This is a genomic window from Paenarthrobacter sp. GQ52, from assembly GCF_059759005.1.
In genome coordinates, this window is the sequence record NZ_JCAXEJ010000001.1 from 57,672 (window position 1) to 170,138 (window position 112,467).

At 62.0% G+C, this 112,467-nt stretch carries 109 protein-coding genes, 1 tRNA gene and 3 riboswitches (2 of these 113 running past the window's edge); of the genes, 61 read left to right on the top strand and 49 right to left on the bottom strand.

Annotation, left to right across the window (positions count from 1 at the left end):
• The 8 genes from AC6CH8_RS00240 to AC6CH8_RS00275 all read right to left on the bottom strand — a co-directional run.
• Nucleotides 1-146: the 5' end (the start) of a homoserine dehydrogenase gene (locus AC6CH8_RS00240; RefSeq protein ID WP_498188154.1), read on the bottom strand. The gene continues 901 nt to the left of window position 1, outside the view; the window shows 146 of its 1,047 coding nt (coding positions 1-146); the start codon lies at nt 144-146; its stop codon lies off the left edge, out of view.
• A 140-nt stretch (nt 147-286) separates the two neighbouring features.
• A complete protein-coding gene (locus AC6CH8_RS00245) occupies nt 287-781 on the bottom strand; it encodes a DUF2306 domain-containing protein (RefSeq protein WP_420180255.1) in 495 nt (164 codons plus the stop codon).
• A gap of 53 nt (nt 782-834) precedes the next feature.
• The gene (locus tag AC6CH8_RS00250; RefSeq protein ID WP_498188155.1) at nt 835-1,437 is read right to left on the bottom strand and encodes a DedA family protein; all 603 of its coding nucleotides are present in this window, start codon (nt 1,435-1,437) and stop codon (nt 835-837) included.
• Between the two features lie 204 nt (nt 1,438-1,641).
• On the bottom strand, nt 1,642-2,721 hold the full coding sequence (locus AC6CH8_RS00255) for a LacI family DNA-binding transcriptional regulator (RefSeq protein WP_498188157.1): 1,080 nt from the start codon (nt 2,719-2,721) through the stop codon (nt 1,642-1,644).
• A 38-nt stretch (nt 2,722-2,759) separates the two neighbouring features.
• Entirely contained in the window at nt 2,760-3,662 is a 903-nt protein-coding gene (locus AC6CH8_RS00260) for a carbohydrate ABC transporter permease (RefSeq protein ID WP_179019932.1), read from the bottom strand.
• Complete coding sequence (locus AC6CH8_RS00265) at nt 3,662-4,540, bottom strand: carbohydrate ABC transporter permease (protein WP_091465608.1); 879 nt, start codon at nt 4,538-4,540, stop codon at nt 3,662-3,664. Before AC6CH8_RS00265 ends, AC6CH8_RS00260 begins: the two co-directional genes overlap by 1 nt.
• A 46-nt stretch (nt 4,541-4,586) precedes the next feature.
• The gene (locus tag AC6CH8_RS00270; RefSeq protein ID WP_498188164.1) at nt 4,587-5,924 is read right to left on the bottom strand and encodes an ABC transporter substrate-binding protein; all 1,338 of its coding nucleotides are present in this window, start codon (nt 5,922-5,924) and stop codon (nt 4,587-4,589) included.
• A 47-nt stretch (nt 5,925-5,971) separates the two neighbouring features.
• On the bottom strand, nt 5,972-7,408 hold the full coding sequence (locus AC6CH8_RS00275) for a family 43 glycosylhydrolase (protein ID WP_498188166.1): 1,437 nt from the start codon (nt 7,406-7,408) through the stop codon (nt 5,972-5,974).
• 227 nt (nt 7,409-7,635) lie between these two features.
• On the opposite strand from AC6CH8_RS00275, the gene AC6CH8_RS00280 reads away from it, so the two are divergent.
• Nucleotides 7,636-9,195 (top strand): glycoside hydrolase family 32 protein, encoded by a 1,560-nt coding sequence (locus AC6CH8_RS00280; protein WP_498188168.1) that lies wholly within the window; start codon nt 7,636-7,638, stop codon nt 9,193-9,195.
• 26 nt (nt 9,196-9,221) lie between these two features.
• On the opposite strand, the gene AC6CH8_RS00285 is transcribed toward AC6CH8_RS00280, so the two are convergent.
• Nucleotides 9,222-9,455 carry a hypothetical protein gene (locus AC6CH8_RS00285; protein ID WP_139025136.1) on the bottom strand — a complete coding sequence of 78 codons (234 nt, stop codon included), beginning with the start codon at nt 9,453-9,455 and terminating at the stop codon, nt 9,222-9,224.
• A gap of 104 nt (nt 9,456-9,559) precedes the next feature.
• Between AC6CH8_RS00285 and AC6CH8_RS00290 the strand changes: the two genes are divergently transcribed.
• Entirely contained in the window at nt 9,560-10,180 is a 621-nt protein-coding gene (locus AC6CH8_RS00290; RefSeq protein WP_498188170.1) for a dihydrofolate reductase family protein, read from the top strand.
• A gap of 127 nt (nt 10,181-10,307) precedes the next feature.
• On the top strand, nt 10,308-11,972 hold the full coding sequence (locus tag AC6CH8_RS00295) for a RecQ family ATP-dependent DNA helicase (protein WP_498188171.1): 1,665 nt from the start codon (nt 10,308-10,310) through the stop codon (nt 11,970-11,972).
• Here AC6CH8_RS00295 and AC6CH8_RS00300 read toward each other — a convergent pair.
• The 3 genes from AC6CH8_RS00300 to AC6CH8_RS00310 are packed head-to-tail and all read right to left on the bottom strand — an operon-like array spanning nt 11,969 to nt 14,180.
• A complete protein-coding gene (locus AC6CH8_RS00300) occupies nt 11,969-12,475 on the bottom strand; it encodes a hypothetical protein (RefSeq protein ID WP_498188173.1) in 507 nt (168 codons plus the stop codon). The genes AC6CH8_RS00295 and AC6CH8_RS00300 overlap by 4 nt on opposite strands.
• 18 nt (nt 12,476-12,493) lie before the next feature.
• Nucleotides 12,494-13,417: an NAD(P)H-hydrate dehydratase gene (locus AC6CH8_RS00305; RefSeq protein WP_498188174.1), complete on the bottom strand. Its 924-nt coding sequence runs from the start codon at nt 13,415-13,417 to the stop codon at nt 12,494-12,496.
• Nucleotides 13,395-14,180 carry a histidine phosphatase family protein gene (locus AC6CH8_RS00310; protein WP_498188175.1) on the bottom strand — a complete coding sequence of 262 codons (786 nt, stop codon included), beginning with the start codon at nt 14,178-14,180 and terminating at the stop codon, nt 13,395-13,397. Before AC6CH8_RS00310 ends, AC6CH8_RS00305 begins: the two co-directional genes overlap by 23 nt.
• A 124-nt stretch (nt 14,181-14,304) precedes the next feature.
• Here AC6CH8_RS00310 and AC6CH8_RS00315 point away from each other — a divergent pair, with 124 nt between their 5' ends.
• On the top strand, nt 14,305-15,600 hold the full coding sequence (locus tag AC6CH8_RS00315) for an NAD(P)/FAD-dependent oxidoreductase (protein ID WP_498188177.1): 1,296 nt from the start codon (nt 14,305-14,307) through the stop codon (nt 15,598-15,600).
• Here the strand turns inward: AC6CH8_RS00315 and AC6CH8_RS00320 are convergent.
• Nucleotides 15,586-15,870: a DUF3040 domain-containing protein gene (locus AC6CH8_RS00320; RefSeq protein WP_498188178.1), complete on the bottom strand. Its 285-nt coding sequence runs from the start codon at nt 15,868-15,870 to the stop codon at nt 15,586-15,588. The two genes, AC6CH8_RS00315 and AC6CH8_RS00320, sit on opposite strands and share 15 nt — an antisense overlap.
• A gap of 208 nt (nt 15,871-16,078) precedes the next feature.
• Between AC6CH8_RS00320 and AC6CH8_RS00325 the strand changes: the two genes are divergently transcribed.
• Complete coding sequence (locus AC6CH8_RS00325) at nt 16,079-16,540, top strand: GatB/YqeY domain-containing protein (RefSeq protein ID WP_054809390.1); 462 nt, start codon at nt 16,079-16,081, stop codon at nt 16,538-16,540.
• A gap of 5 nt (nt 16,541-16,545) precedes the next feature.
• Here AC6CH8_RS00325 and AC6CH8_RS00330 read toward each other — a convergent pair whose 3' ends face one another.
• The 3 genes from AC6CH8_RS00330 to AC6CH8_RS00340 form a co-directional block, all read right to left on the bottom strand.
• Nucleotides 16,546-17,277: a DUF72 domain-containing protein gene (locus AC6CH8_RS00330; protein WP_498188181.1), complete on the bottom strand. Its 732-nt coding sequence runs from the start codon at nt 17,275-17,277 to the stop codon at nt 16,546-16,548.
• 60 nt (nt 17,278-17,337) lie between these two features.
• Complete coding sequence (locus tag AC6CH8_RS00335; protein ID WP_420180269.1) at nt 17,338-17,556, bottom strand: hypothetical protein; 219 nt, start codon at nt 17,554-17,556, stop codon at nt 17,338-17,340.
• Nucleotides 17,557-17,673: 117 nt separating this feature from the next.
• Nucleotides 17,674-18,132: a MarR family winged helix-turn-helix transcriptional regulator gene (locus AC6CH8_RS00340; RefSeq protein WP_178996166.1), complete on the bottom strand. Its 459-nt coding sequence runs from the start codon at nt 18,130-18,132 to the stop codon at nt 17,674-17,676.
• Between the two features lie 139 nt (nt 18,133-18,271).
• Between AC6CH8_RS00340 and AC6CH8_RS00345 the strand changes: the two genes are divergently transcribed.
• The 12 genes from AC6CH8_RS00345 (at nt 18,272) to AC6CH8_RS00400 (ending at nt 28,778) form a co-directional block, all read left to right on the top strand.
• Nucleotides 18,272-19,240, top strand: a complete 969-nt coding sequence (locus tag AC6CH8_RS00345) for an SDR family NAD(P)-dependent oxidoreductase (protein ID WP_498188184.1) — start codon at nt 18,272-18,274, stop codon at nt 19,238-19,240.
• Nucleotides 19,241-19,242: 2 nt separating this feature from the next.
• Nucleotides 19,243-20,133, top strand: coding sequence for an amidohydrolase family protein (locus AC6CH8_RS00350; protein ID WP_091465648.1), 891 nt, complete (start codon nt 19,243-19,245; stop codon nt 20,131-20,133).
• A gap of 1 nt (nt 20,134) precedes the next feature.
• On the top strand, nt 20,135-21,358 hold the full coding sequence (locus AC6CH8_RS00355) for an acyl-CoA dehydrogenase family protein (protein WP_498188186.1): 1,224 nt from the start codon (nt 20,135-20,137) through the stop codon (nt 21,356-21,358).
• Nucleotides 21,359-21,412: 54 nt separating this feature from the next.
• Complete coding sequence (locus tag AC6CH8_RS00360) at nt 21,413-21,868, top strand: MaoC family dehydratase (protein ID WP_091465649.1); 456 nt, start codon at nt 21,413-21,415, stop codon at nt 21,866-21,868.
• A gap of 55 nt (nt 21,869-21,923) precedes the next feature.
• Nucleotides 21,924-23,249, top strand: a complete 1,326-nt coding sequence (locus tag AC6CH8_RS00365) for an MFS transporter (RefSeq protein ID WP_091465651.1) — start codon at nt 21,924-21,926, stop codon at nt 23,247-23,249.
• A 12-nt stretch (nt 23,250-23,261) separates the two neighbouring features.
• The gene (gene menE / locus AC6CH8_RS00370) at nt 23,262-24,812 is read left to right on the top strand and encodes an o-succinylbenzoate--CoA ligase (RefSeq protein ID WP_498188189.1); all 1,551 of its coding nucleotides are present in this window, start codon (nt 23,262-23,264) and stop codon (nt 24,810-24,812) included.
• A complete protein-coding gene (locus AC6CH8_RS00375; protein WP_498188191.1) occupies nt 24,809-25,279 on the top strand; it encodes a DUF3237 domain-containing protein in 471 nt (156 codons plus the stop codon). The genes menE and AC6CH8_RS00375 overlap by 4 nt, the downstream gene beginning before the upstream one ends.
• Nucleotides 25,280-25,448: 169 nt before the next feature.
• Entirely contained in the window at nt 25,449-25,946 is a 498-nt protein-coding gene (locus AC6CH8_RS00380; protein WP_091465656.1) for a DUF805 domain-containing protein, read from the top strand.
• A gap of 127 nt (nt 25,947-26,073) precedes the next feature.
• Entirely contained in the window at nt 26,074-27,294 is a 1,221-nt protein-coding gene (gene lhgD / locus AC6CH8_RS00385; protein ID WP_498188194.1) for an L-2-hydroxyglutarate dehydrogenase, read from the top strand.
• 77 nt (nt 27,295-27,371) lie between these two features.
• On the top strand, nt 27,372-27,587 hold the full coding sequence (locus AC6CH8_RS00390; RefSeq protein ID WP_498188195.1) for a hypothetical protein: 216 nt from the start codon (nt 27,372-27,374) through the stop codon (nt 27,585-27,587).
• Nucleotides 27,588-27,713: 126 nt separating this feature from the next.
• Nucleotides 27,714-28,016 carry a DUF4193 domain-containing protein gene (locus tag AC6CH8_RS00395; RefSeq protein ID WP_420180278.1) on the top strand — a complete coding sequence of 101 codons (303 nt, stop codon included), beginning with the start codon at nt 27,714-27,716 and terminating at the stop codon, nt 28,014-28,016.
• A 216-nt stretch (nt 28,017-28,232) separates the two neighbouring features.
• Nucleotides 28,233-28,778, top strand: coding sequence for an AMIN-like domain-containing (lipo)protein (locus AC6CH8_RS00400; protein ID WP_498188197.1), 546 nt, complete (start codon nt 28,233-28,235; stop codon nt 28,776-28,778).
• Nucleotides 28,779-28,890: 112 nt separating this feature from the next.
• Here the strand turns inward: AC6CH8_RS00400 and AC6CH8_RS00405 are convergent, their stop codons facing one another.
• The 3 genes from AC6CH8_RS00405 to AC6CH8_RS00415 are packed head-to-tail and all read right to left on the bottom strand — an operon-like array spanning nt 28,891 to nt 31,595.
• Entirely contained in the window at nt 28,891-30,429 is a 1,539-nt protein-coding gene (locus AC6CH8_RS00405; RefSeq protein ID WP_498188199.1) for an APC family permease, read from the bottom strand.
• Nucleotides 30,430-30,441: 12 nt separating this feature from the next.
• Nucleotides 30,442-31,467 carry an agmatine deiminase family protein gene (locus AC6CH8_RS00410; protein ID WP_498188200.1) on the bottom strand — a complete coding sequence of 342 codons (1,026 nt, stop codon included), beginning with the start codon at nt 31,465-31,467 and terminating at the stop codon, nt 30,442-30,444.
• Nucleotides 31,464-31,595, bottom strand: coding sequence for a hypothetical protein (locus tag AC6CH8_RS00415; RefSeq protein ID WP_498188202.1), 132 nt, complete (start codon nt 31,593-31,595; stop codon nt 31,464-31,466). Before AC6CH8_RS00415 ends, AC6CH8_RS00410 begins: the two co-directional genes overlap by 4 nt.
• Before the next feature lie 309 nt (nt 31,596-31,904).
• Between AC6CH8_RS00415 and AC6CH8_RS00420 the strand changes: the two genes are divergently transcribed.
• Nucleotides 31,905-33,371 (top strand): HNH endonuclease, encoded by a 1,467-nt coding sequence (locus AC6CH8_RS00420; protein ID WP_498188204.1) that lies wholly within the window; start codon nt 31,905-31,907, stop codon nt 33,369-33,371.
• On the opposite strand, the gene map is transcribed toward AC6CH8_RS00420, so the two are convergent.
• Nucleotides 33,364-34,143 carry a type I methionyl aminopeptidase gene (gene map, locus AC6CH8_RS00425; protein ID WP_498188206.1) on the bottom strand — a complete coding sequence of 260 codons (780 nt, stop codon included), beginning with the start codon at nt 34,141-34,143 and terminating at the stop codon, nt 33,364-33,366. The two genes, AC6CH8_RS00420 and map, sit on opposite strands and share 8 nt — an antisense overlap.
• 67 nt (nt 34,144-34,210) lie before the next feature.
• Between map and AC6CH8_RS00430 the strand changes: the two genes are divergently transcribed.
• A complete protein-coding gene (locus AC6CH8_RS00430; protein WP_091465668.1) occupies nt 34,211-34,513 on the top strand; it encodes a helix-turn-helix domain-containing protein in 303 nt (100 codons plus the stop codon).
• 2 nt (nt 34,514-34,515) lie between these two features.
• Here the strand turns inward: AC6CH8_RS00430 and AC6CH8_RS00435 are convergent, their stop codons facing one another.
• Nucleotides 34,516-35,097 carry a helix-turn-helix domain-containing protein gene (locus tag AC6CH8_RS00435; RefSeq protein WP_178996192.1) on the bottom strand — a complete coding sequence of 194 codons (582 nt, stop codon included), beginning with the start codon at nt 35,095-35,097 and terminating at the stop codon, nt 34,516-34,518.
• 118 nt (nt 35,098-35,215) lie between these two features.
• On the opposite strand from AC6CH8_RS00435, the gene AC6CH8_RS00440 reads away from it, so the two are divergent.
• Nucleotides 35,216-36,208, top strand: a complete 993-nt coding sequence (locus AC6CH8_RS00440) for an NAD(P)/FAD-dependent oxidoreductase (RefSeq protein WP_420180284.1) — start codon at nt 35,216-35,218, stop codon at nt 36,206-36,208.
• A gap of 85 nt (nt 36,209-36,293) precedes the next feature.
• A complete protein-coding gene (locus AC6CH8_RS00445) occupies nt 36,294-36,506 on the top strand; it encodes a hypothetical protein (RefSeq protein WP_476117948.1) in 213 nt (70 codons plus the stop codon).
• A gap of 110 nt (nt 36,507-36,616) precedes the next feature.
• Here the strand turns inward: AC6CH8_RS00445 and AC6CH8_RS00450 are convergent, their stop codons facing one another.
• Nucleotides 36,617-37,840 carry an amidohydrolase gene (locus AC6CH8_RS00450; protein ID WP_498188208.1) on the bottom strand — a complete coding sequence of 408 codons (1,224 nt, stop codon included), beginning with the start codon at nt 37,838-37,840 and terminating at the stop codon, nt 36,617-36,619.
• A gap of 90 nt (nt 37,841-37,930) precedes the next feature.
• Between AC6CH8_RS00450 and AC6CH8_RS00455 the strand changes: the two genes are divergently transcribed.
• Nucleotides 37,931-38,590, top strand: a complete 660-nt coding sequence (locus AC6CH8_RS00455) for a cyclodeaminase/cyclohydrolase family protein (RefSeq protein WP_498188210.1) — start codon at nt 37,931-37,933, stop codon at nt 38,588-38,590.
• 51 nt (nt 38,591-38,641) lie between these two features.
• Here the strand turns inward: AC6CH8_RS00455 and AC6CH8_RS00460 are convergent, their stop codons facing one another.
• The gene (locus AC6CH8_RS00460; RefSeq protein WP_498188211.1) at nt 38,642-40,192 is read right to left on the bottom strand and encodes an MFS transporter; all 1,551 of its coding nucleotides are present in this window, start codon (nt 40,190-40,192) and stop codon (nt 38,642-38,644) included.
• A gap of 72 nt (nt 40,193-40,264) precedes the next feature.
• Between AC6CH8_RS00460 and AC6CH8_RS00465 the strand changes: the two genes are divergently transcribed.
• The 10 genes from AC6CH8_RS00465 (at nt 40,265) to AC6CH8_RS00510 (ending at nt 52,915) form a co-directional block, all read left to right on the top strand.
• Nucleotides 40,265-40,804, top strand: coding sequence for a TetR/AcrR family transcriptional regulator (locus tag AC6CH8_RS00465; RefSeq protein ID WP_026542543.1), 540 nt, complete (start codon nt 40,265-40,267; stop codon nt 40,802-40,804).
• A gap of 93 nt (nt 40,805-40,897) precedes the next feature.
• Nucleotides 40,898-40,995, top strand: a riboswitch (glycine riboswitch).
• A gap of 181 nt (nt 40,996-41,176) precedes the next feature.
• Nucleotides 41,177-44,023: an aminomethyl-transferring glycine dehydrogenase gene (gcvP, locus tag AC6CH8_RS00470; protein WP_498188213.1), complete on the top strand. Its 2,847-nt coding sequence runs from the start codon at nt 41,177-41,179 to the stop codon at nt 44,021-44,023.
• 9 nt (nt 44,024-44,032) lie between these two features.
• The gene (gene gcvT / locus AC6CH8_RS00475; RefSeq protein ID WP_498188215.1) at nt 44,033-45,181 is read left to right on the top strand and encodes a glycine cleavage system aminomethyltransferase GcvT; all 1,149 of its coding nucleotides are present in this window, start codon (nt 44,033-44,035) and stop codon (nt 45,179-45,181) included.
• Nucleotides 45,182-45,456: 275 nt separating this feature from the next.
• Nucleotides 45,457-45,843, top strand: coding sequence for a glycine cleavage system protein GcvH (gene gcvH, locus AC6CH8_RS00480; protein ID WP_090820475.1), 387 nt, complete (start codon nt 45,457-45,459; stop codon nt 45,841-45,843).
• 388 nt (nt 45,844-46,231) lie between these two features.
• Entirely contained in the window at nt 46,232-47,644 is a 1,413-nt protein-coding gene (locus tag AC6CH8_RS00485; protein ID WP_178996208.1) for an L-serine ammonia-lyase, read from the top strand.
• A gap of 41 nt (nt 47,645-47,685) precedes the next feature.
• Nucleotides 47,686-47,937, top strand: a complete 252-nt coding sequence (locus AC6CH8_RS00490; protein ID WP_498188217.1) for a hypothetical protein — start codon at nt 47,686-47,688, stop codon at nt 47,935-47,937.
• Between the two features lie 15 nt (nt 47,938-47,952).
• A complete protein-coding gene (locus AC6CH8_RS00495; RefSeq protein WP_498188219.1) occupies nt 47,953-48,774 on the top strand; it encodes a DNA/RNA non-specific endonuclease in 822 nt (273 codons plus the stop codon).
• 109 nt (nt 48,775-48,883) lie between these two features.
• Nucleotides 48,884-49,972 carry a lipid II:glycine glycyltransferase FemX gene (locus AC6CH8_RS00500; protein WP_498188221.1) on the top strand — a complete coding sequence of 363 codons (1,089 nt, stop codon included), beginning with the start codon at nt 48,884-48,886 and terminating at the stop codon, nt 49,970-49,972.
• 111 nt (nt 49,973-50,083) lie between these two features.
• Complete coding sequence (locus tag AC6CH8_RS00505) at nt 50,084-51,400, top strand: peptidoglycan bridge formation glycyltransferase FemA/FemB family protein (RefSeq protein ID WP_498188649.1); 1,317 nt, start codon at nt 50,084-50,086, stop codon at nt 51,398-51,400.
• Nucleotides 51,401-51,427: 27 nt separating this feature from the next.
• The gene (locus AC6CH8_RS00510; RefSeq protein ID WP_091465688.1) at nt 51,428-52,915 is read left to right on the top strand and encodes a threonine/serine exporter family protein; all 1,488 of its coding nucleotides are present in this window, start codon (nt 51,428-51,430) and stop codon (nt 52,913-52,915) included.
• Nucleotides 52,916-52,973: 58 nt separating this feature from the next.
• Here the strand turns inward: AC6CH8_RS00510 and AC6CH8_RS00515 are convergent, their stop codons facing one another.
• Nucleotides 52,974-53,813 (bottom strand): siderophore-interacting protein, encoded by an 840-nt coding sequence (locus tag AC6CH8_RS00515; protein WP_498188223.1) that lies wholly within the window; start codon nt 53,811-53,813, stop codon nt 52,974-52,976.
• Nucleotides 53,814-54,030: 217 nt separating this feature from the next.
• Nucleotides 54,031-54,798: a uracil-DNA glycosylase gene (locus AC6CH8_RS00520; protein WP_420180296.1), complete on the bottom strand. Its 768-nt coding sequence runs from the start codon at nt 54,796-54,798 to the stop codon at nt 54,031-54,033.
• A gap of 109 nt (nt 54,799-54,907) precedes the next feature.
• On the opposite strand from AC6CH8_RS00520, the gene AC6CH8_RS00525 reads away from it, so the two are divergent.
• The 5 genes from AC6CH8_RS00525 to AC6CH8_RS00545 all read left to right on the top strand — a co-directional run bounded on the left by AC6CH8_RS00525 (nt 54,908) and on the right by AC6CH8_RS00545 (nt 59,523).
• On the top strand, nt 54,908-55,243 hold the full coding sequence (locus AC6CH8_RS00525; protein ID WP_420180297.1) for a DUF3263 domain-containing protein: 336 nt from the start codon (nt 54,908-54,910) through the stop codon (nt 55,241-55,243).
• A gap of 49 nt (nt 55,244-55,292) precedes the next feature.
• Nucleotides 55,293-55,913, top strand: a complete 621-nt coding sequence (locus AC6CH8_RS00530; RefSeq protein ID WP_420180298.1) for a LytR C-terminal domain-containing protein — start codon at nt 55,293-55,295, stop codon at nt 55,911-55,913.
• A 172-nt stretch (nt 55,914-56,085) separates the two neighbouring features.
• Nucleotides 56,086-56,289: a cold-shock protein gene (locus AC6CH8_RS00535; RefSeq protein WP_011773737.1), complete on the top strand. Its 204-nt coding sequence runs from the start codon at nt 56,086-56,088 to the stop codon at nt 56,287-56,289.
• Nucleotides 56,290-56,613: 324 nt separating this feature from the next.
• A complete protein-coding gene (groL, locus tag AC6CH8_RS00540; protein ID WP_089593895.1) occupies nt 56,614-58,239 on the top strand; it encodes a chaperonin GroEL in 1,626 nt (541 codons plus the stop codon).
• Between the two features lie 237 nt (nt 58,240-58,476).
• Complete coding sequence (locus AC6CH8_RS00545; RefSeq protein ID WP_091465697.1) at nt 58,477-59,523, top strand: ribonuclease HI family protein; 1,047 nt, start codon at nt 58,477-58,479, stop codon at nt 59,521-59,523.
• 144 nt (nt 59,524-59,667) lie between these two features.
• Here AC6CH8_RS00545 and AC6CH8_RS00550 read toward each other — a convergent pair whose 3' ends face one another.
• The 4 genes from AC6CH8_RS00550 to AC6CH8_RS00565 all read right to left on the bottom strand — a co-directional run bounded on the left by AC6CH8_RS00550 (nt 59,668) and on the right by AC6CH8_RS00565 (nt 63,028).
• Entirely contained in the window at nt 59,668-59,958 is a 291-nt protein-coding gene (locus AC6CH8_RS00550) for a WXG100 family type VII secretion target (protein WP_091465698.1), read from the bottom strand.
• Nucleotides 59,959-60,098: 140 nt separating this feature from the next.
• Entirely contained in the window at nt 60,099-61,595 is a 1,497-nt protein-coding gene (locus tag AC6CH8_RS00555) for a sensor histidine kinase (RefSeq protein WP_420180299.1), read from the bottom strand.
• Nucleotides 61,596-61,598: 3 nt separating this feature from the next.
• Nucleotides 61,599-62,309 (bottom strand): response regulator transcription factor, encoded by a 711-nt coding sequence (locus AC6CH8_RS00560; RefSeq protein WP_024819794.1) that lies wholly within the window; start codon nt 62,307-62,309, stop codon nt 61,599-61,601.
• Between the two features lie 89 nt (nt 62,310-62,398).
• Nucleotides 62,399-63,028 (bottom strand): LysE/ArgO family amino acid transporter, encoded by a 630-nt coding sequence (locus tag AC6CH8_RS00565; protein ID WP_420180300.1) that lies wholly within the window; start codon nt 63,026-63,028, stop codon nt 62,399-62,401.
• 68 nt (nt 63,029-63,096) lie between these two features.
• Here AC6CH8_RS00565 and AC6CH8_RS00570 point away from each other — a divergent pair, with 68 nt between their 5' ends.
• Nucleotides 63,097-64,038, top strand: a complete 942-nt coding sequence (locus tag AC6CH8_RS00570) for a LysR family transcriptional regulator ArgP (RefSeq protein ID WP_498188229.1) — start codon at nt 63,097-63,099, stop codon at nt 64,036-64,038.
• Between the two features lie 101 nt (nt 64,039-64,139).
• Complete coding sequence (locus AC6CH8_RS00575; RefSeq protein WP_091465705.1) at nt 64,140-64,361, top strand: hypothetical protein; 222 nt, start codon at nt 64,140-64,142, stop codon at nt 64,359-64,361.
• A 39-nt stretch (nt 64,362-64,400) separates the two neighbouring features.
• Here AC6CH8_RS00575 and AC6CH8_RS00580 read toward each other — a convergent pair whose 3' ends face one another.
• The 5 genes from AC6CH8_RS00580 to AC6CH8_RS00600 form a co-directional block, all read right to left on the bottom strand.
• A complete protein-coding gene (locus AC6CH8_RS00580; protein ID WP_498188230.1) occupies nt 64,401-66,506 on the bottom strand; it encodes a multicopper oxidase family protein in 2,106 nt (701 codons plus the stop codon).
• Between the two features lie 12 nt (nt 66,507-66,518).
• A complete protein-coding gene (locus AC6CH8_RS00585) occupies nt 66,519-66,992 on the bottom strand; it encodes a hypothetical protein (protein ID WP_178994263.1) in 474 nt (157 codons plus the stop codon).
• A gap of 209 nt (nt 66,993-67,201) precedes the next feature.
• On the bottom strand, nt 67,202-68,860 hold the full coding sequence (locus AC6CH8_RS00590) for a DNA repair helicase XPB (protein WP_498188232.1): 1,659 nt from the start codon (nt 68,858-68,860) through the stop codon (nt 67,202-67,204).
• Between the two features lie 13 nt (nt 68,861-68,873).
• Nucleotides 68,874-71,339, bottom strand: a complete 2,466-nt coding sequence (locus AC6CH8_RS00595; protein ID WP_498188234.1) for a helicase-associated domain-containing protein — start codon at nt 71,337-71,339, stop codon at nt 68,874-68,876.
• A 53-nt stretch (nt 71,340-71,392) separates the two neighbouring features.
• Nucleotides 71,393-71,608 (bottom strand): hypothetical protein, encoded by a 216-nt coding sequence (locus AC6CH8_RS00600; protein WP_498188235.1) that lies wholly within the window; start codon nt 71,606-71,608, stop codon nt 71,393-71,395.
• Between the two features lie 226 nt (nt 71,609-71,834).
• Between AC6CH8_RS00600 and AC6CH8_RS00605 the strand changes: the two genes are divergently transcribed.
• Genes AC6CH8_RS00605 through AC6CH8_RS00615 form a run of 3 tightly spaced genes read left to right on the top strand, consistent with a single transcriptional unit; the run spans nt 71,835 to nt 74,168 of the window.
• Nucleotides 71,835-72,218: a cold-shock protein gene (locus AC6CH8_RS00605; protein WP_011773749.1), complete on the top strand. Its 384-nt coding sequence runs from the start codon at nt 71,835-71,837 to the stop codon at nt 72,216-72,218.
• Nucleotides 72,219-72,226: 8 nt separating this feature from the next.
• On the top strand, nt 72,227-72,817 hold the full coding sequence (locus AC6CH8_RS00610) for a DUF3027 domain-containing protein (RefSeq protein ID WP_498188237.1): 591 nt from the start codon (nt 72,227-72,229) through the stop codon (nt 72,815-72,817).
• Between the two features lie 43 nt (nt 72,818-72,860).
• Entirely contained in the window at nt 72,861-74,168 is a 1,308-nt protein-coding gene (locus AC6CH8_RS00615) for an MFS transporter (RefSeq protein WP_498188239.1), read from the top strand.
• A 66-nt stretch (nt 74,169-74,234) separates the two neighbouring features.
• On the opposite strand, the gene serC is transcribed toward AC6CH8_RS00615, so the two are convergent.
• Nucleotides 74,235-75,365, bottom strand: coding sequence for a phosphoserine transaminase (gene serC, locus AC6CH8_RS00620; protein ID WP_178994272.1), 1,131 nt, complete (start codon nt 75,363-75,365; stop codon nt 74,235-74,237).
• A 293-nt stretch (nt 75,366-75,658) separates the two neighbouring features.
• Here serC and AC6CH8_RS00625 point away from each other — a divergent pair, with 293 nt between their 5' ends.
• From AC6CH8_RS00625 to AC6CH8_RS00670, 10 genes are all read left to right on the top strand, one after another.
• A complete protein-coding gene (locus AC6CH8_RS00625; RefSeq protein WP_091465717.1) occupies nt 75,659-76,354 on the top strand; it encodes an iron-dependent transcriptional repressor DtxR in 696 nt (231 codons plus the stop codon).
• Between the two features lie 210 nt (nt 76,355-76,564).
• Nucleotides 76,565-76,779: riboswitch (cyclic di-AMP (ydaO/yuaA leader) on the top strand.
• Between the two features lie 4 nt (nt 76,780-76,783).
• Nucleotides 76,784-77,620, top strand: coding sequence for a M23 family metallopeptidase (locus AC6CH8_RS00630; RefSeq protein WP_091465718.1), 837 nt, complete (start codon nt 76,784-76,786; stop codon nt 77,618-77,620).
• 145 nt (nt 77,621-77,765) lie between these two features.
• Nucleotides 77,766-77,928, top strand: a riboswitch (cyclic di-AMP (ydaO/yuaA leader).
• A gap of 4 nt (nt 77,929-77,932) precedes the next feature.
• Nucleotides 77,933-78,676 carry a C40 family peptidase gene (locus AC6CH8_RS00635; RefSeq protein WP_243836700.1) on the top strand — a complete coding sequence of 248 codons (744 nt, stop codon included), beginning with the start codon at nt 77,933-77,935 and terminating at the stop codon, nt 78,674-78,676.
• Between the two features lie 97 nt (nt 78,677-78,773).
• Complete coding sequence (locus AC6CH8_RS00640; protein ID WP_420180308.1) at nt 78,774-79,571, top strand: NlpC/P60 family protein; 798 nt, start codon at nt 78,774-78,776, stop codon at nt 79,569-79,571.
• 389 nt (nt 79,572-79,960) lie between these two features.
• Nucleotides 79,961-80,461, top strand: a complete 501-nt coding sequence (locus AC6CH8_RS00645; protein WP_091465723.1) for an HNH endonuclease — start codon at nt 79,961-79,963, stop codon at nt 80,459-80,461.
• Nucleotides 80,462-80,504: 43 nt separating this feature from the next.
• Nucleotides 80,505-81,410, top strand: coding sequence for an NTP transferase domain-containing protein (locus tag AC6CH8_RS00650; protein ID WP_498188243.1), 906 nt, complete (start codon nt 80,505-80,507; stop codon nt 81,408-81,410).
• On the top strand, nt 81,407-82,765 hold the full coding sequence (locus tag AC6CH8_RS00655) for a molybdopterin molybdotransferase MoeA (RefSeq protein WP_498188245.1): 1,359 nt from the start codon (nt 81,407-81,409) through the stop codon (nt 82,763-82,765). The genes AC6CH8_RS00650 and AC6CH8_RS00655 overlap by 4 nt, the downstream gene beginning before the upstream one ends.
• 51 nt (nt 82,766-82,816) lie before the next feature.
• A complete protein-coding gene (locus tag AC6CH8_RS00660) occupies nt 82,817-85,123 on the top strand; it encodes an FdhF/YdeP family oxidoreductase (protein WP_498188246.1) in 2,307 nt (768 codons plus the stop codon).
• A 1-nt stretch (nt 85,124) separates the two neighbouring features.
• Complete coding sequence (fdhD, locus tag AC6CH8_RS00665; RefSeq protein ID WP_498188247.1) at nt 85,125-86,036, top strand: formate dehydrogenase accessory sulfurtransferase FdhD; 912 nt, start codon at nt 85,125-85,127, stop codon at nt 86,034-86,036.
• Between the two features lie 127 nt (nt 86,037-86,163).
• On the top strand, nt 86,164-89,193 hold the full coding sequence (locus tag AC6CH8_RS00670) for an alpha-mannosidase (protein ID WP_498188248.1): 3,030 nt from the start codon (nt 86,164-86,166) through the stop codon (nt 89,191-89,193).
• A gap of 33 nt (nt 89,194-89,226) precedes the next feature.
• On the opposite strand, the gene AC6CH8_RS00675 is transcribed toward AC6CH8_RS00670, so the two are convergent.
• The 7 genes from AC6CH8_RS00675 to AC6CH8_RS00705 all read right to left on the bottom strand — a co-directional run bounded on the left by AC6CH8_RS00675 (nt 89,227) and on the right by AC6CH8_RS00705 (nt 95,088).
• Nucleotides 89,227-90,234: a hypothetical protein gene (locus AC6CH8_RS00675; protein WP_498188249.1), complete on the bottom strand. Its 1,008-nt coding sequence runs from the start codon at nt 90,232-90,234 to the stop codon at nt 89,227-89,229.
• A gap of 2 nt (nt 90,235-90,236) precedes the next feature.
• Nucleotides 90,237-91,133 (bottom strand): hypothetical protein, encoded by an 897-nt coding sequence (locus AC6CH8_RS00680; protein WP_498188250.1) that lies wholly within the window; start codon nt 91,131-91,133, stop codon nt 90,237-90,239.
• 29 nt (nt 91,134-91,162) lie between these two features.
• A complete protein-coding gene (locus AC6CH8_RS00685; protein WP_420180316.1) occupies nt 91,163-91,969 on the bottom strand; it encodes an amino acid ABC transporter ATP-binding protein in 807 nt (268 codons plus the stop codon).
• Nucleotides 91,956-92,615 (bottom strand): amino acid ABC transporter permease, encoded by a 660-nt coding sequence (locus tag AC6CH8_RS00690; protein WP_011773765.1) that lies wholly within the window; start codon nt 92,613-92,615, stop codon nt 91,956-91,958. The genes AC6CH8_RS00685 and AC6CH8_RS00690 overlap by 14 nt, the downstream gene beginning before the upstream one ends.
• The gene (locus tag AC6CH8_RS00695; protein ID WP_091465739.1) at nt 92,616-93,431 is read right to left on the bottom strand and encodes an amino acid ABC transporter substrate-binding protein; all 816 of its coding nucleotides are present in this window, start codon (nt 93,429-93,431) and stop codon (nt 92,616-92,618) included.
• Between the two features lie 230 nt (nt 93,432-93,661).
• Nucleotides 93,662-94,369 (bottom strand): hypothetical protein, encoded by a 708-nt coding sequence (locus AC6CH8_RS00700; RefSeq protein ID WP_420180318.1) that lies wholly within the window; start codon nt 94,367-94,369, stop codon nt 93,662-93,664.
• On the bottom strand, nt 94,366-95,088 hold the full coding sequence (locus tag AC6CH8_RS00705) for a hypothetical protein (RefSeq protein ID WP_091465742.1): 723 nt from the start codon (nt 95,086-95,088) through the stop codon (nt 94,366-94,368). Before AC6CH8_RS00705 ends, AC6CH8_RS00700 begins: the two co-directional genes overlap by 4 nt.
• Before the next feature lie 208 nt (nt 95,089-95,296).
• Between AC6CH8_RS00705 and AC6CH8_RS00710 the strand changes: the two genes are divergently transcribed.
• Nucleotides 95,297-96,958, top strand: a complete 1,662-nt coding sequence (locus tag AC6CH8_RS00710; RefSeq protein WP_498188252.1) for an ABC-F family ATP-binding cassette domain-containing protein — start codon at nt 95,297-95,299, stop codon at nt 96,956-96,958.
• Nucleotides 96,959-96,962: 4 nt separating this feature from the next.
• Nucleotides 96,963-98,876 carry an ABC transporter ATP-binding protein gene (locus tag AC6CH8_RS00715; protein ID WP_498188254.1) on the top strand — a complete coding sequence of 638 codons (1,914 nt, stop codon included), beginning with the start codon at nt 96,963-96,965 and terminating at the stop codon, nt 98,874-98,876.
• 57 nt (nt 98,877-98,933) lie between these two features.
• On the opposite strand, the gene AC6CH8_RS00720 is transcribed toward AC6CH8_RS00715, so the two are convergent.
• The 3 genes from AC6CH8_RS00720 to AC6CH8_RS00730 form a co-directional block, all read right to left on the bottom strand.
• Nucleotides 98,934-99,347, bottom strand: a complete 414-nt coding sequence (locus AC6CH8_RS00720) for an NUDIX hydrolase (RefSeq protein WP_498188256.1) — start codon at nt 99,345-99,347, stop codon at nt 98,934-98,936.
• The gene (locus AC6CH8_RS00725) at nt 99,344-99,802 is read right to left on the bottom strand and encodes a DUF6314 family protein (protein ID WP_498188258.1); all 459 of its coding nucleotides are present in this window, start codon (nt 99,800-99,802) and stop codon (nt 99,344-99,346) included. The genes AC6CH8_RS00720 and AC6CH8_RS00725 overlap by 4 nt, the downstream gene beginning before the upstream one ends.
• A gap of 1 nt (nt 99,803) precedes the next feature.
• Nucleotides 99,804-99,876, bottom strand: a tRNA-Arg gene (locus AC6CH8_RS00730).
• A 108-nt stretch (nt 99,877-99,984) separates the two neighbouring features.
• Between AC6CH8_RS00730 and AC6CH8_RS00735 the strand changes: the two genes are divergently transcribed.
• Nucleotides 99,985-100,770: a DUF998 domain-containing protein gene (locus AC6CH8_RS00735; protein WP_498188259.1), complete on the top strand. Its 786-nt coding sequence runs from the start codon at nt 99,985-99,987 to the stop codon at nt 100,768-100,770.
• Here the strand turns inward: AC6CH8_RS00735 and AC6CH8_RS00740 are convergent.
• A complete protein-coding gene (locus tag AC6CH8_RS00740; protein ID WP_420180323.1) occupies nt 100,757-101,137 on the bottom strand; it encodes a hypothetical protein in 381 nt (126 codons plus the stop codon). The two genes, AC6CH8_RS00735 and AC6CH8_RS00740, sit on opposite strands and share 14 nt — an antisense overlap.
• Nucleotides 101,138-101,178: 41 nt before the next feature.
• Entirely contained in the window at nt 101,179-101,802 is a 624-nt protein-coding gene (locus AC6CH8_RS00745) for a hypothetical protein (RefSeq protein ID WP_498188261.1), read from the bottom strand.
• Nucleotides 101,803-101,835: 33 nt separating this feature from the next.
• Here AC6CH8_RS00745 and AC6CH8_RS00750 point away from each other — a divergent pair, with 33 nt between their 5' ends.
• From AC6CH8_RS00750 to sucD, 5 genes are all read left to right on the top strand, one after another.
• Nucleotides 101,836-102,681 (top strand): inositol monophosphatase family protein, encoded by an 846-nt coding sequence (locus AC6CH8_RS00750; protein ID WP_429331417.1) that lies wholly within the window; start codon nt 101,836-101,838, stop codon nt 102,679-102,681.
• Nucleotides 102,682-102,745: 64 nt separating this feature from the next.
• On the top strand, nt 102,746-105,292 hold the full coding sequence (gene pcrA / locus AC6CH8_RS00755) for a DNA helicase PcrA (protein WP_420180325.1): 2,547 nt from the start codon (nt 102,746-102,748) through the stop codon (nt 105,290-105,292).
• A gap of 14 nt (nt 105,293-105,306) precedes the next feature.
• The gene (locus AC6CH8_RS00760) at nt 105,307-106,005 is read left to right on the top strand and encodes a hypothetical protein (RefSeq protein WP_498188650.1); all 699 of its coding nucleotides are present in this window, start codon (nt 105,307-105,309) and stop codon (nt 106,003-106,005) included.
• A 264-nt stretch (nt 106,006-106,269) separates the two neighbouring features.
• On the top strand, nt 106,270-107,439 hold the full coding sequence (gene sucC, locus AC6CH8_RS00765; RefSeq protein ID WP_011773779.1) for an ADP-forming succinate--CoA ligase subunit beta: 1,170 nt from the start codon (nt 106,270-106,272) through the stop codon (nt 107,437-107,439).
• Nucleotides 107,440-107,451: 12 nt separating this feature from the next.
• On the top strand, nt 107,452-108,354 hold the full coding sequence (gene sucD / locus AC6CH8_RS00770; protein WP_091465756.1) for a succinate--CoA ligase subunit alpha: 903 nt from the start codon (nt 107,452-107,454) through the stop codon (nt 108,352-108,354).
• A gap of 138 nt (nt 108,355-108,492) precedes the next feature.
• On the opposite strand, the gene AC6CH8_RS00775 is transcribed toward sucD, so the two are convergent.
• Both AC6CH8_RS00775 and AC6CH8_RS00780 read right to left on the bottom strand, forming a co-directional pair.
• Nucleotides 108,493-111,411: a chitobiase/beta-hexosaminidase C-terminal domain-containing protein gene (locus AC6CH8_RS00775; RefSeq protein WP_498188264.1), complete on the bottom strand. Its 2,919-nt coding sequence runs from the start codon at nt 111,409-111,411 to the stop codon at nt 108,493-108,495.
• Between the two features lie 120 nt (nt 111,412-111,531).
• Nucleotides 111,532-112,323, bottom strand: coding sequence for a gamma-glutamyl-gamma-aminobutyrate hydrolase family protein (locus AC6CH8_RS00780; protein WP_498188266.1), 792 nt, complete (start codon nt 112,321-112,323; stop codon nt 111,532-111,534).
• Nucleotides 112,324-112,400: 77 nt separating this feature from the next.
• On the opposite strand from AC6CH8_RS00780, the gene AC6CH8_RS00785 reads away from it, so the two are divergent.
• Nucleotides 112,401-112,467: the 5' end (the start) of an LOG family protein gene (locus tag AC6CH8_RS00785; RefSeq protein ID WP_498188268.1), read on the top strand. 1,067 nt of this gene lie beyond the right edge of the window; 67 of the gene's 1,134 nt are visible here — the first part of the coding sequence; the start codon lies at nt 112,401-112,403; its stop codon lies beyond the right edge, outside the window.

Sequence of the window (112,467 nt, forward strand, 5' to 3'; positions counted from 1 at the left end):
AGTGATCCGAAGGCCAGGTCGGTGATGGCTACGACGCGGAGCTCGAATCCGAGGGAAGCGAAGCGCTGTGGTTCGTCGCGGATCAGTTCGGCCAGGGCGCGGTTAACGCCTCCGAAACCAATCAGGGCCAAGTTGTAAGTAGTCACGGGATCTCCTTGGTAGGGCGGTGATGCTGTCCTTCAAGCCTCGTTCCCGGGTGTGTCAGTTACCTATGTACGAATCGCCTGTCCGGGATGCCGAAACGCCCAAAAATGCGGGCGGTTTGTCCGCATCGGCGGTGTGTCCCTTACTTTCGGGTGCCGGGGCTTAGTACGGGTTTCCGGCGCAGTTGCATCAGCCCCGCGACGGTCAGCCCGGCGGTAAGTGCGAGGGCCGCCACCCATAGGGTGAGGCCGGCGAGGTCATGGATGGCCATCTGTGGGAGCCTTCTGTCCGGTACGGCTACGACGCCGATGAACGCACCGATGAGTCCGAAGTAGCTGCCTGTCATAAACCGCTGGTGTGCACGGATATTGCCGCGGTGGACGGACCATAGGCCCATGGTCAGCGTACAGAACGTCAGCACAGAGAGGGCGTGGAGCCAGTTGAAGCCGCCGTCGATGGTTCTGATCCCGAAGGAGGTGAGGACTACGACGTACATGGCCACTGCCCAGATGCGGCCCAGGATCTTGTGCGCTGCGCTGCCTTTGTTGCGGCGGAGCAGGTTCACGGCGCCGAAGATTAAGGCGTAGCCGGCTGCGATGGCGTGCAGGGAGATGAGGAAGGTCCACGGCGAGGGCATAGGGCCAGCCTAGTGGCCGTCAACTGTGGCTCCGTAACTGATACTTCCTTCAGCTACGTAGTGCTTTCCTTGCGCTTTTTGACCCTTCGGATGATGAGCCACACTATGAAGGCGGCAAGTCCTGCGTACACGGCGTAATTGAGGAACCGTGAGTACTGGTCCACAAGGTGATATTGCTTGCCGAGCAGTGATCCCGCCCCAATGAGCAGGGCGTTCCATACGCCGGTCCCGGCCACGGTAAAGAGGCTGAAAGTCATCAGGTTCATGCGTTCGGCACCAGCCGGGAGGGAGATAAGGCTGCGCACACCGGGGAGCAACCTGCCAAAGAATATTGCTGATTTACCGTGGCGTTCGAACCAATCAGCGGCCTTCTCGAAGTCTTCCCGATCAACCAAAGGCAGTTTCGAAAGTAGCTTGATGGACCGTTCCAACCCCACCTTGTACCCCAGCCAATAAAGGAGCAGTGCGCCGGCATATGCCCCGAGGGTGCTGGTGACGAACACCAGGATCAGGTTCATGCTTCCCTGTTGGGTAAGGAATCCAGCCAGTGGGAGGATCACCTCGCTGGGTATGGGCGGGAAGACAGTCTCCAGGAGCGTCAGCAAGCCCACGCCCCATTCACCGAGGGCTTCGATTACCTGCGCGGCGATACCCACAATCCCGCCCAGTTCATCGGCTGCAGCAGTCGCCTTAGGAAAACTGATCAGGTCGATCTCCTCTCAAAGCGACTCTCCGATAGGAGGCCTGCAGCGCATCCTGCCGGTTCCAAAGGGAAGCCCAGTGATGGGGGACCACTGGGCTTCCACCTCAACGCTATTCCTATCTACGGCCTCGGGCAACACGCAATGTCAAGAGGGTTTTCAGGCCGGTGAGTGAACGGCCACGGAGTCGCGCTCAACTGCCGGACAAGCGATCTTCACAGCGGACTCGAGAGGCGCGGCATCAATGCCCAACAGCATCCGAACGCCCGCAGCGCCTAGTTCATAGTGGGGCAGTGACACCGTCGAAAGTGGCGGCCGGAGGTGGGCGGCGATGACTTCCTGGTTGTCGAAACCCACCACGGCAATGTCCTCCGGGATGGAGAGGCCGTTTTCCCGCAGGCCATCGTAAAGTCCCATGGCCATCCGGTCGTTGTAGCAGTACACCGCACTGACTCCAAGCTTGAGCAAATCCTCGGTGGCACCGTAGCCGCCTTCCTGATCCGGGTACGCTTCCAGCACCAGATCGGGATCAAAAGAAATTCCGGAGGCTTCAAGTGCGTCCTTGTAGCCCTGGAGTCGGCCATCTTTGGCGGGTGCAGGGGTAGTGGTGTTGATAAACGCGATTCGCCGGTGGCCGCCGCGGAGCAGGATCTCTGTGGCCGACTGTCCACCTTGCGCCTCATCCGGTACTACGGCCCGCGCGGTCCCGGCGTCGGGGGAAAAACAGTTGACCAGGACGAAATCCGCCTCGCGAAGGGTTGCCGGGATATCGGTGGGGCGGTGGAACCATGTTGAGTAGAGGATGCCGCGGACTTTGTATTCCAGCATCATGGCAATGGCATCTCTTTCGAGGTCCTGGTTGCCTTCGGTGTTGGCGATCAGCAGTGCGTAACCATGTTTCCAGGCTTCATCCTGGGCACCATGGATGATCTGGCCCGCGAAGGGCGTGGTGGCTACGCCGTCGGCCACCAACCCGATGAACTTCGAGGTTCCACTGACCAGTGTTTGGGCCATGGCGTTCGGACGGTAGCCCAGTTGGGCGATCGCCTCAGTGACCCGTTGACGCGTCTCGTCCGCAATGCGCGCGTTCTTCTTTTTGTTGATGACCAGGGAAACAGTGGCAGTGGACACGCCCGCTAGTTCAGCGACTTCGCGGAGGGTCACCGGATGGGCGCGGCCCGCTCTGGCATGATCGATGGGGGCGGCCGCGATGCCTGAATTTTTCTCCTGCGAAATCATCTGTCCTCCGACTGGAGTATATCCGTCTGCCGTGGCGCTCATCCCTTATTCGCCCCGCTTTCCAAGCCTTGAATCATTGCCTTGTTGAGGACCAGGAAGACCAAGAGCAGGGGAGTGATGGTCACGCAGACCGCCGCAAAGGTCGCAGTCCAATCCACTTTGCCCATGGCCCCGATGTAGTTCTGCAGGCCCAGCGGAATCGTCTTCAAGTCCTCGGAAAGAACAAAAGTGTTGGCGAAGATGAAGTCATTCCAAATGAAGATGCTGTTCACCAAGACAACAGTGACCACGGTGTTCAGTGAAAGAGGCAGGGTGATCAAACCGAAAATCCTGTACGGGCCGGCACCATCCAGGGACGCGGCCTCGTAGGTTTCCCGCGGAATGTACTCGAAGAAGGATGAGAACAGGTAAATGGACATGGGCAAGGCAAAGCCAGCCAGGGGGATGATCATTGACTGGTAGGTGTCCAACAGGTTCACTGCGGAGTAATCGATGAACAGTGGGACCAAAGCGATTTGAACGGGAACAATGATCCCCACCAGGAACAAACCGCGGACGAACCGGCTCAGGCGGAAGCCGAGAACCTGAATGGCGTAGGCAGCCATCATGCCGAACAACACAATGAGGATGTTGGCGCCCATGGTGACAATGAAACTGTTCAGGATGTTTCGGCCCAGGTCGCCGGTTTCGAAGGCCCTCGCATAGTTTTCCCACGTCAACGAGCTGGGAAGAGCGAAGGGATCGCCGGTTGCGAAGTCGTGTTCCGTCCGCAGGCTGGTAACGAACAGCCAGGCGAGCGGGTAGACCTGAACTATCACGATGAGCATCATCAGGACCCGCGAGAGTGTCCGGTACAGGCTCGGCTTACGCCGCCGTCGTTTAATAACCGGCGACGGCGGAACTGTCGCGCGCGGGGTAGAAGGGGCTGTTTGGGTGATCATTAGTCTGCCTTCCGCTTAAGCATGAACAAGATGAGGCCGACGGCGACGAGGCACTCGATCACGATGAAGACGGAGATTGTGCTTGCGTAGCCGAAGTCCGTGCTGGTGAAGGCCGTCTTGTACATGTAGGTGGTGAGCAGCTCGGAGGACTGCCCGGGGCCACCGTTGGTCATGAGGTACGGGATATCGAAACCGCGCAGGCCGTAGGTGGTGGCCATGATGGTGGTGGTAATCCACACGGGACGTATGTAGGGAAACCGGATCTTGGTGAAGAGTGTCCACTTCGATGCCCCGTCAAGGACCGCTGCTTCTTCCAGTTCCTTGGGCACGGCGATCAGGGCAGCGTAAATGATGAGCATGTAAAGTCCGGTGAACCGCCAGCCTTCGGGGGCGGATACGGCTGCCAGGACGGTGTTTACATCGGAGAGCCAAGCCCGCTCAAAGGAACCCAAACCTAGCCAATGCAGCAGTTGGTTCAACAGGCCAACGGGGTCAATGGAGTAGATGCGGATGAAGAGGAATGCGATCGCTACGGTGGAGATCACAGCTGGCAGCAAGTAGAGGGTTTTGATGAGTTCCCGGCCCCGGCGAAGTGATGTGAGCAGGCTGGCTACGACCAGTGCTCCGCCGAGCTGCAGCACCAGGCAGATGGCCAGGTACAGGAGTGCGTTGAAGAAGGACCTCCAGAAAATGTCGTCTGCGGTGAGCATCCGGACGTAGTTGGCGAGGCCTACGAACTCCATCTCGCTGATGCCGTTCCACGAGAAGAAGCTGAGGAACAGCGACTGAAGAATCGGGAAGAGTACGGCTGCGCAGTAGAGCAGCAGCGGTGGAAGCAGGAAGACCAGGACCGAGGTCCTTGACCTGTTGGGTAGCATGGTGGGCCTTTCGGGCGGGGGCCTTGGGAGCCCCCGCCGCTTGGGTTTACTTGAAGAACTTGGGGGCGTTCTGCTTGATGGCGTCGTCCATGGTCTTGGTGAACTGTTCGGGCGTGATGTTGCCCTGGACCAGGAGGACGAGTTCCTGTTGCAGCCGGCCGTTGGTGGTGGGGTCCAGCTGGGTGTCCCACGGCATTGCTTGCTTGTCCCCAAGGGTGTTGGCCGTTTCGAGCGCCTTCTTGTACAACGGAGTCGCGTTCGCCGGGATGGTCGTTTGTACGTTGGTGGTGGGGGAGAGGGCCCCGGTGGCAGCGTATTCAGCCGGGTACTTCTCCAGGGCGAACTTCAGGAAGTCGCTCACCAGCGGGTCGTAGGTCTTCGAGTTCACTGCCATGCCAATGCCGGAGGGTGATACGAACTCGTTTGCAGCAGTCACCGAACTTCCAGTGGTGGGCAAGGTGAAGAAATCGATGTCGTCCCGCACATCAGGGTTGAGCTTGTCCGTGGCGAGGCTGGGAAGTTCCCAGGTGCCGATGTTGTACATGGCGGCCTGTCCCGAGGTGAACTGGTTCTGCGCGTCCGAATATCCCTGGGCGGAGAAGCCCTCCTGGAAGCACTTGGCCTTGCCAAGGTCAGCCATCCACTTCACGGTCTTCTGGCCGGCGGCATCCGAGAAGGACGCCTCGCCCTTCTTTAGCTTCTGGACGAAATCGGGTCCCGCTTCACGGAACGGCTGGTACGCGATGTAGCGTTCCAGCGGCCACTGGTCCTGTCCGTCGATGGCGATCGGGGTGATCCCGGCATTCCGCAGGGCAGTGCACATGGCGGGAATGTCGTCGAGGGACTTCGGCACGGAAACGCCGGCCTTCTGCATCAGGGCCTTGTTGTACCAGATGAATTCGAGTTCGAACTGGAACGGAATCATGTACAGGGAGCCGTCGTCGAAGCGCTGATAGTCCAGTGCACCGGGCCGGTAATCGTCGTAAATGTCCAGTGACTTCAGGAGCTTATCGGCGTCCACCATTTTGCCTTGCTTGGCCAGTTCCTGGGCGAAGGGGGTGGCATCGGTATCGAACAATTCCGGTAGCTTGTTGGCTGCGGCCAGGGTTTCAAGCTTTTGAATGTACGAGGGCCGGTCCGGGGTGGTGATGAGGTTCAGTGCGAAGCCTGGGTGTTCCTTGGCGTAGTCGTCCGCGAGTTTCTTCATGATGTTGATGACAGCTCCGTCGGCGGGCCTGGAGAGCAGCCAGGATATTTCGCGGGGCTTGATCTCGCCGGTGGGGCTGACGTTGGAGGGGTCACTGGCGGCTCCTCCGCCGCCGCAGGCGGTCAAAGCCAGGGCAGCGGCGGCTGCGACGGCAGCGGCACGGAATAGTTTCTTCATGGCGGCAATCTCCCTTGATTGAACAGAGGTTGGGGATGGGGCGGTATTCAGTTGTCGGTGCGCTGACGTATCTCAAGTTCGGTGACGGTGGCGGTTCCTTCGCCGGCGAAGACGCCGATCCTCCCTGCCGTCAGGTCGTAAATCCTGGTGCTGAGCGCAACCTGACGGTCGACGACGGCGACGCAAATGTCGCCGTCGACGATGACCTCAAGGGTGTGCTCGCCAGGGGTGAGGTCGCAGGGCCGCTCGAGTTCGATGTCGAAGGGGACGTCGCCCGAGACATGCCACTGTGCGTCCCCCGTGATGGTGCGCGGCCAGCGGTCGAAGACAAGTCGCCCGCGTTTGGGTTCCAATCGCAGAACGTAGGACCGGTCGCCGTCGTCGCTTGATCGCAGCAGCAGCCCGCACTCGGTGGTGTTGGCGGCGATGTCAATGACAGCTTTGGCGTAAAACTGTCGGGGCATTTCCTCGTCGGAGACCATAGCGGTGTAACCGTCCGGCACGTGGAGCAAAGCCGGCAAGGAACCCGCAAGGGACGCGGGGACGTCGTCCCAGAAGCTCTCCACGAGTTCATCTGCGAACGAAAAGCCGAGTGTCCCGTCGGGGTTTTGGAGGGCTTCCAGCACGGACATTGTTCCGGCCCACTGCCATGGACCCTGATCTGCGTTGCCTTCCTTACTGGCAATCCATCCGAAGAAAAAGCGCCGTCCGTCCCGCTCTGCGGTTTTTGACGCATAGAAGGCGCGGCCGTCGATGCTGTCCAGCGTGGGCACGGTCCACGGCCCGTCGGGGCTTTTGGACATGCGGTACCGGGTGGTGAACGATTCCGAGAACTCGGAGTACACCATGTACCACCAGTCTCCCCAAGAGAAGACGTCCGGGCATTCGTGCGTGATGTACCGGCGCGGATCCCAGAACGGTTCAGTGTGCTGCCAGGTCATCAGGTCCGTGGACACACACTGCGCGATGACGCCGCGGCGCCGTTCCGGCCCTGTTGAGTGCCTTGCCGCGAGAAGCATCCGCCACTGGTTCTTGCTGTCATCCCAAAACACAAAGGGATCACGCCAATCACCGGACTCGTAGCCGTCCGGAGCGCCGAAGGTGAGCTCGGGGTGCTTTTGCCAGGTTTCCATACCGTCAGAGCTCGTGGCGTGCATGACCAATTGAAGGGGCACGCCGTCCGGGCCGAGATTGCGGGGGTTCTGACCGGTGTAGAACAGGTGGTGGACGCCGGACCCGTCCGTGATGATGCTGCCCGTGTAGGCGTTGAAGTCCAGGTCGGTTTCGCTGCCGTGGTGCAACGAAACGCCATGGTCCTCAAACTGGGTGAGGTCTTTTGTGGTGACCAGATTCCATGAGGTGCCGGGTTTCGGGTCTGAGCGGTCTTCGTGAAGGTAGAAGAGCCGGAACTCCCCGTCCTTCTCGAAGGGGATGAGGTCCCCAACCCATCCGTCGGAGGGCTGGAAAAAGACTGAGCGTTTCATCTGCGCTGATGTCCATTCTGCTAAAGCGTTTGATCACTGAAAGCTAGCGTGTAATTCAAGACTGTTCAAGCGTTTTAGCAAAATTCATTCCTAATATTTTTGCTCTTGCTAAAACGCTTGACCGTCGCCAGGCGGTGCAGCTAGGGTCCTGCATAGCTTCGGCTTCCCCCACCGCATGAATGGCCCTTCGGCGCGCTGTTGCGCCGAACCTTGAGAGGAACGAATCAATGACGTACGAAATCTCTCGTCGCACTGCACTGCAGGGCGCAGGCGCTGGCGCCTTCGCCTTGTTCTTGAGCAACGCCGCCCCCGCAGCCGCAGACGCCCCGGCGTCACTTCGGGCCGTCTACCACATGACTCCACCTTCGGGCTGGCTGTGTGACCCGCAACGTCCCGTCCACACCTATGGCGCCTACCAGCTCTACTATCTCCACTCCGGCCAGAACAACGGCCCGGGCGGATGGGACCACGCAACTACGGGCGACGGCGTGGCCTTCACACACCACGGTGTGGTGATGCCCTTGCAGCCCGATTTCCCGGTGTGGTCGGGATCGGCGGTGGTGGACACCGCGAACACCGCTGGTTTCGGTGCCGGTGCGGTAGTCGCACTGGCCACTCAGCCAACTGGCGGCATTCGAAAGTTCCAGGAGCAATATCTCTACTGGTCAACCGACGGCGGCTACACGTTCTCCGTCCTCCCGGACCCGGTAATCGTGAACACTGACGGACGAACCGCCACCACCCAAGCTGAGATTGAGAACGCAGAGTGGTTCCGTGACCCGAAGATCCACTGGGACGGAGTGCGCAATGAGTGGGTGTGCGTGATCGGACGGGCGCGGTATGCAGCGTTCTACACCTCAGCAAACCTGCGGGACTGGAACTGGAAATCCAACTTCGACTACCCGAACCACGCCCTGGGAGGTATCGAATGTCCGGATCTGTTTGAGATGACCGCCGACGACGGCACCCGGCATTGGGTGTTCGGCGCGAGCATGGATGCCTACAGCGTCGATCTGCCGATGACCTTTGCCTATTGGACGGGTGCCTGGAACGGCACGGCATTCGTTGCTGATGACCTCACGCCGCAATGGCTCGATTGGGGATGGGATTGGTACGCCGCCGTCACGTGGCCCTCCGTCGAGGCCCCCGAAACGAAGCGCCTGGCAATCGCTTGGATGAACAACTGGAAGTACGCCGCCCGTGACGTACCCACAGATGCCTCCGACGGCTACAACGGGCAGAACTCAATCACGCGGGAACTGCACCTGGAACGCCAATCGGGAGGCTGGTACAGCTTGCTCAGCGCTCCGGTTGGCGCGCTGCAAGGCTACGTCACTGCCACCACGGCCCTGCCCGACCGTACGGTTGACGGCAGCGTGGTACTGCCATGGAGCGGGCGTGCTTATGAGCTTGAGCTTCACGTTTCCTGGAATCTGGCAACGAACGTTGGCGTATCTGTTGGCCGTTCCCCGGACGGTTCCCGTCATACCAATATCGGCAAGTACGGCGACGAGTTATACGTCGACCGTGCGCCTTCAGACCAAAGTGGGTACACACTGATGCCCTACGTTCGGGCCGCAGCGCCCATCGATGCCAATGCGCGGTCAGTCCATCTGCGCATCTTCGTGGACACGCAGAGCGTTGAGGTATTTGTGAACTCGGGACACACCGTGATTTCACAGCAGGTTCACTTCGCAGACGGCGACACAGGGCTTTCACTGTATTCGGACGGTGGCCCGGCGGACTTCACCGGAATCACCATCCGGGAGTTTGGCAATCCGCTGTAGCCGGGCTGTAGTGTGCGGCCCCTGGGCTAAGCGCCGTGGGGCCGCGCATGGGCATGGTGACCCGAGCGGACCTTCAGTGAGGATGGTCGAAAGCGGTGGACGGCGCGCGGCTCACGTCGAGGCTGGCGGGGGTGGCGTGCTCTGGGCTTGTGCTCCTCCTCGGCGCGCGACGAGGGAAGCAGGGCCAAGGGGAGGATGGTGGCTCCGAGCCAGACAACCACGCCGATAAGCACTAGAAGGATGGCTGAAGTGGGCTCCATGGGACTAAGCATAGGCACAACTGCCACCGTTTATAAGTACCCTGACGACCCTTGCGGCCGGGCAGCGTCCTTGACAACTCCAGCGGTGCCACGACACTGATTCCATGTACAGGAACAGCCGCGTATCAGCCCAGTTTTCCATGTCCCTTGATGGATTCATCGCCCGTGAGGATGACGGCGTCGGCCCCTTATTCGACTGGTACGAGGCCGGATCCGTGGAAACCTGGATGCCAGGCCACCCTGTGCCGTTTCATCTCAGTGAAGCCGACGCCGACTACTGGAAGTCACTTCCGCGGGAGGGAGCGTTCATCTCCGGCAGGCGGATCTTCGACGTGGCAAAGGGGTGGGGCGGTCACCCGCCCAATGAGTCACCAACCGTTGTCCTGACGCACCGCGAACCCCCGGCGGGCTGGCCACCTGTCCGGCGGGATGGCAAGCCCGTGCCGTTTGAATTCGTAGGGGACCTGGACACGGCCCTGGAGCGTGCCGCCCACCTGGCGGCTGGTAAGGAGATTGGCGTTGCCGGCGCGGACGTGGTGCAGCAGTGCTTGCGCCGTGGTGTCATGGACGAACTCCGTGTTGACTTGGTGCCGGTACTGCTGGGAAGCGGAATCCGTTGGTTCGGAGATTTGGCAACGGACGTCATGCTCGACGATCCCGTGATCGTTTCCGGGATCCGCGTCATCCATCTTGTCTATCAGGTAGGCTCCGCGGCCTCGCGCTGACGTCACGAATGCGAGGTTATCCACAACCGGAGAAACAGCGTACGACGGCGGGTGCCCGCCCGCGCTAGGCTGGTCACCTCGGCTGATGCAAGTGGCCGCAGGAACCACAACGCGGAGCCACACCTTAATGTCCGATGACCTTGCCCTGACCGCTCTGGCGGCCTCTTCCTTTTCCTTGCCCGAGCTGCGCGACGGCCAACTCGCCGGCATGACCGCGCTGATAGAGGGGCGTGATGTCCTGGCTGTCATGCCCACCGGCTATGGAAAGTCTGCTACCTATCAAGTCGCAGCGCTGCACCTTTACAACCAAACGGGCCGGCCCGCCGTCGTCGTTTCTCCCCTCATTGCCTTACAAGAAGACCAGCTGGACGGGTTGACGGATGACTTGGGTGAGGGCGCCGCCGTCGCCATCAATTCATCCCGAAGCGATTCAGAGGTGGAGGAAGCCTGGCAGGCAGCCGAGACCGGCAAAGCAACCTTTCTGTTCCTTGCCCCCGAGCAATTGGCCAAGCAGGAGACCGTGGAGCGGATCGCTAAGCTGGACATCACCATGTTCGTGGTGGACGAGGCACATTGCGTCTCCTCCTGGGGCCACGACTTCCGGCCGGACTACCTCGAACTGGGCAATGTCCGCGAACGCTTGGGCAAGCCGCCGGTCATAGCCCTCACCGCAACGGCGTCCCCACCAGTGCGTGACGAAATCGTGAAGCGACTCGGCATGACAGAGCCGCTGGTCCTGGTTCGAGGGTTCGACCGCCCCAACATCAGCCTCGACGTTGTCCGGCACCAGGAGGACAAGGGCAAGCGACAAGCCGTAGTGGAACAAGTCGTAGCGCTTGCCAAGGCGGAGGGCCTGGGGCTGTTGTATGCCGCCACCCGCAAGGACACGGGGAAATACGCGGCCAAGCTGGTAGAGCACGGTCTCCGTGCCGAGGCGTATCACGCAGGCCGCACGGACTCCGACCGGGAGAGTATCCATGAGCAATTCCTGGATGATGAACTGGACGTCGTGGTGGCTACCACTGCCTTTGGCATGGGAATCGACAAACCCAATGTTCGGTTCGTGGTGCACGCCGACATTCCGGAGTCCCTGGACTCTTACTACCAGGAAATCGGCCGCGCGGGCCGCGATGGTGAACCGGCTTCCGCGATACTGCACTACCGTGCCGAGGACCTTGGGCTGCGCAAGTTCTTCGCCACCCACTCCCCGGACGCGGAGGCGCTCATGACCGTGCTGAAAGTCATCAAGAATGCCGGTGCACCTGCTCCGAAGACCGCATTGGTGGAGCTCACCGGTTTCCCTGCCCGCCGTGTCACGGCACTGGTGAACCAGTTGGAGGAAACCGGCGCCGTGAGGACCGGTAAGCGCGGCATCCGCCTCAGCTCCAAAGCCAAACTGAGCACATTAGTGGACCGAGCCGTCGAACTGGCTGAGGCGCGGCAACGCGTGGACCAGTCGCGGCTCACCATGATGCGAGGCTTTGCGGAGACAGATGACTGCCGTCGTCAGTTCCTGCTGGGCTACTTTGGGGAGAACCTGCCGGAGCCCTGCGGCAACTGCGATGCCTGCGCTGAAATTCACGACGACGCCGGGCCGGGTTCCACCGGGCACCCCACCTCAGACGCAGAGAACCTGTTTCCGTTGCAGTCCACTGTGATCCACAAAGAATGGGGTCCGGGCCTGGTGATGCGGCACGAGGACGATGTCATGACTGTTCTGTTCGAACAGGAGGGCTACAAAACCCTGTCGCGCACCGCCGTCGTCGAGCATGAATTGCTGAAGCCTGCCTAGGTGCGGGCCGGATGCACTCCGGACTTTCCACGAAAGATCATCACCATTAGCAGTCCGGTCAATGCCGTCCCGCTCACGAGATACAGCAGCTTGCCCCAAGGAGAGTAGTCGCCGCCGGATATGAAGAAGGCGTCTGCCAGGGCCATGCCTGCGGAGAAGGACGCGAAGAAATACATAGGAGCGCCGAGCACCAAGATCAAGAGCTGGAGAATCACCACGGTTCTCATCCGTGAAATAACGCGTCTCGCAGTCAGCAGAACCACAACGGCACCAAGAACCGTTCCAATGCTTGACCACGTCAACACCGCGGCCAACGAAATTGATTCGTTGTGCCGGGCCAGGCCCTCATGTATCTCGTCCAGGGTGGCACCCGGAACAGCGGCGAGAGGATTCCACACGAGGATCTGCAACGCCGCGAAAAGAGCGTACGCCGCTATCCCAAGCAGCCCAACAATGCTGACTATCACCCGCGATGATTTAGTGCTGCTTCCCATGATCCCCATGCAGGCAGACTAGGGGAATCAGGTATTGAGCTCCAGCATGAGGGCTGGCAGTTCGTCCGCGAGTTCCCGGGCAAGGAACCCCAAGGGCCCGAGCTTGCTGGCCAGACGGTCGGCGGCGGCCGCGTGAAGATGGGTGCCCCAGCACGCGGCTTGGGCATCGCTGGTACCGCGTGCACGGAGTCCGGCGATGGCCCCTGCCAACACATCGCCGCTGCCTGACGTCCCCAGGCCGCCGTAGCCGGTGGTGATTTTCCACAGCATCGAGTCCTCCGTGGGCTCCGGAGCGGCGATGTATCCCTGGCAACTCACCACCGCATCAAACCGCCGGGCGACCTCAGCAACATCAGCCCCAAGATCCTCCACGTCCCTGCCCAGAAGAATTCCGGTTTCCGTGGGGTTCGGAGTCAGGATCAGCCGGCCACGCCACGGTCCCAACTCATCCTCGATCTTCACCAACCCGCCCAAGGCATAGGCATCGAGAACGACGGCGGGAGCTCCGCCGTCGTCCGTGGCTCCGCGGGGTTCCTCCCGCTCAAGCAGCGCTCGCAGCAGCGATTCGGCGAGTTCGGGATCGTCCAAACCCGGGCCGATCAGCACGGCGTCGGCCCGTTCCAAGTACGACGAGATCCTCTCCATTCCTTCACCTGTCACGGACCCCTCGGCGGTCTCGGGCAGGGCGATTGAGCCGCACTCCGGCAGTGCAACTCCCGCGTGCACGGCCACGGATTCGGCCACGGCCAAGGTAATTTTTCCCGCGCCGGCACGAAGGGCTGCGGTTCCGGCGAGCAAAGCCGCGCCGGGGGTCGCCCGGGCTCCGCCAATGACCAACACGGCACCGCGTGAGTACTTGTCTTCTCCGGGCGCCGGCAGCGGCCAGTCACGCAGAAGCGACGGTGTCACCAGTGTGGGTGTGCTGGAATCATTGTGGGTGGACACTGGCATCTCCGGCGTGCTCTGTGACGGTGACACCCTGTTCTGTGAGGTGGTCAGCCACATTGAAGCTCTCAAGTTCCCAGGGCCCCGCGCCCGAAGGCCGCACGTACCGGGTGATGGATGCATTCAGCACTGACGTGGTCGCTGCAAGGTCAAGAATTTCTTGCTCGGACATGCCCTCCAGGACATAACGGACCAGCAGGATGACGGCGTCGTGGCAGACCAGCATCACCCGGTGCCCTGTTCCCAGGGTATTGAGCTCATCCAGGATTGAACGAAGGCGGAGCGCGACGTCAGCCCACGATTCCCCGCCCGGCGGCCTGTAGTAGAGCTTGCCCAGCCACAGCCGCCGCTCGGCTTCGTCCGGATATCGGGTCTCCACGCCCAAACGTGTAAGCCGGTCCAAGATGCCCAGTTCCCGGTCGCGGAGGCGTTCATCGGTGAGCACCTTCACGGGCCAGCCGGCAGTCTCAACAGCGATTTCCGCGGTCTGCCTGGCCCGTGCATAGGGGGAGGAGACAACTGCATCCGGACGGAGCTCATCGGCGATCCGGGCCAGTGCCGTTCCCAGTGCTTTGGCCTGATCCCTTCCGGTACCCGACAGGTTCACATCAGCGTCCCTGGCTGGAACATCAATCACTTCGGCTCCGGCCAAACGAGCCTCGGTTGCGGCCACGTTGCCTTCGCTCTCGCCATGCCGGATCAGGAGCAACTCCACAGCGCCGGCCTCCTGCACTGCGTCCGTCAGCCCGTCCTCATTCACAAAGATCACCCTTTCGCGTGCGTCGCCGAATGCAGAACACTACCCACTGCGTACCCACAGGGCCAGAAGATAAACGCTCGACGGCGATCGCGAACCCCTGTTGTCCGGAGGTGGAGTGAAGTAAGTTGCTCGCATGGAGGACTCATACCCAGTCATCATTGTCGGTGCCGGATTCGCGGGCGTAGCAGCAGCCAAGGAGCTCGGGCGCAAGGGTGTTCGCGTCTTGCTGATCGACTCGAACAACTACCACCAGTTCCAGCCGCTTCTTTATCAAGTGGCAACCTCGCAAATCGGAGTGTCGGCCATCGCCCGGCCGCTTCGTTCGGTTTTCCGCCGCTACAAAACAGTCAAGGTTCTGACGTCGAAGGTGGAATCCGTTAGCGCCGCTGATCGAGTGGTCAGGACGTCTGATGGTCGCGTCATGCGTGCCGATATCCTGGTCATCGCGGTCGGGGCGGTCCCGAACTTCTTCAATACCCCCGGCGCGGAAGAGCATGCCTTTCCGCTGTATTCGGTCACCGATGCCACGAGGCTTGGGACGGGCCTCACCCGGTTGTTGGACCAGGCTGACAGAAACCCCGACGGGTCGGTGGATGTCGTTGTGGTGGGAGGCGGGCCCACTGGTGTTGAAACGGCTGGAGCAATGGCCGAAAACGTCAAATACGTTGTGAGCAAGTACTTCTCGCCGGAGCTGGCAGCGCGTTGTCGGGTGCATCTGGTGGATATGGTTCCCAGTGTCCTGAACATGTTCTCCAAGAAGTCCCAGAGCTATGCCACGGACCACTTGACGAAGGTGGGAGTCCAACTGCACATGGGTGTGGGCGTGACTGAAGTCCGGCAGGACGGGGTGACTTTGGCGGACGGGAGTTCTGTACCCGGACAAATCGTGGTGTGGGCCGGGGGCCTGAAAGCGGGCGACCTCATTGCCGGCTCGGGTCTTGCTCAGGGGAGAGGCGGGCGTATCGATGTCCGTACCGACTTGACTGCCCCGGATGCGGAAGGCGTCTACGTCATTGGAGATGCAGCCAACATCACGGATTCAACGGGTGCAAAATTGCCGCAACTGGGTTCGGTCGCTCAACAGGCCGGAAAATGGGCCGCTAAGAACATCCTCGCGGAGCTCAGTGGTGGCAGCCGGACGCCCTTCCGCTATGTGGACAAAGGCTATATGGCGATGGTGGGGCGTGGCGCCGCAGTGGCAGAGCTGGGCCGCAAGCGCCTCCAGTTGCAAGGCATCCTTGCCTTCTTGTCCTGGCTTTTGGTGCACCTCGCACTGTTGTCCGGGGTCCAACAAAAGATCCGGGCCTTGTTCTCCTGGCTCAACGGCTACCTCCTCCACAGCCCTGCGCAGGTAGTGGTCAGCGGACCGATTGAGAAGGAACCAACGGAACAGGATCCGCCGGGTGCATTGCCTTCAAAGGAGTCTTGACGAGGACTCGTTTTTGTAAGTCCTGTGAGCCAAAAGTGCTTGGGCAACAAGGAGTATGCCGGCCAAGGCAAGCGGAAATACGTGCAGAGGGATGGACAGCAGGATCAACAGCACTCCGACGGCGGCGGCCATGACGTCGCGGATGCGGGGTTGAACAGGACCGCCTACGGGAACCCCGGATTCCAATTGCCGGGCCAAATCCGGGTCTTGGATGAAGAGCTCGCGCTCAAGCTGCTGCAGTACTTTGCGCTCCCTTTCTGAAAGTGGCATGGGAGTTCCTCCTAAGCGCTACGGCTCCTTTGTGCGGTTGGCATATCAGCTGGTTTCGCGGGCAAACCTGATTTCCAGTGACTCGATAAGCTAAGCATGCTTACTATTCAGATTTCAAGCATGAATTCTGTGTTCGTGCGGAGGGAGACCCGCTTGAGCACCCAAGCTGGAAAGATAGCAGGAGGAACCCCGAACAAGGAGCAACATCATGACACTCAAAGAGCGCTTGAAAGCCGACGTCGTCGACCACATGAAGGCCGGCAACAAGACCGCCCTTACTACTGTCCGCAACGTGCTGGGCGAGATTACTACCCGCGAGAAGTCCGGGAAGACTCCGGTGGAGCTGGACGACGCCCAGGTCACATCACTGCTTCAAAAGGAAGCCGCCAAGCGCCGGGACACAGCCCGCATCTACACGGAGGCCGGCGAAAATGACCGTGCAGCCGCCGAAGTTGCTGAGGCTGAAATCATCGAGGCTTACCTGCCGAAGGCCCTCACCAGGGAAGAAGTAGAGGCGATCGTCGACGACGCCATCCAGGCACTGAAGGCTGACGGTCAAGAGCTTTCCATGCGTTCCATCGGAGCCGTGATGAAGCCCGTCACCGCCAAGGTTGCAGGACGTTTTGACGGCAAGACTGTAAGCGAGATCGTGCGCGGACGCTTGGCGTAGTGAGGTCAGCCGACCCCAAGCAGCCACCGCAAAGTGTCAGCATTCCGCACGGCGTTACCACCGCCGTCGTTGTTGAAGTAGACGTAGACATCCTTGCCGGCGCCGTCCCACTCGCGAATCCGGTCCGCCCACCATTGGAGATCGTCATCGGAGTATGAGCCGCCGTAGAGGTGCTCATGGTCCGGGCCGTGCAGTCGAACGTACACGAACGGTGCGGTGGCCCGGAGGATGCACGGCAGATGGGCGCCACTCATGATGCAGTAGGCAGCACCTCGGCGTTCCAGCAGGGCGTAGACGTCCGGGTGGTCCCAGCTGTCATGGCGAAACTCGACGGCGACGCGAATCCACTGCGGGAGGGTAGCCAGGAAGTAGTCGAGGCGGGCTTCGTCGCGTTCAAAACCTGGCGGGAGCTGCGCCAGCAGCACAGCCCTTTTGTCGCCGAGTTCGTGCCAGCAGCGGACGATCCGTTCCACCCAAACTTCTGGACTATATAGTTTTTTGCCGTGCGTGAGGCCCCGCGGCGCTTTCACCGACATGGCAAAGCCGGGCGGGAGCCGCTCCCTCCAACTCGCGAAGGACGTGTCGCGAGGCCATCGGTAGAAACTGGCATTCAGTTCCACCGTGTTGAACCGGGCTGTGTAGTGGGCCAGGCGCTTGGCAACAGGGAGGCCCGCGGGATACAGCACGTTCTCCCAATGGTCGTAGCTCCAGCCCGAGGTGCCGATGTGGATGCCCATGAAGTGGATGGTAGCGGGTTATTCACAGGAAAGGGTGGCTGGCTTGGGAGGCTCACAAGACTAGTGCCGCCCAGTGGTCCTCGCCATCAAGGCCTGGAGGTCTTCGGCGACTTTGGCTACCTCACGCTGCCGTGAGCTTCGCACAGGCTTGGAGCCATGTGTTGCCTGCCGGGCCGGCCGGTTGGTGGCACGGGTCTGGCGGTGGATTTGAGGATCACGAACAGGTGCGTCAACGGTGACGGTGCCCTGCAGGGGATCGTGGAAGAGAGGGAAGTTCATAGTCTCCGATCCTGACAGAAGAGCCAGGATGCCGATATGGACAGGTGCATACGGTAGCCGGGGGCTCCTGTGCAGATGTCCATCGATCGCCCCAAGTTCGGGCCGGCGGCGCCGAGCCTAGCCCCACAGCGCTTTCTTCAGCAGCGCCCTTAGCTGCGCGTTCTCATCCTCGCTAAGCGCCGCGAGTTGGGTTTGCTCGCACACTTCCAGCGCTGCCCGCGCCTTGTTGTGGATCCGTCGGCCCTCGGTTGTGGAGACGATGATCTTGGCTCGGCGGTCCTGCTTGCCTTGGGCTCGCTTCACCAGTCCGCGGTGTTCGAGGTCGTCGACAAGGCTGACCACTTGGCTGGGATCTAGGCTGAGGAAATCAGCGAGCTCACGTTGGGTAGGTTCCAACCCGCTGCACGCGAGTGTCAGCACGGAGAAAGACCGCTCCCGGAGGCCGTAATCAGCCAGGGCCTTGTTGTTCAGGAGTGAGCCTGTGGCATGCAGTTTGGCCAGCAACAGACCCACATCGCTGCCGATTTTTGCTCCGGCCAGGCGCGGGGTTTCCACTTCGGTGCTTTGCGGGCCCATGACAACTCCAATAGTAATGAAAAACAATCGTTGACTTTTTCAATGATCCGTATTCTCATTGATCATGACAAGGATCTCACGACGCAGTGGGATCGGCCTCACCGGCTCCAGCCGGTTACTGCATGCGAAGGAGCACGCCATGAGCTTGAACGGCAAGGTTGCAATCGTCACTGGAAGTGGACAGGGTCTTGGACTCGCTTACGCGAGGGAGCTCGCCCGCCAGGGTGCCGCCGTCGTGATCAACGACGTGAACGCTGAGACCGCCGCACAGGCTGTTGCACTGATTGAGGCCGACGGCGGCCGGGCCACCGCCGTGGTGGTTCCGGTGGGGAGCACGGATGCTGCGAAGGCTTTGGTGGCCGGCGCTGTTGCAGCGTTTGGCCGCTTGGACATTCTGGTAACGAACGCCGGGATCCTGCGGGACAAGAGCCTGCTGAAGATGACCGATGAGGACTTTGACCTGGTCATTAACGTGCACTTGAAGGGGACTTTCACGTGCGTCCGGGAGGCGTTTGCGTACTTCAAGGAGAACAACATCGCCGGCCGGATCATCACCATCGGTTCGCCGACCGGCCAGCGCGGCAATTTCGGGCAGACAAACTACGCTGCAGCAAAGGCCGGGATTGTGGGCATGGTTCGGACATGGGCGCTGGAGATGAAAAAGGCTGGCGTGACCGTCAACTCCGTGATCCCGGTGGCCGCTACGGCCATGACCAAGACTGTTCCGTACTTCCAGAAGGCTGTTGAGGCGGAGGAACGAGGTGAGGCGATGCCGTCCTTCTTCCGTCACGACCTCGGTTTTGGAACGGCCGACGACGTCGCCGGGCTGATCGCGTTCCTTGCCTCAGATGCAGCTGGCGGGATCACCGGCCAGGCGATCGGTGCCGGCGGTGACCGGCTGCAGGTTTGGACGCACCCGACGGCGGCGAGCACCGAATACCGTGAGGGCGGCTGGAGCTACGAGGCACTGAAGGAAAGTGCCGGATCACTGTTCGGTGCGAGTGCTTTGCAAAGCTTCGGTGAGGACTTCCTGCCGCTTCCCGAGGACCTGCAGCCCGAACCGGCTAGGCCTGAAGCGGCTAAGCCGGAAGCAGCCCAGGCACGCTGATCATGGCCGACCGCTACGAACTGGGCATCGATGCTTCCGCGCTCGATGCGATCGACATGCACGTCCACCTCGAAGTGGACAGCTGTGGTCATGGCTCACTCCCTGAGGCCCTGACCGAGGCTTCGGCAAAGTATTTCAAAGCCGAAGATCGAACGCCGTCGCTGGACCGGATCGCCGAGGTGTACCGCGAGCTGAACATGGCCGCCGTCGTCTTCACTGTTGACGCCCGGACCCAGCTCAAGCACGAACCGAACAGCATTCCGGAACTGATTGCCGGGGCTGCCCGGAACAACGATGTGCTGATCCCGTTCGGCAGTGTGGATCCCCGCACGGGCGAGGAAGCGATCGCCGGGGCGAAGCACCAGGCCGTGGAGCTCGGTGCCCGTGGGTTCAAGTTCCACCCGTCGCTGCAGGGTTTCGACCCCTCCAACGAGACGTTCTATCCACTGTGGGAAACCCTCCAGGAACTGGGACTTCCGTGTATCTTCCACACAGGCCAGAACGGTATGGGCGCCGGTCTTCCGGGCGGATATGGGATCAAGCTGGCTTACTCAAACCCGTTGTTACTGGACGCCGTGGCCGCTGACTTCCCTGGGCTGCAGATCATCATGGCCCACCCTTCTGTACCGTGGCAGGACGAAGCGAACTCCATCGCGACGCACAAATCCAACGTCTTCATTGACCTGTCCGGATGGTCGCCCAAGTACTTCCCGGAGTCGCTGGTTCGTCTATCCAATTCGGTGCTGCAGGACAAAGTGCTGTTCGGAACGGACTTCCCGCTGATCACGCCGCAGAAGTGGCTGGGTGCGTTCGCTGACCTGCCACTGAAGGACGAAGTGCGGCCCAAGATCCTCAAGGACAACGCCGTCCGGCTACTCGGGCTGGGTGGTTGAAGTGACCACCACGGCGAGCGCGGTGGCCAGCGTGGATCAGCGACTGTACTCCGTAGCGGACTGGTACGACGCCGAAGCGCTGCTGACCACCGGGGAACGCCAAGTTCTTGGCCGGCTCCGGAACTTCCTTGACACCCAGGCGAAACCTTTGCTGGCCGAGTACTGGGAGCGGGGCGAGTTCCCGGAACAACTCTCTCAACCATTGATCGACCTTGACCTGATGGAACCGGCTGATCTCACGGTGGACGCCCCGGCAAGGGGGATCTTCCACGGCTTCCGGATCTTCGAACTTGCCCGCACTGATGCGTCGTTGGCTACGTGGTACACGGCTCAGGCTGGTTTGTTCCGGACCGCGATCCGGGTGGGGGCGTCCGAAGAGCAGCAGAAGGAGTGGATGCCCAAGGTCATCGATTTCTCGCTCAAGGGCGTCTTCTCACTGACTGAACCCGAGCATGGTTCGGACATCGCCGGCGGGCTTTCCACCACCGCCCGTTTCGATGCCGATCTCGACGGCGGCAGCTGGGTTCTGGATGGTGCGAAGCGGTGGATCGGGGGAGCTTCCACGGCGGATGTGCTGTGTGTGTTCGCCCGTGACGTCGCGGACGGTCAGGTCAAAGCTTTCCTCGTGGACCGAACTGCTGCCGGTGTCAGCCTGGAGAAAATCCATGGGAAGACCTCGCTGCGGATGATGCAGAACGCCCACATCACGTTGAACAATGTCCGGGTTCCCGAGGCCATGCGCCTGCATAACGTGGATTCCTTCAAGGACGTCGCCGCGATGCTGCGCGCGATGCGCTCGGACGTTGCATGGATCGCCACCGGCATCCAAGCAGGCGCGTTCGAGGCTGCATTGACGTACGTCAAAGAACGCCAGCAGTTCGGCCGGTCGCTGGGTTCCTTCCAGCTGGTGCAGGAAAAGCTGGCACGGATGCTGGGAAACATCACCGCGTCACTCTCCCTGGTGGTTCGGCTCACCGAACAGCAGGGCTGGGGGATCTATAGGGACCAGGATTCGGCCCTGGCCAAGATGCAGACCAGTCTGATGATGCGCGAAACCGTCGCCCTCGCCCGCGAAGTGGTAGGCGGTAACGGCATCACCCTCGCCGCCGACGTCGCGCGTTTCCATGCCGACGCTGAAGCTGTCTATTCCTACGAAGGCACCCACGAGATCAACGCCCTCATCATCGGCCGCGCCCTCACAGGCGAGGGCGCGTTCACCCGCTAAGCGCCTGCTCTTCAGGCAACAACCAGTATTCAAACAACAACACAGGAGGCAAAGATGCCCAATCTCGTCGTCGATTTCGACACCCTGCTCACCATGTCCGGCAAGGACCTTGGCACCACCGATTACCGTGAGATCACCCAGCAGCAGATCAACCTGTTCGCCGATGCCACGGATGACCAGCAGTGGATCCACACCGATCCTGAACGCGCCAAGGACGGCCCCTTTGGAGCCCCTATCGCACATGGCTTCCTCACCCTGTCCCTGATCATCCCGTTCTGGGGCGAGCTGTTCGACGTCGAAGGCGTGACCACCAAGGTCAACTACGGCCTGGACAAAGTCCGCTTCACCTCCCCGGTGAAAGTCGGCTCCAAAGTCCGCATGAAGGGCTCCATCGCCGAAGTCACCGAAGTCAAAGGCGGCGCCCAGATCAAGGTCAACGCCACCATCGAAATTGAAGGCCAGGAACGGCCAGCTGTCGTCGCCGAGTTCCTCGCCCGTTTCTACAAGTAGGAACCGTTTCTACAAGTAAAAATCATTCCCTTCCCTCCTCTCCCAAGGAACAGCCATGTCAGGACACACTGCGCTCGCACCGTCGAGCACGGCCGCAAAGCGCAAAGAGGCGCGCACGGTCATCATGTCCAGCTATCTGGGCAGCACCATAGAGTTCTACGACTTCCTGCTGTACGCAACGGCTGCAGCGGTTGCCTTCCCCAAGGTGTTTTTCGCCGGTACTGATGAGTGGGTGGGCGTAGTGGCCGCGTATGCCACGTTCGCTGCCGGCTATGTTGCCCGCCCTTTGGGTGGCATCATCTTCGGGCACTTCGGCGACAGAATCGGCCGCAAGGGCATGCTCATCATCTCCATGGCGATGATGGGTATTGCCTCCACGTTGATTGGCCTGATTCCTGGAGCCAGCGTCATCGGTCCTTGGGGTGCCGTGATTCTGGTGGTCCTGCGCGTCTGCCAGGGAATCGCCGTCGGCGGTGAATGGGGTGGGGCCGCACTAATGGCTTTGGAGCATTCGGATCCCAAGCGGCGCGGTTTCGCGGCGTCGTTCGTGAACGCCGGTGCCCCGACAGGCGCAGTTCTCGGCACCCTGGTCATGGGCATCTTCTCGGCCCTTCCCCAGGACGCGTTCTTGGCCTGGGGTTGGCGTGTGCCGTTCCTGTTGTCCTTCGTGCTCTTGATCGTGGGCATGTTCGTCAGGCTGCGGGTTTCCGAGAGCCCCATCTTCGCCGAAGCCGTCGCCAAGGAAAGCGCACAAGGTACCAAACGCAAGATCCCGCTGCTGGAAGTGCTGAAGCGTCCCAAGGCGCTCATCATGATCATGTTTGCCGGTGCCGCCGGATTCGGCCTGCAGGTAGTGCTGCCCACGTTCTCAGTGACCTATGCAGTATCAAAGGGCGCACCCCAGCAAGGCGTGCTCTATGCTTTCGCAGGTGCCTCGGCCATCTCCATCCTGTTCGTCCTGCTGGGTGGCAGGCTCTCTGATCGCTTCGGACGCCGTCCCGTCATGGTCACCGGCCTGGCATTGTTCATCCTTTACCTGTTCCCGATGTTCGGGATGCTCAGCTCCGGCAGCATCGCCTTGGTCTTCCTGGCCTTCACGGTGGCGCTGATCCTGCATTCTTCCCTCTACGGACCGCTGGCAGCGTTCGTTTCCGAGCAGTTCGGCACCACTAACCGCTATACCGGTGCTGCCGTCGGTTACCAGTTGGCGACGCTGATCGGTGCTGGTTTCACCCCGGGAATCGTTGCCGGACTCTACAAGGACGCCGGCCAGAGCATCGTCCCGGTGGTGGTGTTCCTGTCCGTCATGTCGCTGGTATCGATTGTCTTCATCCTGCTGACGCGGGAGTCTAAGAACAACGACCTCTCTACGGTCAGTTAGGAGTACGGCACCATGGACAACAACGGAGTTGGATCCTGGCTGCACCGGCGCCGGATCAAGTCCGGGACCAAAACGGCTGTCATTTCCGGTGGGAAGACTTTGAGCTACGCGGACCTTGCAGACAGGACCGACCGTTTGGCCCAGGCCCTCAAGGACAGGGGAGTGGCCAAGGGGGACAGGGTGGCTTACCTCGGCGAGAATCACCCATCTTTTGTGGAGACGTTCTTCGCCTGCGGACTGCTGGGCGCGATCTTCGTCCCGCTCAACACCCGGTTGGCGGCCCCTGAGCTGCAGTTTCAACTGCAGGACTCAGGCGCGCGGCTCATGGTCAGTTCAGCATCTTTGGAGGTTGCCGCCGCCGCATCCTCCCTCGACACAGAGATAACCCACCGTCTTGTGGTCGCGTCCGACGACGTTACTGAGACGTCCGCTCTCAAGCTGCCATCCGGCGTCGAGCACTATGGCGAGGTGCTTGACGCCGCATCTGCGGCGCCGCTGGATGAAGCCGTAACGCTGGACGACGCCGCCATGATTCTCTACACCTCAGGCACCACCGGCAAGCCCAAGGGGGCGCTCCTTACGCACGGCAACATCACCTGGAACTGCATCAACACGGTGGTGGACATGGACCTGAACCGCAACGATGTGGCGCTCATGATTTCGCCGCTGTTCCACGTGGCGTCCCTGGACATGGGCCTGCTTCCGATGCTGCTCAAGGGCGCAACGGTGGTGCTTGAATCCAAGTTCGACGCCGGCCGCGTACTGGAACTGGTGGGGCAGCACAAGGTCACCACGCTCAACGGTGTCCCAACCACGTTCCAGATGCTCTGTGACCATCCCGGGTGGTCGACGGCGGACCTCACATCACTGGACAAGCTCACCTGCGGCGGCTCCGCGGTTCCGCAGAGGGTGCTGGACGCGTACGAGCAGCGCGGCATCGGATTCACCAGCTGCTACGGCATGACTGAAACCGCGCCCGGGGCCACCATGTTGCCGGTCTCCGCATCCAAGGAGAAGGCTGGGTCTGCCGGGCTTCCACACTTCTTTACGGACGTGCGGATAGCCGATCCACTGGGCGGCGTTGCCGGCGTCGGTGAGGTGGGCGAGATCCAAATCTCCGGACCCAACGTGATCAAGGAGTACTGGAACCGGCCAGAAGCCACGGGTGAAAGCTATTCCGGTTCATCGTGGTTCCGCTCCGGCGACATGGGCTACCAGGATGACGAAGGTTTCCTGTTCGTCTCGGACCGCATGAAAGACATGATCATTTCCGGTGGCGAGAACATTTACCCGGCCGAGGTGGAGGCTGCCATTGCGGAGCTGCCCGCTGTGGGGAGCGTAGCCGTGATCGGAGTTGATGACGAGAAATGGGGAGAAGTGCCCCGGGCGATCGTCACTTTGCGGGACGGCGAATCCCTGACCGAGGAGCAACTGCGCTCGCATCTTGAGGGCCGGCTGGCGCGGTACAAGATTCCCAAGTCGGTGGTTTTCGTCGAGGAGATGCCGCGAACCGCCAGCGGGAAAATCCGGAAGACGGACCTTCGACAGCAATACGCCCGGTGAGGACCATTCCGGAGCCGCCCGCCTTGACGTTCCTTACCACCTTGAGAGTCAACGTAGGCGAACCTATTGATGCCGGTATTACTCCGGAGGGACACCGGCGGATCGTGCCCATTGTCGGGGGCACAGTAACCGGGCCACAGTTACAAGGGCGTGTAATGCCGGCGGGGGCTGACTACCAAATTCTCCGAAGTTCTGAACTGACGGAGCTGGATGCCAGGTACGCCCTGGAGCTCGATGGTGGAGCCGTGGTTTACGTGCACAACCTGGCTCTCCGCCACGGGGCCGCGGAGGACATTGCCCGGCTTAATAGGGGAGAAGATGTGGACCCTGGACTGATCTACTTCCGGTGCACCCCGCGGTTTTCCACTGCTGCACCGGAGTGGGCCTGGCTGAATCACACGATCGCGGTGGGAACGGGGCGCCGCCGCCCGGATGCGGTGGAAATCGACGTCTTCGCAGTCGGCTAGAGCAATGGAAGATGCTGTTCAGCCAACGAAATATTCCGTTACCAAGCTAAATCCGGGTTAATTTCCTCCATCGAACTGCCTAATTCGCTGTTGGGGCATTACGATAAGCACGACTCACTCTGAGTAAGACGCTTCGTCCCAACTCACACCTAACCCGGGGGATATAAAAATGAGCACTTACCCGCAACAACCGCAACAGACCGAACAGTACGGCGCACAGACCGGCGAGCCGCCGCTGTGGGCCCCTTACTACGGTGCCCCGATTGGCGCCGCTGTAAAGCGTTTCTTCAAGAAGTACGCCGACTTCTCCGGCCGTGCGAGCCGTAGCGAATACTGGTGGTGGACCTTGGTTTCCGCCATCGTAACCACCATCCTCAACACCCTCGCAACAGTCGTCGGCTCAGCAGGAGCAACCGTCAGCGATTCCGGCGTTGTCACTCTCGGCGGCGGAGCCATTGCGTTCTACGTCATCCTGGGCATCTGGGGCCTGGCAACACTCGTCCCGTCCCTCGCGCTGCTGGTTCGCCGCCTGCATGATGGCAACTTCACTGGCTGGCTTGCCCTGCTTGTCCTGGTGCCGTTCCTTGGCGTCCTCGCAGTATTCGTCCTCTCGCTCCTGCCGTCCAACCCGGCCGGTCAGCGTTTCGACAAGCCCGCGGCTGCCTAGTCCTTCACGCATCAAACAAAGGGGTGGCACTTCCAGTGCCGCCCCTTTTGCGTGCCATCCCCGGGCCCGCGCCACACGCTGTGAAATGCTGTGAGTGACACGGACCGACCCAATGACGAGGAGTGCCATGCCCAACCCTCCACAGATGAGGACCATCAAGCGGTGCGCCGTGGTGGGTGGCGGCATCATCGGTGTTGCGGTGGCGAGGGAACTTGCCAACAAACTAGACGACGCCCAGGTCACCGTCTACGAAAAGGAAGACCGGCTCGCCGCACACCAAACCGGGCACAACTCGGGTGTGGTCCACGCAGGCCTCTATTACGAACCCGGCGGGCTGAAAGCAAAGCTGTGCCGCAGGGGAGTGGAGCTGCTGCAGGAATTCTGTGCCATGAAGAACCTGCCCTACGAAGCATGCGGGAAGCTGGTCATCGCCCAAACACCCGGGGAATCGGATCGCTTGGACAACATCTTCGCCCGCGCCACAGCCAACGGCGTTCCCGGCGCACGGATGCTGCATGGCGAGCAGATACGCGAGGTGGAGCCGAACGCCGTCGGGCTTTCCGCTTTGCACTCGCCGGAAACGGCGATCGTTGACTACACGGCCATCACCAACGCGCTCGCCGAGGACGTCCGCAGCTCGGGCGGGACCATCCGCCTGGGGCAGGAAGTGACAGCGCTCGAGCAACAGGGCAGCGGCGTGGTGGTCACCACCAAGGACGGCGGCGAACATTATGACCTCGTCGTGGCCTGCGCAGGTCTCCAGTCGGACCGCTTGGCCGAGGCGGCCGGCGAGGCGGCAACGCCACGGATCGTACCGTTCTTCGGGCAGTATTTCCTCTTGGGCAAGGAAGCGCGGGAGCAAGTGCGCGGCCTTATTTACCCGGTACCCGATCCCAAGCATCCGTTCCTGGGAGTGCACCTCACCAAACGCATCGACGGTGAAATGATGCTGGGACCCAATGCGTTTATCTCCTTTGGCCGAGAGTCCTATACGTGGAGCGAAATTAATGTCCGCGACGTCCTGAATTACACGCTCTTTCCGGGATTCTGGAACTTTGCCCGGCAAAATGTGCCCTCAGCTGTTCGTGAATTCCAGACCGTGGTGAGCAAGAAAAAGTTCATCCGGGAGGCCATGCGCTTTGTACCCTCACTTGAGGGTGCCACCATTCTTCCCGGCACCCGCGGCGTCCGCGCGCAGGCCATGAACGGAGACGGTTCGTTGCTGGACGACTTTGTGATTGCACGACGACGGGACACAGTTTTGGTGCGCAACGCACCGTCCCCGGGGGCTACTTCGTCCATGGCCATAGCGGAGTACATCGTGGAGCAGGCTTTGCAGGACCGATAAACCGTGCTGCCGGACAGTTAACAAGCTCGTGACCAACTGGAAACTGCCCCCAAACCCGGGGTGGCTACCGTTGGCGCATGATCGGATCACTGGCCTCGCTTGCCTCCACAGTCGGTACCACCATCGCGGCCTGGATCGAGGCAGCCTACGTCCTGGATTGCAGGGTCGAGGAGGACGCTGAGGGGCCTGAGTACATGAGTAATTTGGTGTGGCTCCCGGCCCTCAGCGGTGTCACAGTGGCGAGTGCGCAGGCCATCCAAGCGAACGCCGCGAGGGTGGGCACAGGGTCCTAGAAGCTGCATGGAAAGCTGCAGAATGTCGCGTTGGGCACACCATTCGTTTATCGCGTGTAACATGCCCTAAACTGCTTCACTGAGGTGCCGAGATAGGCACTATGCAGCAACGAAAGCGAACCCTCAATGGCTACTGATTACGATGCCCCGCGCAAGACAGAAGAAGAGTCTCCCGCTGAATCCCTTGAGGCCCTTCAGGCATCACGTGGGAACACTGCACAGACTGCGGTCATCGACGTCGAGGAAAACGATACCGCTGAAGGAATCGACCTTCCCGGCGCCGATCTTTCCGGTGAAGAGCTGACCGTCATTGTGGTCCCGGAGCAGTCTGACGAATTCACGTGTGGTTCCTGCTTCCTGGTCCGCCACAGGTCCCAGATTGCGCTGGAAAAGAACGGTCTCAAGTACTGCCAGGACTGTGAAGGCTAAGTAACGCCCGGGTCTCGTTATCTTGGGTTACGAACACGTGCCCGAAGAGCCCCCGAGCGCCCACTAAACACCCACAAAACTGCCTGTCAATGACCCTCTTGTGATCACACTGGCCCCCGTTTAACGGTTGCGCGCCGAAGCGGCCACAACCCATCCAAAGCCCCCTGCGCACTCCTACTGTTGAAGTATCAACTTCGCCTGAAGGGGGCACAAAAAATGAGGAAATTTGGAGCGGGTCTGGCAGCGGCCCTGGCAGCTGCAGGGCTCGGTCTGGTGGCGCCGGGGCCAGCCTCGGCAGCAACATACTGCGGTATCTCGTGGGGTTCCATGGCCAAGGCCGATCTCGACTGGAGCTCCGCCCATGTCACTGGCGTTCGCACTGGTCAGCAGCCCTGCTACGACCGTCTGGTGATTGATATGACCGGCAAGGTGGCCGGTTTCGTGGTTCAGTACGTTCCGGTTGTGACCCAGGATGCCACTGGCTACCCCATCCCGGTGCTGGGGGATGCTGATCTTCAAGTGATGGTGACGGCGCCGTCGTACAACCAGTACAGCCAGCCGACCTACGAACCGGCAGCCAAGGCCGAACTGTCCAACGTTTCCGGGTACCAGACGTTCCGGCAGGTTGTTTTTGCGGGCAGTTTTGAGGGCACCACGAGCATTGGGCTGGGCGTCCGGGCCCGGCTTCCGTTCCGGGTGTTCACCTTGGACGGACCCGACGGCGGGTCTCGCCTGGTAGTGGACGTCGCCCACCGCTGGTAGGAAGCGCTGCCGCTACTCCCCAAAACACGGGAAAGCGGCGAGTTCGCGGGAAACTTCCCTGCGAACTCGCCGCTTTCCCACGAACTCGGTGGAAGGCGAACTCGGGCCGCGGTTACTCCGGAACTACCAGGGCCGGCGTATCCTTCCGGATGGTCTCGCCGCGGAAGAATCCGGGCCGAACGCGGGACATGATCAGCATGACCACGGCACCCAAGGCCAGGATCCCGATGCCCAGGACAAAGACGACCCCCACTCCGAAGACCTCCGAACCACTGCCAAACTCAGGAGCCCAGCTGTCCACGGCGGTCTGCAGGAACACCACGAACAGGCCTACGCCACCGATCAGCGGGCATACAAGCCGCAGGAAGAAGTTCCTGGCGCTGGAGAACACGCTGTTTCGGAAGTACCAGACGCAGGCGATGGCTGTGAGTCCGTAGTAGAAGCAGATCATCAGGCCCAAGGCCAGGATGGTGTCGTTCAGGACGTTCTCGCTGATCACGTGCATCACCGCGTAGAAGCCCGCGGACAGGACGCCGGCCGCAATGGTGGCGAAGCCCGGCGTCGAGAACTTCTTGCTCATGTGGCTGAAGCGCTCCGGCAGGGCGCCGTAGTGCGCCATCGCCAAAAGGCTGCGCGAAGGCGAGGTGAACGTGGACTGCAGGGATGCCGCAGAGCTGGAGAGTACTGCGAGGGACATGAGGATCGCGAACGGACCCATGACCGGTGACGCGAGTGCAGTGAAGACGTTGGCGTGGTTTTCCTCGTTGTTCAGGCCGATTCCGGTGTCTCCGACTCCTGCGAACATCAACGTCGCGATAGTGACCAGGAGGTAGATGCCCAGGACGATCACGGCTGTCAGGGTTCCGGCGAGACCGGCGGTTTTCTTGCCGTTGGCGGTTTCCTCGTTGACCGTGAGGCAGACGTCCCAGCCCCAATAGACAAAGATCGACAACGAGATGCCGGCCGCGATCTGGCCGAAGGTTTCGATCTTGGTGACGTCGAACCAGTCCCAGCTGAACGGAACAGCGGTTTCGGACGTGGACCAGTTGGCGAACGCCATGGCGACGAACATTCCGAGTACCAGCAACTGGAATCCCACCAGGCCGTACTGGACGATCTTGGTGGTGTGCAGTCCGCGGTAGCTCACCCAGACGGCAAGCGCCACGAAAACGAAGCATGTGGCAACGTTGAGCAACTTGTTTGAGGCCAGGTCGGCGAGCTCGGGTGAGCCCGTGGCCTGTGCCAGGAACAGGTAGAAGAAGTCCACGGCGACGCCGGCCAGGTTGGACAGGACAATGATGTTGGCTGCGAGCAAACCCCAACCACCCATCCAGCCCACCCACGGACCGAAGGCCTTGGTGACCCACGTGAAGGTGGTGCCGCTGTCCGGGGAGTCTGCGTTGAGCTCCCGGTAAGCCAGCGACACGAGGATCATCGGGATGAACCCGATCAGGAAAATGACGGGCAACTGGAGCCCGACTTCATTGACGGTTGGACCCAGGGCGCCGGTCAGCGTGTACGCCGGGGCGATGGTTGAAATGCCAAGAACGACGACGGCGAGGAGCCCCAACTGCCCCGTCTTCAGTCCCTTGCCGCTAATGTCGTGCGACTCTGCAGCTTCATTGCCGCTGCGGCGGATTGTCTGGCTCATGTGAGGCCCTTTCTAGATGGCCGAAGGCTGCTGCTGGGTAATGCAGTGGATACCGCCGCCCCGTGCGAAGAGTTCGCGCGCGTCGACACCGACCACGCGGCGTCCGGGGTAGGCGTCGGCGAGAATGCGGAGTGCTTTCTCGTCCATGGGGTCGTTGAAAGTGCAGGCGATAACACCGCCGTTGACCACGAGGTGGTTGATGTAGCTGTAGTCCACAAACCCCTCATCGTCGCGAAGGGTTTCCGGGGCGGGAACTTCAATGATGTTCCAGTCCCGGCCGGCTGCGTCTTGGGTGGTGCGCAGGAAGTCGATGATCTCGCGGGAGACCTTGTAATCGGGGTGCTCGGGGTTCTGCTGGGAATGGACCAGAAGGGTGCCCGGGGCCGGAATCGCGGCCACGATGTCCACATGGCCGCGGGTGCCGAACTTTTCGGAGTCACGGGTGAGGCCGCGAGGAAGCCACACCACGTGGGTGGCGCCGATGGTGCGGGCAAGTTCCTGCTCGATGTCTGCCTTGGTCAGGCCGGGATTTCGACCCTGATCGAGCTGCACAGTCTCAGTGACCAGGACGGTGCCTTCGCCGTCAACTTGAATGCCACCGCCCTCGTTGACAATCCCCGACGGGAGGTGCCGGGCGTAGGCGCGGCCGCTGATGTCCTCGGCAATGAGCGAGTCCTTGTCCCACTCCGCCCAGTCCTGAGCGCCCCAGCCGTTGAAGATCCAGTCCACCGCGCCCAGTTGCTTGTTGGAATCCAGTACGAACGACGGTCCGATGTCCCGCATCCAAGCATCGTTGAGGTCTGCGGTTATTACCTCGACGCGAGGGTCCAGATAGCCCGCAGCCGTGTCGACGTCGTCGGGCGATATCACCATGGTTACGGGCTCGAATTCAATGATGGCGTTAGCCACCGCTGCCCAAGTGGAACGAGCCGCATGGGCCTCTTCTTCGGTGTCACCCAGGGTGTATCCGCTCGTGGGGAAGGCCATCCAGACGCGGTCCTGCGGAGCCGTTTCCGACGGCATGCGCCAGGCGCTCACGCGGTAGCTGCCTGGGTTGATTCTGCGGCGGGATTGACGTTGGGATGGACCAGCCCGACCGGGCGGACGTGCGTTGCTGGGTGGGTAGCGATGGAAGTTGGGGCTTCCAGGTGTCTGATTTCAATCATGGGGGCTTTACTCCGTGAGACGACTGTCACTAAATGAATAGCGTTCATTTAGTATGACGGGAGTCACCCTTCAGCGCAAGACGCGAGTGGCGGCCGCTCTTTTGTGACCGGCGTGTGTCACCCGGCACGGGGGTGGGCTGGCTGGTCCCGCGTTCGTTCGCTGCACGACCCGCACGGCGGTGAGTCACACGGATAAGGATGGGTTCGGGGTGTGCTGGATTCTGGTGTGCTGAATTCAGGGCTGGCTGGTTTTCCACATAGGAGTATTGCCGCCTTATGGTGCTTCTTGCTCGCTGGAAGAGTGGGCGTATGGAGCAAATGCGGGAGGGCGAAGCGATTGATGCAGTCGCGCTTCGTCGCGCTCCGGACGTTGGAGGCTCTCCGGATGGGCCCCGCGTTTCCGATCTCCTCTCGCTCCTGAGCACGGTCCGCTTGGGGGCGGATAGCGCCGGGCTGATCGACCAAATCCGCGGGCTGGAAAACCTGAAATCGGCAATTGTGGCCGTGCAGGCCCGGGCGGCTGTGGCTTTTGATCTCGCCCAGCGTGCCGAGCAAGCCGAGGCCGGTGTCCCTGCGTCCGAGCGTGGCAACGGGTCGGGTGCCCAGGTCGCGTTGGCCCGGAGGGAGTCACCGAACCGCGGGTCCCGGCTGCTGGGTTTGGCTAAAGCCCTCGTGATGGAGATGCCGCGGACTTTGGCTGCGTTGGAGTCGGGCCAGTTGAATGAGTGGCGGGCCACGCTGCTGGTGAAGGAGACCGCGTGCCTCTCTGCTGAGGACCGGTGCGCGGTGGATGAAGAGCTCGCCCCTGATACCGGGATCTTCGATGGTGCCGGGGATAATGTGATCGTTGCGGCGGCGAAAGCTGCGGCGTATCGGCGGGATCCTCGGTCGGTGGCTGGGCGTGCCAGCCGTGCCGCAGCCGAGCGTACTGTGAGCCTGCGCCCGGCGGAGGACGCGATGACCTACCTGACCGCCCTGCTGCCCGTGGCCCAAGGCGTGGCTGTCTACGCGGCTCTCTGCCGGGCTGCTGATTCGGGCCGTTTCGGCGGTGATGCCGGATCCGGTGGTGGCGCGGGGTCTAGCGGGGTTGCCGGGTCTGGCGGGGTTGTCAGGACCCGTAATCAGGTCATGGCCGACACCTTGGTCGAACGCGTCACGGGCACACCTGGCGGGATTTCAGGAATCAACCTGGACCTTGTCATAACTGACCGCACCCTGTTCCAAGGCGACAGCGAACCGGCCCGGCTCAAGGGCTACGGAATCGTCCCCGGAGAATGGGCAAGAACTTTGGTTGGTGAAGAGCAGTCCACCGAGTCCGAGGAGTTTCAGCTCTGGCTTCGCCGGCTCTACACAGCGCCGGCCACGGGAGAACTCCTGACCATGGACTCCAAGGCAAGGCTCTTCCCTGGTCGGATGCGGCGCTTCATCGAAACCCGCGACAACACCTGCCGAACACCTTACTGCGACGCGCCCATCCGCCACATCGATCACATCGTCTCCTGGCGTTCAGGTGGAACCACCACCATGGAGAACGGCGCCGGGCTCTGCGAAGCGTGCAACCATACCAAGGAAAACCCCGGCTGGAAGAGTAGGCCGCTTGCCGAAGATGTGCACACTCTGGAACTCCGCACGCCCACAGGGCACACCTATCGCTCCAAGGCGCCGAGCCTGCCAGGCTACTTCCGTGGCTCAGCGCCGTCGTCGGAGCTGCCCGAACCTGCTGCACGACCAAGCCCGTCGCCAGCTGCACGCTCAAGCCCGTCGGTAATTAACTGACGAGCGTCGGCAGAGTGAGGATCTCTGCTCCGTTGTTGGTGATGGCGATGGTGTGCTCACTGTGTGCGGTCCGGCATCCTGTGGCGCTGCGGAGCGTCCATCCGTCGGCGTCCGTGACGAGCTGGGCGGTGTCGGCCATGACCCATGGTTCCAGGGCGAGCAGCAAGCCGGGGCGCAGCTTGTAACCGCGGCCGGGGCGTCCCATGTTCGGCACATGAGGCTCCTGGTGCATGGTGGAGCCAATGCCGTGGCCTCCGAACTCGGTATTGACGGGGTAGCCAGCCTCGCTGAGGACCGAGCCGATGGCGTAGGACAGGTCCCCAATGCGGGCGCCGGGCCGGGCTGCCGCTATGCCTGCGCGCAATGCCCGTTCGGTCGCTTCGATCATCGCGACACTTTCCGCCGGCTTCGACTCGCCCACGATGAAGCTGATGGCCGAGTCTGCTGCGATTCCGTCCTTCAAAACGGCCAGGTCGAGGGTCAGGAGGTCGCCGTCGGCCAGTTTGTAATCCGTGGGCAATCCGTGGAGGACGGCGTCGTTGACGCCCGTGCAGATGTAGTGGCCGAATGGCCCGCGTCCAAAGGAAGGAGCGTAATCGACGTAGCAGGAGACGGCCCCGGCTTCCAGGATCATGCTCTTTGCCCACCGGTCTATGTCCAGGAGGTTTGTGCCTACAGTTGCGCGGCCCTTTAGCGTGTGCAAAATGTTGGCGACCAGGGCGCCGGCCTCCTTCGCGCGGCCTAGCTCTGTGCGGCTAAGGATCTCAATCATGCGGGGCCTCTCGTGTGAAAACCAATAACTATCCCGGCCATATTATCCCGGTATTACAATTGGAGCCATGGTCAGGTTGCCGCTAACACCCGCAGAGGCCGAGCGTGGACAACGCCTCGGCGCTCTTCTGCGTCGCGCCCGGGGTGAGCGCTCCATGCTGGAGACGGCACTCGACGCCCGCGTCTCGCCCGAGACGCTCCGGAAGATAGAGTCGGGCCGGGTTGCGACGCCGGCTTTCCCTACCGTTGCTGCCATTGCCGATGTCCTCGGACTCTCCCTCGATGAGGTGTGGGCAGAAATTAACTTGCCCGAGCACGGTGTTGAGTCAGGCAGCTCGCGTCGGAGTGCGCGCGAATGGTTGGCTTCGTAGCCTCAGCGCTTGGGCCGTGCCCGCACGTGAAGGCGTTCACCCTGCTGCCCGAAGAGGGTTAGCAACTCCACTGGTTCTGCGGTGGCGCTGGCAAACCAGTGCGGTGTGCGCGTATCAAATTCCGCAACCTCACCGGGTTTCAGGACAAAGTCATTCTCGCCCAGCACCAACCGCAGCTTGCCGTTGAGGATGTACATCCAGTCGTACCCCTCATGGGATTGGGGCTGTGGAACCTCTTTTCCGGTTCCGCTCTTCAGCACCATTTTGAAGGCCTGGATGCCGCCGGGGCGGCGGGTCAGGGGAAGTGCGGTTCCCCACTCGTGAACGTGCGGTTTGAGGTGAATGCGGGGATCGCCCGTTTCCGGTGCGTCAATCAATTCTTCCAGCGGCACCTGATGCAACCTGGCAATGGGAAGGAGGAGTTCCAGTGTTGGCTTGCGTTGGCCTGATTCAAGCCTTGAGAGCGTACTGACAGATATACCCGTCCCTTCCGAGGCTTCCGCGAGGGTCACGTTGCGTTGGGTCCGCATGGCACGCAGCCGAGGGCCGACGGCGTCGAGCATTGTGCTGAAATCGGTAGTCATGCCTTTCATTTTGCCATATTGGCAAACTTCCTTGCTAATTCTGTGGGTGCTGACCAACCATGGAAAGAGCGGCATGGGGCCGTTGGATACGTGTGGAGGCATCGTGATTGTGGAAAAAATGAACAACCGAGTGACGGAGGAGTACGACGTCGTGGTGGTGGGAGGTGGCGCAGCTGGGTTAAGTGCTGCTGTTACCTTGGGCAGGGCCTTGCGGTCCGTCCTGGTTATCGACGCCGGAGAGCCCCGGAATGCGCCCGCAGCCGGGGTGCACGGATTCCTGTCCCGCGACGGGATCAATCCCAGAGAACTGCTGGAACTGGGACGAGCCGAGGCGCTCCAGTACGGGGCGAATATCATGGCCGGCGCCGCTGTTGGGGCACGTTCGACGGCTGACCCAACGAACGGTTCCGGGCTCGCCTTCGAGGTGGACCTGGCAGATGGCCAAACCGTGCGGGCCCGGCGTCTGCTTGTCACCACAGGCCTGATCGACGTCCTGCCCGACGTTGAGGGCATCCGCGAACGCTGGGGCCGTGACGTCCTGCACTGCCCGTATTGCCACGGCTGGGAGGTTCGGAACAAAGCGATCGGAATCCTGGGTTCAGTGCCGATGGCGTTGCACCAGGCGTTACTGTTCCGTCAATGGAGCCCCAACATCACCTTGTTCCTCAATGACGTTGTGGAGCCGACGGAAGAACAGTGGGAGCAATTGGCTGCCCGCTCTATCACGGTGGTGGACGGCAAAGTCCAAGCGCTGGAAGTAACTGACGACGCACTGACCGGTGTTGTCCTGGCAGCGGGAACTGTGATTCCTGTGGACGCTGTGGTTACCGGCCCACGATTGGAGGCGAGATCGGACGTGCTGGAATCCCTCGGCGTCCCCACCGTAGAGCACCCGATGGGCGTCGGGACCCATGTCGAAGTGAATCCCGCGGGCGGGGCAACCTCGGTGCCCGGAGTATGGGCCGCCGGGAACGTCACTGATCTGACGGGTCAGGTGATGGCCTCGGCCGCCGCAGGTGTCATGGCAGGCGCTGCAATCAATGCCGATCTCATGATGGAAGAGACCAGGGTGGCTGTGGAGGAAGCTCGCCAAGCAGCTCTGGCCCATTAGCCCAGCTGATCAGAACGCACAAAACCATCGACGTGAGGGCCCAGTCCGAGGACGATTAAGGGACAGCCACTGAGGAGGTTGGACAATGTGCTACGCGTACTATGACGACTTTGAGCGGCGCACGAAGAAGGACTCCGCGCGCAAGCCTGAGGCGCACACGACTGAGGCACCCAAGGACCAGGAACCTGCACAGAACCGTCCGCGGACGGAAGGAACGCTGTGGACTTTCCTGGCCCGCCGTCGCGGGGAATCTGAGGTTCCCGAACCGAGGATCGACCGCATCCGCGAGAAAGTCTAGGCAGGCCCCGGATCCGATCCTGGAAGCTGGACACGCTCGCAGAAGTAAGCAAAGGAAAGGCGCTGCACTCGCAGCGCCTTTCCTTTGTGGCTATCTGTAGGTGAACCAGCCTAGGACTTGGTGGCCAAGTATTCCCGGGCAGCCGTCACTAGCGCTTCCGTTCCGCGCGCCAGCGTCGGCTGGATGACGGGCGCAAAGTACGGCGAATGATTCGACGGTATGTCCTCGGGAAGGCGGCCCGTGGTTGCCCACTCCTTGAACAAGGAAGGCTCGGCACCACCCAGGAACCAGAAGACCAGGGGAGCTCCGGCAGCTTTTGCCAAGGCTCCAACGTCTTCGCTTCCTGACACAGGGCCGGGGTCGATGATCTGTGTTTCGCCAAACTTTGCCCTGAAAGCTGCAGACACCCTCTCGGTGGCAGCTGGGTCGTTGACGGTCAGCGGGAAATGCTCTTCGAAATGAATCTCAGGGTCCTTGGGAGCACCTGAAGCTGTGGATTCACCCTTGGCTATACGCTCAATTGAGGCGAGGATTTTGTCCCTGATGGCATCACTGAATGTACGGACACTGAGGCCCAAGGTTGCCGTCTCGGGAATGATGTTGTTCTTGGTCCCTGAGTGAATCTGCCCGACAGTCACCACTGCGGAGTCACTGGCGGCGAGCTCACGCGACACAATGCCCTGCAACCGGACAGTGGTTGCAGCAGCCATCAGCACAGGGTCAACGGTGGTCTCCGGACGTGATCCGTGGCCTCCCTGCCCATGCATGGTGATGTTGAGGGAGTCTGCGGATGCCATGGTGACGCCGGGACGGATACCGAACCACCCGGCGGGAAAAGGTGCCACATGCTGGCCCAGGACGACGTCCGGTTTGGGCACTGCGTCGTACAGCCCATCGGCGACCATGGTTTCGGCCCCGCCGCCCCATTCTTCAGCCGGCTGGAAGAGCGCGATCAGGGTGCCCTGCCACTCATGACGCTGCGCCGCCAGGACATCCACAGCGCCGACGAGGCAGCTCACGTGCACATCGTGGCCGCAAGCATGCATAACGGGCATGTCCTTGCCCTCATGATCAACACCCACAGCGGTGCTTGCATAATCCAAACCCGTTGCTTCCTTGACCGGCAAGGCATCCATGTCGGCCCTGAGCATCACAACCGGTCCGGGTCCGTTGTCCAGAACGCCCACAACCCCGGTCTTTCCGATGTTGCGATGAACGGTAAAGCCAAGATTATCGAGATAGTCCGCGGCGATTCCGGCTGTTCGGGTCTCCTGGAACGACAACTCCGGATGGGCGTGCAGGTCCTTATAAAGCTCTTCGAGGTCAATGGTCATGAGTCTGCCCTTTTTATTCGACGCCTATGTCTGGCCAGTGTATCCAGCCTGAATCTGCAAAGACCGGGAAGCCCCGGCACACTGGATGGCATGAACGATTCTGAATCAGTCACCACGCAGCAATCCACGGTTGAGGAATGGACCAAAGCCTTGGCGGAATCCACCGGCTCGCCAGGCGGGGGTGCCGGAACCGGGGTCATGCTCTCCATCGCGGCCTCGTTGACGTCCATGGTGGCCGGATATACCGAGGCGGAGGAGGCCCAGCGCGAACAGCTGGCCGGCATCCACTCCCGGGCGCACGAACTCCGACGAACTGCCCTTCAGTTGGCCGACGACGACGCGTCCGCCTCGAACGCCTTCGGAGCCGCCTTCCGCCTCGAGCCCGGTCCGGAGCGCGACGACGCAATACATCAAGCATCCGTCGATGCTGCCAAGGCATCAGCAGTTCTGGGGGAGCGGGCTATTAACGCAGTTGAAGACCTCGGCTGGCTCGCTTCAAACGGCAATTCAGCGCTTATCGCTGACGTCGTGGTGGGCTTCGGAGCCCTCCGCGCAGCCATAACCGGAGCCCGAACCAACGTGAGTTTCGACCTCGCATCTTTGACCTCCGCAGGCGCCAAACTCGAGGAAGTCCGGGAACAACACCCGGACCTATGGAACACGGTCAGCCGGCTCAGTGCTGCCCTCGACAGGATCGACGAACTGACCGCCGGCGTCGACAAAAAAGCGGCGCCGACCGAAGCCATGTAGCTTCAGCCGGCGCCGTGCTCGGCACTGCGCCTTCGGCGCTGTGCCCTACTACTACTGCGCCTTCGGCACACGCCGGAGTACGACGGCGGCGAGCACTGCCGCACCAGCCATCAGTACCAACCCAATCGCCGCAGTGATGTGGACACCGGACTCGAAAGCTGTCCGGGCGGCGACCGTCAGCGCCTCCGACAATGGTGCCGGAAGGGCAGCCGCCGCATCAACCGCACCAGCAAGCGTTTCAGTGGACTTACCGGCCGCTTGCGTGGATACACCCTCCGGAATGACGAGGTTGTGCTGGTAGGAAGCAGTGAGGATAGAGCCCAGCACTGCCGTTCCCAAGAGCGACCCCAACTCATAGCCGGTCTCGGATATGGCCGAGGCGGCGCCGGATTTGTCGGCCGGAACGGAGGCCAGGATGAGGTCGTTGGAGATGGTCTCCGCAGCACCAACACCTATTGCGAGTACGGTCAGGGCCGACAACAGGAACACGGGTCCGCTGCCGTGGTCACCCACCACCACAATCAGGTATCCCACTCCGCTGAGAGTTAGTCCCGCAGCCACAACGAACCCAGGCTGTACGCGCTTGACCAGCGGCACTACCAGCAGGCCGGCGATGACCGTTGCCAGGAGCGCAGGAATCATTGCGATGCCGGCCTCCATTGGGGACTGGCCCTCAACAAGTTGCAGGTGCTGGGCGAAGAAGTAGATGAAGCCCGTCATGGAGAAGAGGGACAGGACGTTCGCCACGATTGCGGTACTGAACACCTTGTTCTTGAACAATGAGACGTCCAGCATGGGGCTCTCGATCCGCTGCTGGCGGCGGACGAAGATAATGCCCATCACCACGCCGAACCCCATGAAGGCAGCCGCGGACGCCCCGAAGCCGTGAACCGCGAATTCCTTGATGCCGTAAACGAACGGCGCCATGGTGACCACGGACAGGAGAATGCTGGGCACGTCCACCCGGCCGGGATTGGCGTCCTTCGATTCAGGAATCAAGACCCTGCCGAAAGCAAGTAGCGGCAGGAGCAGGAAAGCCGCCACCAGGAACACGGCACCCCACCAGAAGTGCTCCACCAACCAGCCACCGAAGATCGGGCCAAGGGCGGCGCCACCGGAGAACCCGGCAGCCCAGACGGCGATCGCGAGCCGACGCCGGTTGGGATCAGTGAAGATGTTCCGGATCAGGGACAGGGTTGAGGGCATCAGCATGGCTCCGAAGACGCCAAGGCCGGCCCGGCCGGCGATCAGCCATTCAGCGGAAGGCGCGAAAGCTGTAGCAGCCGAAACCGCTGCGAAGCCCGTGCTGCCGAGCAGGAGCAGCCGCCGTCGTCCGATCCTGTCGCCCAAGTTACCCATGGACACCAGCAAGGCGGCGAGGACCAACGGGTAGGCGTCAACAATCCACAGCAATTGGACGCCGCCCACGTCCAACGAACGGGCGATCTCGGGCAGTGCAAAGGTGAGCGCGGTGTTGTCGACGGCCACCAGCAGCACCGGAAACATCAGGAGTGCCAGAGCCGTCCAGTCGCGCCACGGTGCTGCCTGACCCTTGACGGGCTGAGCGGAACGGGGTGCTTGGGTTGATGACGGCGAGAACATGTAACTCACTGTACCGTCCAGACGGTACAGTTTCAAATAGAAGCCTGTAAGCCTTTAGGGAATGATGGACACATGCCACGAAAACCAGTTGCCCGGGACGCCGTCCTGGATGCCTTTGAAGCCCTCCTTATCGAGGTAGGGGAGCGTGCCGCCACGCTCGACGCCGTTGCCAAGCGGGCAGGCGTGTCCAAGGGCGGTCTGCTCTACCACTTCCCCAATAAGGAAGCGCTGATCACGGCCCTTTTGGAGCGCCTGGACCTGCTCGCCGATGAAGATACCGAGCTGATGAAGGCTGCCCCCGATGGTTCGGCCGCCTACTTCATCCGCTCCTCGCTCTGGGCGGATACGCCCATGGACCGGGCCTTCGTCGCTGCCACCAGATTGGCCGAAGTTGCCCACGAGGAAACCCGCCGCAGGTTCGCCGCGATCCAGCAACGGTGGCTGGACGTGCTGGCTGAGGACGTCGGGCCGGAGGTTGCCAAGGCCGTCAGCTACATGGGCGACGGCCTCTATTTCAACGCGATTTTTGAAGGCGGGCAGGAGGGCGGCAACGCCGGGCGGGAGGCCGACGTCGAAATTCTGTTGGGAGTCCTTGAACGGTTGCGGAAGTAGCGGATCTTCCATTTGCTGCGGGGCGCGGGACGTAGGACAATTAACCCTCGTGGCGTGCCGTACGCGGTGACCACACACAATTGAACATGCCTTTGATCTGCGGCGGGAGAGTCCTGCAAGCAAGTGATGCAGGCGCCGTAGGAGCAAACCCTCCCCAGGAATCTCTCAGGCCCACGCACCGCCGCGGCTAGGCGACTCTGGAAAGCAGCAGGTACTCAACCCACCTTCGGGTAAAGGGAGTGCTGTGCTCACCGACGGTGCAAGCGATGGTTGCTCAGGCAACGCGCGGAAACTCTCAGGTCCAATACAGAGCGGGGAGGAACCCAGCCGCTGTGGCGTACCCAAACGCTGCCCAAGTAATGGAGTTCCTTCGTGACGGTTAGTTCTGCCTCCACCACCTTCGTCGATCGGCATATCGGCGCCCGCCGCCAGGCCGACATTGAGACCATGCTCAAGTCCGTCGGCTACGACACTGTTGATTCGCTGGTCGACACCGCCGTACCGAACGACATCCGCCAGGAAGTTGCCCTCACCCTGCAGAACGCGCTGAGTGAAGTTGAAGTCCTGGCCGAGCTGCGCAAGCTCGCGTCCAAGAACAAGACGGCCGTTCAGATGATCGGCCAGGGCTACTACGACACCGTGACGCCGCCCGTGATCCGTCGGAATATCCTCGAATCCCCCGCTTGGTACACGGCTTACACCCCTTACCAGCCGGAAATCTCGCAGGGCCGCCTCGAGGCGCTCCTGAACTTCCAGACCATGGTCCAGGACCTGGTTGGGCTGCCGATCGCCAACGCGTCCCTACTGGATGAAGCAACCGCAGTGGCCGAAGCCGTCCTCATGATGCGCCGAGCCAACAAGAACAAGGCTGTCCAGGATGGCAAGACCGTCCTCGACGCAGACTGCCTCCCGCAGACCATTGCCATCGTCAAGGGCCGTGCCGAGGCGCTCGGCTTCAAAGTTGAGGTCGCTGACCTTTCCTTGGGTCTCCCGGAAGGTGCCATCAACGGTGTCGTCCTCCAGCAGCCCGGCGTTTCCGGCCGCGTGTTCGATCACTCTGCCGTGATTGCGGACGCCAAGGAGCGCGGTGCGCTGGTTACCGTTGCTGCCGACCTCCTGTCCCTGACCCTCATCACCCCTCCAGGCGAGCAGGGCGCCGACATCGCCGTCGGTTCGGCACAGCGCTTGGGCGTTCCGCTCTTCTTCGGTGGCCCGCACGCCGCCTACATGGCCGTCCAAAAGGGACTGGAGCGTTCCATGCCCGGCCGTTTGGTGGGTGTTTCCAAGGACGACGCCGGTGTCCCCGCCTACCGCTTGGCGCTGCAGACCCGCGAGCAGCACATCCGCCGCGAGAAGGCCACGTCCAACATCTGTACAGCGCAAGCACTGCTGGCCATCGTGGCCTCGATGTACGCCGTTTACCACGGCCCTGAGGGCCTCAAGGCGATCGCCGAAACCGCCCATGGCCACGCCCGCACGCTTGCAGCGTCCCTGAAGGCTGCCGGCGTCGAGGTCCTCCACGGTTCCTTCTTCGACACCATCACCGTCCGCGTTCCCGGCAAGGCTGCTGAAATCGTCGCCGCTGCCGAGGCCAGGGGCATCAACCTCCGTGGCATCGACGCTGACACGGTTGGCGTCAGCGTTGATGAAACCACGACGACGGCGGTCGTCGCCGACGTCGCTTCGGTCTTTGGCGCTTCGGTCACCGAAACCACTGAGGGCTTCGCGCTCGACGGCTCTGTTGAACGTACGAGCGACTTTATGCAGCACCCGGTGTTCAACACCCACCGCTCAGAAACCCAGCTCCTCCGCTACATCCGTAAGCTCTCGGACCGCGACCTCGCGCTGGACCGCACCATGATCCCATTGGGTTCCTGCACCATGAAGCTGAACGCCACGGCCGAGATGGAGGCGATTTCCTGGCCGGAGTTCGCCTCGATCCACCCGTTCGCTCCGGATTCCCAGACTGAGGGCTGGCGCGAACTCATCACCGACCTTGAATCCCAGCTGACCGAGATCACCGGCTACGACCAAGTCTCCATCCAGCCGAATGCCGGTTCCCAGGGCGAGCTCGCCGGTCTGCTTGCCATCCGCGGCTACCACCTGTCCCGCGGCGACGCGCAGCGCAACGTCTGCCTGATCCCCGCTTCTGCCCATGGCACCAACGCAGCCTCGGCAGTGCTGGCGGGCATGAAGGTTGTCGTGGTGGCCACTGCTCCCGATGGCACCATCGACCACGTAGACCTCAAAAACAAGATCGAGGCCCACCGCGACGCGCTCTCGGCCATCATGATCACCTACCCGTCCACTCACGGTGTGTACGACGCCGACGTCCGCGAAGTATGCGACGCCATCCACGAGGCCGGCGGCCAGGTGTACATCGACGGCGCCAACCTCAACGCCCTCGTCGGACTCGCGCAGCCGGGCAAGTTCGGCGGCGACGTCTCCCACCTGAACCTGCACAAGACCTTCTGCATCCCCCACGGTGGCGGTGGACCCGGCGTTGGTCCGGTTGCTGCAAAGGCGCACCTCGCACCGTTCATGCCAGGCGACGCTGCATCATGGACCGAAGGCAACGACGTCCCGATCTCGGCGTCCCGCTTCGGTTCCGCCGGTGTCCTCCCGATCTCCTGGGCCTACGTGAAGCTCATGGGTGGCCAGGGCCTCACCGAAGCAACCAAGTCTGCTCTGCTGGCCGCGAACTACATCGCATCCCGCCTCAACGAGCACTTCCCGGTCCTCTACACCGGCGAGGGCGGACTCGTGGCTCACGAGTGCATCCTGGACCTCCGCGAACTGACGGCTAAGACCGGCGTCACGGCTGAGGACGTTGCCAAGCGCCTGATCGACTTCGGCTTCCACGCCCCCACCCTCGCGTTCCCGGTTGCCGGAACTCTGATGGTAGAGCCCACTGAGTCCGAAGACCTTGTGGAGATCGACCGCTTCATCGAAGCCATGATCACCATTCGCAAGGAAATCGACCAGGTAGCCAACGGCGACTTCGCCGTGGAGAACTCGCCGCTGCGCAAGGCACCCCACACGGCTGCCGCCGTCGTAAGTTCTGACTGGGACCGTGCGTACCCGCGCGAGCAGGCCGCCTTCCCGGTCCACCACCTCAAGCAGGACAAGTACTTCCCGCCCGTGGGCCGCATTGATGGCGCGGCCGGAGACCGTAACCTGGTGTGCTCCTGCCCGCCGATCGAAGACTTCGAAAACTAAGGACTGGTCATGACTGAGAACTACACAGCCCTTTACGAAGAGCACAAGAAGCTCGGCGCGTCCTTCACCGACTTCGGTGGCTGGCAAATGCCGCTCAAGTACTCGTCCGAGTTGGCCGAGCACCACGCCGTCCGCAAATCCGCCGGACTGTTCGACCTCTCCCACATGGGCGAAGTCTGGGTCACCGGTCCCGAGGCAGCTGCCTTCCTGGACTACGCACTGGTGGGCAAGATCTCCGCTATGGCCGTCGGCAAGGCCAAGTACTCGCTGATCTGCCAGGAAGACGGCGGCATCATCGACGACCTCATCACCTACCGTCGGCCCTCTACCCAAGAAGGCACCGACAAATTCCTTGTGGTTCCGAACGCCGGCAACGCCAAGGTTGTTGCCGCTGCGCTGCTGGAGCGCGCAGCCGGTTTCGATGTGGTTGTTGAGGACGCTTCCGATGAGACCTCGCTGATCGCTGTCCAAGGCCCGCTTGCTGAAGCGATCCTCCTCCGCCTGGTACCGGCCGAACAGCACGCCCTGGTCACTGAGCTTAAGTACTACGCGGCGGTTGAAGTTCCGTTCACGTTCGACGGCGGCACGCAGGACCTGCTGCTGGCCCGCACCGGTTACACCGGTGAAGATGGCTTCGAAATCTTTGTAGCCAACGAGTCCGCAGCAGCTCTCTGGCAGGCAATCGCCGACGCAGCAGAAGAAGGCGAACTCACCCCGGCCGGGCTGGCTTCCCGCGACTCACTCCGCCTCGAAGCAGGCATGCCCCTCTACGGCAACGAGCTCTCCCGCGAAGGCAACCCCTTCGCAGCAGGACTCGGTCCCGTGGTGGCATTGTCCAAGGAAGGCGACTTCGTCGGCAAAGACGCACTCGCCGCCCTCAAAGCAGACGGTGCCGGTTCCACCAGCGGACGCAAGCTCGTGGGCCTCAAGGGCTTGGGCCGCAGGGCCGGACGCGGCCACTACCCGGTCCTCAAGGACGGCGCAGCGGTCGGTGAAGTCACCTCCGGCCAGCCCAGCCCGACGCTTGGCTACCCGGTAGCGTTGGCATATGTCGACGTCGCTTTTGCTGAGCCGGGCACCGCCCTGGACATCGACCTTCGGGGTAAGAGTGAGCCCTTTGAAGTCGTCGCGCTGCCGTTCTACAAGCGCCAAAAGTAAGCGGTAGTTGTCCCGACGGGTCGCCTTTGGCCCGTCGGGTCCGGTAGCTCTGCATGCTCGGTCGCGAAAGCGCCCGCTGGGCGGACGCGACGCTCCCTTAGACGCATGCTGCCGGTCACCGGACCCGATGGGGCTGCGCACCTCACCAGGACGCGCGGCCGCTCTGGCGCCCCTCGAACCGCTAAGGTGCTGGGGGAGTGGCAACCTGCCGCATGAGCGCCTGTCCGCGCAGCCCACCAGCCATAGTTTTTGATCAACCACAGTAAGGAAACAGAATGCCCAAAGTAGCGCCCGAACTTCAGTACTCCGACGAACACGAGTGGGTTTCCCGCGGAGATGGGAACTCGGTGTCCGTTGGTATCTCCGAGGTTGCCACTGACGCACTGGGTGACATCGTGTACGTGGACCTTCCCGAGGTCGGTTCGACAGTTACTGCAGGCGAGACCTGCGGTGAGGTTGAGTCCACCAAGTCGGTTTCGGACCTGTACTCACCCGTTACCGGTGAGGTCACGGAGATCAACGACGCCGTTGTTTCCGACCCCGCCCTGATCAACAACGACCCCTACGGCGCCGGTTGGTTGTTCAAGGTTGCTGCTGAGTCCGAGGGCCCGCTGCTCTCGGCCGAGGAGTACGCCTCCAAGAATGGCGGAGACCTCTCCTAGGTTTCTGAGGTGGCCCGTTGGGTCGACATCCTCTGCGACCTCGGTCGCAAAGACGCCCGCTGGGCGGACGCGAAGCTCCCTTGGACGGTCGCTGCCGGACGCCGGTCCCAAGGGGCCAGTTGCAGGGCTCCCTGAGGGAAGAGGAGTCCGTTTCGTGGGTTAGCTGCGGAATGTGCCGTGCGCACGGCATGCTCGGCAGGTAAACCCCGTATCGGAGGCCACCGATGTAGCGTGGGATTGTAGAACTGAATAAAATTGCGACGCCGGGTTGCCGCCTTTGGGGGCCATCCGGCGTCGTGCTTCGGTCGACCTCCGCCATAAGCAGGGGCGGCCCTCCGGCAGGACCATCTGCCGGACCGTTTTCAAGCTTTGTTAAGGAATCCCGACCATGGCTGTTGGCGTTTTCGATCTGTTTTCTGTGGGTATTGGCCCGTCGAGTTCTCATACTGTGGGGCCCATGCGGGCTGCTGCAGTGTTCGCTGGTGAGCTCAAGGACGCCGGCGTTCTGGGCTCGGTGGCGTCGCTGCGGGTTGACCTCTATGGCTCATTGGCTGCCACCGGTCGTGGGCATGGCACCATGACGGCCACGCTGCTGGGTTTGGAGGGGTATCACCCTGAGCTGATCCTGCCCGAAGAGGTGGAGGAGCGGCTCGCGACGATCGCTGAGACAGGTGTCCTGAACCTGGCCGGCGCCTCCGGCGAAGGCGTGGAGCTGCCGTATGCGGTTGAGGACATGATCTTGCATCCGTTGACGGTGTTGCCGCGGCATACGAATGGGATGAAGTTTGCTGTCTCTGATGCTGGTGGGAATGTGCTGCGGGAGGCGACGTTCTTTTCGGTCGGTGGTGGGTTCATTGTCCGGGAGGGTGAGGAAGATGCGGCCCGGGAGGAGCTCGAGGAGTCGAAGAAGGAGTTGCCGTTGCCGTTCAGGACGGCTGCGGAGTTGCTGGGCCGGTGCTCCTCCAAGGGCCTTGGGATCAGCGACATCATGTTCATCAATGAGCGTGCGTCCCGGTCCGAGGAGGAGATCCGGGAGGGTTTGCTGCATATTTGGTCCGTGATGGAGGCCTGTGTTGAAACGAGTTTGAAGCGTGAGGGTGTGTTGCCCGGGGGGTTGAAGGTTCGTCGTCGTTCTCCTGATTGGTTGGAGCGGTTGCTGAAGGAGGACAAGGACCGGAACGATCCGAAGTATTGGCAGGAGTGGGTGAACCTGATCGCGTTGGCGGTCAATGAGGAGAACGCTTCTGGCGGCAGGGTGGTGACGGCGCCGACCAATGGTGCTGCGGGGATCATTCCGGCGGTGCTGTATTACGCGTTGAATTATGCGCCGGGGATGGACAAGGCTACGCAGGCCGATAAGGACGATGTGGTGGTGAAGTTCCTGCTCACTGCGGGTGCGGTGGGTGTGTTGTATAAGGAGCAGGCGTCCATTTCGGGGGCTGAGGTTGGTTGTCAGGGTGAGGTGGGTTCGGCGTCGTCGATGGCTGCTGCTGGGTTGGCTGAGGTGATGGGTGGTACGCCGGGTCAGGTGGAGAACGCTGCGGAGATTGCGATGGAGCACAATCTGGGGTTGACGTGTGATCCGATCGGGGGGTTGGTGCAGATTCCGTGTATTGAGCGGAACGCGATTGCTGCGGCGAAGGCGATCAACGCGGCGAAGATGGCGTTGTGGGGTGATGGGACGCACCGGGTGTCGTTGGATGAGGTGATCGTGACCATGCGTGAGACGGGCAAGGACATGTCCTCCAAGTACAAGGAAACCGCGATGGGCGGCCTCGCCGTGAACGTCGTCGAATGCTGAGTCTGTAGGCTGAGATTTCAGAACATGTCTTGGGGGAACGCATGAATGATGAAGTAAATCCCCTAATTCCAACGGTGTGGGAGGCCGCAGTATTGGGAGTCGGAGCAGTGGCAGTTCTCTTGGTCATGGCTGCCCTGGTTCTGGTACTCAGCACGAAATCCTTCTCACCCGGAGTTCGGATTGCGTTGGTGGTGCTGGCGTTCGCAGCCCCTGTCGCTGGGCCGCTGGTGGGCACTGTGTTGGCATTCCTTGAGCGGCGAAAGGCCCGACGCCCTAATTCTGTCAGTCCCTGATGCCATGCTGTATCCATGAGCGGGGGATACAGCAGGGACTTTTTGCGGACACGGCTTGAACTGCCCAGTCCGTCGGCTACTACGACACTTTTGGACTACACCCACTTTTCTGTACGCTTCCGGGCTTCCCGGAAGCTCGCAGCGATTGTGGGTGTGAACATCAACGGCAAGGAACTGATACCCCTGGCCCGCGAGGGTTCATGGCATTTGGATGACAGGATCCCACGGGAGCAGCAGGCTGGCCCGGATCTGTACAAGAACAACGCCTTTGATCGCGGGCACTTGGTCCGGCGCTTGGATCCGGTGTGGGGCGACGCCGCAACAGCCAAAAAAGCCAACCAGGACACCTTTAGCTACGTCAACGCGGCACCACAGATTGATGACTTCAACCAAGGCAAAGAGCTCTGGGTAGGGCTCGAAGACCATGTTTTGGGCCACGCCGATGCGTATGAAGCAAAGCTGAGCGTGTTCACGGGGCCGGTGTTCCTCGATGACGATCCCGTATACAGGGGAGTTCAGATCCCTCGAAAGTTCTGGAAGATCGCGGCATGGACCAACGATGCCAAGCTGGCCGCCGTCGGCTTTGTCCTGGACCAATCGCCGATGCTGGGCAAAGTGGAGCTAGAGAAGGCCATCAGCCAACGGCTCCTTGAAGGTGAACCACCGCCGCTTGGACCGTTCAGGACGTTCCAAGTACCTATTGGGCAGATCGCGGACCTTACCGGGCTCAGCCTCAGCAGGCTCATCGGCGCAGACCGACTTGTAAGTGGGCAGCGGGAATCCGGCATGGAACCTCGGGCCATCAAGCTGGAAACGGCGGAGCAGATTAGGCTCTAAGCCCCTGGTAAGCCAGCAGAATCGGGGGATATCCACATACCCCGATAGACTTGGGGCTGCATGTCCGCATGCGCACTACGCTTTTGAACACTGCACCAAAACCCTGAGATTGGACACGGCCACCTTGCGAGAATTTACCGCCCGCTTTGCCACCGCCGAGGAAATCGATAACTGGGACAAGCACGTCACGGCGAATCCGAACGGCGGCAACATGCTGCAGTCGGACGCCTACGCGGCAGTCAAGGACGGTAACGGCTGGTTGGTCCGCCGGCTCGTCATCGAGACCCAGGACTACAGCAGCTACAACCTGCTCCTGGAGAAGAAGTTCCCTGTGATGGGTCGGCTTTGGTACCTCATCAAGGGACCGGACGTCCTGGATGTCAGCGACATCCAGCCCGCCCTGAGAGCAGTAGCCGCCCTGGCCCGTGAGAAGAAGATGAACGTCTTCACCATCAAGATCGAGCCTGACATTGTTGACTCGGCTGAGGCCGTGGCAGAACTTCAAGCTGCTGGCTTGGTGAAGGCTCCCAACATCCAGTCCAATGACTCCACGGCGTTGCTGGACATTGCAGCGCCCGCTAATGAAGTCTTGCGCAGCATTTCTTCACGTGCCCGCAACGCAGTTCGCAGGGCTGAACGTGAGGGTTGCGAGGTGGTTCAGGCTGAGCCGGGCGAAGACAGCTACCGCAAGCTCTACGCCCTCATGCAGAACACCGTGAACGCCAAGGGTGCCATGCCGCTGCGGAGCTACGAGTACTATTCCAAGTTCTGGGAAGAGTTCTGCAGCCGCGGCCAGGGACACTTCTTCTTCATCCACGAAGACGGTGCACCAAGTGTCGGTGCTTTCGTCATCAACTACGGATCCAAAGCTACGTACAAGGACGGCGGCTCCACCCAGAACCGCAAACAGTACGGTGATTCCCATCTGGCCCAGTGGGCGGCGATCCAGCGCATGCAGGAACTCGGATGCGTGGAGTACGACTTCTGTGGCACGCCCCCCGCAGCAAGGATCAAGGACAAGACCCACCCCCTGTACGGCATGGGATTGTTCAAGACGAGCTTCACCAAGACCGTAACGGACTTTGTGGGTTGCTATGACCTTGTCCTGGGACCTGTCCGCCACAAGCTGTGGCTCAAGGGTGCGGAACGCATCTTCCGTCGGCTCGAAACCATGCGTACCGGTGGCCAGTTCTACTGACGGCCACCCGCAGCCAGCCAACCAACTTCAGGCCAGCCCCGGCCACCAACGGGTGCAATCTACTTTATAGGTGAGGTAATTTCTTTGACTCCGATCGAGGCTGGAACCGACATGGAATTCGTGATTCTCAGTGACGCTGATTTCGAGACATTCGCCAAGGGACATCCCCAGGGCAGCTTCATCCAGTCCATGGACCTCACGCGCTTCCAGCGTGCCCGTGGCCAGGAAGTTGAGCTTTTTGGCGTGACGCGCGGCGACAGCCTCATTGCTGCGGGGAAACTTGTCTACTCGTCCAACCGCCTGGGCTACAAAACCGCAGATTGCGCCAAGGGCCCCCTGATGGACTACAGCGACCCCGCCGTGGTGCGCTTCGTCGTCGAGCAGTTGAAAAAGCATGCGGCCTCGAAGAAAGCTGCAGAGCTGCGTATCTCTCCCAACATCCGGTACATTGCGCGTGATGAAGAGGGCGCCGAACACCCTGAAGTTGAGGACAACCGTCCGCTGCTGAAGGAGTTCGAAGGCTTGGGCTTCAAGCATCAAGGCTTCGACATGAACTTCGCCAACATCAACTGGATGTTCATCAAGCAACTCGAGGGAATCGCTGATTCCGAAGAGCTCATCATGGGCATGAACTACCGCACCCGCAAGGCCATCCGTAAAGCCGAGAAGAACGGCGTCTACCTGGAGCAGGCCACGCTGGAAACGCTGGATGAGTTCTACAACGCGCTGAGCACAGCCGGCGATGAGAAGGGTTTCACGTACCGCGAACGCGAGTACTACGAGCAACTCCTCCGGAACACTTCTGACGAGTTCACCAAGCTCATGATGGCCAAGATCAACATTCCCGAATATCGGGCCTCCATCACGGAGCGTCTGGATGCCGAATCCAAGACCTTGGCAGACCTTAAGCGTGAGGTCGAGGAGACCGGCAGCAAGAAGAAGGCCAACCGCATCAAAGTTGTCCAGGACCTCGTGGACAGCTACGAGCGCAGCCTCAAGGACATCGAACGTTTCCCCGATTCCGTCGGTGTCGCTACGGTGGCTGCCATCCACTTTGCGTGCTCCGGTGACGAGCTGGTGTGCGTCATTGGTGGCACGGTTCAGGACTACATCTATTTCAACGGCGCCACGTCCTTGTACTGGGGCATGATGTTGCACGCACTGAACAATGGTTATTCGCGCTACAACTTCTACGGCACGTTCGGCATCCAGGGCCAGGAGGAGACCGGGCACGGCGGGTACGAATTCAAGAAGGGCTTCGGTGGCGAGGTGGTCCAGTTGGTGGGTGATTTCGTCGCGCCGGTGAACCCGCTCGTCTTCCACGGCTACCGTGCGGTCAGGAAGTTTGCAGGGGTCGCCCAGACAGTACTGGGACGATTGCCACTTGAGAAACTGCCGGTAGTAGGAAAATTTCGGAGGAACCGCTAATCACACAAGCCAAGGGAGGATCACCGCGTGACTGAACGCCCCGACGGGTCCGCCAACAGGCCCCATACCGACGGGTTGCCCAAGACGCAGCCGTTGCGGCCGTCCCAGGTCCGGCAGAATGTCAACGCCAAACGCATGCTGATGCGCTTGGTTCAAGGTGACAGCCCGCCGACGGCGCCCATGAACATCGTGGACCGGTTGGCCGGGAGTCCTTACGCCAACCCCACCATCCAGGTGGTGGGTGTGGACGCTTCGGCCCGCAAGACCATCGACTTCGCCCTTCATCTGGCCGAAGTGATGTTCCGTTACGGTGCGGGCGCCCTTGAGGTGGAGACCAGCATGATTGCGGTCACGGCTGCCCTTGGCCTGAAGAACGTGGAAGTGGACATCACCAACCAGTCGGTGGCCATCAACTACGCGCCTAAAGACCAGACGCCCATCACGCTACTCCGTGTGGTGCGCTCGTGGACCAACAATTACGCCGGCCTTGCCCAGGTTCACCAGTTGGTCACGGACATCGTGGCCGGGGGAGTGGGCCGTGACGAAGCCGTGCGCAGGTTGAATGAAATCATCCGCAGTGCCAAACCCTTCCCACGGTGGATGGTCACCATGGCCTTCGGCATCTTCGCCGCCGTCTTCGTGGGTGTCCTGGGTGGTGGCATCGGTGCGTCCGCGGTGGCTTTTGGTTCCAACATCCTGATCAGCCTGCTCTCCCGGCAACTTGCCAGATGGCGGACGGCTGACTTCTTCAACACCATGGCGTGCGCGTTCCTGGTCACCTTCATCGCGCTGATGCTGCGCTGGGCAGGTGTGGAAATTGCGCCATCCATTGTGGTGGCGGGTGGAATCCTGCTGCTTCTCCCCACGGGCCGTCTTGTTTCATCGGTACAAGACGCCATCAACGGCTTCCCGGTAACGGCCGCGGGTCGCTTCCTCTCCACGTTGCTCACTTTCGGCGCAATCGTTGCGGGGATTGGCGTCGCAGTAGTGGTTGGAACGCTGATGGGCAGCGCAGTCCTGGACGTCACCCAGACATTCCCCGACGCGTATCCCTTGTGGATTCAAGCAGTCCTTATTGCTATAGCGGTGGTCGCCATCGGAGTCACCGAGCAGACGCAAATGCGGCTGTTACTCCCGACGGCGGCAGTGGGCATAGTGGGCTTCTTCGTCTTGTGGGGTGTTGGCGAAGCCGGCCTCGGCGACCGTTTGTCGCCAGCCGTCGCTGCGGTGGTTATCGGCTTGCTGGGCCGCGTCGTGGCGCTCAAGCTCGGTGCTCCGCAACTTGTAGTGGCCGTCCCGGCCGCGCTGATCCTGCTTCCCGGTCTGACGATCTTCCGTTCCATGTACGCCCTGACCGTTGAAGGCGGCAACATACTGCTGGGTGCGGGTGGCATGCTCAACGCCGGCGCCATTGTGCTGGGCGTTGCGGCCGGCATCGTGCTCGGTGACAACCTGGCAAGGCCCCTGACGAAGGGCCTGTCCAGCAACGAGCGGCGCAGGGTACGCAGGCGCTAACGTCAAAAAACGAACGGCGCCGCCAGGAGGCGGCGCCGTTCGGCTTTAAGGACTGAGGCTAGATCTGTCCCACTGGGAGCTTCTTCTCTGCTTGGAAAACTTCCTCTACGCGACCCTGCGCCCAATAGCCGGACAGTGAGACCTGCGAACGCTCCAAGCCGCGCTGCACGAAGAAGATCTCGCGGAGTCCTTTCATATAGCCCCGCTCGCCGTGGGCGAAGACGTCCACGCGTCCGGGCAACCATTTGGTGGTGCGAAGGGCGTCAAGAAGCAGCTCGCTGGAACCCGCTTGAACGCCCTTGCGGAGGAGCCAGTGCAACTCCACTCCGGCAGGGGCGGAAATCGGAAGAATGTCGGCCTCGCTATCCACCTCAAGGAACACCGTTCCGCGGGCTTCAGGAGCAAGTGCCTCGACGCAGGCTGCGATGGCCGGTATCGCGGCGTCGTCGCCGGCGAACAAGTACCAATCGGCCCCGGGGGCGGGGTTGTACCCACCGCCTGGACCTGTGAAGATCAGCGAATCGCCGGGCTTGGCGGCGGCGGCCCAAGGACCGGCCAGTCCTTCGTCACCGTGCACCACAAAGTCGATGGCCAGTTCCTGTGCTTCCAGGTCTACCCAGCGGATGGTGTACGTGCGAGTGTGCGGCCACTGCTCACGGGGCATGGTCTCGCGGATGGCCCACAAGTCCAGCGGGAGTTCGTACTCGACGCCCGGCTGCGGAAACACGATTTTGATATAGCGGTCCACATATTCGTTGTTCGCGTAGTCGCTGAAACCAGGTCCCCCCGCCACAATCCGCACCATGTGCGGTGACAGGCGTTCATTTCGCAGGACGGTCAGGTTCACCTGCGGACGGGTTTTGCGTGAGGCGGACGAAGTGACGGGGAGAGCAGTCATGAAGGTAAGCCTAAGCTAATTTCCTGCGCATCGGCTGGGTATGAGTCGAAGGTTACAGACCCTCGCTCACATCCCGCGTGTTTGGGCCGGACGCTCGTTCACATCCCGCGTGTTTGGGGTGGGATGTGAACGAGCGTTGGGCTTGAAGGGGGTGGGATGTGAACGAGCGTTGGGCTTGAAGGGGGTGGGATGTGAGAGAGCGTTGGGCTTGAAAAAGTTACAGAACGGGTAATTCCCAATTGATGGGCTCAGTCCCCAAGTCAATGAGCAGCTCATTGGCCCGGCTGAAGGGCTTGGAGCCGAAGAATCCTCGGGATGCAGAGAGTGGACTTGGGTGGACCGAGACAATGGACGGTGCCCCTCCCAGCAGGGGCACCACGCCCTGGGCATCTTTGCCCCACAGGATCGCCACCAGCGGACTCTGCCGCCCGGCGCCGTCAGTGCGGTTGGCGACGGCGGTGACCGCCGCCGTCGTGACTGCTTCCCAACCTTTGCCGCGGTGGGAGCCGGCGTTTCCCGCTTCGACGCTGAGGACGCGGTTCAGGAGCAGGACGCCCTGCTCCGCCCAAGCGCTGAGGTCGCCGTGGACGCGGGGCGGGAGTCCGAGGTCGTCGTGGAGTTCGCGGTAGATGTTGGCGAGGCTCCGGGGAATGGGTCGGGTAGGGCGGGAAACGGCGAACGACAACCCGATGGCGTGGCCCGGGGTTGGGTAGGGGTCCTGGCCGAGTATCAACACTTTGACGTCGGCCAGCGGCTGTTTGAAGGCGCGCAACAGGTTCTTTGCAGACGGCAGAACTTGGGCGCCGTTGGCCGATTGGGCCGCTACGTAGTCCAAGGCTTCACGGAGCTGGCCTTCAACCGGGCGCAATGCATCGGCCCAATCGGGAGCCACCAGCTCATCCAGCGGCTGTTTGAGCAGGGCGGCGAAACCCGGGTCAGTAGTATCAGCAGGTTCAAGATCAAAGAGTGCATCCTCGCCAGTCACCGGGCCATTGTCTCCCGCGCGCCGTACGACTTGCGAATGACACCGTTGTTATTCGCCCGTAACATGGGGGTAGGACATTTTCCCCCAACGAGCGTCGAAGGAGTGTGCCGTGGCAGAACCCGCACCGGAACCGATGGCGTCCGAGGCAACAGGCTTTGCCCTTGAGGACCTCGCGGCCGAGACCCGCAGTGACTCGCCGCTGAGTGAGCGTGACCAGCAGATGCTGGCGCTGGAGCGGCAATGGTGGAAGTACGCCGGAGCCAAGGAACAGGCTATCCGCGAGCTGTTCGATCTCTCTGCCACACACTACTACCAGATCCTGAACGCGCTCATAGACACCGAGGATGCGTTGGCCCACGATCCCATGCTCGTCAAGAGACTGCGTAGACTACGTACGTCCCGCCAGCGTGCGAGGACTGCACGTCGCTTGGGGTCCGACGCGTAAATCGCCAGGCTGATCTGTCAGCAGCAACCAGCAAGGACACCGCTTCACCATGACCAAATATGCCAAGGACGAATTCGACCAGGTTCCGCAGAACACGTCCCGCCAAGGCGTTCACCGCGACGCCCAAGAGACTGCACGCCCCACCCTGTGGCCGGTCCTGACCGTTGGGGCGGTGGCCCTGGTGCTCGGGCTCGTGGCATTCCTCATCCTCCCCAACCTTGGGCTGGTAGCACCCAGCGCTTCGTCCAACACCACGACGCCGGCGCCGCTGCAGACGTCTGCGGCACCGTCCGCTGCGCCCACCGAATCCAGCAGTGCGCCGCCCGCTTCCAGCGAACCCAGCAGCGAACCGACGCCCTCGGAATCTCCTTCCGCTACTCCGTCGTCGCCTCCGGTGGACAAGGCCACTCCTGTGGCCGTCTACAACGGCGCCGGGACGGCAGGGTTGGCCGGACGGGTGGCAGGCCTCGTCCAGGGCGACGGTTGGGCGCTGAGCACTGTAGGAAACTGGGGCGGACTGCCACAGCAGACGTCCGTGATCTTCTACAACGCTCCGGAGCAGAAGGCCAACGCGGAAGCGCTGGGCACCTTGCTGGGCATCCAGACGATCGTGGAAACGCCCGAGGTTCAACAGCCGCTGGTGGTTGTGGCCGGGCCCGGCTACCAGTAGGCATTGAGCCCGTTCCTGAGCTAAAATGCTCCAACTCGGTTAAGCCTCAATAACAAAAGTGGTGCCCTGCCCCTCCACGGCAGCGCGGCGCTAGTGACAGTGGTTACAGTGGACTAATTCCGGTACGGAGATCCCGGCTACCGGTCTTGGCTACTGCGAAAGTGTGGGCATCATGGCTTTGGGAACCGTCAAATGGTTCAACGCCGAAAAAGGCTACGGATTCATCACTGTGGATGAATCCGGCGACGACGTCTTTGTGCACTGGTCCGCCATCCAGATGGATGGCTTCCGCGCCCTCGAAGAAGGCCAGCGGGTTGAGTTCGAACTGGGGGAGGGCCAGAAGGGTCCGCAAGCCGAAGGCGTCCGCGTCGCGTAGTTCGATGGCGGCGTCTACGCCCATTCCTGTCAGCCCATGGCTGAAGGCCCTTTGTTTATAGAGCAAAGTGGCATCTCTGCTTGCACTCTCCCCGGTCGAGTGCTAATTATTGATTTAGCACTCCTATGGTTCGACTGCTAAGTCCGGCCCGGTTGACCCCGGCGGCGGACAGGCATCGGGCCGGCGGAGGATCAAGAAACACCTTGGTGGGGTGAGGTCCGGAGCGCGGGGCATACAGAGGCCCCAAGCGAAAGACCGTCCGTCGCGGGCACCCCATCTGATAGGTACCTTCTTAACGACTGTCCCGAAAGGACTACCGCCGTTATGGCCAAGATCATTGCATTTGATGAAGAGGCACGCCGCGGCCTCGAGCGGGGCCTGAACATCCTCGCAGACGCCGTCAAGGTCACCCTCGGCCCGCGTGGACGCAACGTCGTCCTCGAAAAGAAGTGGGGCGCCCCGACGATCACCAACGATGGTGTTTCCATCGCCAAGGAGATCGAGCTGGACGATCCTTACGAGAAGATCGGTGCAGAACTGGTCAAGGAAGTTGCCAAGAAGACGGATGACGTCGCTGGCGACGGTACCACCACTGCAACCGTTCTCGCCCAGGCACTGGTGAAGGAAGGCCTGCGCAACGTTGCCGCCGGCGCCGACCCGCTGTCCCTCAAGCGCGGTATCGAGAAGGCCGTTGAGGCAGTCATCAGCGAACTGCTGGCCTCCGCCAAGGAAATCGAAACCAAGGAAGAGATCGCAGCTACGGCTTCCATCTCCGCCGGCGACCCGGAAATCGGCAGCCTCATCGCCGAAGCCCTGGACAAGGTGGGCAAGGAAGGCGTCATCACGGTCGAGGAATCCAACACCTTCGGCCTGGAGCTCGAACTCACCGAAGGCATGCGCTTCGACAAGGGTTACATCTCCGCTTACTTCGTCACTGACGCAGAGCGCCAGGAAACGGTCCTCGAAGACCCGTATATCCTGATCGTCAACTCCAAGATCTCCAACGTGAAGGAACTCGTCACGGTTCTGGAGAAGGTCATGCAGTCCAACAAGCCGCTGCTGATCATCGCCGAAGACATCGAGGGCGAGGCCCTGGCCACCCTGATCGTCAACAAGATCCGTGGCACCTTCAAGTCCGTTGCCGTCAAGGCTCCGGGCTTCGGTGACCGTCGCAAGGCCCAGCTGGCCGACATCGCCATCCTCACCGGTGGCCAGGTCATCTCCGAAGAAGTTGGCCTCAAGCTCGAAAACGCTGGCCTGGAACTCCTCGGCACCGCCCGCAAGGTTGTTGTCACCAAGGACGAGACCACCATCGTTGAAGGTGCCGGCGACGCCGAGCAGATCGCAGGCCGCGTGGCCCAGATCCGCGCCGAGATCGAGAACTCCGACTCGGACTACGACCGTGAGAAGCTGCAGGAACGCCTGGCCAAGCTGGCCGGCGGCGTTGCAGTCATCAAGGCCGGTGCCGCAACCGAAGTTGAGCTCAAGGAACGCAAGCACCGCATTGAGGACGCAGTCCGCAACGCAAAGGCTGCCGTTGAAGAAGGCATCGTTGCCGGTGGTGGCGTTGCCCTCATCCAGGCAGGCGCCAAGGCATTCGCTAACCTCACCCTGCAGGGTGACGAGGCAACCGGTGCCAACATCGTCAAGGTTGCCATTGACGCACCGCTGAAGCAGATCGCTTTCAACGCTGGCCTCGAGCCGGGCGTCGTGGTGGACAAGGTTCGCGGCCTGCCTTCGGGCCACGGCCTGAACGCTGCCACGGGTGTCTACGAAGACCTTCTGGCTGCCGGCGTCAACGACCCCGTAAAGGTCACCCGCTCGGCTCTCCAGAACGCTGCTTCCATCGCTGGTCTGTTCCTGACCACCGAGGCCGTAGTTGCCGACAAGCCCGAGAAGAACGCTCCGGCTGCTGGTGGCGACGACATGGGCGGCATGGGCGGCTTCTAAGCCACCCGGCTGTAGCAATACAGCGCCCGGCATCACGCTGAACAGCATCACGACGGCGGCCCTCACCATTTTGGTGGGGGCCGCCGTTTTGTTCCCTCGTCAAAGCTGTACGTCAGGGCTGCAGACCCAAGTAGGTAGCAGATGATGCCCTTTTGAGCCCTCATAACGCCCTGTACTGCGACTCAGTTGGGTGCTATCACGGTTTTAGTGTCGGTGGGGTCTGGCAGGATTAACCCCATGACGATTATTGCTGCCGCCGATGGGTCCGCCCTCGGTAATCCTGGGCCGGCCGGTTGGGCCTGGTATGTTGACGACTCCTGTTGGCGAGCAGGAGGTTGGCCGCACGGTACCAACAACCAGGGCGAATTGATGGCCGTCCTTGACTTGTTTCGGTCGACGGCCCACGTGCCACAAGAAGAATTGCTGATCCTTTGCGACAGTCAGTACGTCATCAACTGCATCACCAAGTGGATGCCGGGCTGGAAGCGGAAGGGCTGGCGGAAGGCCGACGGCAAGCCCGTGCTGAACGTGGACCTTCTCAAGGACATCGACCAAGCGATCGTCGGCCGAAAATACACCTTCGAATGGGTAAAGGGCCACGCTGGTCACGACCTCAACGAAGCCGCCGATGAGCGCGCACGCGCTGTTGCGACGGCCTACCAGCAGGGTGTAGCGCACCGTGCTGGCCCCGGGTTCCCGGGTGCGCAGGAACAGCTTGGATCTCAGCCGCAAACGGAAGCCCGCGCAGCACAAACCCGTTCCTCCGAGCCGGTCCCTGCAAGCGCTGCCGCCGGCGTCTCGTCGGCAAGCGCTGGTTCCGCACCCGCCAAGGTTGACCGCAGCTCCCGTCCGCACTTTGAGCCCACGCTCTTTGGTGAGTCCGGCATCTTTGGCCAAGCCGATCTCTTCAGCGAATTGGAAGATGACGCGTCGGCGCAGCAACTGTCAGCTGAGGACACAGTTCTGGCGTTGGAACGGGAACTGCTGAGGCCGGACGTGAGGGCGGACATCGGCAGGATCGGTGTTCTGCTCCACCCTGACTTCGCGGAGATCGGTAGCTCGGGCAGGTTTTGGACACGGGACGCCATGATGATGGCGCTGGAAGAGGACCCCGGTGAACCGACGGAACTCGAATTGCTCAGCGCAGACAGGCTCAGCGACAACACCATCCTGCTGAACTACCGTAGTTTCGCGCACACGGGCTCGGCGCTCCGCAGTTCCGTCTGGATGCTCGACCGCGGTCAATGGCGGCTGCGGTTCCACCAAGGGACTGTCGAGAAATAGGCCCCGAGAACTAACCCCGGAAACCTAAGCCCGGGAACCTAAGCCCGGAGATAAATCCCTCATGACCTGCGAGGCGGCTGCACAGGGGGGAAGTCAGCCAGCCCCGCAGGAGTTCATGGGTGAGGGAGGACCGGGGCGGGGCAGCTAGTACGTGAAGCGCTGGGTGTTTCCTTGTTCCACTTCCAGATAGCTCGTGGCAGCTGAGGACAAGGCAATGTTGATGGAAGCCAAGGAAGCCTCGACCTTGCTTTGCGTCAGCGACCACTCCAGGACAAGCGCCTGGAAATTCGTGGCAGCTGTTCCCCGCCAGGTCGCCTCAAGTTCCTCCAGGCCACGCCGCATGGTCTGCACATCGGAGCTGATGCGATCAACAGTTCCTTTGACGTTGGCTGATTTGAGCTGGAGCAATTCGGTATCGACGGAGATGACGCTCATGGGTGGTGCCTTTCGACGAAGAGGTTCCGCGGTTTGCGGCGGGGATGCGTGGCTACAACATCGAGCCTAGGCAGCCTCCCGCAGCCGCAAAATGGGTGTTCGTCGCTATGTGGATAAAGGCGTTAGTTGGATAAGGCGCGTTAGGTGGACAGGAGCTCGGACGATTCCTCGTGGAACGGAAGGCTGACCACCAACGTGGCACCGCCGCCGTCGGTGTCCGCCACTTGGACCGTACCGCCATGGGAACCGACGATCGCGGCAACAATCGCCAGACCGAGGCCGCTGCCGCCCGTCTCGCGGGTCCGCGAGGTGTCCGCACGGTAGAAGCGTTCGAAGATCTTGTTGGTTTCAGACTCCGGAATGCCTGGCCCGTGATCGCGGATTTCGATGACGGAAACTGAACCGCTGGGGGTGGTTCGAACACCGACGGCCAGTTCTATGGGGCTTCCCTCTGGCGTGTACCGCAGCGCATTTCCCACGAGGTTCCCGATGACTTGCCGAAGTTTGGCTTCGTCACCTTGGACCGGCGCGGCAGTGGGGGCGGCGCCGTCGAGCCCTGTGAGCGTGATACTCCGGTCTCCGGATGAGGCCTTGGTGTCAACCACGGCATCGTGTGCAAGGAGCTGCAGGTCCACAGGCTTGAGCTGAAGCGGACGCTGTTCATCAAGGCGGGCCAGCATCAACAGGTCTTCCACCATGGAGCCCATGCGCTTGGCTTCGCTTTCGATCCGGCCCATCGCCATCGCCACATCCTCTTTGGTTGCCAAGGCCCCGTGACGGTATAGCTCAGAGAAGCCCCGGATGGTCACCAAGGGCGTTCGCAACTCGTGGGAGGCGTCCGCTGCGAAGCGGCGCATGCGCCCTTCGGAAGCGGCGCGGGCAGCAAAGGAAGCCTCGATGTGGGCAAGCATGGCATTAAGGGAACCGCCCAGGCGGCCAACCTCGGTGTGGGGATTGTCCACTTCCACGCGGCGGGACAGGTCACCGGCCGCGATGGCCGCAGCTGTCTTTTCCACCTTGGCGAGGGGACGGAAGGAGCGGGCAACAGTCCACGTGGCGATGAAGAACGCCAACACGAGCGTCAAGAGGCCGACGCCTACAACTACCAGGACAGCGTGCTCCATAACTTTGTCCACGGGAGTGAGCGGCAGCCCGATGATCATGACGCCGTTCTGGCCACCATCGGATCTGACGCCAATGGCCACCACCCGCCAGTTTGTACCGGCCGTGCCCTTGACCTGGAAGGGGGAGTTGCCGCGGAGCTTCGCTTCAGCGGGGGTGATGTTGGCGATTGCGGGACGATCACTTTGGCTGCCCGCGTAGGGATAAGGTGCGAAGCCTGGCACGTACAACGTCAGCGAGTAGTCTGTGGGCACGGCGGATTCGGTGGGAGCCTCCGGGTTCGGCTGGGCTGGCTCGTCAGTCGCCGGGTTGGGTGGGGCCAGCTTGTCGAAGGACTGCTGGTCCAGGGCCAAAGCAACGGCGGCCTTGAGTTTGTCGTCCACCTGGCCCTGCAGGTAACTCTTGACGAGCGTCAGCGTTCCCGCGCCCGTGGCCGCCAGGGCAAGCAGGAGCAGGCCCATGATGATGGCGACGAGCTGCGACCTCAGGGACGCCGATTTCCAGCGAAGCAGCAAGGGTCAGCGCTTCTCTGCCGTTCGCAGCACGTAGCCTACGCCGCGCTTGGTCTGAATGAGGGCCGCGGCATCCGGATCGATGTCCACTTTGCGTCGGAGGTAGGAGATGTAGGACTCCACGATCGAGGCGTCGCCGTTGAAGTCGTACTCCCAGACGTGGTCCAGTATCTGGGCCTTGGAGAGTACACGGTTGGGGTTCAGCATGAGGTAGCGCAGGAGCTTGAACTCGGTGGGGGACAGCTCGATCACGGTGCCACCCCGGCGGACCTCATGGGCGTCGTCGTCGAGTTCAAGATCGTCAACCCGGATAACGGCGTCGTCGTCCTCCAACGGCTGCGTGCGGCGGAGGACTGCGCGAATGCGGGCCACCACTTCGTCCAGGCTGAAGGGCTTGGTGACGTAGTCGTCGCCGCCCACAGTAAGGCCCGTGACTTTATCTTCGGTGTCGTCCTTCGCTGTGAGGAACAGGACGGGGAAGTGCTTCCCGGCAGCGCGGAGGCGCCGGGTCACCGTGAAGCCATCCATGTCCGGCAACATGACGTCCAGGACTGCCAGATCCGGAGAGTGGAGATCGGCCGCGGCGAGGGCTTCGCGACCATTGGCGGCCGCGACGACCTCGAAGCCTGCAAAACGCAGCGACGTGGACAGCAGCTCGCGGATGTTGGGCTCGTCGTCGACAACGAGAAGCTTGGCTTCGGGACCGTTCTTTTTCATGACATCCATGATGCTCCCAGAATCTGGGAGTTCACTGGATGCTGCATGTGAGCGGACTGCGTGGCTGCGTCCAGTTAATTTGTCCGGGTTCAGGCCCCCAACGCTAGCCCGGTTCCCAGCGCCACCATGGTCACTGCGATGCCGCCATCCAGGAATCGCCAAGACAGTGGCCGGGCGAAGAAACCGCGGAGGTAGCGTGCCCCGAATCCAAGGGAGGCGAACCACACGATGCTGCCCAGCATGGCCCCGGCACCGAACCACCATTGCAGTTGCGCTCCTTGAGCGCTGGCTATCGAGCCCAGGAGGGCTATGTCCAGGTAGACGTGCGGGTTGAGCCATGTCAGTGCCAGCACGGTGGTGACGGCGGCAGTGAGACTGCGCTTTGCGCCATCGTGGACCGGCCCTTCACTTTTCAGTGATTGCGGGCGCAACGCCCGGCGGGCGGCCATGACGCCGTACGTCACCAGGAAGGCTGCCCCCACGTAGCGAAGAACGACGACGGCGTCCGGAGCTGCCGTAATAAGGGCGCCGGTGCCAAGGACTCCGGCAGCGATAAGGACGGCGTCGCTTAACGCGCATACCGCCACGACAGGGACGATGTGCTCGCCGCGGATTCCCTGCCGGAGTACGAAAGCGTTCTGGGCTCCGATGGCGACGATGAGGGCGAGCCCGGTGGCCATGCCCAGGCCTGCGGAGTGGAAGAAGTCAGTAAGGTTCACCCTTGAAAATTACGTTCATCCTCCTCTTTAGACCAGCTAAAGATTCTCACGCAACATAAGATGCTCTTATGCCCCACTTTCCCTCCGAGCAGCTGCTGACCTTTGCTACCGTCCTCTCCGAGGGCACGCTGGACGCTGCTGCGCGCTTGCTTCACATCACGCCTTCGGCCGTCTCCCAACGGTTGAAGGCGCTCGAGCAGTCGACTGGCAGCGTGCTGTTGCAACGCAGCAACCCTGCCAAAGCTACTGAAGCAGGCGAGGTTGTGCTGCGACTTGCGCGGCAGGTGGCACAACTGGAAGCTGACGCCGGGCGGGAAATGGGCTTGGGCGCCGACGGGGCGCAGTTGGCTGTGCCGATCGTGGTCAACGCGGATTCGCTGGCGGTGTGGTTCCTCCAAGCGTTGGCCAAGGTTCCCGCAGACCTCAATGTCACCTTCGACCTTCACCGGGACGACGAACAACACTCCACTTCGTTGCTGCGCTCAGGAACGGTCATGGCTGCCGTCACCGCCACGCCAGAGCCTGTGCAAGGGTGCCGGGTGGAGAGCCTCGGGGTGATGCGGTACCGTGCGGTTGCGGCACCGCATTTTGTGGACCGTTGGTTCCCGGAATTGGGGGAGGGACTGGACTCGGGAAGCGGCTTGACCGGTGCCGCGCTCAATGCCGCCACCACCGTGGACTTCGACCGCAAGGACACGTACCAGTGGGCCTTTGTGCAGTCGGCATTCAAGGCTGAGGGTGAGCCGCTTCCGGAACGGAAAGGACCGCGTCATTACGTCCCGGCGTCCCAGGACTTCGGCGACGCGATCCGTTTGGGACTCGGCTGGGGGCTAATCCCGGAAGTTCAATGCGGACCGGAAATCGCCGACGGCAGGCTGATCGAGCTCGCCCCCGATCATCCCATCGATGTGCCGCTCTACTGGCAACGCTGGCGAACGGCGTCCCGTGTGCTTGATGTGCTCAGCGAAACCGTCCGTGACGTTTCAGCGCTGTATCTGCGGAAACCCTGAAGCGGTGGGAGTCTTGGGTGGTGGAAGTCTTGGGTGATCGGAATCCGAACACGCCCACGGATGCTTCTAAAAATGTCAGTGCCCCGCTCCACACTTTAAACATGGCAAACACAGCAGCTCCCGCAAGCATCCACCAGCACCGTGACAGTGACGTCGAGTTCCACGTGACGTACCTGGACACCGATTCCGGCCGCATCCGGCGAGAGGATTTTGAGGATCTGGCCGCAGCCGAGCGGTTCGCCAGTGCCCAACTCCGCGATCAGGACGGCTGGGCCGTGGTGGACCACGTCAAAATTGAGGTCACCAGCCGGATGGTCGCCTGAGGCACAAGCCTCCCATCCAGCTCACTCGGCCCGACCAGCTCACTCCGGCCGGTTGTTGGAGTGTCCGCCGTGCACGAACGGCGATGACACACCGTGGTACTTCAGCAGCATCATCATCCCCTCGGCGGCGTGGTCCAAGTTGTGGCAGTGGTCCATCCAGATGCCCGGGTTATCGGCGTGAAGCAGCAACTCCCACACTTCGCCCGGCAACACATCCACGGTGTCCAGGATGAGCGGTGATCCACTTGGAGCTATGCCATTCCTGCTTAGTACTTGCACGTGATGTCCGTGGGGATGCATGGGATGCGGCTCGGAGGTGCGGTTCACTACCGTCACCTTTACGGTGTCGCCCTCGGCAACCTCGATGGACGGAACCAGCGGATATGCTGCCCCGTTCACGGTGAACGCGTACCGGGGAATCCCGTCAACAAATCGGAACTGCCGGTCAAGCACCATCACCTCTTCGCGTGTGATCGGCCGGACGAGCTCTGCCGCCTTCCCAGCACCATCCAGTTCCCCGCCCACGGGCTTGCCATACTCCAAAAGGTCCAGCACGGGCATGGTGACGTAAACGCCTGCTGGTGCCTTTTCCGCAACCATCTCCTCGGGTTTGGCTGCTTGATCCGCGACGGCGGAGCCAGACGGGGCGATGACGACGACGGCATTGGCCGCAGCGTCCGAACGAACGGTGACGGTGGAGTCAGGCATGGTGAAGGCGATGTCCACCCGGCCGCCGGCGCCAAGCCGCACCAGTTTGTGGGTCACTTTCTGCGGCTGGTTCACCTCGGTTCCATCAACCGCAACGGCGCTGAAGGCCGTGCCTTGGATGAGGTATCGCTGCTGCACGGAATCGGTGTTGATGAGCCGGACCCGCACGCTTGAGCCAGGGGTAGCAGTATGCACGGTGGCACGGTCTGAGGAGCCCAGCAACCCCAGACCGCTGAGGTCATGCCCGGCCACCACAACGTCCGTGTCGGCACGGGGCGAAGTAGGGTGGTGCACAACGAACGTGCCGTAGAGGCCCTTGCGGACCCCCTCGGCTGAATCTTGATGCGTGTGGTACCAGTAGGTGCCTGCCTGGGCGGCAAGGAAGCGATAGGTCATGGATTCCCCGGGCATAACGGCGTCCTGCGTCGCCCCGGCCACTCCATCCATGGCGTTGGGAACGTCGTAACCGTGCCAATGAAGGGTCACGCCGGCATTCACATCACGGTTGGTCAGCTGCACCTCCATCACTTCGCCGAGTTGGGCCTCCAGGGCTGGACCCGGAAGGCTGCCGTAAGTCCACGCCTCCGTGGTTTGCCCGGATGGCAGCACTACTTGTTCCACACGGGCAGTCAGTTCGTAGTGCCGGACCACAGCGTTGGCGGGGGTTTCGCCGACCAGGCTGTTGACCGACGTCGGATCCGTCACCACGACGTCGGCACCGCCGTGATGCGCGACGGCGGCAGCGATCGTTGCGCCGTCGGCGGACCGGCTCCCAAGCCAGGCAAAGACTCCGGAGCCCAAAGCCGTACAGATCATGAGTCCTGCAACCGCGGTAGCCGCCGTCGGACGCATGCCGACGGGAGAAGCGCCGCCTCGACGTCCTGTCCGAACGGCCGTGTTTAACTGCGTACCGCCTCTCGACGAAGGTCGTGGCGAAAACAGTGCGAGCTTGGCGATCAGCACGGACGCTGTCACCATGAACAGCAGCACCACAAGGCTCCAAGGAGCCGGGAATGGCCCCAGGAGCAATGTCAGGGCGAGTGATGCCACAGCTGACACGGCAGCTGCGATGATTGCCAGCACCGCCCACTCGCGGGATCGTCGCGGATCTTGTGAAGCAGGTTTGGGGCCGGTGTTCCGCCTCCTCAGCAAGAACGGAACACCGGCCGCCGCGGCCCAAGCCGCGGGGATGGCGGTCAGAGGCACATTGATGGTTATGCGTTCGCTGGCAAACCACCAACTGCCCGCCACCAAAGCGGGAAGCAATGCGTACCGTCCCACTGTCACTGCGACGGCTATACCCACTAACAACAGCCCAAGGTCACTCCGGCGCGGCTTGTCGCTCAACGACGCGGTCATCCAAGCAGCGGCAATCCACGCGCTGGCCGCAAGCACGGACAGTAGCAGGTCCACCGCCAGCAGCTGCGAGGTGTTCACAGCTGCAAGTGCTCACGCTGTGCTGGAGGATGTGGAAGCATCCGAGGAGGCAGCCTTGGGAGGCAGCGGTTGAGGGTTGAGGGCTGCCGCGCGGGCACGCTTGAACAACCAATAGGACATGAAGATCATCAACACGCCAACTATCGGGTGGATGGAGACTACCCACGAGCCTGCCGGAGTGATGAATTCCGGTGAGGAACCGGTCAGCATGCCGCCGATGATGAAGATGAAAAGTTGAAGCCAGGTCAGCAGGAAGATGCCCGCGGCCAACCAGATGGTGCGGGACCCCACCTTGGCGATCGCTGCTACGATCGCTGCCAGCAATGCTGAGTATCGCAGCACATATTGGCCATTGACGGCATGGTAGACGCCAGCTTCACGCTGGGCTTCGATGGTGTTTTGGAAGTGGAAGTATCCGGCGAAAAACAGCTGTGCGAGTGCTGACAGCAGGACGATCGCGGAGAGGACCAGGAGGGCTTTGCGCATGGGGAATCCTCTGGTAATCAATTCACAGATTCTTCTAGGCCTTCAAACCGTCGGCTCCCTGGCTGCGGGCTTCCCCCACTGCCGACGGCTGGCCGCCTGGTTGCCTGGACCAGGGGCAACCATAAAGGGCGGAGAGCTTCACTTGGAATCGTAAAGTTGCTGGAGATGAATAGCAAGAGCCTGCGGATTATTGTTCCGGCGGGGGCTGCCTACTGTTCCTGTCCAACGTCCTTGCCAACGTCCTTGGCGTCCATGATCCTGTACGCGTAGCCCTGCTCGGCCAGGAACCTTTGGCGTTTCGCGGCGAAATCCTGGTCCAGCGTGTCCCGCGCTACCAAGGAGTAGAACCTGGCCGCACGGCCGTCCTGCTTGGGACGAAGGAGGCGTCCCAACCGCTGGGCCTCTTCCTGCCGTGAGCCGAAGGAACCTGAGACCTGGATGGCGACCGACGCTTCGGGGAGGTCGATGGAGAAGTTGGCCACCTTGGACACCACCAACGTGTGGATCTCGCCCTTGCGGAACGCGTCGAAGAGCTTCTGCCGTGCCTTGACGCTGGTTTCGCCCTTGATCAGGGGAGCGTCAAGCCGTTCGGCGATCTCATCGAGTTGGTCGATGTACTGGCCTATCACCAGCAACTGCTCGCCCTTATGGACTGCCACAAGTTCTTCAACCAGTTTTGTCTTGGTCTCCGAAGTAGCGCAGAGCCGGTATTTATCGGCATCATCTGCCATGGCGTAGGCCACCCGTTCGTCGCGGGGTAGGTCCACGCGGACTTCAACACAGTCGGCGGGCGCGATGTAACCCTGCGCCTCGATGTCCTTCCACGGTGCGTCGTAGCGCTTGGGCCCGATGAGGCTGAACACCTCACCTTCCCGGCCGTCCTCCCGAACCAACGTTGCCGTGAGGCCGAGCCGACGGCGGGCTTGGAGGTCCGCGGTCATCCGGAAGATCGGGGCGGGGAGCAGGTGCACCTCGTCATAGATGATGAGGCCCCAGTCGTGCCCATCAACGAGTTCCAGGTGCGGGTACAGGCCACCGCGCTTTGTGGTCAGGACTTGATAAGTAGCGATGGTGACCGGCCGGACTTCCTTGACCGCGCCGGAGTATTCGCCGATCTCGTCTTCGGTCAAGGACGTCCGCTTGAGCAGTTCATCCTTCCACTGCCGGGCAGAGACGGTGTTGGTGACCAGGATCAGCGTGGTGGTGGAGGACGTGGCCATCGCTGCCGCACCCACCAGTGTTTTTCCCGCACCGCAGGGAAGCACGACGACGCCGCTGCCGCCGGCCCAGAAGTTTTCCGTGGCCAGCTTTTGGTACGGGCGCAGTTGCCAGTTGCTTTCGTCCAGCATGATGGGGTGCGGTTGACCGTCAACGTAGCCGGCAAGATCCTCTGCGGGCCAGCCCAACTTGAGGAGCAGCTGCTTCAACTGTCCACGCTGGGACGAATGCACCACCACGGTTTCGCCGTCGATCCGAGGCCCCAGCAGTGGAGCGATTTTCTTGGCACGGATGACTTCCTCCAAGACGGGGTAATCGTCCGTCCTCATCACCAGACCGTGCTGTGCATCCTTTTCAAGCCGGAGCCGGCCGTAGCGGGACATGGTCTCTTCGATATCGACCAGCAGCGCATGCGGCACGGGAAAACGGGAGTACTTCAGCAGCGTATCCAGCACCTGCTCCGCATCCAGCCCTGCCGCCCGGGCGTTCCAGAGACCCAGCGGCGTCAGCCTGTAGCTGTGCATGTGTTCCGGAGCGCGCTCCAACTCGGCGAAGGCGGCGATTGCGTGCCGGGCCTCCGTAGCCAGCTCATGGTCGACCTCCAGCAGGATGGTCTTGTCACTTTGTACGATCAGCGGACCGTCGGTCACTGTTTAATCCTCTTCATGAACGCAGTTCTCCTGCGGGTTCCACATCGATGATGCGGTGGATGGACAACACCCGTTCGGTGTCCTTGGCGGGATCGAAAACCCTGACACGCCCGCCGGAGACGGATACAGGAACAACGGTTTCGGTGTTGGCATTCCCCAAGCTGTCCACCACGTTCATGGTGACGGCCTGTTTAAGCCGGATTGCCGTTTGTAGCGTCTCCAAGCCGAGCTGGGTGGCCGTCTCGCCCGTCGCTTCGGCCGGAGCCGCGCGGTGTTGCCGCAGGACCGAAAGCTGTGCTTCGACGTCGTCGTCCGGCGGTGCTGTTCGGGGCGCCGTATAAACCGGCCTGGCGCTGCCTGGCACTGCCGTGGTCCGTTTGAAACGCACGACGGCGGGTTCAGCCTCCTGCACGGCAGGTGAGAGGCCCAGCTCGCGCAGGACACGCGCCGTTTCGCGCGGGCTGGCAGAGGAAGTGAGGACAGTGGGGGCGATGCGCACCAGGCTCAAGGCTGACGTCCGGGCCTCGCGGAGGAGATCGGTGATGGCTGTTTCGTCGTCGCTCTGAATAAAGCTGGCACTCGTGCCGACACGAAGGCGGCCATGCCGGGAGGCCGTGTCCTGGACAAGGTACTCCAATGGTTGGGGTACGTCCGTGGCGGAATGCTCACGGAGAAACGCCAGCAGCGATTCCGCATCCTGTCCGGCGTCGAGCGCCCTGCGAATGGTGCTGGCAGAGAACCGGTAGATCGATGCTGGGCCCTGGCCTTCTGCATCGGCCATCAACAGGAGGGTTTCACTGAGTTCCGGCGCGAGGTAGCCGGGCGCCACAGCCGTGAGATCGGCCTGGAGGAGGATGTGGTTCACGGCGGCGGGCAAATGCTCGCCGAGGATGGTCATGGCCTTGTCCGGTTGGCCGTCAGCGATGGCCGAACCCAGCTGGGTCAACGCACCCGATCCCATCAGCCCCAGGAGCGTGGCTTCCTCCAGGATGCCGCGGACCAGGGAACTGAACCGTCGGGACATCCGCGGCTGCGCCCATTCTGCACGCTGCAGGACGGCTCGGGCATCCAAAACGGGTGCCTTTCCATCCGGTGCTGCGGCCTCCACGGTGAGCTCGTTGAGGATTTCCAGGACCCGGCGGCGTACCACCGGGGCGTCGGGCCGCTGCGCTTCCGCGGACAAGGCGTTGATGGTGGTGCCGGCTGCGCCTTGGTGGGAGGCCGAGGCCGACGGACCAGTGAGCGGCTGTCCCACCAGGGAGGGTGCCCGCTCACTCGCCAGCCAGGCGTTGACCAGCCACAGCCACTGTTCTTGCCTCGGCAGATTAAGCCATTCAAGCGTCGGCGGCTGAATCCACGTGGAGCTGTCCACATCCAAGCGGAGCAGCCCGGCCATGGCGCACAATTCCAAGAGGACGGCCGTCTCATGGACGCCCAACCGGATCGACTCCGCCAAACGCCGCAGCTCGCGCACACCAACACCGCCGCTACGGAGGGTAGCCAAGGGTTGCTCCCGGACGGCGAACAACAGCTCGGCAGTCAGCCGAAGAATTTCGGCAATGGCCCCCATGGCCGCGTTGCGTCTCAGGGCGGCACTCGTATGGCCGAGCTCCGGAACAGGTGGCGCCAGCGTGAAATCATCCACGATCGCGCCTCCGCGCAAGGCAAGACCCACACTGTGGGGCAGCTCCACGTGGCCGGCGTCCAGCGGGACCAGCAAGCCGCGCGCCAACAGCCAATCGATAGGCCCGACGTCGTGGCTTTCGTGGGTGACCGACGCCCGGCGCTGTGCCTGGGGTACCGCGCCCATGGCCCAACTGCCGAACTTGTCCAACAAGCCCACCGTCCGCTCCGGCGCCGTGGCGAGGATGGCACGAAGGTTCTCAGGAGAGGAAGTCCAACGCTGCAATGCCAAGGCTGCGTCCATCGGAGTGCTGGCGGGGTGGATGCCCGCGCCGCTTTGATGTAGCTCGGCCACCAACTGCACTACCCGCTGGGCAAAGGCCGGTTGGAGCCGTACAAGTTCGGTGTAGCTGCGTCCGAGCCCTGCCGGGTAGATGCCGATGACGTCCTTGAGGCTGCCCACGGGAAGGTAGAAGCGCTGACGGGACGACGTTGCCGGCGAGCCAGCGGGTGGGTCTGCCCTGTGTACCAGCGCCAACTCCTGCAATTTGGCGAGGATGGGGTCCAGCGCCGAAAGGGTGGAACCGGCAATGACCTTCTTCAACCCGGCCGCGGAAATACTGTGGCCGGTATCGGCATTGGTGCACAGGTGAAGTGTTTCCAGGACCTGCATTTCAGGCTTGTTCAACCGCTCCAAAGCCCTCTGGACACTGACTCGGGCGCTAGCCCTGGCAGCCAAAGCCGGGAAGTCGGGAGCCATGGGGGAGATCAGGTCTGGTCGCGCGGCAAACAAGGCCCGCAGCGAATTGTCGCTGCGCGCTTCGAGTTCCTTGCTGAGCGCGCGTATAAGGGACATCAATCCAACGTTACCGCCCCGGGGCCGCTCGTGCCCGTCACCGGGTCAGGAGGTTACTGTCGGCGGCGTTGGCGTACGGAGTCAACAACCAGGATTACCGCGAGCATGAAGGCCACGGGCAGTCCGTAAAGGGCCGTCCACGTCACCCACACCGGCGGCACGCCGCCGTTGAACGCCACAGCCATGACCGTGCCGACGGCAGCCAAAGAGATGACGGCAATGACGGCAGCGATGATCATGATGGGGCGGCGGTAACCCGGGGAAGTCATGCCAACAACGCTAGCAGCCGCACGCGAAGGCGGTTCATTGCTGCGGCTCTCGTCCTGTTCGCGTAGCGCGTGGTCGCGGCAAAGCGGGAATAGGGGGTCAGGCAGGATAACCTTGAAGGAACAGACCAACACGGACCGGGCTGTCACCCTCGATCCCGCAGATCCCTGTGGATGCGGTGAGTGCCCGACGTGTCTCCCAAAAGCAAGAACGAAGAAGGTTGATTACGTGCCTACCGGCAAGGTCAAGTGGTATGACAAGGAAAAAGGGTTCGGATTCCTCGCGGCTGAAGACGGCCAGGAAGTATTCCTGCCCAAGACGTCCCTGCCCGCGGGCGTAACGGAGCTCAAAGCCGGAACCCGCGTGGAGTTCGGTGTGGCTGACGGCCGCCGCGGAGCACAAGCTCTGGGACTCCGTGTCCTGGAGAAGACACCGTCCATTGCCAAGGCCAAGCGCATGAACGCCAGGGACCTTGCTCCTATGGTGCAGGACCTGGTCACCGTACTGGACAACCTCTCCGGCTCCTTGTCTTCAGGCAAGTACCCCGACGGCAACAAGGCCAAGGCAATCAGCATGGCGCTGCGCAAGGTTGCCGACGAGCTGGAAGCCTAGGACCGGCCATGACATCGGAATCCGCACAGGACACCAAGGTAGGCCCCGGCGCTGCCCAGGCTCCTGGAAACGGGGACGCCCCCGCGCGGAAGCCCGTCGCGGCCAAGTCCCGCATCGGTTTGCCCGCGTGGCGCACCGGTAAGCCGGACGCGTTCCTGGCTGCCGCCGTCGATACTGCACGTGAGGCAGTTGAAGGCATAGCCAACCCGGGCGAAGTCGGGGCGCACCTTGGGGCGAAGTCGGAGGGCGACCGCGTGGTGACCCACCTGTTCGAATCCCGGCTCGCCGGGTACGGCGGCTGGCAGTGGTATGCCGTGGTGACCCGTAACTCGCGCTCCAAGATCGTGACCGTGAGCGAGCTCGGTTTGCTGCCCTCCGAGGACTCGATCCTGGCTCCCGAATGGGTGCCGTGGGCCAAGCGCGTCCGCCCCGAGGATGAGACGCCGCTGGTCGAAGAGACAGTTGAGGAAGTTTCGGAAGAGTCCGTGCAGGCGGCCGAAGACGAAGCCACCGTACCGGCTGACGCCGACTCCGATGACGCTGACTCGGATGACGATGACGATGACGATGATGACGGCGACGAAGCCGGGGCTGAATAGGCGTTGCGGAAACCCGGGGTGACCACAGTGAAGGCGGACGCTGATGTCCACCTTTAGGTCACTCGGAATCCTCAACTACCGCATCTGGTTCTTCGGTGCGCTGATCTCCAACATCGGCACGTGGATGCAGCGCACGGCGCAGGACTGGTTGGTCTTTGACCACCTGACAGCGCATGACGCCGGTGCCATGGGCATTACTTTGGCCCTCCAACTCGGGCCCCAGCTTTTCCTTGCTCCGTGGGCGGGGTTACTGGCCGACCGATATAGCCGACGGAAGCTGCTTCTCCTCACCCTGGTGGCCATGGCCCTCCTCAGCACGGGGTTGGGCGTGCTGGTACTGCTGGGCATCGCCGAACTTTGGCATGTCTACCTCTTTGCCTTGCTCCTGGGAATCGTGACCGCCCTGGACGCTCCGGTCCGACAAACTTTCGTCTCCGAACTCGTCACCGACGATTACCTCCCCAACGCGGTGGCCCTCAACAGTGCCTCCTTCAATGTGGCCCGGATGATCGGGCCCGCGGTCTCCGGTGTGCTGACGGTGGTGGTGGGCCCCGGCTGGGTGTTCCTCATCAATACCGTGTCCTTCGTGGCCATGCTCTGGGCGCTCAAACTCATTCCCGCATCGTCGCTCCGCATCCAGCCCAGGGCGGCGGCGGGTAAAGGGCGCATCCGGGAGGGGTTGCGCTACGTCAGGAACAGGCCGGATATTCAGGTGGTCCTGGTGGCGATCTTTATTGTGGGCACTTTCGGACTCAACTTCCCCCTGTTCATCGCCGCGATGGTGGGGACCCAGTTCGGCATGGACGCCGGCGCGTTCGGAGCGTTGAACTCGGTCATGGCCATCGGGTCGGTGACCGGTGCACTGTTGGCTGCCCGACGCGGAAGGCCGCGTCTCAGGTTGATCTTCGGGGCGGCCGGCGGCTTCGGCGTGGCCAGCGCCTTGGCCGCCCTGGCACCCAACGCTGTGCTCTTCGGGCTCGCTTTGGTTCCCTGTGGCCTGTTCGCCCTGACCTTGATCACCAGCGCCAACGGCTACGTGCAATCCACCACCGAGGCTGTCATGCGAGGGCGGGTCATGTCCCTCTATATGGCCATTTTCATGGGCGGCACTCCCATCGGTGCACCGTTCGTGGGTTTGGTGGCCAACGTCGGTGGCCCTCGATGGGCGGTCGGCGTTGCAGCGGTTGCCGGCGTCAGCACCGCCGTCGTGGGTTTGCTGTGGATTATCCGCGCGAAACAGTTGCGGCTCCGCTTTGACCGCCGGGCCCGCGGACTGAAGCACTTTCGGGTGGAGTCGCTGCTTTCCCGTCCGGAGGCGGACGACGACGGCGCAGGCCGGCAGGGCGCATAACGCGCCTTAAACGGCGGCGGCGCCGTCCGGGAGCTACCCGCACGACGCCGACCAAGGCCCGTGGTGCTACTTCTTCAGCTCGCCCACGACGTAATCGATGCTCGCGAGCAGCGCGGAAATGTCGTCCGGCTCAATGGCCACAAACGTGGCAATGCGCAGCTGGTTGCGGCCGAGCTTACGGTACGGCTCGGTGTCCACGACGCCGTTTGCGCGCAGGACCTTGGCAATGGCTGCGGCGTCAATGGAGTCATCGAAGTCAATGGTGGCGATGACATTGGAGCGGTCTTCGGCGTTGGTGACGAAGGGCGTTGCGTACTCCGAGGCCTCCGCCCAGGAATAGATACGGTTGGCGGAGTCTGCCGTGCGCTTGCTGGCGAAGTCCAAGCCACCGTTGCTGTTGAGCCACTGCACCTGCGCGTCCAAGGTCACCAAGGTGGAGAGCGAAGGCGTGTTGTAGGTCTGGTTCAGCTTGGAGTTGTCAATGGCGGTCTGCAGGTCCAGGAAGTCCGGGATCCAGCGGCCGCTGGCCTTGACCCGTGCCGCACGCTCCAGGGCGGCGGGGGAGAACAGGCCCAGCCAGAGGCCACCGTCGGAGGCGAAGTTCTTTTGGGGGGCGAAGTAGTAGACGTCCGACTCGGCGACGTCAACGTCCAGTCCGCCGGCAGCGGAGGTGGCGTCCACGAGGACCAGCGAGCCTTCGTCGGCACCCTGCACGCGCTTTACGGGCGCGGCCACGCCGGTTGACGTTTCATTCTGGGGCCAAGCGTAGACGTCCACGCCGGCTTCGGCCGCTGCCACGGGGCGGGTTCCGGGTTCAGCCTTGATGATGGACGAAGCATCAAGGAACGGTGCCTTGTTGGTAGCTGCAGCGAACTTTGAGCCAAACTCGCCGAATGAGAGGTGCTGGGCCTTCTTCTCGACCAGGCCAAACGCAGCCACGTCCCAGAACGCCGTGGAGCCGCCAACGCCGAGGACAACCTCGTAGCCTTCAGGTGCGCGGAAGAACTGGCTGAGTCCTTCGCGGACCGAACCCACAAGGTTCTTGACCGGAGCCTGGCGGTGGGAGGTGCCGAGGATGGTGGTCGATGCGGCAGACAACGCTTCGATCTGTTCCGGGCGAACCTTGGACGGTCCAGCGCCGAAGCGTCCATCCTTGGGCAGCAGGTCGGCGGGAATGGTGATGCTGTTGTCGCTCACGTAGGGCTCCAATGGGTGTCGGCTAGAGATGGGAGGTGGCATGGGGCATCAACTGCCCCTTCGACACCCCAATTCTGCCTGACACGGCCCGGGCGCAGGAACCTGCAGCCGTCATAGTCCGCCACGTGGAATGCAAACGAACCGGATGCGACCGGAATTATCCAGAGTAATTCCAAATAAGCTAGGCTGGTGGTTGGCGTTCATGGGGCGGCGGTGCACACCGTCCGCCCTTGCTGGGGACGCGGTACGGTGGAGATTACGCAAGGAACTGCGTTCGAGGAGAGCTGAGCTGGATGACGGATCTGATCGATACCACTGAGATGTATCTTCGGACCATTTTGGAGCTTGAAGAAGAAAACATAGTGGCTCTCCGGGCCCGCATTGCCGAGCGATTGCGCCACTCCGGACCCACGGTTTCCCAGACCATCGGACGCATGGAGCGCGACGGCCTGGTGATTGTGTCCAACGACCGCCACCTGGAGCTCACTGAAGTGGGCCGGAAACGCGCCACAGAGGTCATGCGCAAGCACCGCCTTGCGGAGCGCCTGTTGGCCGACGTTATTGGCTTGGACTGGGCCTACGTGCACGATGAAGCGTGTCGCTGGGAGCATGTCATGAGTGAGCGCGTGGAGCGCCGGCTTTACGAGCTTCTGGAGCATCCCACAGAGTCTCCCTATGGCAACCCCATCCCGGGGCTTGAGGCGCTTGGTGGCCTCGCCAGCCAGCCCTTCCCCCGGCTGGATGTCAATCTGCTGCAGGCCATGGACGGCTACGCCACTGATTCCCGCGTTGTGGTCAGCCGCCTTGCGGAGCCCATCCAAGTCGAGCCGGAACTTCTCACCCAGTTGGATGAGGGCGGAATCCGTCCAGGCGCAACAGTGTCGCTGGAGCGCGTCGGTGAGTACATCTCGGTCCGCGTCCCGGGTATCGAGGGCGCCTTGGAGCTACCTCCTGAAGTTGCTGCGCACGTCTTCGTCTCCCTCAGCTGACCGGCACCGGGCCAGCACAGTGTCAAACCTCACTTTTGCGCCTTCGGCGCGCGTGTGACCTGCGGTTTTTCAAAATTGATGATAAGGGCCTCCTTCGCTTGCCCCGCTCCTGTTGATAACGAATTTATTACCAAGAGCCTTAATCCCCTATAGTTATCTACTAGCGCTGATACCAAAGCGTTACCTGATCCGGAGCCGAGCTCTGCCAGCGGATCAGGTGTGCCACCCACCACTGGCAGAGGCGGGGGAACCACAAGCGGCTGTCTAAAGAAGCAGCCTTGGGGTGAAGTCCGCAGCAGAAGTGCCCACGTATGCAAGTCCCTCTTGGGATACCTGTGTGCCGTGAGCGCCTCGTGCGGACCGGGTCTTTGTACTCTCTGACCCGAATCCGACAGCTAACTTCGCAGGCTTTTGAGAGAGGAACAGAGTTTGACATCGCAGAACGTCAGGGGTCGCCGCCGCGCGTCCGGCCCCGCTGCTGAGCTGCGGCCAGCCACCGTCGTAACGGAGATCCGGCCTCGCGACACCGAGCGTCAGGTGCGCCGCCGTAAGAGCCCGCTGCGCCAGGTTGCCGACTTCGCCGCTGCCAGCGGCGTCGGGCAGAAGGCCGGTGTTGCGCTTGCCGCCACCGGACTTGCCCTGACTGTCGGTCTGCCGGCCACGAGTCCCGTCATGGCCACTTCGGAATCAGGCCAGACTGAGTCTGCCCTCGCCGTCGCCGCCCCCGCTGGCAGCCAGCCCGAGGTTTCCGCCGCCGCGTCAGCCAAGATCGACTTCAGCCGCGCCGCCGTCGCCACTTCTGCCGACCCCGACGGGAAGCTGAAGCAGCTGCTCAGCGCGCAGTCGACTGAGAGCATCCAGCGGGCCTCGTCCGTTGGCAGCATGGCCAGCCCCCTGGACACGCTCACCACGGCATCCCCTTTTGGTTACCGCATCAGCCCCCTCACGGGTGGCGCAGGTGACTTCCACCGTGGCCAGGACTTCGTTGCCCAGTGCGGCACGGCTGTGCATGCAGCGGCCACCGGCAAGGTGACGTTCGCCGGATGGCACGAGTACGGCGGAGGCAACCGCGTTGTCGTTGACCACGGCAATGGCCTCGAGACCACGTACAACCACCTGTCGTCCTTCACCGTCCAGGTAGGCCAGACCGTAAACCGCGGCGACACCGTCGCCCTGAGCGGCACCACGGGCGCTTCCACCGGCTGCCACCTCCACTTCGAGGTCCAGGTCAACGGTGAAGTTGTAGACCCCATGGGCTGGCTCTAAGCCATTTGATGGTTGCCTCTCGCATTAGCGGGACGCCCCGTGACCTGAATGTGACATTCGCTTTCAAGTGTTGTAGCGTACAGAGCGCATCGGCTTTTTAGGGGGCCGGTGCACTTGAGTGGATTGCCTAGCTCTGCCACCGCTCAAGGTCCGTTCGCATAAATCGTCTGGCAGGGGCGGGGGAACCACTTCTGGCCTTCGAAAGAAGGCCTTGGGGTTAAGTCGCAAAAGCTTCCTTGGAAGCAGCGCGGCCGGATGACTCCCATCCGAATCCGACAGCTCACCTCGCAGGCATTGGGAGAGGCTACCTACGTGTCATCACGCACTACCCCTGCGCGCCATCGCGCCCAAACGGTTCGCACGAACCCGTTGAACACTCTTTCCAAGGCTGTTTCCTCCAACGCAGGTACCGTGGGCCGCCAGGCCGCCGTCCTTGCAGCAGCCTCAGGCCTCGTCCTCACCGTCGGCTTGCCGGCACAAGCAACAGACACCGACGTTTCCAAGTCGGAGGCCTCCAGCACCCAACAGCTGGTTGCTACCGCGGTGATTACCGCAGAACCGACAGCCACTGTCTCCTTCGAGAGCCCCACCGTGGCCACCCTGGAAGCCCCCAAGGTAGTACAGCGCGCAGCGCAGGTTACCGAGCGCGCGGCGGCCACCAGCGAAGAAACAGCGGAAGCAGTTACAGCGAAGTCTTCCGAGGCCAAGGATTCGGCCTCCAGTGCAGCTGCCTCCGGTCTCGCCGCCATTGCCTACACCGGCATCGGCTCTCCCTACGTTTGGGGCGGAACCACACCCAACGGTTGGGATTGCTCCGGCTTCACCCAGTGGGTCTACGCACAGGCCGGAATCAGCATCCCCCGCGTCAACGCCTGGACGGCCATGACGCCCACCAGCACTCCTGCTCCCGGCGACCTCGTCATGCAGAACGGCGGAGCCCACGTAGGCATCTACGTCGGCAACGGCATGATGATCAGCGCTTTGAACCCTGGCCAGGGAACGCTGCTGCACTCCGTAGCGTCCACCGGCACCTCCTCGTTCTACACCCTCCGCTAGAAAAATCCGGTTCGGGGTCGGCCGGCATTCCCCACATGCTGGCCAACCCACTACCCGCGTGCACCCCAACTGCATGCGGATACGAAAAGAGAAAATCATGACCAGTGCAAACAAGGTTGCACGGCACCGCGCTGAGGCCCCCAAGACCAGCTCGCTTGCCGTCATCGCCAAGGCCGTCAGCAACAACGCCGGTGGCGTTGGCCGCCAGGCAGCAGTTATTGCCGCAGCTTCAGGCCTGGTCCTGACCAGTGGCATCGCAGCCAACGCTGCCGATACCAACGTGGATCGCGAATCGACGTCCACGTCCACTCTTGACGTGCAGTCGGTAGTCCAGGCCACCATCGCCGCGGACTCCACTGTGGCCATCTCCTACGAGCGCCCCGTGGTCACAACGGTGGAAGCCCCGGCTCCCGTAGTAGTCGAGGAAGCTCCGGCTAAGGTTGAAGCCAAGGTCGAGAGCAACGAGGCAACCGCGGTTACCGCCAACGCAGCTCCGGCAGCCAATGCAACCGTTGCCGTCAGCAACGCGACCCCCGCTCCGGCAGCTCCCGCCGCATCCAGCGGCCTCGGTGCCGCTATCGCTGCTGCAGCTTACGCCCAGCTCGGCGTCACCCAGGACTGCACCATGCTTGTGACCAACTCCCTGGCCGCCGTGGGTATCAACTTCCACGACTGGCCCGCTGGCTACCTCTCCCTTGGCCGCACCGTGAGTGCAGCTGAAGCCCAGCCTGGCGACCTCGCCTACTACGCCAACGGCGGTTTGGCCGGACAGGCCCACATCGCTGTATACGTCGGCAACGGCCAAGCAGTTCACGGTGGATGGAACGGATCCACCACGGCACTGTTCAGCGCCAACGTGGGCTCCGGCCCGGTCTTCATCCGCGTCAACGGCTGATCCACATCGCGTAAGAGCACCCCGCTGGCTTTGGCCGGCGGGGTGTTCTGCTTTAACCCTTGCCGGCTCGTGGGATGCCCGTAGTAGTGGGCGTGCGGCCACCACCCACTTTGGTTCTGAAAGCCGCCCGACTCGCCGCAAATCACGTGTGTCGGGGCGGTTATGCCCCTCAAAGTAGGTGGTGGCGGCACACCAAGTGGCCCTTTGATTTTCCGCCACATCCTTTAACCGCGCATGAATTCTTGCCGACACTGCACGCGAAACGACGGAAAAATTCGTTGATACGGCATATAAGTGCTTACCCTTATGTTGTCGATCCACAGCCCGTACATGCAGAGGGCAGCCGGCCCTCGTGCCCCTGACGGGTGCGGCCGTGAAGAGGTACGTGCATGCGCACACTCGTTCTGAATGCTGGATATGAACCGCTGGCGGTAATAACATTCCGCCGGGCGCTGGTCCTTGTGCTCACTGGGAAAGCTAGCGTGGTGGCCGAAGGCGACGAGCCTGTCGTCGGGCCACAGGAGATACTCGGAAGACCTTCCGTGATCCTCCTCAACCGCTACATCCGTCCCCGGTACAACAGGATTACCGCCGTGAGTCGCCGCGGGGTACTTCGCCGCGACGGCCATCGCTGCGCCTACTGCGGGAAAACAGCCCACACCATAGACCACGTCCACCCCAAATCCAGGGGCGGCGCGGATTCCTGGGAAAACCTGGTTGCGGCGTGCTTGAAATGCAACAACGCCAAGAGCGACCACACGCTGGCAGAGATGGGTTGGAATCTCCGTTTCAAGCCCGGCGTGCCCCAGGGAACCATGTGGCAGATCAAAGAACTCGAGAAACCTGCGCCGGACTGGGACCCGTTCCTGTTGCCGGAATCCGCTGCCTGATCGATTTCTGCTGGTCTCCAGCCGTCCCGGGTAATCTGGGCGGATGGAGTTCAATGCCGTGATTTTGGCGGGTGGCCGGGCCACCCGTCTCGGGGGCGTGCCCAAGCCATCGTTGGAGTACGACGGCGGCACCCTCCTTTCCCATGCCCTGCAGGCGGCCCGGGGTGCTTCGGCTGTGGTGGTGGTGGGACCGGACGTTCCGGTCGGGTCGGAAAGCACGCAACTACCGGCCGGCGTTCTGCGGGCACGGGAAGAACCGGTCTTCGCCGGTCCCGCTGCGGCCATCGCGGCCGGCCTGGCTGCGTTGAAGAATAGTCCGAGCACCCCGTGGACCCTGGTGCTGGCATGCGATATGCCGCACGCTTCCCGCGGCGTAGACCTTCTTTGGGCTGCCCTCGCATCCAGTCCAAACGTGGAAGGAGCCATGGCTGTCTCTCCTGACGGACGGAAGCAGCCACTCCTGGGCGCCTACAGTACAGCTGCGTTGGAAAGGGAAGTGGCCGTAGCTTCCGGAGGCTCGGGGTTAACGAACTCTTCAGTGTTCCGCCTGCTTGCTAGGCTGAACGTGCTGGACGTTGACGTCCCCGCGGGGTCCACGGATGACGTGGATACGTGGGAGGACGCCGCGGCTTTGGGCATTAACTACGAGTTGGAGGCGGACGTGAAGAGCCAGGAAGAGACGCTCGAGGAATGGTGCCGCACACTGCTGCAGGCTTTCGAGCTTGAGGGCGTGGAAGTGGACGTTAACGAGGTACTCGCGGTTGCTGGGGTGGCAGCACATTCAGTGGTGCGCCCCGCCGCGCCCCTGACTACGTTCATTGCCGGATACGCGGCAGGCATGGCCCGGGGGATCGGTCAGGCCAGCGATGATGCGTCCATGAACGCTGCCCTGGAACTGGCCCGCAAAGTAGCCAAGGAGTACTCGGAGTCCGGGACTGACCCGGAATGACGGCGGCCCCCAACGAGGGCCATCACGCGGCACACACGTGGCAGGAGGCCCGGCAGCGCGCGTTCGATGTTGCTGCTCCCATTCCGCCGGGGCCCGTGCCGCTCAGCTCCGCACTCGGCCGCACCCTGGCGTCCGATGCCCTGGCCCTGCAGGACATGCCCCACTATGCTTCGTCGGCCATGGACGGGTGGGCCGTCAACGGCAGCGGCCCATGGATCCTGACCGAGCCCGGGCAGCGGCTCGCACCGCACCAAGCGAGTCCCATTGTCACCGGCGGTCTGATACCGCCCGGTGCCAAGGCTGTTCTGCGCAGCGAGAGCGGCGTTATTACCACGGACGACGACGGCCTGCCGGTTCTTGCGCTGGGCGGCACCGCCAAACCGGGCGAGCCCCGCAACGGCCAACACATTCGTAAAGCTGCAGAAGAGGCCGCTGAGGGTGACGTCCTGTTGAAAGCCGGCACAGTATTGAATCCGGCGCATATTGCCTTGGCAGCGCTGGCGGGTTTGGACCACGTGGAAGCCCTCGGAAAACCGTTGGTCCGGTTCCTCCTGACGGGTTCGGAAGTCGTGGCACGGGGTGTTCCCATGCCCGGGCAGGTCAGGGACACCTTCGGCCCGCAGCTGGGTGCCGTCGTCGGGCTCTTGGGCGGTATAGCAGGGGAGCAGCTCAAGGTGGGCGACAGCTACGAGGAGTGGATTGCCGCACTTCGGGACACAGAGCCCTCAGCAGATGAACTGACACCGGACGAACCGTACATCGAAGCGGAGGCCCCTGCCGACGTCGTTGTTACTACGGGCGGAACGGGACGCTCGGGAACGGACCACCTCCGCAAAGCCGTGGCTGAGCTGGGAGGCAGTTTGCTGATCGATGGCATCGCGATGCGGCCGGGCCATCCTGCCGTGTTGGCGGAGCTGCCTGATGGCCGGTTTGTGTTGGGGCTGCCGGGGAATCCGCTCGCCGCGATGATGGCCTTGTTTACCGTCGGGGGCCCGCTTCTGGCTGCTTTGGGCCACGGTCGCTTGGAAGAAGTGGGTGAGGTTCCCTGTGGCACCACTATCGACGCCGACCCCGGACGGACCCGCTTGATGCCGTTCAAGCTCGTGTACGGGCTGGCGTCGCCGGCGCAGCATGCAGGTCCCGGAATGATGCGTGGCTTGGCGGGCGCACACGGTGTGATGGTGGTGCCGCCCCACGGTGTCCAGTTAGGCGAGATGGTGCCAGCGTTCGCATTGCCTTGGGGGAAACCGCTGCCCGTGCCGAAGGCGCCGGAGGACAAGGCCCGAAAAGCCGCGCCCCGGCAACAGAGGAAGGCTCCTTCCGGACCGGTTGACTGGAGCGCGTTGGACGCTTGAGGGGCGCCTTGAGCGGATTCTGGACTGAGGACAAAGTGCAATGATGGACTCATGAACAGGCATGCTCCAGAACAGGACATCAACGAAGATGACCTGCAAATCCACCCGCCCAAACAAGCCGCGGCAGGCCTTAAAGCTGTCACGGTTGCCCTTGAACGAGGTTACGCCCAAGCCGGAGTGACCCGCACGGTCCGTTCCATGCTCAGGGTCAACCAGCATGATGGTTTTGACTGCCCTGGGTGTGCATGGCCGGAATCGATCACCGGCAGGCGCAGCCCCGCAGAGTTTTGCGAGAACGGCGCCAAGGCCATCGCCGAGGAGAGCACCACCCGGACAGTAGGTGCCGAATTCTGGGCGAAGCATTCCCTTGCGGACCTCGAGGACAAGACGGAGTACTGGCTGGGAAGCCAAGGAAGACTTTCCGAGCCGGTTGTCATCAAACCAGGCGACACCCACTATTCTCCGATCAGTTGGACTGACGCCTTCGCTTTGATCGGCGAACACATCAACGCCACCACACCTGACAAGTGTGTGTTCTACACCTCCGGCCGGACGGCCAACGAGACGGCCTTCATGTACCAGTTGTTCGCGCGGAGCCTCGGCACCAACAACCTTCCAGATTGCTCCAACATGTGCCACGAGTCCTCCGGCAGCGCCCTCAACCCGACCATCGGAATCGGCAAAGGCACTGTTTCCCTGGAGGACATCCACCATGCGGAGCTGGTTCTGGTTGTGGGCCAAAACCCGGGAACCAATCACCCCCGCATGCTGTCCGCCCTCCGTGACTGCAAGAACAACGGCGGAAAAATCATCGCCGTCAACCCGCTTCCCGAAGCCGGCCTCCTGAACTTCAAGGACCCCCAGTCCCTCAACGGTGTTATCGGCGGCGGCACCACCATCGCAGATGAGTTCCTGCAGATCAAAGTGGGCGGCGATCTCGCGTTGTTCCAGGCGCTGGGCCACCTGCTCCTGGAGGAAGAGAAACGCAAACCAGGGACCGTCGTCGACCATTCCTTCATCGGGAAGCAGACCGAAGGCTTCGAAGCCTATAAGGAAGCCCGTTCGGTGCTGGACTGGGCTGAGACGGAACGCGCAACAGGGCTGAGCCGGGAAGAGATCACCAACGCAGCCGGGATGATGGCGGAGTCGAAGGGAACCATCATCTGCTGGGCGCTCGGATTGACCCAGCAACCGCACTCTGTGGATACGCTCCGCGAGATCATCAACCTGCTTTTGCTGCAGGGCAACTTCGGCAAGCGGGGAGCCGGCGCTTGTCCCGTCCGCGGCCACTCCAACGTGCAGGGCGACCGGACCATGGGCATCTGGGAGAAACCCAAGGAATCCTTCCTGGCCGCGCTGGACAAGGAGTTCGGCTTCCACATGCCCCGGGATCACGGCTATGACTCAGTGGAAACCCAGCACGCCCTGGAAAAGGGCGAAGTGGATGTCTTCGTCTCGATGGGTGGAAACTTCGCGGCGGCGGGATCGGACACGGTCGCATTGGAAGATGGCCTGAAGAAGGCGGGACTCACCGTCCACATCTCCACCAAGCCCAACCGGGCACACATCGTCCACGGCAAGACGTCCCTGATTCTGCCCACGCTTGGCCGGACGGACACTGATGACAAGCACCCCAAAGGCAAGCAATTCCTCTCGGTGGAGGATTCCATGTCCGTCATCCACAAAACGCAGGGACGGCTGGAGCCTGTTTCAGAACACCTCCTGAGCGAACCGGTGATTGTGGCACGAATGGCCCAAGCGACGCTGGGGGACAGCCACAGTGTGGACTGGCGTGCCATGGCCGAGGACTACGACGTGATACGCGACCATATCTCCCGCGTCATTCCGGGCTTTGAGGATTTCAACGCCCGGGTCCGCACCAAGAACGGCTTCGTCCTCCCCAACCCTCCCAGGGATACCCGTACCTTTGCCACGGACATCGGCAAGGGGCGTTTCTCCGTTCGGCCGCTTGAGTACCTTGAGGCACCGGCAGGCCATCTGATCCTCCAGACTGTCCGCAGCCACGACCAATACAACACCACGTTCTACGGCCTGGATGACCGGTACCGCGGTGTCTCGGACGGCCGCCGGGTGATCCTGGTCAATCCTGGTGACCTGCAGGAATTGGGCTTCGAGGACCGTGACCTGGTGGATGTCATCTCTACTTTCGCGGGGACGGAGCGCCGTGCCAACAAGTTCCGCCTCATCGGGTACCCCACGGCCAAAGGATGCGCCGCAGCGTACTTCCCGGAGGCCAACGCCCTGGTGCATCGGGAACTGGTTGCCCGGGAATCCAACACCCCCGGCTACAAAGCAATGACCGTGCGCTTCGTGAAGCATGAGGAGAACGGATCCTGATATGGGACGAGTAACCCAGCGCCGTAAGGTCCACAAGTTTGTCCTGGATGGCTCACCGCAGGCGTTGGAGCATCCCATCCGCTTCAAGGAAGATGTCCTGGCCGTGGAGGAACCGCTGGAGATCCGCTTGGGTGACATGTCTTTCTCCGTGACCATGCGGACCCCCGGAGACGACTTCGACCTCGTTGCGGGATTCCTGGTCTCGGAAGGGATCGTGTGGGAGCGGGGACAGCTGGTCTCGGAGCGTTTCTGCGCTGGTGAGGACGAGAACGGGGTGCAGACCTTTAACGTGGTGGATGCACAGCTTCGGCCTGACGTTGAACTACCCGACACCGGCCGCAACGTCTACACCTCCAGCTCGTGCGGAATTTGCGGCACGGACTCCATCGATGCCGTTCGCAAGTCCTCGCACCACAGCCCCAAGGAAGACCGCATCACTGTTCCGGTACGGGCGCTCGCCGCATTGCCGGACCGCCTCCGTGAGGCGCAGGCGGTCTTTGACAAGACCGGTGGCGTGCACGCTGCCGGCCTTTTCAGGATCCACGACGACGGCACTGCGGAGCTGCTCTGCCTCCGGGAGGACGTGGGCAGGCACAACGCCGTGGATAAAGTGGTGGGCTGGGCCTTGCGGGCGGGTATGTTGCCCCTCAAGGGGACTGTCCTTCAGGTTTCGGGCCGGGCTTCGTTTGAGCTCGTCCAGAAGGCTGCCATGGCAGGAATACCCGTATTGGCGGCTGTGAGCGCACCCTCCAGCCTTGCGGCGGAACTGGCGGAGGAAACGGGGATTACCTTGGCCGGTTTCAGCCGCGGGCTCAGCCTCAATGTGTATGCCGGGCGGGACAGAATCGTCGCAGAAGATGCTCAAACGGACCCGCAAGCCGTGGGGGATAGCCGGCAATCACTTGGCTATTGAGCTGGAACAACGTAGATTTTATCCATCGATTGGAAGCACGGCGACCCAAGATTCGCCGCCCGTGCCCAGCATTCTCGGGGCGCGGTAACAAGCCCTGTCACCCAGCGAACGCCCAAAGGGGAATTAATTGCACGACGACCGCCGGATCACTGAACAGCGTCTCGACCGATTTGTTCGGGAACGCATTCTTCCGGCCATTTACGGCAGGGCGATTCCGCTTCAGCTCAGCAGCTGGGACGCGCCGGGCGAACCCGTGCCCGCCGCGGAAGCGCTGCGCCAGGTTTTCACTCCGCAGGAGCCCGGTGCCGCGTGGGGCAAGGCCTGGAGCACCAAGTGGCTGCGCCTCCAGGGAGAGGTGCCGCAGGACTGGGGAATGACGGATTCCACCACTGTGGAGATCATCGTCGATCTTGGCTTCAACAGCGATGTCCCGGGGTTTCAGTGTGAAGGCACCGCATGGCGCTCCGATGGAAGCATCATCAAGGCGATCTCGCCCAGGAACTTCCACGTTCCGCTCAAGCTTCTGGGCGGAGGGCACTCCGTTGACTTCTATGTGGAGGCTGCCTCCAACCCGGATGTAGCGCAAGGATGGTCCTTCGCCCCCACATCGTTGGGGGATAAGGCCACCTCCGGCGAGGAGCCCCGGTACCGCCTGGGCCGCATAGCAATCGCTGAACTGAACGAAACCGTGTGGGAACTCAACCAGGACATCTGGACCCTCAGCGGCTTGATGCACGAACTTCCCATGGACATGCCCCGGCGCCATGAGATCCTGCGCGCGCTTGAACGCATGCTGGACATTATGGATCCGGACGACATTGCCGGAACCGCTGCCGCAGGCCGTGCAGAGCTGACGCAGGTCCTCAGCCGTCCCGCCTACGCGTCCGCCCATGAACTCCTGGCTACCGGCCACGCACACATCGACTCCGCCTGGCTGTGGCCCGTCCGCGAAACCATCCGCAAATGTGCCCGTACTTTCTCCAACGTGGTGGCCTTGATGGATGAAGACCCGGACTTCGTCTTCTCCTGCTCTTCGGCCCAGCAAATGGCATGGATGAAAGAGTTCTTCCCTGAGCTCTTTGTGCGCATCAGGGAAAAAGTGAAGGCCGGCCAGTTCGTTCCGGTGGGCGGCATGTGGGTGGAATCAGACACCAATATGCCAGGCGGCGAGGCCATGGCCCGCCAGTTCGTGGAAGGCAAGAGTTTCTTCCTGAACGAGTTCGATATCGAGTGCCAGGAAGCCTGGCTTCCCGATTCATTTGGCTATTCCGGTGCCATTCCTCAGATCGTCAAGGAAGCCGGTTCGCGCTGGTTCCTCACGCAGAAAATCTCCTGGAACAAGGTCAACCGGATGCCTCACCATACCTTTGCGTGGGAGGGCATCGACGGCACGCGGCTGTTTACGCACTTCCCGCCCGTGGACACTTACAACGCTGAACTGCACGGACGTGAATTGGCGCATGCACAGCGTAATTATCGCGAGCACGGCCGCGGGACCATGTCCTTGGTGCCGTTCGGCTACGGCGACGGCGGTGGCGGACCGACGCGCGAAATGGTTGCCGCTGCGCATCGTACGGCGGATTTGGAAGGCTCCCCGAAGGTCCGCATGGGCACTGCCAAGGACTTCTTCACGAAAGCCGAGGCCGAGTACAGCAATCTCCCGGTCTGGGTGGGTGAGATGTACCTGGAAATGCACCGTGGAACGTACACGAGCCAGGCCAAGACCAAGCGTGGCAACCGTCGGAGCGAACACCTCCTGCGTGAGGCCGAGCTGTGGTGTGCCACTGCCGCTGTCCGGCTCGGTGCGGCATATTCCTATCCCGCGGACGAACTCAAACGTCTCTGGCGGCTGGTCCTGCTCCAGCAGTTCCACGACATCCTTCCGGGCAGCTCCATCGCCTGGGTCCACGAGGATGCGGAGCGCAACTACGAGGCCATAGCCAGGAATCTCGAGGACATCATCAACCAGGCCGCTCAGGCCTTGGTAGGTGAGGGGGATCAGCAGTTCCTCTTGAACGCCGCGCCGCATCAGCGCAGCGGCGTGCCTGCATTGGGTGCGGCCCAGGCAACGACGCCGGATTCCAGTGTTCAGCTGGACGAGCTGGAGGACGGCTACGTCTTGGACAACGGCATCATCCGCGCGGTCCTGAACCAGGACGGCCTGCTGACGTCCCTGATTGACCACGCCAGCGGCCGCGACGCCATCGCTCCAGGACAGGCCGGGAACCTGCTCGAGCTTTTCAGGGACACTCCAAACGAGTGGGACGCCTGGGACATCGAAGAGTTCTATCGCCGAAACGTCACACCACTGACCCAAGCGGATGGCGTCGATGTTGAGCGTTCGCCGGTCGGCGTCGTCGTCGTGGTCAAACGCAAGGTGGGTGCCTCGACCATCACCCAACGCCTGACTCTCGACGCCGGTGCGGCGTCGTTGGGGATCGCCACCACGGTGGACTGGCAGGAACGAGAAAAGATGCTCAAGATCGCTTTCCCGCTGGATGTCAGGGCGGATCGTTCAGCGTCGGAAACCCAGTTCGGTCACGTTTTCCGGCCGACGCACACCAACACATCCTGGGAAGCGGCCAAGTTTGAGATCTGCGCCCACCGCTGGATCCACGTCGCCGAGCCCGGCTACGGCGTTGCAGTAAGCAACTCCTCAAGCTACGGGCACGACGTCACCAGGGCCGTCCGTGCCGATGGCGGAACCACGACGACGGTCCGCACCTCGCTGCTTCGCTCCGCCCGGTTCCCGGACCCGGAAGCAGACCGCGGAAGTCACACACTTGAGGTATCCATCAGGCCGGGCGCTGCGATCGCCGATGCCGTGGAAGAGGGCTACCGCACCAACCTGAAGCCGAGGTTCATCTCTGGCGAAAGGCCCGTGGAACCGCTGCTTTCCGTGTCCAATCCGGCAATCGTGGTGGAGGCTGTCAAGCTGGCCGAAGACGGTTCGAGCGATGTTATTGTCCGGCTTTACGAGTCGTTGGGGGAGCGCTCAACGGGCCTCCTAACGGCCAACTTTGAGTGCTCTGATGCATCTGCCACGGACTTGCTGGAGCGCCCCTCGGAAGCCCCCGGAGTGGCTGTGGAGGAGGGGCGCGTGGTCAAGCTGGTGCTCCGGCCTTTCCAGCTGGTAACGCTGCGGTTTGTTCGCTGAGGTTTGCCCGCGGAGTGGCTCTGCCCGTTGGGGTCACTCTGCCAGTTCTGCGTCGATAGCATCTTTCAGCACTTGAACCCGAAGGGGAATCACAGTGTCATGGTGTTTGATTTGGGCTGCGACGTCCTTCGAGAAGACATCCTCAACCAAGGTGGGCATGTCCTTTACTCCGCTAACGTAGCGTTTTGCGGCGAAGTCGAACTCTGACCTGTTGTTCTTTATCCGGGTGTTGAGAGCCTTGAGTTCGTCGGCAATCTTGAGGTATTCCGCTTCCGGGGCATTCCGGGCGGTGGCGTCATCGATCTTCTTGACGTACTCATCCTTGAGCCGAACGAATTCGTTGTAGTTCTCCTCGGACTTCGCGGTCGTTTCTGCGTGCGATTCCAGCTGTGCAATCTCGTTGTCCAAGGTGCGGGCAAACTCAACGTAGGAGACGTTCTTGGACTGCTTGAGTTGATTGACGGCTTCCCGGCAAGGAACAGCTGCTTGGGCCAAGAGCGTTTGGCGTTCCCGGAGGTTGGCAGCTTTGGAGCCCACAAAGAGTCCGCTGCACCCGGCATCTTCCCTGAACAGGCCTTCGAACCGGGGGTATGACTCCACCAGGCCCTCCATGGAGTCGAGGTAGGTCTGGTAGGAATCGCCCAGCTGGGCTACAGCCACACCGATCCCATCCGTTTCTTCACCTGCGCCATACCCATTCTGCACATCGCTCATGGCAGTCCGTGCGGAATTGACGGCCTGTTGGAACTCGTCCCGCTCTTGGGCGGAGTTCTTCTCAGCGTCCTCACGTGAAGCGGGGGCGTTGCGCGCCTTCTTGTAGGCGGCCAGGTAGGCGTTGACCGCGGGCTGGATCTTGTCCCTAGCCTCAACGAGTGCCGTTAGGCGCTCATCTTTCACGAGGGCCAGGCTTTCCCTGCGCTGCTGACCAGCGAAGTTGGTCAAGGCGATCACCACTACTGAGGCAACGACCGCCAGCACAACGGCAATGGCAAGAGCGATAAGGACCGGGCGGCGCTTACTGCGAACGGGTTCACTGGTCATCACTATTTCCCCTCACCGGATGCTGCATCAAACTGTTCCAAGCTCTTCTTGAGTACGCCTTCGAATTCGGAGTTTGAGCTGTTGGCGCTTTCGATGATCTTTGAGTATTTGTCCTTGGTGGCAGTTTCATATGTTGTTTGGGCCTTGGCGAACGCATCATTGATATCCAACAGTGCAATGCCCGCAAGGGTGCTCTTGCTGAGGCGCTCAAAGGTGTCCTTGCTATTGAGCACTTCCTGTTGCTTGTCCCGCTGGCCTCTGATGACGGCCTCAACGTCCGTGAGCAAGGTGGTGGTCTCGGCGTCGGCACCTTCCTTGGCCGTGTTCAGCGCTGCCAGGCACTCATCAGCACTCTTGACGTAGTCCTGTGCGTAGGATTCGCTCGCAACGTTCAGCGATGAATGCAGGGCCGCGCACGGCCCGCCCACAGAGCGGTAGATGTTGGAAGTGTTGACCACCAGTTGATCGTTATAGGCGATCACCGCACCGTACTGGTCCTTGAAGCGGTTGAAGGATTCGGCGACTTCCTGATCCTGCATGGCCGGCGATACCGCCATGTGTTCCAAGCGGTCACGATTTGCTTGTGACTCACGCACGATCCGTTCACGGTCCTGGCTGAGGACTTTGTCCTCTTCCGCCTGTCCCGCTTTTTCGGAAATGGCGTTCGAGTACCGGCCCGAAAACTGTTGGACCAAGGGGTCATAGAGGTTCATCGAGTTGTCCACGATGACGCGCTGCTTGTCCAGGCGGACAACATCGGCACGGCCTGGTCCTGCCGAGCGGGAGAGGGCGAACCAAGTGCCAAGCCCTGCGGCTACCAAGGCGATCACTATGGCAACCACAATGATTGCCGTACGCTTGGAGCCACCCCGGCCGGGCTCGCTGATTGTCTCTTCCAAATTCTTATCCCCCATATTTGTAAACCGCTTTAGACGTCGTGCTGCAGCCGCTTGACGAAGAGCTTGGTCCGTTCTTGGCGCGGTGCCCGCAATACCTCGGCTGCCGGCCCCCGTTCCACTACGACGCCGCCGTCCATGAAAATTACCTCGTCCGCCACATGCTGGGCAAAGGCGAGCTCATGGGTCACGATCACCATGGTCCAGCCCTCTTCGGCGAGTTCTTTGATGACACCCAGGACGTCCCCCACAAGTTCGGGGTCCAGTGCGGACGTGGGCTCGTCAAACAGGAGCAGTTGAGGCTTGAGTGCCAACGCCCGGACGATTCCCACGCGCTGCTGCTGGCCGCCTGAGAGCTCAAAAGGGTAGGCGTCCCGCTTGTCGGCAAGACCAACTCGTTCCAGCAGGCGTTCGGCCTCGGCAATTGCCTCGGCGCGGGGCCGTTTTTGGACCTGGACGGGGCCTTCGATGATGTTCTTCAGCACGGTCATGTGGGGGAAAAGGTTGTAGTGCTGGAAGACCATTGCGCTCCGGTCGCGGAGCGCAGCCACTTCCTTCTTCCCCACTTTGGCGCCGAAGTCGATGGCGAGCTCAGCTGAGGAGTCGCCGCTTCCAAAGGTGACCGTGCCGGCGTCGGGAATTTCCAGCCCGTTGAGCGAACGCAGGACCGTGGTCTTGCCGGAGCCCGAAGGCCCGATCAGGGCCACAACCTGGCCGCGCTGGATATCGATGTCGATATCGCGCAGGACCACGTTGCTTCCGAAGGCTTTGGCAAGGCTCCGTGCCTTCAGGACCGACGTGACGCGCGGCTGCCGGGCGGGTTCGTTAGTGAGCGACATAGCGGTCCAATCTCTTTTCCACGGCGGATTGCGCAGTGGAAAGAACCAGGCAAATGACCCAATAAACCAGGGCTGCCTGCAGGTAAAGGGCCATGAACTCCTGGCTGAATGCGGCGATCTGCTGTGCGTTGCGGAACAGTTCAGTAACCAGGATGAGCGAGGCGAGGGACGTGTCTTTCACCAGGGAAATGAAGGTGTTGGACAAGGGAGGAACGGACACCCGTGCTGCCTGCGGCAGGATGATGCGCACCAGGGCCTGCGGACGGGACATTCCGATAGTGTGGCCGGCTTCCCATTGGCCCTTCGGCACGGAGAGGATGGCAGCACGGATGATCTCGGCTGCGTACCCGCCCACGTTCAGGGAGAAGGCAATGATGGCGCTTGGCCAGGGATCAAGCCGGATGCCGATGCTGGGCAAGCCGAAGAAGATGACAAAGAGCTGCACCAGCAGCGGAGTACCGCGGATCACCGAGACGTAGAAGCGGCCGATGCCCGAGAGCAGCCAGTTTGGGCTCAGGCGCATCAGGGCAACCACCAGCGCGAGCACCAAGCCGAAGGCGAAGGACGCGAGGGTCAGCGGAATGGTCCCCGTGACGGCGCCGGTGATGAGTGGACCGAAGGAACTCCAGATGAGGTCCCAGTTCATCTATTTGGTGACGTCCGCGCCGAAGTACTTTTCCGAAATCTTGGCCAAGGTGCCATCGGCTTGGAGATCAGCGAGAGCCTTGTCCACTGCGGCCGTGAGTTCCGTAGACCCTTTGCGGAAGACCATGGCGCTCTCGGTCTTCTCCGGTGCTTCGGCGGCGACCTTCAGACCGGAGTCGGGAGTGTTCTTTGCGTAGTCCAAGTACGTGAGTTTGTCGTTAACCGTGGCATCCACGCGTCCTTGTTGCACCAGCGTGGCGGACTGCGCCCAGCCTTCTACTGCCTGGACGTTGGCGCCGGCTTCAACTGCCATCTTGTAGAAGTTGCTGGTCAGTGACTGGGCGGTGGTTTTGCCCTTGAGGTCTGCGAAGCTGTTGATGCTGCTGTTGTCCGCTTTGGTGACCACTACGCCGGTGGAGATGGTGTACGGCGTGGAGAACTCGTATTTGGCCTTGCGCTCATCATTGATGGAGATCTGGTTGGCGATGGTGTCGAACCGCTTGGATTCGAGCCCGGCAAAGATGCCGTCGAACTGCGTTTCCTGGAAGGTAGCCTTCACGCCAAGTTTCCCTGCCACGGCCTGGGCGATTTCGACGTCGAACCCAGTGAGCTCCCCGGCTCCGTCAGCATGGAAGCTGAAGGGACGGTAGGTACCTTCGGTGGCGATGACGAGCTCGCCCTTGGATTTCACGTCTGAAAGTGATGTGTCCCCACCGGATTGGGCGGGTGCCGATCCTCCACCGCATGCAGAAAGTGCAAGGGCGGCCGAGGCCAGTGTGGCTGCGAGGACAGAGCGGCGGGAGCGAAGGCTGTTCATGGAGCCATCTTAGTCACCGCTTGGGCAAGGCTTGGCGGTCGGCTTGCGAAAGGGCCGTTAAAAAGGCTGAGTGGGGGCGGTCCCCAACAGCCCGCCACCACTCATCCCCCCAATTGTGATCACGTGGGCGCCACATCCACCGGAAACCCGTTCTCTGATTCCGGTGTCAGGCTGCAAGCCGCGTTCACACATTCATGATTGTGCCACGATCTAATGGTTTTGTGAAAGTCTTACGCCGAGAGACGTTGCTTTCGCCGCGCAAAAGACTTGGAGAACCAAATTCCAGCGAGTCCCAGGCATGTGAACAGGGCAGCCGAATAGTTGATGAGTACCCGCAACCAGGCCTCCGAAAATGGAATGAGGGGAAAGAGTTGGGACGACAGGAGCAAGGAAAGTCCCAACAGCAGGAACCCCGAGGCCACCCGCAACAGTATGGGGGCGGTGCTCGCTACGGTGCGCCAGATGGCAGGTACCAGGCAGGCCGCCACGAACCCCGGATACAAGCGGCCCATCGCCGCGTATCCATCCAGGGAGGGCCCCCATTTCAGTCCGCTCATCCCCGCCGAGGATCCTTGCGTGTCCGTGATGACGAAGAAGTAGATAGTCAGTGCACCAACGATTGCCGCGGCGGTGATCCCGACAGGTCCTCGGATGGCGCGCACGGCTGAGGCTGAGCCGAAAGCGGTGGCGATCTTGATGCCCATGAAGAAGAACGTGCCGTACAGCAGGAACCGCAGGATCAGGTTGCCGATGTTCATCCCGCCGAGCCAGCCGTCAATGACCAGATAGGGTGCCTCGATGCTGATGAGGATGCTCAGCGAGATCAGCGAGAAAATGTAGAAAACCTCACGGTTCTCCCCGCGCAAGGCGCTCGGAACCCGGGCGAGGGTAATCGCCAGGCACACTGCCAGCGTGACCCAAGGTAGGACAGCCGTCATCCGAGGTTCTCCCAAATTCGTTCAGTTCGTTCGTGGTCTTGTTCCTGCCGGCGCAGTGTCTTACCGAGCGCCAAAAGCCGTTCTCCGGCCAACGTCACCAATCGTCCCTGCGACAACTTGTCCAGCGCTTCCTGACGGGCATTGGCCGGCCACCCTGCTTCAGCCTCAGTGATCAGCCCGCCGGCCACCAAACCTCCCGCAGGCCCAACCCCGGCCGCGCGCGATGTTGCGATGGCCAACTCCGGCGGAAGCCTGTTTGCGGTCAGATGGGCGGAGAAGTTCTGTGGCGCAATCCCGGTGGCGTCGCTGACCCGGTGCCGCAACTCGCCGTCGTCGATCGCGTCCACCCAGTTACGCACAGAGGTCGGGTGCGGTGGTTCAGAAAGACGCGGAGCGGGGGCTGTACCGGGCTCATTCCGGTCCACCACTGCACGCAGCAGATCGATGGTAGCCACCTGGCTGACGAGTTCGCAGGGCGTGGGCGGGACGGGGTCACCCCGCAGTTCGGCGTAAAGATCGAAAGTGGACAGGGCTTGCACGGGATTGATGTGGAAGCCGCGGCTGATGCTCACCAAAGTGGACTCGGCAACCTTGCCGCGTACCAGCTGCTGGGCCAGTGTTGTTCGCTTGATGCCGGCGATCCTGCAGACGTCAGCAGTGCTGGCATCGGGCGCAATGCCATGAAGCCAGCGCTGGAACGCCTTGGACGGTAAGGGCATGTGGGACTTTCCTGGACGGGCCGCGAGGGCAAGGCTGCGTAAGCCGTAAGTGGGAGTACGAAACGATTTTACGCCGAAGCCACATTGAATTATGCTTGATGATTGAACCCGCTGGTCCGCACACCCCCCAAGTCCGGACCAGCGGGTTTTTCCATGCCCGCGGGAATCGCGGCCTGAATTTCTGCGTTCCCTTGCTGGAGGATAGACAATGACTGCAACTTTGGTGGCCAAGGATCTTGCCGGTGGTCATGGCCATCGCACACTTTTTTCGGACCTGTCCCTAACCGTCGCGCCAGGCGATGTAGTGGGTGTGGTGGGCGCGAACGGTGCCGGTAAGTCCACGCTGCTGCGCATTCTCGCCGGCGTTGACCAGCCCCAGGCAGGGAGCGTCAACCTGGCGCCTTCGGACGCTTTCGTAGGCTGGTTGCCGCAGGAACACGAGCGTACCGCTGACGAAACGATCGCGGCATATATTGCGCGACGTACTGGCTGTGCCCAGGCAACAAGCGACATGGAATCCACCGCCGAAGCTCTCGGCTCGGGGGCTCCCGGCGCAGATGACGCCTACTCTTTGGCCTTTGACCGGTGGATGGCCTCCGGCGCCGCAGACCTGGAGGACCGGGTTCCCGCTGTCCTCGCCGACCTCGGCTTGGAGCTTGGCGCCGACGCCCTCATGACGGGCCTTTCCGGTGGTCAGGCTGCGCGCGTGGCTTTGGCCGCCTTGCTGCTCAGCCGCTTTGACGCGGTCCTCCTGGACGAACCCACCAACGACCTCGACCTTGACGGACTCGCCCGGCTTGAGGCCTTCGTCCAAGGCCTCCGGGGTGGTGTGGTCCTGGTGTCGCACGACCGCGAATTCCTGGCCCGCTGCGTCACTACCGTGGTGGAACTGGACCTCGCCCAGAACTCCGTGGCTGTATACGACGGTGGCTACGAAGCGTTCCTCGAAGAGCGCGCCGTGGCCAAACGCCATGCCCGGGAACGTTACGAAGAGTTTGCGAACACCAAGGCCGACCTCGTCTCCCGTGCACGCACCCAGCGTGAGTGGAGCTCCCAAGGCGTCCGGAACGCCATGAAGAAAAACCCGGATAATGACAAGATCCGTCGCGCCGCGAGCAGCGAATCGTCGGAGAAACAGGCCCAGAAAGTCCGCCAAATGGAGTCCCGTATCGCGAGGCTCACCGAGGTGGAGGAACCGCGCAAGGAATGGCAACTGCAGTTCAGCATCGGCCAGGCGCCCCGCTCAAGTGCCGTCGTCGCCACCTTGCGCAACGTCGTCGCCCGCCAAGGTGACTTCACGCTGGGTCCAGTGAACCTCCAGCTCAACGGCGGCGAGCGCATAGGCATCACCGGACCGAACGGGGCCGGGAAGTCAACGCTTTTGCGCCTGTTGTTGGGGACGCAGGAGCCGGACGACGGCGACGCCTCCATGGGTGCGTCCGTGGCCATTGGCGAAATTGACCAGGCGCGCGGACTGCTCGACGGCGGGCGGCAGCTTGGCGACGCTGTTGAAGCTGTGCTGGTGGACTGGAACAGTGCGGATGTGCGGACTCTCTTGGCAAAGTTCGGGCTCAAGGCGGATCACACCTCCCGCACAGTGGATTCGTTGTCTCCGGGGGAGCGGACCCGTGCTGCGCTTGCGTTGCTGCAGGCCCGTGGCGTGAACCTGCTGGTGCTGGACGAGCCCACCAACCATTTGGATCTTCCAGCCATCGAGCAACTGGAGGAGGCGCTGGAAAGTTATGAAGGCGCGCTCCTGCTGGTCACGCACGATCGCCGGCTGCTGGAGAACGTCAGGCTCGATTCGCGCTGGCATCTGGAAAACGGACAAGTGCAAGAACTCCACCACACCCCAAGCCAGGAGAAGTAACCCGATGAGCATGGACCGCGTGGCCTGGAGCTCGCTGTACAACATCACTACTGCCAAGAGTGGCTCGAAGCCGTTCTCCAAGGAGACCTTGAAGCGGGTGATGGCTTTTGCCGCGCCGCATAAGGGCAAGCTCATCGCCTTTGTGATCGCCTCCATTGCGGGTGCTTTCCTGGCCGTCGCTACTCCGGTCTTGGCCGGTCAGGTGGTGGATGCCATCATCGCCAACGCCGGCGTGGGAACTGTGATCTGGTTGGCTGTCCTGATCGCCATAGTCGCCGTTGGCGAGGCGGGCGTGGGCTTGGTGACCCGCTGGCTGTCTTCCATCATTGGCGAGGGTGTCATTGTGGACCTCCGCACACGGGTTTTCGATCATGTGCAGCGCATGCCCATTGCGTTCTTCACCCGAACCCGAACCGGTGCCCTTGTCAGCCGACTGAACAACGATGTCATCGGAGCTCAGTCCGCCTTCGCCGGCACGCTGTCCGGCGTGGTCAGCAATGTGGTGGCTCTGGTCCTGACACTTGTGGTCATGCTCAATACTTCTTGGCTGGTGACCGTGCTTGCCATGGTGTTGCTGCCGATCTTCCTGATTCCGGCGCGGCGGATGGGCTCCAAACTGGCGGACCTCCGCCGCGAAGCTGCCGCTCATAACGCTGCCATGGGCACGCAGATGACGGAGAGGTTCTCCGCGCCGGGCGCCACGCTGGTGAAGTTGTTCGGCCGCCCGGACGAGGAATCCCGTGAGTTCGCTGAGCGGGCCGGCCGGGTCCGGGACATTGGGATCCGGACTGCCATGCTGCAGTTCACGTTTGTCACGGCCTTGACCTTGGTGTCGGCACTGGCTTTGGCCTTGGTTTATGGCCTGGGCGGTTGGCTGGCAATTGGCGGGCAGCTGGCACCCGGTGACGTGGTGGTTCTCGCTCTCCTCCTCACCCGGCTCTACGCTCCGCTGACGGCGCTGTCCAATGCCCGCGTGGAAATCATGAGTGCTTTGGTCAGCTTTGAGCGGGTCTTCGAAATTCTGGACCTTAAGCCGCTGATCACCGAGAAGCCGGAAGCCGTCACTGTTCCGGCGGGACCTGTGGCTGTGGAATTCGACGACGTACGCTTCTCCTACCCTTCCGCCGAGAAGGTGTCACTGGCTTCCCTTGAGGACGTCGCCACCCTGGATACCCGGGGAGGAGAGGAAGTTCTGCACGGGGTCAGCTTCCGGGTGGAACCGGGGCAGACCGTTGCCCTGGTGGGTTCCTCCGGTGCCGGCAAGTCCACGGTGGCCCAGCTGCTCTCGCGCTTGTACGACGTCGACTCCGGCACAGTGCGCCTTGGCGGCCAAAAGCCCGGAACAGGCGTGGACGTCCGCGATCTCAGCTTCGATTCGTTGCGGGACACCATGGGCATGGTGACCCAGGACGGTCATCTCTTCCACGAAACCATCGCATCCAACCTGCGCCTCGCCCGGCCGGACGCTACGGAAGCCGACATGTGGGATGTGCTCCGGCGCGCACGTTTGGAGCCGATGATCCGGTCCTTGCCTGATGGCCTGGAAACCGTGGTGGGGGAGCGTGGCTACCGGCTCTCCGGTGGTGAACGCCAACGGCTCACCATCGCCCGCCTGCTGATTAAGCAGCCTCGCGTCGTGATCCTCGACGAAGCCACTGCCGCGTTGGACTCCACCAACGAGGCCGCCGTCCAGGCGGCCTTGGGCGAGGCACTCGAGGGGCGCACCGCCGTCGTGATTGCCCACCGGCTGTCCACCATCCGTGCTGCTGACGCCATTCTGGTGGTTGAGGACGGCAGGATCGTGGAGCGTGGCACACATACCGAGCTGCTGGCGGCGGATGGACGATACGCCGAGCTGTATCAAACCCAGTTCGCCGAAGCCACGGCGGTGGCCCAGGAAGCGGTCCCGGAGCTGTAACCCATGTAGGTCGCAGTTGAGGCCGTTCTGAGCTGTCAAAACGGCCTCAACTGCGACCTACTTGGGCGGGGTGAGCGCTGGAAGTACGTGGTCGGTGAGCAGCGGGGCCAAGTCCGTGGGAAGAGGCGCGTCGAGGTCCAGCCAGCGGATCTCGGCAATCTCCGCCGAGGGGTGCGCCTCCCACGTTCCGGGCGCAGTAAAAACGGTGGCTTCGATGTTCGTTGCTGCCTCGTTGGCCGCCACAGCCAGCCACACGCCGAGCGGCTCGAGGCGGTTCGGTGCCACCTCGATGCCGACTTCTTCCAGGAGTTCACGGGAAGCGGCCTCCGCAGCGGTTTCACCGGACTCTGGTTTGCCACCGGGGTGCATGAACTTCTCAGTGCCACGCTTGCGGACGGTCAGGAGCTGGCCTTCGTCGTTGTAGACGCAGACGGCGCTTACGACGATCAGGTCCGTGCCGGATGTACTCATGATTGCCTCCCGGCGTCAATCCGGACCAAGTGCGATTCAAGCAGCAGGTTCTTGGCGGGCCCTTGGACATCCCACGTGAAGCTGAACGAGTCAGGACCCTCCCAGAGGTAGCTGACCCGGTAGGCGTCGGGGTCGCACCAGTGCTTATCCTGGTTGCCCTGTTCGGAGAAACTCATCACATGGAAGGGCCTGCCGTCGGGGAAAAGCACGTCCATCGACTCCGGCCCGGAACCCGGTTTCAGGAGGTACTCGCGGAATGCCGGACCCGAATGGGTAGGCCAGTGCATGGTTCCGTCTTCGCGGTAGTCCAGGCCGCCGTCGGGGTTCCGGGTATAGCGCACGACGCCGGTAAAGGTTCCGTTGGTGCCGGACGTCCGGTCCAGGAGGGTGCGCTCCACAACCCAGCTGCCGGCCAAGTAGGCCTGCAAGTCCTGGGTGGGCTGCTGGTGGTTCAAGTGCCCTCGATTGGAATCGAACCAACGACACCGGCTTTAGGAGAGCCGTGCTCTATCCACTGAGCTACGAGGGCCTGTGTGTCCATGGCTCTTAATCCCACTGCTGGAGCTCGAGGGCCCGGACACGACTACAAGCATACAAGCTGCGGGGACGCTGCCCGAACACCGCTAGGCTGGCGTTCATGAAAGGGCACGCGACTGCACCGGCGCCAGCTGTATCGTTCCTTCCGGATACCCGTGGCATCAGGGCGAACATCGGAGGGTGGGCGCAGCTGAGCGTGGTCCAATACTTCGTGGCCGAGGCCGCCGTGATCGAGGCCTGGGCAGGGCCCGAGCCCTACAGCAGGGCCACCGGATTCATTAGTGACCTCGGAGCAATTTCCTGCGGGATCTACGAGGACAGAGCCGTCTGCTCGCCTTTGCACTGGCTGATGAATGCCTCGTTCGTGGTTCAAGGCCTAGCCCTGGTCCTTGGCGCGCTGTTCCTGACGGCAGGGTTGCTGAGTGTGGCCGCGCGGCCCGGAGTAACGGCACGACGATTTCGTGCCGTAGCAGGAGATTCCCCGCAAACCCGGGTCTTGACCGTTCCTTGGATACTGGCTGTCGCCATCCGGATCCTCACCGGTGTCGCCGGAGTGGGAACGGTGTTGGTGGGACTGGTTCCCGAAGACCTCGGATCGCCCTGGCACTTTGCGGGCGCACTGATGTTCTTCATTGGGGGAGGTTTTGCACTGCTCCTGTTGGGCATCCTGTGGTTCCGTCAAACCCCGATCAGTTGGTTCCTCGCTGCCTGCGGGCTCGTCTGTATTGGTGCCTTGGTCATCGGCGCCATCACCGGGATGGAGGTGCCCCAGCCGGGTTTGCTGGAGCGGTTCATGGGCTACCCGGTGACCATCGGCCTGGCAGCGGCCGGTTTGGTGATTGCCCAGCGTGTCCACACGGAACGGAAAGTACTCAGGGCACGCTGAGGAAGTATTCGCGGAAGCTGTTGAGGGAGGAACCGCCCGGGTAGCCCAGATCCCGCGCGCTGGCGGACACGGCATCGTCCGGTGAGAAGATACTGATCCCGAACGTACCTGACTGAAGCTCTTCAGTTTCTTCGAGCATGGGCGGAAGCGCGTTCCCGAGCACGTCAGCGAGGACGTCCGCGTCGTGGCTGCTTCCGACCAACTTGACGGTGATGAAATTTCCGGACGTGTTCATGTTGACGTTGAGCTTGGCGGATTCAACCCCGGGTACCGACAACGCGGCTGCCTCCAGGTCCTTGCCCAGGCGCTCAGCTTTGGACGGGCCCCCGAGCCCGCAGGCGGAGGCGCCCAAGATGAGCAGGCCCATGGTTAAAGCTGAAACGGCGGGTTTGAAAAACCTTCGGAAGCTCACTGCTTGGGGCTCTTCCTGCCCAGGAACACTGCCAGCACGCCGCACAGGAGACTGATCAGGAACAGCACCCACGACGCGACGGTGACAGCTGAGGCCAACGCCACCGAACCGGCGTCGGGCGTTCCCATGGCCAGCACGGAATCGATGGCGACGTTGGACCACAGGTGGGCCACGCCGAACAGCAGGGGAGCGGCCCACATTGCCCAACGCCACGACTTTCGCGCCACATTGGTGCCGATCAGCAGGAGCCAACTGAAGCCGAAGATCAGCGGAAACAGGGTGCCGGCAGTCTTGTGGACGTAGTTGAGCTGGCCACGTGCCGAGTCATCCATGGCCGCTCTAAGCTGGACGATGTAGTCCTGTGAGAAGCCGCCAATCAGCGAATCCGGCATCGCCAGGCCACCGGAGAGCTGCGTCATCTGGTTCAGGGTGAGCAAGTGCAGGTACCAGAACAGGAACAGGCTGGCCACGACACCAGCGATCACAATGAGTTTGGAGTTGCTCTGCGCCTTTTGTGGGGTGCGCTGCGTGGTGGTGTTGATCACAGGCGGTAGCGAGTGATCGGGAACCACTGCCTTTGCTCCGTGCTTCTTGACGCGCTGGGCTGGTGTCTTGGCCATGTCATCCATTATTCCGCCACATAAGCTGGATCCATGACCACCGGCAGGCACACAGCAACTGAACTCGATCCTTCACTGGATGACTACCAATTGGCCAGCGCACTGGTCCGCGAGGCGGGCCAGCTGGCGCTGCTCATGCGGATGGGGGGACTGCAGGGCGAACGCAAGACGTCAGTGTCCGACGTCGTCACTGCAGCCGATCACGCAGCCGAGGCTTATGTTCTTGAACAGTTGCGGCGCTGCCGTCCGGAAGACGGCATCCTCGGCGAGGAGGGTGCCTCGGTGGCGGGGACGAGCGGCCGGACCTGGGTGATCGACCCCGTTGACGGCACCTACAACTTCCTCCACGGGTCCACATACTGGTGCTCGGCCATCGCCCTCAAGCGTGACGATTCGGACCGTGGCGGCAACCCGGTTGCCGATCCCGAGGTGTTGCTGGGGGCCATCTACCAACCCGAACTGGATAAGCTCTGGCTGGGAGGGGCGGAACGTCCGGCCACCCTGAACGGCGAGGCGATCACCGGTTCGGGCGACCTCCCCGTTGGCCAAATCTCCGCAGCCACGTACATTCACCCCACCTGGCTCGCAGACCCCCGCGCGGCCATGCCATGGCACGCAGCCGCGGTCTCCGCGGCGTCGCTGCGTATGTTCGGTTCCGGCTCCTGCGACCTCGGCCGGGTGGCTGACGGGGAGCTCGGCTGCTGGTTCCAACACAGCTGCCCCGAATGGGATTGGCTCCCCGGCAAGGCGATCGTCCGCGCTGCCGGCGGGGACACCGCCGTCGTGCAGGTCAACGGATTGAATTGGTTCGTGGCGGGAGGCCCGACGGCGGTGCGCGAGTTGAGCGCTGCCCTCACCTCTGTTCCCCAATTTGCCTAGCATCAGCCGCTGCTGACCGCGTCGCCTTATAGTGTCAGGGGCACCGCCTAGACTGGTAGGCACCATGGATATGTTGTTTGACCCCTACGCAGACGGACCCTTCAAAGCTGGCACCAAAGCCGCAGTCAAGGCTGCCCCGGAACTTTCCCATTCCGGCGGTGGCGCCTCCGGGCCGCGCCTCCAGGAAGGAACGGGCGGGTCAGGGAACGCTCCTCAAGCACCTGCCCAAGGGGGATGGGGCAACCAGGGCGCCCACGGGTTGCCGACCGCTGAGGCGCTCCTCCAAGGACTGAATCCGCAGCAGGAAGAGGCCGTGAAGCACGCCGGAAGCCCCTTGCTGATCGTCGCGGGTGCAGGCTCGGGGAAGACGCGCGTCCTGAGTAACCGGATCGCCTACCTCATAGCCACTAAGCGGGCGCATCACGGCGAAATCCTGGCCATCACCTTCACCAACAAGGCAGCAGCCGAAATGCGGGAACGCATCGAAGCCCTGGTCGGCGCCCGGGCAAAGGGCATGTGGATTTCCACGTTCCACTCGTCCTGCGTGCGAATCCTGCGCCGGGAAGCTGCGAACGTCGGGCTGAATTCGAACTTCTCCATCTACGACTCCGCTGATTCCCTGCGTCTGATCACACTCGTGGCAAAGAACCTGGACCTGGATCCGAAGAAGTTCGCGCCGAAGGCCATCCAGCACAAGATTTCGGCGCTCAAGAACGAGCTCATTGATGCCGACTCCTACGTCTCCTCGGCAAACCACAACGACCCCTTCGAACAGGCTGTAGCCGAGGTTTTCAAGGGCTACACGCAGCGTCTCCGGCAAGCCAACGCGATGGACTTCGATGACCTCATCGCCGAAACCGTGTACATGTTCCGGGCCTTCCCTGCGCTCGCGGAATCCTACCGGCGCCGCTTCCGGCACGTGTTGGTGGACGAGTACCAGGACACCAACCACGCGCAGTACGCGCTGGTCAGGGAAATCGTCGGCTTGGGAACAGACACGGACGTGGCACCGAGCGAACTTACTGTGGTGGGCGATTCCGACCAGTCCATTTATGCTTTCCGTGGCGCGGACATCCGCAACATTGTGGAGTTTGAACACGACTACCCCAACGCCCGCACCATCAAACTGGAGCAAAATTACCGCTCCACGCAGAACATCCTCAGCGCCGCCAATTCGGTCATCTCCCGTAATCCCAACCGCCAGGAAAAGCGTTTGTGGACCGCGGAAGGTGACGGCGAGAAAATCATTGGCTACGTGGGTGAGAACGAACACGACGAAGCCCAGTTCATCGCCAAGGAAATTGACCGGCTGCAGGATGAGGACGGCTTGCGTCCTGGTGACGTCGCTATTTTCTACCGCACCAATGCACAGTCCCGCTCCATTGAAGACGTCCTGGTTCGGGTGGGACTTCCGTACAAGGTTGTTGGTGGAACGCGCTTCTACGAGCGCAAGGAAATCAAGGATGCCCTGGCGTACCTTCGCGTCCTGGTGAACCCGGACGACGACGTCAACCTTCGCCGGGTACTGAACGAACCCAAACGCGGGATCGGTGATCGTGCTGAGGGCGCCGTGGCTGCCTTGGCTGAACGTGAACGCACATCGTTCATGGCCGCTGCGCGCCGTGCTGACCAAGCGCCGGGCATGGCCACCCGCTCCGTTAATGCCGTCCTGGGCTTCGTGAAGCTGCTCGATGACCTTGCCGAGGTAGCCTCCGGCTCGGGTGCTGCCGCTGCCTTGGAAGCCGTCCTCGAACAGACCGGCTACTTGGCGGGGCTGCGCGCCAGCAACGATCCCCAAGATGAATCCCGCGTGGAGAACCTCGCCGAACTGGTGGCTGTAGTCCGGGAATACGAGCGCGACAATCCGGATGGTTCGCTCGGCGAATTCCTGGAGCAGGTCTCACTGGTGGCCGATGCCGACCAGATCCCGGATGCGCCGGGGGCAGACATCGATGCCGCCGTCGCGGAGGCCAAGCGGATGGGCGTTGTCACACTGATGACGCTGCACACCGCCAAGGGCCTGGAGTTCCCGGTGGTGTTCCTCACCGGTATGGAGCACGGCATCTTCCCGCACCAGCGCTCCGCCACGGATCCCAAGGAACTCGCGGAAGAACGGCGCCTGGCCTATGTGGGCCTCACCAGGGCGCGCAAGCGTCTCTACGTCACTCGCTCGGAGGTCCGCAGCATGTGGGGCCAGAGCCAGTACAACCCCGCCAGCCAGTTCCTGGAAGAGATCCCTTCCGAGCTGGTGGAGTGGAAGCGCGAGGGAATGAGCCGCCAGGCCGCAGGCGGCTGGGGCAGCGCCCCCATCGGATCCAACCGCTACGGTGGTTCATTCTGGGGTGCGGGCACGTCCCGCGGTGCTGCCGCAAGCCCAACCGCAGGGTTCGACGCCGACGTCCCTGCCGCCGTCGTACGCAACAGGGTCCAGCCGCAAAAGGAAGTCATTTCGGTTGTGGTGGGGGACAAAGTCAACCACACGAGCTTCGGCAACGGCGTGGTGCTGGGCATCGAAGGCGCGGGGGACAAAACGGTTGCGAAGGTGAAGTTCGACGTCGGCGAGAAGCGGCTGCTATTGCGGTATGCACCCCTGACCAAACTCGATGCATGACACGGCACGGCATAATGAGGGGCATGCGACGGACTGTTTGGGGGATCCTGGCTGCCTTGATCATGGTGCTGGCCACCGGGTGCTCTTTCGCCACCGAAGATCCCAACTATGTGCCGCCGGCGCCGTTGCCGCCGCTGGAACAGCTCCAGCAGGTTCCTGTCACTGAGCAGACCACCCTGTCCGCGGGCGAGGATGTCACAGCGTTCATCACTGCTGACAAGAACATTGTGTGCGCCCTGACATCTTCCCGGGGCGGGCACGTCAATCTTCCCTATGAGGCCAACTCCTACTCCGACGCGGCCAACAACAAGTTCGCAGTTGTTCCTGTGGCGCATTGCGAGCTGGCCAAGTATGCCAAACCGGACCTGGATGACATCGTGGAGGACTGCGCGGGGACAGGCCTTGGCTACCTCGGAGGGACGGCGCTGTTGACTCCGGAGAAGGCCGTCTACGGCTCATGTCGTTCCGGCGTAACACAAATGGAGTCTGAGTTCGGGCCAAAGGGCAGTGGCGGGGGTCCCATTTCCAAACTCCGGGAGCTTCCGGACGGGCAGAACATCGAGCGCAACGGTCTCCGGTGTTCGGCCTATAACGGCGGCGTTGCCTGCGGAAACGTCTCTGGTGGCGTGGCATTCTTCGTGAACCGCGAGGGATACCAGTTGATTTCCGACGGCGGCAAAACGGTCCGCGGGAACCTGAAAGAAGCGTCCTGAACCGTCGCCGAACGCCCTCCGACGGCCCAAAAACCGCGTCATTATGCGGTTTTTCTACATCCGATAGAAGTGTAAGGTTACTCACTTAACAGGTAGTGTGTAGCTGGCGGGACTCCTCAAAGGGCTAAAGTTCCGAGAGGACCTTACGCAATGTGACCGGCTTCAATCCCGGTTGTTACCGCGTACTTTCCGCAGCTGGCTATCGCGGTCATCGCGGTTCCCGGCTGAACAGAAAACTACTTCGACGTAGAAGGACACTAAACCGTGGACCTGTTTGAATATCAGGCGCGCGATATGTTCGAGGCGCACGGTGTACCCGTGCTCGCCGGCATCGTGGCGCACACTCCTGAAGAAGCGAAGGCAGCTGCCGAGAAGATCGGCGGCGTAACTGTCGTAAAGGCACAGGTTAAGGTTGGTGGCCGCGGCAAGGCTGGCGGCGTCAAGGTTGCCAAGACCGCCGAAGAGGCGCTTGAGCACTCCACCAACATCCTGGGCATGGACATCAAGGGCCACACCGTCAACAAGGTGATGATTGCCCAGGGTGCTGACATCGCCGAGGAATTCTACTTCTCGGTCCTCCTGGACCGCGCCAACCGCAACTACCTGGCCATGTGCTCGGTAGAAGGCGGCATGGAAATCGAGCAGCTTGCAGTCGAGCGTCCCGAGGCCCTGGCCAAGATCGCCATCGACCCCGCTGTGGGCATCGACCAGGCCAAGGCTGACGAGATCGTCGCAGCTGCAGGTTTCGCGGAGGAACTGCGCGGCAAGGTAGCCGACGTCATTCTGAAGCTCTGGGACGTTTTCAAGAAGGAAGACGCAACCCTGGTTGAGGTCAACCCGCTGGTCCGTACCGGCGCAGGTGAAATCGTTGCCCTCGATGGCAAGGTCTCCCTGGACGAGAACGCTGACTTCCGCCACGTGCACCACGCACACCTGGAAGACAAGGACGCGGCTGACCCGCTCGAGGCCAAGGCCAAGGCACAGGACCTCAACTACGTCAAGCTGGACGGCGAAGTAGGCATCATCGGCAACGGCGCCGGTCTTGTGATGTCCACCCTCGACGTCGTTGCTTACGCCGGCGAGAACCACGGCAACGTCAAGCCCGCCAACTTCCTGGACATCGGCGGTGGAGCATCCGCCGAGGTCATGGCCAACGGTCTGGACGTTATCCTTGGCGACTCCCAGGTCAAGAGCGTGTTCGTGAACGTCTTCGGTGGCATCACTGCTTGTGACGCCGTTGCCAAGGGCATCGTCGGTGCACTGGCTGAGCTCGGTTCCTCCGCGAACAAGCCGCTGGTCGTTCGCCTCGACGGCAACAACGTTGAGGAAGGCCGCCGCATCCTGACCGAGGCCAACCACCCGCTGGTTACCCTGGCCGCCACCATGGACGAGGGCGCCGACAAGGCCGCCGAGCTCGCCAACGCAGCTAAGTAAAGGGACGCGACAATGTCTATCTACCTCAACAAGGACTCCAAGGTCATCGTTCAGGGCATCACCGGCGGCGAGGGCACCAAGCACACCGCCCTGATGCTCAAGGCCGGCACCAACATTGTTGGTGGCGTCAACGCCCGCAAGGCCGGCACCACGGTCCTGCACGGCGACAAGGAAATCAACGTCTTCGGCACCGTCAAGGAAGCCATCGCTGAAACCGGCGCTGACGTCTCCATCGTCTTCGTTCCCCCGGCATTCACCAAGGACGCCGTGGTTGAAGCCATCGAAGCCGGCATTGGCCTCGTCGTTGTCATCACCGAAGGTGTGCCGGTTCAGGACTCCGCCGAATTCTGGGCACTCGCCCAGTCCAAGGTGGACGCTGACGGCAAGCAGATCACCCGCATCATCGGACCGAACTGCCCCGGCATCATCACCCCCGGTGAAGCCCTGGTTGGCATCACCCCGGCGAACATCACGGGCAAGGGCCCCATCGGCCTCGTGTCCAAGTCCGGTACCTTGACTTACCAGATGATGTACGAACTCCGCGACCTCGGCTTCTCCACCGCGATCGGTATCGGTGGCGACCCCGTCATCGGCACCACGCACATCGACGCCCTGGCAGCTTTCGAAGCTGACCCGGAAACCAAGGCAATCGTCATGATCGGTGAGATCGGTGGCGACGCTGAAGAGCGCGCAGCCGACTTCATCAAGGCCAACGTCACCAAGCCGGTTGTTGGCTACGTCGCCGGCTTCACCGCTCCTGAGGGTAAGACCATGGGTCACGCTGGCGCCATCGTGTCCGGTTCCGCCGGTACGGCCCAGGCCAAGAAGGAAGCTCTCGAAGCCGCTGGTGTAAAGGTCGGCAAGACGCCGTCCGAGACCGCCAAGCTGCTGCGCGAAGTTTACGCAACGCTCTAGCCTTTACAGCTAGCTCACGACGACGGCCCGCCGCCTTCCGCACGGAAGGTGACGGGCCGTCGTCGTTCTTTAAGTCAGCTGACGCGGGCCGAAGAGTCTGGGGGAAAACTCCGACCCGCGCCAGGTCCTAGGGGCTGGCTAGGCGATGATCTTCATGGCCTGCCAGCCGGTGCCGAGGCTGATGGGCGGCACGATGCTGATCGCTCCGCTGCCCGTGCCCGGATACAGCCACAGGGTGTCTCCGATGCGGCCTATGACGTCGTTGCTGCCATCGCCGTCCAGGTCCCGGGGCCCGGCTATCGCTGTTCGGTTGTCCCAACCCGTGGAGATTTGCTTCCACTGGAGCCATCCGCGGGTTCCGTTTCCGGGATACAGCCAGAGGGCGCCAGTGTCCGAGCGCCGCGCCAGCACGTCTCCCTTCCCATCTCCATTAAAGTCCCCTGTGCTGAAGATTGCATTCATCACATTCCAGCCGGATCCAATGGTGGTGGGTGTCCGCTGGCCACCGGTGCCGTTGCCTTCGTAGAGCCGCAACTCCCCTGAGCTGAGCCGGCCAATGAAGTCCGGAATGCCGTCGCCGCTGAAGTCTCCAGGGGAGAACAGTTGGCTCATGGTGCTCCAGCCGGTACTGACCTGTACCCGGGCCCCGAAACTGCCTGCACCGTTACCGGGGTAGAACCACAGGACGTCACCGGCACGGGCAAGCAAGTCAGGTTTGCCATCCTTGTTGAAGTCACCGGGGGTGATGGTGTCAGTCACGGTGGACCAGGCGGGTGCCGGTAGGGCTACTTGCCGGGGCAAAAGGCCGCCCACGCCGTCCCCAGGGTAAAGATGCAAATTGCCGGCGGTGTCGGAGGCCAGGACATCGGCTTTACCGTCACCGTTGTAGTCATGGGCCGACGGCGGTCCGGCTGCGGGCACGGTGTACGTCTGGGTGCCCACTGGCGAGGTGTTGCCGGCCGTGTCCACCCCGATGTACTTGAGGACGAGGTTGGAACTCCCCATGACAATCGGAGCCGCGTACTTGATATTCGTGGCTGATTCCGTTGCCGTGGGCGTGCTGCCATCGGTGGTGTAGTAGATGGCCGCTCCGGGTTCATTCGCCGAGAGGGTGATGGTGGCCCCGCTGGCCAAGGCGCGGCCGGTGGGGTTGGCTGTGACCACAGGGGCTGTGGTGTCCGGCGGAACCGTGTACGTCTGGGTGACGACGTCGGAGACGTTTCCGGCAGGATCCGTGGCAGAGTATTTCAGCGTCATGGGAGCCGTGCCGGGGAACACTATCGGTGTGGAGTACACCTGTCCGGCTGTCAACGGGTCGCTACCATCGGTGGTGTATTTGATCACCGAATTCGCTTCATTGACCGTGAGGGTGATGGCGGTGCCCGGAGCGTAGGCGCCGCCCGCCGGGTTCGCCGTTACCACCGGTTTAGTCACATCCGGGCCGGTGGAGTATGTCTGGGTGACCACGGCGGAGGGATTGTTCGCAGAGTCCACCGCGAAGTACTTCAGGGTCAGCGGGCCGTTCACAGTGATAGGGGTGGCGTATTTGCTGCTGGCCAGTGTGGGCGTAGACCCGTCCACTGTGTAGTAGATCGTGGCAGGCTCATTCACGGCCAGTGTGACCTTTTGCCCGATGTCGTAGGTGCCGCCCGCGGGGGTGGCTGTCACCACGGGGGCAACCACGTCAGCGGTGATATGTGCTTCGAATTCGGCCAAGCCCACACTGGTGGTGGAACCGCTGACGGAGCTGATGTTGAAGCGCACTGAACTGACGGTCCTGGCAGGAAAATTCACTGTCAGTCCTGACCCGTTATTCGGGAGGGCGGAAACCGGGACGGTGCTGCCATCCGAGAAGATGAGGTTGCCACCCGTGACATGATCGCTGGTGACCGGTCGATCAAAAAGTGTCACAGCATTGATGGTCTTGGCGGGCGAGAAGTTGTACTGGATCCAACTGCCTGCACGGCCGCCATTGGTGACCCACTCGCGGTTGGCGTCCATGGGCGTACCCCAGGCGTAGCCGTCACGGGCTTTCTCCGGACTTTGTCCCGAGGCTCTCTGAGAGGACGCAGAGACGGTGGTTCCCGCCGATTTCGCCGCGTTGCCGGTCCACTCGATGGCTGTAATGTACTGCCGTTTGAGCCAATCGCTGTAGGGCGGGGCAGGGCAAGGGGAGCCACACAGGTATTTATCGAAGTCGGCGAAGCGAGTGAAGGCGTTTACCTTATTTGTCAGATCAGCACCGGTCACGTTCTGGGCGTACTCATCAATAACGTAGGCATCGTAGGCCGACGAGGTATGTGGGCCGGTGTAGGCCCGTGTAGCCAGTTGCCCGAACTTCGCAGCAGCCCAGTGATCACTGTGGTCATAGGGCGTTGTGAAGTTGCCTGTCCAGTCCTGGGTCCGGAAAGTGGTGGGCTTGTATGCGGACACCAACTGGTTCAGCACAGTTTGGAGTTGGGCTTTGGTATATGTTGCAGAGCCGTCTACGGGGCGAATGCTGGAGATCCGGCCATCCCACAGTTTGAGGATGCTCTGACCGTTGTAGCGGGAGGTGCCCCCGCCGTTTGGGTAACCATCCGGGAGTCTCAGGAAGATCACCGAGATGTTGGGAGCGGCGTTGAGGGTGTGCACCGTGATGGGACGCTGTGAAATGGCGGCGTCGGAGGCTGTCCATGCGTTGGCAACCCCGGCCATTGAGGCGTAGGTAGCACGGATACCATTCTCAAGGCTGCTCCAGTAGGCCTGTCCTTCTCCGGCTTCGCCGGCGGTGATGTAGATTGTCTGGACGCAACGCTTGGCATGGACATCGCGCATGAAGTCCGGGCTGACAAAGATCAGATCGTCGTCTGTATGAGCGACGATCATCTGGGAGCCGCCGGTACCGGGACAAGGGGGTACGGCTGCCGCGGCGGGCTTGGCAAAGCCGAAGACAATTGAAGAAAGGGCAACAGAAAGGCCCAGCACAAATCCAAGGATTCGCCGGACGAAGGAACGTGTGCTGATGAATGATAAGCGGGTATGACGACGAGCGTATTTTGGACGGTCCACAACCATGCTCCTTGAGCAGATGTTGGGCCCCCCAGCCGGCAAACTTACGACGCCCCCAGGACGTCATTTCGAATGGAGTTATTCACTGCCCCGATGATCACTGGTGCGAAAACGATGCAGTGAGCGTTACTGTACTCCGGCAGATGGGCCATGGGTAGGGTTCCGGCAAACATCCACAAAATTCCTGAAGGGCAACAACCGCTCAGCGTCGGGCAGCTGGGAGGCCTCCGGATGCCATTGGACCGAAACAACCCATCGCGAAGGGTCTTCCAAAGCTTCCACGGTTCCATCGTCCGCCACGGCAGTGACCTGCAGGCCTTCGCCTACCCGGGACACTGCCTGATGGTGCCCGGAGGCGATCTTGATGGTACTTCCATCAGGAGATCCATACAGGCCCGCAATCTTGGAACCGGCTGTCAGGAGCACGTCGTGCCAGGCCCATTCGCTGGCCTCGGGATCATGCGGATCCAGGCCGTTGTGGTTGACCGCCGACGGCGCCATGTCCTGGATCAAGGTTCCGCCGTAGAGGACGTTCAACAGTTGGTGTCCACGGCAGACGCCTAACAGCGGCAGCCCCGCGTCAATTGTTGCCCGGGCAACATCCATGTCCAGGTGGTCCTGCTCAGGGTTCACGTCGTACAGCGACTCGTCAGGATCCTGCCCATAAAGGCGTGGGCTGATATCGCCGCCTCCCGGCAGCAACACGCCGTCGAGCGTTTGCATCTCGGTGGCCAGCCGCCCGGCGCTGTCAGCGGAAACAGGGGTCAACAGCACCGGAACTGCGCCTGCCTCGCGCAGCAGGTCCACGATGTACGTAAAGAGCTGGTTCGCTTCACCCACGCGGGCGTCGGGGGTGTCCGAACTACTGAGACGGACCGGAACGCCGATGCGCGGACGCGCAACTCTTGGACTCTTCATGCTTCATGATGCACCGGACTGCTGCCGCACACCCAAACACCCGGCCGTGGAGCCCGGCGGACAACTACGCTGAAACCATGAATCGCTCCGGAGCCTTGAACCCGAGTCCGCGAACGCTCGACGTCGAAAGCGTGGTCCACTTCC

What these genes read in the sequence shown, in the direction of transcription:
- AC6CH8_RS00535 (WP_011773737.1), top strand. Translation starts at nt 56,086, where the DNA reads ATGGCTTTGGGAACCGTCAAATGGTTCAACGCCGAAAAAGGCTACGGA.
- fdhD (WP_498188247.1), top strand. Translation starts at nt 85,125, where the DNA reads ATGGGACGAGTAACCCAGCGCCGTAAGGTCCACAAGTTTGTCCTGGAT.
- menE (WP_498188189.1), top strand. Translation starts at nt 23,262, where the DNA reads ATGGACAACAACGGAGTTGGATCCTGGCTGCACCGGCGCCGGATCAAG.
- AC6CH8_RS00735 (WP_498188259.1), top strand. Translation starts at nt 99,985, where the DNA reads ATGAAAGGGCACGCGACTGCACCGGCGCCAGCTGTATCGTTCCTTCCG.
- gcvT (WP_498188215.1), top strand. Translation starts at nt 44,033, where the DNA reads ATGACTGAGAACTACACAGCCCTTTACGAAGAGCACAAGAAGCTCGGC.
- lhgD (WP_498188194.1), top strand. Translation starts at nt 26,074, where the DNA reads ATGCCCAACCCTCCACAGATGAGGACCATCAAGCGGTGCGCCGTGGTG.
- AC6CH8_RS00715 (WP_498188254.1), top strand. Translation starts at nt 96,963, where the DNA reads ATGAGCATGGACCGCGTGGCCTGGAGCTCGCTGTACAACATCACTACT.
- AC6CH8_RS00330 (WP_498188181.1), bottom strand. Translation starts at nt 17,277, where the DNA reads ATGGGCATCCACATCGGCACCTCGGGCTGGAGCTACGACCATTGGGAG.
- AC6CH8_RS00255 (WP_498188157.1), bottom strand. Translation starts at nt 2,721, where the DNA reads ATGATTTCGCAGGAGAAAAATTCAGGCATCGCGGCCGCCCCCATCGAT.
- AC6CH8_RS00515 (WP_498188223.1), bottom strand. Translation starts at nt 53,813, where the DNA reads ATGACTGCTCTCCCCGTCACTTCGTCCGCCTCACGCAAAACCCGTCCG.
- AC6CH8_RS00420 (WP_498188204.1), top strand. Translation starts at nt 31,905, where the DNA reads ATGGAGCAAATGCGGGAGGGCGAAGCGATTGATGCAGTCGCGCTTCGT.
- AC6CH8_RS00285 (WP_139025136.1), bottom strand. Translation starts at nt 9,455, where the DNA reads ATGGAGCCCACTTCAGCCATCCTTCTAGTGCTTATCGGCGTGGTTGTC.
- AC6CH8_RS00560 (WP_024819794.1), bottom strand. Translation starts at nt 62,309, where the DNA reads ATGAAAAAGAACGGTCCCGAAGCCAAGCTTCTCGTTGTCGACGACGAG.
- AC6CH8_RS00440 (WP_420180284.1), top strand. Translation starts at nt 35,216, where the DNA reads ATGAACAACCGAGTGACGGAGGAGTACGACGTCGTGGTGGTGGGAGGT.
- AC6CH8_RS00405 (WP_498188199.1), bottom strand. Translation starts at nt 30,429, where the DNA reads ATGAGCCAGACAATCCGCCGCAGCGGCAATGAAGCTGCAGAGTCGCAC.
- AC6CH8_RS00780 (WP_498188266.1), bottom strand. Translation starts at nt 112,323, where the DNA reads ATGAAGAGTCCAAGAGTTGCGCGTCCGCGCATCGGCGTTCCGGTCCGT.
- gcvH (WP_090820475.1), top strand. Translation starts at nt 45,457, where the DNA reads ATGCCCAAAGTAGCGCCCGAACTTCAGTACTCCGACGAACACGAGTGG.
- AC6CH8_RS00380 (WP_091465656.1), top strand. Translation starts at nt 25,449, where the DNA reads ATGAGCACTTACCCGCAACAACCGCAACAGACCGAACAGTACGGCGCA.
- AC6CH8_RS00745 (WP_498188261.1), bottom strand. Translation starts at nt 101,802, where the DNA reads ATGGCCAAGACACCAGCCCAGCGCGTCAAGAAGCACGGAGCAAAGGCA.
- AC6CH8_RS00645 (WP_091465723.1), top strand. Translation starts at nt 79,961, where the DNA reads ATGCGCACACTCGTTCTGAATGCTGGATATGAACCGCTGGCGGTAATA.
- AC6CH8_RS00295 (WP_498188171.1), top strand. Translation starts at nt 10,308, where the DNA reads ATGTCCGATGACCTTGCCCTGACCGCTCTGGCGGCCTCTTCCTTTTCC.
- AC6CH8_RS00655 (WP_498188245.1), top strand. Translation starts at nt 81,407, where the DNA reads ATGACGGCGGCCCCCAACGAGGGCCATCACGCGGCACACACGTGGCAG.
- AC6CH8_RS00690 (WP_011773765.1), bottom strand. Translation starts at nt 92,615, where the DNA reads ATGAACTGGGACCTCATCTGGAGTTCCTTCGGTCCACTCATCACCGGC.
- sucD (WP_091465756.1), top strand. Translation starts at nt 107,452, where the DNA reads ATGTCTATCTACCTCAACAAGGACTCCAAGGTCATCGTTCAGGGCATC.
- AC6CH8_RS00610 (WP_498188237.1), top strand. Translation starts at nt 72,227, where the DNA reads ATGACATCGGAATCCGCACAGGACACCAAGGTAGGCCCCGGCGCTGCC.
- AC6CH8_RS00365 (WP_091465651.1), top strand. Translation starts at nt 21,924, where the DNA reads ATGTCAGGACACACTGCGCTCGCACCGTCGAGCACGGCCGCAAAGCGC.
- AC6CH8_RS00395 (WP_420180278.1), top strand. Translation starts at nt 27,714, where the DNA reads ATGGCTACTGATTACGATGCCCCGCGCAAGACAGAAGAAGAGTCTCCC.
- AC6CH8_RS00245 (WP_420180255.1), bottom strand. Translation starts at nt 781, where the DNA reads ATGCCCTCGCCGTGGACCTTCCTCATCTCCCTGCACGCCATCGCAGCC.
- AC6CH8_RS00505 (WP_498188649.1), top strand. Translation starts at nt 50,084, where the DNA reads ATGGAATTCGTGATTCTCAGTGACGCTGATTTCGAGACATTCGCCAAG.
- AC6CH8_RS00775 (WP_498188264.1), bottom strand. Translation starts at nt 111,411, where the DNA reads ATGGTTGTGGACCGTCCAAAATACGCTCGTCGTCATACCCGCTTATCA.
- AC6CH8_RS00335 (WP_420180269.1), bottom strand. Translation starts at nt 17,556, where the DNA reads ATGAACTTCCCTCTCTTCCACGATCCCCTGCAGGGCACCGTCACCGTT.
- AC6CH8_RS00545 (WP_091465697.1), top strand. Translation starts at nt 58,477, where the DNA reads ATGACGATTATTGCTGCCGCCGATGGGTCCGCCCTCGGTAATCCTGGG.
- AC6CH8_RS00705 (WP_091465742.1), bottom strand. Translation starts at nt 95,088, where the DNA reads ATGCCCTTACCGTCCAAGGCGTTCCAGCGCTGGCTTCATGGCATTGCG.
- AC6CH8_RS00350 (WP_091465648.1), top strand. Translation starts at nt 19,243, where the DNA reads ATGGCCGACCGCTACGAACTGGGCATCGATGCTTCCGCGCTCGATGCG.
- AC6CH8_RS00400 (WP_498188197.1), top strand. Translation starts at nt 28,233, where the DNA reads ATGAGGAAATTTGGAGCGGGTCTGGCAGCGGCCCTGGCAGCTGCAGGG.
- AC6CH8_RS00550 (WP_091465698.1), bottom strand. Translation starts at nt 59,958, where the DNA reads ATGAGCGTCATCTCCGTCGATACCGAATTGCTCCAGCTCAAATCAGCC.
- AC6CH8_RS00290 (WP_498188170.1), top strand. Translation starts at nt 9,560, where the DNA reads ATGTACAGGAACAGCCGCGTATCAGCCCAGTTTTCCATGTCCCTTGAT.
- AC6CH8_RS00315 (WP_498188177.1), top strand. Translation starts at nt 14,305, where the DNA reads ATGGAGGACTCATACCCAGTCATCATTGTCGGTGCCGGATTCGCGGGC.
- AC6CH8_RS00325 (WP_054809390.1), top strand. Translation starts at nt 16,079, where the DNA reads ATGACACTCAAAGAGCGCTTGAAAGCCGACGTCGTCGACCACATGAAG.
- AC6CH8_RS00340 (WP_178996166.1), bottom strand. Translation starts at nt 18,132, where the DNA reads ATGGGCCCGCAAAGCACCGAAGTGGAAACCCCGCGCCTGGCCGGAGCA.
- AC6CH8_RS00695 (WP_091465739.1), bottom strand. Translation starts at nt 93,431, where the DNA reads ATGAACAGCCTTCGCTCCCGCCGCTCTGTCCTCGCAGCCACACTGGCC.
- AC6CH8_RS00625 (WP_091465717.1), top strand. Translation starts at nt 75,659, where the DNA reads ATGACGGATCTGATCGATACCACTGAGATGTATCTTCGGACCATTTTG.
- AC6CH8_RS00615 (WP_498188239.1), top strand. Translation starts at nt 72,861, where the DNA reads ATGTCCACCTTTAGGTCACTCGGAATCCTCAACTACCGCATCTGGTTC.
- AC6CH8_RS00700 (WP_420180318.1), bottom strand. Translation starts at nt 94,369, where the DNA reads ATGACGGCTGTCCTACCTTGGGTCACGCTGGCAGTGTGCCTGGCGATT.
- groL (WP_089593895.1), top strand. Translation starts at nt 56,614, where the DNA reads ATGGCCAAGATCATTGCATTTGATGAAGAGGCACGCCGCGGCCTCGAG.
- AC6CH8_RS00600 (WP_498188235.1), bottom strand. Translation starts at nt 71,608, where the DNA reads ATGACTTCCCCGGGTTACCGCCGCCCCATCATGATCATCGCTGCCGTC.
- pcrA (WP_420180325.1), top strand. Translation starts at nt 102,746, where the DNA reads ATGGATATGTTGTTTGACCCCTACGCAGACGGACCCTTCAAAGCTGGC.
- AC6CH8_RS00435 (WP_178996192.1), bottom strand. Translation starts at nt 35,097, where the DNA reads ATGACTACCGATTTCAGCACAATGCTCGACGCCGTCGGCCCTCGGCTG.
- AC6CH8_RS00650 (WP_498188243.1), top strand. Translation starts at nt 80,505, where the DNA reads ATGGAGTTCAATGCCGTGATTTTGGCGGGTGGCCGGGCCACCCGTCTC.
- AC6CH8_RS00265 (WP_091465608.1), bottom strand. Translation starts at nt 4,540, where the DNA reads ATGCTACCCAACAGGTCAAGGACCTCGGTCCTGGTCTTCCTGCTTCCA.
- AC6CH8_RS00640 (WP_420180308.1), top strand. Translation starts at nt 78,774, where the DNA reads ATGACCAGTGCAAACAAGGTTGCACGGCACCGCGCTGAGGCCCCCAAG.
- AC6CH8_RS00675 (WP_498188249.1), bottom strand. Translation starts at nt 90,234, where the DNA reads ATGACCAGTGAACCCGTTCGCAGTAAGCGCCGCCCGGTCCTTATCGCT.
- AC6CH8_RS00460 (WP_498188211.1), bottom strand. Translation starts at nt 40,192, where the DNA reads ATGTTCTCGCCGTCATCAACCCAAGCACCCCGTTCCGCTCAGCCCGTC.
- AC6CH8_RS00445 (WP_476117948.1), top strand. Translation starts at nt 36,294, where the DNA reads ATGTGCTACGCGTACTATGACGACTTTGAGCGGCGCACGAAGAAGGAC.
- AC6CH8_RS00710 (WP_498188252.1), top strand. Translation starts at nt 95,297, where the DNA reads ATGACTGCAACTTTGGTGGCCAAGGATCTTGCCGGTGGTCATGGCCAT.
- AC6CH8_RS00390 (WP_498188195.1), top strand. Translation starts at nt 27,372, where the DNA reads ATGATCGGATCACTGGCCTCGCTTGCCTCCACAGTCGGTACCACCATC.
- AC6CH8_RS00430 (WP_091465668.1), top strand. Translation starts at nt 34,211, where the DNA reads ATGGTCAGGTTGCCGCTAACACCCGCAGAGGCCGAGCGTGGACAACGC.
- AC6CH8_RS00575 (WP_091465705.1), top strand. Translation starts at nt 64,140, where the DNA reads ATGGCAAACACAGCAGCTCCCGCAAGCATCCACCAGCACCGTGACAGT.
- AC6CH8_RS00720 (WP_498188256.1), bottom strand. Translation starts at nt 99,347, where the DNA reads ATGAGTACATCCGGCACGGACCTGATCGTCGTAAGCGCCGTCTGCGTC.
- AC6CH8_RS00455 (WP_498188210.1), top strand. Translation starts at nt 37,931, where the DNA reads ATGAACGATTCTGAATCAGTCACCACGCAGCAATCCACGGTTGAGGAA.
- AC6CH8_RS00270 (WP_498188164.1), bottom strand. Translation starts at nt 5,924, where the DNA reads ATGAAGAAACTATTCCGTGCCGCTGCCGTCGCAGCCGCCGCTGCCCTG.
- AC6CH8_RS00485 (WP_178996208.1), top strand. Translation starts at nt 46,232, where the DNA reads ATGGCTGTTGGCGTTTTCGATCTGTTTTCTGTGGGTATTGGCCCGTCG.
- AC6CH8_RS00345 (WP_498188184.1), top strand. Translation starts at nt 18,272, where the DNA reads ATGAGCTTGAACGGCAAGGTTGCAATCGTCACTGGAAGTGGACAGGGT.
- AC6CH8_RS00260 (WP_179019932.1), bottom strand. Translation starts at nt 3,662, where the DNA reads ATGATCACCCAAACAGCCCCTTCTACCCCGCGCGCGACAGTTCCGCCG.
- AC6CH8_RS00740 (WP_420180323.1), bottom strand. Translation starts at nt 101,137, where the DNA reads ATGGGCCTGCTCATCTTGGGCGCCTCCGCCTGCGGGCTCGGGGGCCCG.
- AC6CH8_RS00450 (WP_498188208.1), bottom strand. Translation starts at nt 37,840, where the DNA reads ATGACCATTGACCTCGAAGAGCTTTATAAGGACCTGCACGCCCATCCG.
- AC6CH8_RS00465 (WP_026542543.1), top strand. Translation starts at nt 40,265, where the DNA reads ATGCCACGAAAACCAGTTGCCCGGGACGCCGTCCTGGATGCCTTTGAA.
- AC6CH8_RS00415 (WP_498188202.1), bottom strand. Translation starts at nt 31,595, where the DNA reads ATGATTGAAATCAGACACCTGGAAGCCCCAACTTCCATCGCTACCCAC.
- AC6CH8_RS00660 (WP_498188246.1), top strand. Translation starts at nt 82,817, where the DNA reads ATGAACAGGCATGCTCCAGAACAGGACATCAACGAAGATGACCTGCAA.
- AC6CH8_RS00750 (WP_429331417.1), top strand. Translation starts at nt 101,836, where the DNA reads ATGACCACCGGCAGGCACACAGCAACTGAACTCGATCCTTCACTGGAT.
- AC6CH8_RS00280 (WP_498188168.1), top strand. Translation starts at nt 7,636, where the DNA reads ATGACGTACGAAATCTCTCGTCGCACTGCACTGCAGGGCGCAGGCGCT.
- AC6CH8_RS00570 (WP_498188229.1), top strand. Translation starts at nt 63,097, where the DNA reads ATGCCCCACTTTCCCTCCGAGCAGCTGCTGACCTTTGCTACCGTCCTC.
- AC6CH8_RS00490 (WP_498188217.1), top strand. Translation starts at nt 47,686, where the DNA reads ATGAATGATGAAGTAAATCCCCTAATTCCAACGGTGTGGGAGGCCGCA.
- AC6CH8_RS00530 (WP_420180298.1), top strand. Translation starts at nt 55,293, where the DNA reads ATGACCAAATATGCCAAGGACGAATTCGACCAGGTTCCGCAGAACACG.
- AC6CH8_RS00320 (WP_498188178.1), bottom strand. Translation starts at nt 15,870, where the DNA reads ATGCCACTTTCAGAAAGGGAGCGCAAAGTACTGCAGCAGCTTGAGCGC.
- AC6CH8_RS00685 (WP_420180316.1), bottom strand. Translation starts at nt 91,969, where the DNA reads ATGTCGCTCACTAACGAACCCGCCCGGCAGCCGCGCGTCACGTCGGTC.
- AC6CH8_RS00275 (WP_498188166.1), bottom strand. Translation starts at nt 7,408, where the DNA reads ATGAAACGCTCAGTCTTTTTCCAGCCCTCCGACGGATGGGTTGGGGAC.
- AC6CH8_RS00495 (WP_498188219.1), top strand. Translation starts at nt 47,953, where the DNA reads ATGAGCGGGGGATACAGCAGGGACTTTTTGCGGACACGGCTTGAACTG.
- AC6CH8_RS00760 (WP_498188650.1), top strand. Translation starts at nt 105,307, where the DNA reads ATGAGGGGCATGCGACGGACTGTTTGGGGGATCCTGGCTGCCTTGATC.
- AC6CH8_RS00585 (WP_178994263.1), bottom strand. Translation starts at nt 66,992, where the DNA reads ATGCGCAAAGCCCTCCTGGTCCTCTCCGCGATCGTCCTGCTGTCAGCA.
- AC6CH8_RS00305 (WP_498188174.1), bottom strand. Translation starts at nt 13,417, where the DNA reads ATGCCAGTGTCCACCCACAATGATTCCAGCACACCCACACTGGTGACA.
- AC6CH8_RS00595 (WP_498188234.1), bottom strand. Translation starts at nt 71,339, where the DNA reads ATGTCCCTTATACGCGCGCTCAGCAAGGAACTCGAAGCGCGCAGCGAC.
- map (WP_498188206.1), bottom strand. Translation starts at nt 34,143, where the DNA reads ATGATTGAGATCCTTAGCCGCACAGAGCTAGGCCGCGCGAAGGAGGCC.
- AC6CH8_RS00300 (WP_498188173.1), bottom strand. Translation starts at nt 12,475, where the DNA reads ATGGGGATCATGGGAAGCAGCACTAAATCATCGCGGGTGATAGTCAGC.
- AC6CH8_RS00360 (WP_091465649.1), top strand. Translation starts at nt 21,413, where the DNA reads ATGCCCAATCTCGTCGTCGATTTCGACACCCTGCTCACCATGTCCGGC.